Raw genomic sequence first — 94803 nt, forward strand, 5'->3', positions numbered from 1 at the left:
CCTTTAAAGATTTTAGCATTAATTATAGCTTGATAGGAATAGGTTTCTCTGCGTTATACTACATATTTGTATTGCCTGATATTAGTGGAAAACTAGGATTATTTATAGTTTTATTTTCGATCTTTTTAGTGTTTTATTCAATACTCTTTTATAGTAAGCAAAATGTAAAAAACATAGCTATAACTTTTATAGGATTTTTTTATGTTACTTTCATGTTTTCATTTATACGTCAAATAATTAGCATAAATGATTATGGAGATATCTTTGTTTGGTTTGTATTTATAATAGCTTGGAGTGCGGATACCTTTGCATATGCAGTAGGTAAGACCTTTGGAAAGAATAAATTAACTCCAGAGCTAAGTCCAAATAAGTCTATTGAGGGCTTTGTGGGTGGAGTAATAGGGGCGGCATTGATGTCCTGCTTATACGGGATTATAATTTTAAAGTTTACAGGATTTCATGATAATAACTTTTTGTATTTTTGTTTAGTAATGGGTGTAATAGGGTCAGTGGTATCACAATGTGGGGATTTAATAGCATCTTTAATAAAAAGATTCAATGGAATTAAGGACTTTGGCAATATAATTCCTGGGCACGGGGGGATTTTAGATAGGTTTGATAGTATTATACTGGTAGCACCATTTGTTTATTATTTTATAAAAGTTATACTAAATATACATTTTTAGGAGCGAGAGCAATGAAGTCTAAGAATATAGTTAAAAAGATAATGTGGATTTCTGCAATTCCGGTGTTTTTTATAGGACTAATAGTGCCGTTAATAATGGAAACATCTAAAAACTTCAAGATAGTATTCGTAGGACGTATTATAGGTATTGATTTTTTTGCATTAGTTGTATTTGCATTAGGTATTTCTAATCTAATTATTATTAATAATAAACAAGAAAAGACTTCTGTGAAAATAAGAGCAAAGATCTTCGGTGCAGTTGCTATAATATTTTCAATTGGCATCGGTTCTATGATAATTCCTTATTATAAGGATCTACCAGGCATGATGAACTCACAATATGAATCCTATGATGGACAATTAAAAGATTTCAAAGTTATAAAAGGTAGAACAACGATTACTAGATTCACAGTAGGGAATAAAGAATTTGAGACTAGCGGCCAATATTTAAAAAACTTCCTTATAAAGGGGAAGAAATATCATGTAGAGTTTCTACCTAATACCGACTATGTGGTAAGTGTTTATAGATACTAAAAGTCTAAACCAACATAGAAAAGTTGAATAGGCTTATATACATCTGTAAATCTATAAAGCTATTATTCAAGTTATGGCATTAAAGGGTTTCTTTATTTAGATTTAAGTTATACTTGTTCATTAATCACTGCTTCTAGCAATTATCGGACAAGTATAACTTAATTGGTAGTTAAGAAATCTATATAAGTTGACATTATATTAGTAGTTAATGTATAAAATAGGCATAGAAAATCAGTATAGATTAATGCAATCTGAATATTAGAGTTAGGGTATATTTAAAGCTGCACTTAATACTAAACTGCATTAACTATTTCTAATAAGTCTTTTGGATTTTTTAAGATATAAGTTGCATTGATACCATCTTTAGATTTACATCCCCATGATGCTAAGGCAAAATCTATATGAGAGTCCTGAGCACATCTGAAATCATAGATAGTATCACCTATATAGAGTGTCTTTGAAGCATCTGAACCTGAAAGTTCAATGAATTTTAGAATAGGGTCAGGATCAGGTTTATGTTTTTCAGTGTCATCGGCACAGACAACTATATCAAAGAAATTAGATAGTCCAAAAGGCATAAAGTCAGCTTCATATTCTAGTTTGGTTTTGGAGGTAACTATACCAATAGAAATATTCATTTCATGAAGTTTTGCTAAAGTTTCTTCCATATCATCAAAAACTTTTATATGATGAAAATAATCTTTTAAGTATTCGTTCCACTTGTTGCAACCTTCCTTGGGATCTTTTATCCCAAGCTGTGAAAGCGCAGCTTCACCTGTGATTCCAAAAGAAAAGAGTAAATCTTCAAAGCTTAGTTTTTTGTCAGTTTCTTCATATACTAATTTCTGCAGAGAAGAAAGTACTGCAAATTCTGTGTCTAAAATCGTTCCATCAATATCGAAAATAACAGTGCTATACATAAGTGAACCTCCAATAGCTATATTATCGGACTTATTATAATTATTTTTAATATCCTTATTAGTAACTATTATTATATGCATTATATAGCTAAGAATGCATTAATACGATTAACAGAAATTGATACATCTAAGTAATAAGTTTTAATATGTAAGTGTAATATTAAATGTTAAGTTTAGGTTAGAAAGGGTGTATTCTAGTGAAAAAACTATTAAAGTTTGCTAAAATTATTATAAAAAAGACAATGCCTTTTGCGTTAATTATTTCTATCTTATATATTATAGTAATAAATGATTTTAGGAAACAAGAGAAAAAGGAGATAGACGATTCCTTTACAAATCAGTTAGTTCTGGCTAACGGTATACTAAATACTGATTACAATAAAAATGATGATGAAGGAAAAGCTTATTTAAGAACAACAGCTGCTGGATATTTATATTCCAGTTTAAATTTGATGAATTATAGTTCTTATATTAATAACGAAAATAGAAACGATTTGTTTGGTGCAATTAATAATCTTTATTTATGTATGACTAAATCTAATGCAAGCAGAGTTATATTTACTAAGTATAACAAAGAGGTAAATCAATATTTGGTGAAAATTATTAGAAAACCTAAGGATAAAGAAGCTTGCAAAGCTTTAGATGAATTGACATATAGTGTGCTCAAATCAGAGTAGTAATGCAAAGAAAAGAAGATATCTTAAATACAAAACAAATTTGTAAAAGCAATAAATCTTTATTACAATAGAGTAGTAGATATTTGTAGTCTTATCATAAAGCAAGGTGAATTAAAAGTAGTTGATAAGGTAATTGCAAATTTAACTAGACAACTAACTTATTAACTTCTGTTTAGATAAGTAAAGAACTAAAGAAATATAATATTTTAACATGGAGGAAGTATGAAGATAGATAGCATTATTTTTGACTTAGATGGAACGCTATGGGACTCAACACAAGGAGTTACAGATGCTTTTAATGAAATTATAAGTAATACAAACATTACTCACCAAATAACAGTAGAAGATATAAAAGCAATAATGGGGTTATCAGTACTTGAAATACCATTAAGATTATTTCCACATCTAGAAGATGAACAGAGAACAACTTTAATAACTGCATGCTGGGCTAATGAGTGTAAGTACTTAGAAGAACATGGTGGAAGTTTGTTTGATAAATTAGAAGATACAATAAAGGAACTAGCTAAAAAATACAAATTGTTTATAGTTAGTAACTGTCAAGTAGGATACATTGAAGCTTTTCTTAAAGCTCATAATCTAAGTGAGTATTTTATTGACTATGAAAATGCGGAAAGAACTGGGCTTACTAAAGGGGAAAACATAAAGCTTGTAGTAGAAAGAAATAACTTAAAGAGTCCAGTTTACGTAGGAGATACTCAGTGGGATATGGAAGCAACAAGATTTGCTGGTATTCCTTTTGTATTTGCCAGTTATGGCTTTGGACAAGTGGATGACTTTGATTATAAAATTGAAAGTATAGATCAGTTAATAGATTTAGATAATAACTAGAAAATTTAATCTTTTAGTATGTTGAGCTGTTGCCCAAACTTCTATTTATTTTTTACTAGTCACAGCAATAATTTTAACACCTATATATTCATTGGTGTAAGTTGGAATGTAATTTGGATATTTTATTAATAACTGCTTTTAGCAGTTATTTTTTTTGCAATTTACCATATACTTGTAAAATCTCTTAATTAGTTGATATAATACGATTAATAAAGGCACAAATAAATTAATATAACCTATAGAACTAATTACTGAAGATATAAAATCAAAGTGTAGCTGAATTATGCTAATAAATGTTTAGGAGAGATATATTATGGATAATAATCAGATTAAGCAATGTATTGATAAAAGATTTTTTGATGTGTTTCCAGATTTAGAATCACAAAGATTGATATTCAGAAAAGTTGAAGCGAGTGATGTGGAGGATATTTTTGATATATTTAGTGATCCTGAGGTAGCTAAATATGACTTTTTCACTCCTATAAATACAAAAGAGAAGGCTTTTTTAATAATAGATAATTATCAAAGTGAATTTATATCTAAGGAAGAAATAACATGGGGTATTGTTAGAAAAGAAGACAAAAAATTAATTGGATATCTTAGTTTGGGAAACTTTGATGAGGAGGCTAAGAGCTGTGAAATTGGGTATGGTCTAAATAGGGAATACTGGAATAAAGGTTATGGGACTGAAGCTATAAAGACATTAATAAAATTTGCTTTTGAAAAAGTTAAAGTTAATAGAATAGAAGCTACGGTGACATTTGGTAATGTTGCATCAGTGAAGGCTTTAATAAAGTCAGGCTTTTTACAAGAAGGGATTTTAAGAGAAAGAACTATGATTAAAGGTGAGTTAGTGGATGATGTTATTCTTGCGTTATTGAGAAGAGATTATATAAGTTAATTGGAATATTGAAAATATTAAAATATACATTTATATGTAGGTTAGTAGGGTGGATGAGGAGATTTTTTTATTGAACTAAAGAAATGCAAAATCAATTTAAACTATGATATTCTAGCTATATGTGAAGAGTTGGAATTAGGGATAAATAATTAGGTTATATCCTGTGCATAAGTAAGATAATAAGAAAAATTCGCCATGTAAATGTAATAAAAAAATTGATTAAGAGAATTTAAGAGTATTAACAAATGATACGTTTGTTATTAATAATAAACAAAAATAAGCAGTTATACTTAAGTATAACTGCTTTTTGGTTGCGGGGGCAGGACTTGAACCTACGACCTTCGGGTTATGAGCCCGACGAGCTGCCAACTGCTCCACCCCGCGATATTGTGTTTGTAACTTGCCTACTTGATAACTATACACTAAATAATATAGAATGTAAAGGAAATAATAAATTTAATCTTAAAACTAATAAAAGTACTTGGTTGTAATATATTTAATTACATAAGACTATATTAAAAACTAAGATATAATAACAGTATATAATATAAGAAAAATCTTTGAATGTAAATCTAAATGTTAAGCCTTTGTAAGAGGTTGGTGATAGGAAATTAGATCAATGCTAAAGTGAACAAAAAAGTAAGCAGTTATATCTAAATATAACTGCTTTTTGGTTGCGGGGGCAGGACTTGAACCTACGACCTTCGGGTTATGAGCCCGACGAGCTGCCAACTGCTCCACCCCGCGATATTATGTTTGTAACTTGCCTACTCATTTAATATACAGTAAAGGAATTATAAAGTCAAGGAATTTTTGAAAAAAGTTTAAGGAAAATTATATTAGATACTAAAAAAACTTACAAAAAGATGCAAATTGAAGTTGTTAAAAAATTTTAATAGTATAATTATGTGAAAATATGTTTACAAATCATGTTAAAAAGAATATTATATAAAAGGTAATAAAATTGAATACCTCGTTAGGTGAGGTTCCTACAAGGATACACGCTACTGCCCAGAAATGTCGAGAGACGCCAATGGGTCAGCAGGTACTGCCGAATTAAGGTTTTACTTAATGTAGCTGACAACATTCATTAATATGAATGCTTATGCTCAAAGCCTTGTAGTGCTAAAGCTCAACGAATGGAGAAAATAGGTGTTTTTTTGTCGAGCATATAACTCTTCATTCGTTAGAATGAGGAGATTTTTTATTATTTATTTTCTACATGAATATTAAATTAGGAGGTGGTTACTAATGGAAGACGACCCTGAGGATAAGACGACAACTAAATATAGAATTTGGATTGTTATTCACACGGGTAACTGCCGTTTGAGTGACGATGACTTTGGAGGTTATTGTTATGAAACTAAAAATAGGTATTCATGGTTTTAATGTAAACTATCTAACGAACCCCTCTAATAACTAAAAACTTCATTTTTGCATGTATTGCAATTTGAAGCATTGTAAGAATAAGTTATAAGCATCATGAAATCTTTGTGATGCTGTAAGTAGAAGGGGTGAAACAAATGGATAAAGCAACTAGTTTTTTCTTTAGCAAAATATTAAACAAAGAAATTCACAATAAATTAGGGCAATTAATCGGTAAACTAAGTGATTTTATACTAGACTTTAGTCAGGAAAAACCTACAGCAACTTATGTTCAGATTAAAAATGGGCCAAAATCTTTCTACGTTTCATTGGATAAAGTCAATATTTCAAAAGATAGTAAAGAAAGATATTATATAGAAATTAATACAAAAAGTTTATTAATAAGTTTGCCACATAGTAAGGGCATATATTTAGCAAAAGACTTTTTAGATAAGCAGATAGTAGATACTAACGGAAAAAGAGTAGAGCGAGTAAATGATGTAAGACTGGGAAATATAAATGGAAAATGGCAGCTTATTGCAGTTGATATAGGTACAAGAGGTCTATTAAGAAGACTTGGAGTAGAATATCCATTTATATTATTGACTGGAGCTTTTAATTTTCAGTTAAGAAACAAGCTTATTATTTGGGATAATGTACAGCCTCTATCAACTGGAAGCAACAATCTGCAACTTTATTCACCTGCAAATAAAATTGAGACTCTACACGCAGCTGATATAGCAGATATAATCGAAGAGCTTGATAATAAAAGTAGACATATCCTATTTAACAGTTTGAATAATCAAAAGGCTGCTGAGGTTCTTGAAGAGATAGAGACAGAGGTTCAGGTTAATCTTCTTAATTCTATGTCTGATAAGAAGGCCTCTGATATTTTCGAGATAATGCCATCAGATGAAGTTGCAGATATTCTTGAAGAAATAGAAGATGATAGAGTTGAGAAGCTTCTTACTCAAATGGATGAGGAGAGTCAAGAAGAAATCAGAGAACTTATGGAATATGAAAGAAATACAGTTGGGAGTATTATGTCTAAAGACTTTATTACTTTCCTTCCAGATATAACTGTTGCAGAAGTGGCAGAGTGGATGAAGAGCAATGTTCCAGATGAAGAGGAAACTTACTATATATACGTCATAAATAATAAAAGCAATCTTCTTGGAGTTATTCCAGTATTAAGGCTTATAACTTCAGATAGAGACACAAAGCTTTATAATATTATGACAACTCAACCGAAGATATTAAGAGATGAAGATACAATAGAAGATGCGATTGAAACAATGGAAAAATACAGCGTAATTTCTTTGCCGGTTATAGATGAAATTAATGAATTAGTAGGGATTATATCATTAAATGACAGTGTTAAAGAGTATGCTCCAATGAGGAGGATGGCACTATGAGTGAAGTTAAGACTAGTAGGTTTAAAAAGATACTCTTTATCATGACTATCATTGGTCCAGGCCTAATAACAGTAAATGCAGGAAATGATGCAGGTGGAATAGCAACCTATGCTTCTGTAGGAGCAACTTATGGATATAAAATGCTTTGGGGTCTTCTTCTTATTACTTTCAGTTTGGCTGTAATTCAGGAAATGAATGCACGTATGGCTATTGTGACAGGAAAAGGACTAGCAGATCTAATAAGAGAAAAGTTTGGTGTAAAGCTTGCGCTTTTTGCAATGCTCACCTTATTTATAGCTAACTTTGGTGTATGTATAGGTGATTTTGCAGGAATTGCAGCAAGCATGGAGCTGTTTGGGGTGACTAAATATGTTTCAGTACCTGTAATGGCTTTTGCGGTTTGGTTTCTTATAACAAAGGGATCATATTCAAAGACAGAAAAGTTATTTTTAGCTTTCACCTTTGTTTTCTTTTCGTATATAATAACTTGCTTTATAGTTAAGCCAAACTGGCATGAAGTTTTAAAAGCTACAGTTACACCTACACTAAAATTTGACAAAGTGTTCATATTGACCTTTATAGGTATGATAGGAACTACAATTACTCCGTATATGCAGTTTTATCTTCAATCTTCTATAGTAGACAAGGGTATAAAGCTAAAAGATTACAAGTACGAAAAATTAGATGTTTATTTAGGAGCTATATGGGGTGACTTAGTATCCTTCTTCATCATAGTGTGTACTGCAGTTACTTTATACAAAGCTGGAATACAAATAGACAGTGCAGAGCAAGCTGCTTCAGCCCTTAGACCTTTAGCAGGGAATTATGCTTCAATTTTATTTGGAGCAGGACTTTTTGGGGCATCAGTACTTGCAACTATGATAATTCCAATATCAACATCTTATGCTATATGTGAATCCTTTGGTTTTGAGAGTGGACTTAATCATAAATACAAAGAAGCGCCTACTTTTTATGGTATATTTACTTTTATGATAATATTCAGCTCAGTACTAGTACTAATACCTCATATTTCTTTGGTTGGAATTATGCTAGCAACACAGCAGATAGCTGGTATGCTAAGTCCAGTTATACTGATATTCATGGTAGTACTTGTGAACAAGAAGGAGCTTATGGGCGAGTATGTAAATAACAAGGTGCAAAACATAGTGATTTGGATTACTGTAACATTTATAGTGATTCTTTCAATAATACTTTTCGTTTCACCTTTGATAAATCTTATTTTTAAATAATAAGTAGATAACTAAATATTTTATATAAATTAAGTTATGTATGTTCGAAAATCTTGAATTTTGAAGATTTTTGAACATACATAATTTTTTTCTATATAAAAGTGGTACATATTTAATACATATACGATGGTTTTGTGTATACTAGTTTGTGGCTTTAGTGTAAAATAAAGTAATCATTATCAATTACAAGAAAATGTGTTTATTAATTAAAAGGAATGAGATTATGGGAGAAAATAAAAATATACAATATACAATGGATGGTATTGAAACTGGTAAGAAAGAAGAAAAAAACATGGACCTATTAGAATAGTAAAAAGCTTTTGGTTTATCTTATTTCCTTGTAAGCTTGAACAATGGTTAGAGAAAATGGAGAGTAAAGGGTATAGACTTTATAGGGTTTCCATGAGGGGGAATATCTTTTATTTTACAAAGGGTGAAAGTAGGAATGTAAAATATTTCACTGATTTTGCTAGCACAATTGATAAGGAATACTTTAGGACCTACATAAGACTTGGTTGGAAGCCAATGTATAACACAAGAATTCTTGGTGGAAAAATAGTCATATGGATGAAGCGTTGTAGAGATAAAAATCTGTACTCCTTAGAAGATTTCATAAGTAATAAGAATATTTTCATTATAAAAATATTAAAAAGTATAATACTAAATGGTATATTTGCTTCAGTGCTAATGTATTTTTTAATCAATATAATATTTAAAGCTGAATATAAGTATCTTACTTTTAATTATTCTTTTTTAGTTTTTTTATGTTTAGCATTAGTAACTTTAATTACTTGTGTCTGTGGATTAATTGGATCAATTTCATATTTATTAAAAATAAAAAAGAGTTGAATAAATTATATTATTAATATATATTGGCTTGTTTGCTATTTTATTGTAAGACTAGTTAATTAGTATAGATTAAACAAAAAGTATTTTGTAAATTAAAAGGAATGTGCTATATGGAAAGAGATGAAAACATAGAAGACTCAATTAAGAATATAGAAGTACATAAAAGTGAAGAAGAATACGATAAACCAATTAAGATAAGAAAATATTTTTGGCTAATGTTATTTCCTAGCAAGATTGAACGATGGCTAGAGGAAATGGAGAGTGAAGGCTACAGACTTTTTAGAATAGCTTTAAGAGGCAATATCTTTTATTTTACAAAGAACGAGAAGAGAAAAGTAAGATATTTTATTGATTATCCTGAGGTTATTCATAGATCATATTTTAAAAGGTATATCACACATAAGTGGAAGATGAGATATAATATGTGGACACCTGGCAATAGGATGGTTATATGGATGAAACCATGTATTGATAATTATGATTTCTGTGCGATTGACTTTGTAAAGGACAAAAAAGCTCTTATTAAAAAAGTATTTAAGAGGATTTTACAAAATGTAATAGTTGTTATTATAGCAATTTATTTATTTGTACATCTAATATCAGAGGTTCAAATAGATTCGTATACTGTAAATTTATTTTATATATGTCTCATTACGTCTATAGTAGTAGTTATAATAGATAGGTTATTTAAACTAACACAGTTAAGCTCATATCTTTTTAAAATTGAAAAGATATCTAAAATAAGTATGAAGTAAGGTTTAGGTTTAAATTAAAAGAGATATCAAAGCAGCGTGTTTAAATAAAAAGAGATACTATCTGCGATAATCTTAGAGGATAAATCAAAGTAGTCTTAATATATAAAAATTGGGCTTAAGGTATGTATTAGATAACACTATTAAAAGGCCTTTTATTCTGTATTAAATAAATGTTGTTAATGTTAATTAAAAGGACAAACTATAAAGTATCAACATTTATTTAATACAGAAGCTAATAGTATAAAAAATATACACATACAGGTTACATTTTAGGGTGTGTATGTACATTAGCAATAAAATGAATTTATATATACTGATTTGTGGCTTTAGTGTAAAATAAAGTAATAATGCTTGCTTTATTAGTAGGTAAATTTACATGTTCTAAGGAATGAAATTATGGAAAAGGGCAGAAGTGCAAAGCGTTTAACTGATTATATTGAAGTAGATGAAAGCTTAGAAAACAATGATGGATTAAAAAGAGTAATAAAAGGCTTCTGGTTATTTTTATTTCCATCTAAACTTGAAAGATGGTTAGAAGATATGGAGAGGAAAGGATATAAACTGCACAGAATTGCTTTGAGAGGACTCATACTTTATTTTAAAAAAGATGAGAGCAGTAAGACTCAGTATTTTACTGATTTTCTTCCATATGTAGATAAACAATATTTCGAATCTTTTATTAAAATTGGGTGGAAACCAATCAAGTATATGTGGATGGATGGGATTCGGATGGTAATTTGGAGGAAAACAAATGATGATTTTGGTAATACTTCTAAGTTGGATTTTTTAAAGCAAAAGAAGGTTCGTGACAAAACATTAATAAAAAGAATACTATATAATGTAATTGCAGCAAGTGCTTTTAGTTCTATTTCATTGAATGTGGTGTTCACTCTTCAAAGAGAAAATCGTAATGTAGATTTAGTATTTATAATTATAAACGTCATACTTGTTGGGGCTATACTCATCTCAGTTTGTAAGTTAATTGGAGTAATTTTGTATTGGTTAAACATAAGAAAAATGGAGCAAGCTTAAGTAAAATATATAAGTGTAATATAGAAAAGCACAGTTGGCAGAGTAATTATATTTAGTTTAATAACTAGAATATAATAAGACTACCAATAGGTGCTTTTTATTTTTATAAATTTTACACATAACATCAGTGCTTAGAAATAGAAATAAAGTCCTTTAGAACATTAGATATTATTTTATTACTATTTAATACAAACTTGATTTTAACCTTATTAAAATCAGTTCCTAAATCATATACATGAAAATTATGACTTTCTGGCAGAGATCTTTTTGATAAAAGGCTAACTCCTAGCCCAGAAGCTACACCTCTAAGAATAGACTCCAAACTATCGAATTGGATAATACTTATAGGGGTTGAATGGTTATGAACAAACCACTTTTTTAGTAGAGTATGATAGGGACAAAAGTTATCAGTATTCACTATTATTGGCGTTGTTATATTTTTTATATCATTGATGGCAGAAGCAGATATTAGAACTATTTCTTCTGTAAAGTCAAAGATTTCTTTAACTTGTTCAGTTACACAATTAGCATATATAAATATACCATCTACATCTCCTTTTGATAGCATATCTAAAAGAACTTCTTGTTTTTCAGTCTTTAAAGATAGAGCTATTGTTGGATTTTTGGTATGAAATAAAGCAAATAATTTCGGCATTATAGACGCAGAAATGGTCTGAGTAGCGCCAATTGTAAGCTTTATATTTAGACTACTAGGCTTTTTAAATTCTTCTGTAGCTTCGTCCACTAAATTAAGTATTTTATCAGCATAAAGAAGAAGTTTTTCTCCATCTGAAGTAAGAATAGTACCTTTATTGTTTCTTATAAATAATGAAGTACTCAATTTATCTTCAAGTACTTTAATTCTCATCGTAATATTGGACTGGGCGTATCCAAGTTTTATGGCTGCTTTTGAAATAGATTTTTCGTATGCAACCATTTGAAATATTTTTAAGTCATTAATCTCCATAGTATTAACCTTTCAAAGTTATCATAATGAGTATCTGAATTTCGATGTCATATCATTATTTAAAATAAATTTTATAACTATTTTATCACAACACTACTGTTTAGTAATGCTATATCCTCAAGTTTATATATAAACAGAGCTGTATATCACTAAAAGTGATAGCAAATATTATTAATAAGTATTATACGATTAATTAATATAGGTTTAAACTAAAAGTGTGAAAAATAACTTATTGAGTTTCTAGTAAAGTGGTGAAATTAGAAATGTTTATTTTAAAATAAAGATAAAAGATAAGGTGGGATTACAGATGATTGGAATGCAGTATAAGATTGTATTACCGAGCGATTATAATATGGAAATCATAAAGGAAAGAGTAAAAAAGAATGGATTTAAAACTGATGGATTTGATGATTTGAAGTTTAAGTTATATCTAATAACAGAAAAAGGTGCTAACAATAATTTCAGTAACAGCTATTGTCCATTGTACCTTTGGAAGGATAGTGAAGGGATGAACAAGTTTTTATTTGATGGATTTTATGATAATATCATCTCTTCCTTCGGTTGGCAGCATATAGATATAGGAATACCCCTAATTGATACAACAGGTGACAGTATAAAGGAAATCAAATATTTATTTGAAGTGACAAAAGAAATAGAGGCTGGAGAAAGCTTGAAGGGGCTAAGTGACAGAATAGAAAGAGATATGCCTAAAATTGCTGGTGCAGAATATATTGTGATTTATAGTCCTGAGAAATGGAGATACAATATATTTTATTTTATAGATGATTTGAGTAAGGTAGAAGAAATAGATGGAGTGATCTATAGTATACTTCATGTATCTCAAGAAAAATAAAATATTTATTTTAAAGGAAGTCAAAATGACTTCCTTTAAATTGCTTCTATTTAGAATATTAAGTATTAGGCTATACTAAGAATTATACAGGTTTCTTAACCCCATTAAATCCATACCCCATAAAAGCAGTTATAATACATCCTACACCAACTATAAAAAGTAGTAGCCATATCCATTTAGGAGTTTTATCGTTTTTTTGAAACCTATTATTCTTTAAGAAAGAATAATAATCAGTACAGCCATTCCATAAGCCGTTAAAAATAGCCCATACACCCATTATCATTCGAGCAGTTATACCAACATAATATATAGCCAATCTATCAGTTATGAAAATTGGCGTAATTGAAAGGATGAAAAAAAGCAGTATTATCGGAACATTAATTAAAAAATATAATTTTCTAAACTTTGATGTTTCCATTATAAGACCTCCACTCTGTTTTAAAGTATAGTTATGTAATTAATCACAGGTTATCTTTATACTTATTGTAATGTTGTTTCAATATATTCTACATAGCGAAACTAATATACCAGCCTGATAATATTTATACGTTCAAAATTATGACTATGTTTAAGATTATTGTTGAAATTAATTATAATAAACCTTGGTTGTGGAATATACAGGTAAATGTTATAATTATTTGGATTACATATAAGGAGTGATATTATGATAATTTGGGGATGGGGTAAGGTAACCAGAAAGTTTATTGGTGGAGTTTTTCAGCGTACCTGCAATTATTGTAACCAGACTAATGTTTGGAGATTATGTATTGCAACAACATGGTTTACCTTGTTTTTTATACCTATAATACCATATAAGAAAACATATCAAATTGCTTGTCCGGGCTGTGGAAGTTATATAGAGCTGACAAGAGAACAATTTGAAAAATTAAAGGTTGACATGCAAGATAGGGCTTCTGGTAAAGCTACAATTGAAGCTGTTGACGAAAGTTTAAAATATTCAGGTAAAACTGAAACTCAGATAAATTATCTAAAGCAAATGGAAGAATACAACAAGGCAAAAGCTGATAGTGAGTAATTATTGTGGCTGTCGTACAGTGAATTAATTTAATTCATGTATGACAGCCACCTTTCTATTTTCTTAAATTTAAGATATGAAATATTTATAAAAGGTATTGATTATTAAAAAGTAAAACTGTATTGTCCGAACGTAGTGAGTTATACAGTTTTAGCTATGAAATCTAAGAAAATCATATTAATTCTTTGCGAAACTCATCGAAGTGTCGGATGTAGAGACACCCTAATTTCTATATATGGTCCATAGAGCTATTAATAATTATTAATATTTAATATATTTTTATTTTATATTTACCAATTATTATAAATATATAGGATGCAGATATATACAACTTCGAACCAAAGTCTATTTTTAAAACGCTTATCGGTTCTGGTAAGAAAATTTTAAGATAATAAGTTTTATTACGAAGTGGTATCTCCATAATAAAGTTCCGAAAAGTAGTTGGGGGTATATGTCTGCTAAATAATATGTATTAGGAGAGGTTAGGGAGTATGTGGATCAAGAATTTTAGACATAAAAAACTTCAGGCAGCACTTATGTTTTTAATAATAATGTTATGTTCTATGCTGATGAGCGCTTCAATTAGTATATTAATATCCTTAGATAAGCCCTTTAAGGAGTTTGCGAAAGAGTGCAATTCAGCTACGGCAATAGTGTATCCATATTCTAAAACGGATAAGGAAACCATTGCTTTAGGAGAACAATTTGCTAAGATATCAAATATTGAAAGAGTTGAGTATTCCAGAGTTCACTATATTACTGAGGAGCTAAGTCTTAATGATAAAAAAATAGAAGGTTTTTTAAAGCTTACCGAATATAAAGATTCAGTTTTTGGAGATGTTCACTTTCTTGAAGGAAATAAAAAAACAGTAAGGGAGTTAAAAGATGATGAATGTATTATTCCAGCCTGTGTAAGTAATCAGGATAATATCAAGGTTGGGGATAAGATAAAAATAAAACTTCCTAGTGGAGATGTTTTTTACAAGGTAAAGGGTATATACTCAGAAGTCTACGAAATGTCAACTTCTTATGATAGTGACATATTGATAAAAAAATTACCAGAAGGAATGAATAGTTATCTAAACATTAAACTTTATGGAAAAGCTGGAGTTACCGGAGCAGAACTTGAGGAGCAATATAGGGAAAAATACGACGGACAAATGAATGGAATGATGGTAACTTTAGAAGCTACTATTAATAATAATCAGATAGCAGGCAATGTAATCGGAGCGGTTTTTCTTGCCATAGGAGTTATCATGCTAGTTGTTAGTTGTATAATAATCAATTTTATGATACAAAATCTGATGATTACGGACGCTAAAGCAATTGCTATATATAAAACTATGGGGTATAACTCAGGTGATATTTTGAGTATGTATCTAAAGTTTTATTTTTTAATAATCTCTGTAGCTTGTATATTAGGTGGCGTAGCTTCTTCAAGTATATCGAATATTATCTTAAGCTCTATGTTTAAGAATATGGGGAAAGTAATCACTAATAATGTATTTGTCCCTGGAATTACTTGTTATGTAGTGATTGTAATTTTAGTGATTGGTATAATCTATAGAATCATAAATAAGACAAAGAGGGTTAAACCGGTGTATGCCTTAAATGGGATGTCAAATTCCGGTACGAAAAAGAAAAATTCTTATAAAGGTAATTTTAAATTCCAGTTCTCGGCTATAGGGATTGCATTAAGAGGTGTAATAAGAAATAGAAAAAACGCCATTGTGATACTTATAACTTCCATCGTGACAATATTTAGTATCAATTTTGGGATAGTATCTCTAGATGTGGCAAATACCATGAAGGATAACAACGACTACTGGCTTGGTGTAGATAAATCCGATGTTATGATTAATATAACAGATAGGAAAAATACTGCAAAGGTTGAAGCTATTATAAAGAATGATTCAAGAGTGAACTATTATTTAAGTAGCAATATTGCCACTGAGGTAACTATGAAATGGAAGAAGGGAATGAAGTCCACCGCCATGAAAGCCTTTGTTTATGATGACTATTCACTAACGAAGTTACCTATAATAGAGGGAAGAAATCCTGAGACCTCAAAAGAGATCTCAATAGGAAGTAAAGTAGCAAAAGATCTTAATAAAACTGTAGGGGATTATATTGAGATATATTTAGGTGGAGAAAAAAGAGTAAATCTACTTATAACAGGGATATTCCAAACTTATTATGATATGGGGGATTGCTGTAGACTAACTACCTCTGTATATAAAGACAATAATTATGATTTCCGTTATAATTACTTTTCAATTTACTTGAAAGATAAAAACCAAATGAACTCTTTTATAGAAGATACTAAGAAAAGAATAGGAGGCAATGGGAATATTACTGCTAGGACAGAGGCTTTCAGCAGTATAATGGATATGATTGTAACTCCTCAAAAAGGAGCTATTCCTCCGGTAGTTGCTCTAGTGCTTTTAGTAGGTGGTATTAATATTTTCTGTATCGTAATCTTAAGAAACACGAGTAATGAAAAGACAAATGGTATTTACAAGTGTCTTGGATATTCAACTTGGCATCTAATATGTTCTAACCTATATTATGTTGGGGTGCTCGCAGTGATCTCTATAATAATTGCAGTGCCTATGATTATCTTACTATATCCAAGTATTATGAAAGTATGTTTGTCTATGTTTGGATTTATAAAATATCCTGTAACCTATAATTATTTTCATATAGCCTTGGCAAATATAGCGGTGCTTATTGCTTTTATTATTAGTACACTTATATCTTCGCGTTCACTTAAAAAAGTTAATGTTAGAGATTTGGTACAGGAGTAAATACTAGGATTATTTTTATATAAGTTCAATAATTTGAGGTGAAATTAAATTTTTGAGTAAGTTCATTAAAGCATAGAAGGGTTAATCACTTAATTTCAACCGGGTAATTTAGCTATTGAAAGGAGTTTTAAGTTTATGAAAGATATTATTATAAAAACAGAGCTATTATGTAAGAGTTTTATAAGTGATGGTGAAATAAATAATGTTATTAAAAATTTAGATTTAGAGATTTATGAAGGTGATTTCACTGTTATTATGGGAAGCTCTGGCTCTGGAAAATCTACTCTACTTTATAATTTGAGTGGGATGGATGACGTGACCACTGGAAAGGTTTATTTTGAAGGAATAGATATTACGAGAATGAAAGAAAAAGAAATATCAAAGCTACGTAAAGAGAGATTAGGATTTGTATTTCAAGGAATCAACTTAATTCCTAATCTTACTGTATATGAAAATATTTTAAGTCCAACCTATAAGACAAAAGCTGAACGTAAAGAAATAGAGGGAAAGATAGATAACTTATTGGAAAAACTAGAACTTACGCCTCATAGAAAGAAGTTTCCAAATCAGATGTCTGGTGGTCAAAAACAAAGAGCAGCTATATGTAGAGCTTTAATTAATAATCCTAAAATATTATTTGCAGATGAACCAACGGGAGCTCTTAATTCTTCTCAGGGAGAAAATGTTTTAGATATATTTACAACTATCAATAACGAAGGACAGTCTGTGGTAATGGTAACTCACGATCTAAAGGCTGCTCTAAGAGGCAACCGCATTATATATCTCAAAGACGGGCGTATAGATGGTGAATTAAACTTAGAGCGATATGATAAAATGTCAGCTTCAGAAAGAGAAGAGATATTGTATAAGTTCCTTAAAGAGAAGGGGTGGTAGAACTTGTAAGAATAGTTAATCTAAGATATAATTTTCATAGGTGTAAATATAAAATTAAAAGTTTATATAATTTTATATTTATATGATTATATATTTATAAAATCATATAAATATATAGTAATAATGCGGGTTTTAGAAAAAATATCTATTCTACAAAGCAGATAAACAATCGTTTGAAAATGAGGTGCAAAATGGGGCATAAGATATTGATAGTAGAAGATGAAAAAGAACTAGCTGATATTTTAGGAGCATATTTAGAAGTAGAAGGCTTTGAACCTGTAGTGACTCATGATGGACACGAAGGCTTAAAAGAATTTTATGAAAGAATGCCAAGCCTCGTTCTTTTAGATATAATGCTACCAAAGGTAGATGGAATAAGTGTATGTAAAGAGATAAGAGAAAAATCAGAAGTGCCTATTATTATGATTTCTGCTAAAAATGGAGAAATGGATAAAGTTATAGCCCTTGGAATTGGCGCTGATGACTATGTAACAAAACCTTTTAGCCCATTGGAGTTAGTAGCACGAGTAAAGGCTCAGCTTAGAAGATATGAGAAGATAAAAGTTGTACATCCTATGGATAATAATGAAGTGAAGATAGGGCAATTAACGCTCAATAAATCCTCTTATTCGGCAATTGTTAAGGGAGAACAATTAAACCTAACAACTAAAGAATTCGATATGTTATTCTTTTTTGCTAAAAACCCAAATCAGGTTTTTTCAAAAGAGCAAATATATGAAGGCGTATGGGGCTATAACGGTATTTGTGATGACAATAGTATAACCGTATATGTAAATAGAATCAGAGAGAAGTTAGCAAAATATGATTTGGAATATATAAAAACAGTATGGGGAGCAGGATATAAATTCATTGCATAAAGATGATTCTATAGATTAATAGATATCACCTAAAAGGGGAGTTTTTTATGAATAATATTCTTCATAAAAGAAATATTATAACGGCTGCTATTATAGTAGTCGTTCTTTTCGTATCAGTTAGCTTAAGTATTTATAGATTTTTAAATATGGATTTTAAGATATATGATAATGATATTAGGATGATAGTTTCAAAGCAAAAAAATGAAATAGAAAAAGGAACATACAACAAAGGGAGTTATCCGTATATTGTTTTTGGACTAGATGGAAGAGTTTTATATAATGGTGGTGCCTTTGAATATAAGGTTGGGGAACTTTTAAATACTCAAGAGATGCTTCAAACAGATAAAAGCTTTAGTGTCAATAATAAACATGAAATAAAAGAAAGCTTTGTACTAGAGCAGCATGGAAATGTAAATGGCTTTGTTGTTTTCTTAATACCTGAAAAAGATATTTTAATGGAATCAAATTCAGACAGAGTAATAAATGTGTTTTTCCCAATGATTTTTGGTATTTTTATAAGTGTCTCTATAGTGGTGGTTAGGACTTTATACTTTAGCAGAAGAATTTTAACTCCCTTAAAAGAAATTAGTGGGTCAACCAAAGGAATCATTGCTGGAAATTATGATTTAGAGGTTATTAGAACCTATGAAAAACAAATAGGAGAAAATGAAGTTGGTGATCTTACCTATTCCTTTGAACTTATGAGAGACGAATTAAAGGCAAAGCAGATAAGAGAAGAAGTTCTTAAGAAATCTCAGCAAGAACTGATATCTTGTATTTCGCATGATCTTAAGACTCCAATATCTACTATCAAAGCTTACAGTGAAGGGCTTAGAGATGGTATAGCTAGAACACCTAAAGCTCAAGAGGATTATGTAAATATAATCATAGGAAAGACAGATTTACTTATAGATATGATAAATGAACTATTAGAATATTCGAATGCTGAACTAAATCAACTTGATATAAACATGAAAGAAGTTTATTTTTATGAGTATTTTATTCCTATAATGAAAGAGCTAGAGGTATATGTAAAACAAAAAAATATTGATTTTTCTTATGAAGTAAATACAAGGGATATGTTAGTATATATAGATAAGAGGCGTATAACAGAAGTTCTATACAATCTAGTGGAAAATAGTATAAAGTATATGAAAGAGGGTAGAGGCAGCATCGTTATTGAAGCAGAAGGGCAGAGTGGGAAAGTTCTTATAAAGGTTAAGGATAATGGTATAGGCATAAGCCCAGATGATATTCCCTATGTTTTTGATAAGTTTTATAGAGCAGAAAAGTCAAGGAGCTCAAGTATACCAGGTTCAGGTCTAGGGTTATCTATATGTAAATACATAATAGAGGAACATGGTGGTGAGATATACTGTAAAAGCAGGCACAATAAAGGTTGTGAATTTGGATTTACGTTGAAATAAGTCATGGATGGGGATTATCGAACAAGTATAACTTAAGTTTCAATATAGGAATCCTTTATATAAATTTTAAGAAATATAAAAGGAGAAAAAGATGATGGATAATATTAATATTTTGATAGTAGAAGATGATGATAGTATAAATAACTTAATTGCAAAGTTATTGAAGAAAAATAATTACAATGTGGTGCAAGCTTATTCTGGCACAGAAGCTTTGTTGCATCTTGAAAGAGACACCTTTCATTTAGTACTACTGGATTTAATGCTGCCAGGTAAGACTGGAGAGGAATTAATTAAAAGCATAAGAAAAAATAAGACAATGCCTATAATTATAGTTTCTGCAAAGATAGATAAACAGTCAAAATTAGAGCTTTTTAAATTAGGAGCAGATGATTACATTACTAAACCTTTTGACTTGGAAGAATTGTCAGCAAGGATTGATGTAAATGTTAGAAGATATGTGAATTTTAATAGCAGTGAGGCTTTCGATGAAAAGCTAATTTATAAGGACATTGTGTTGAATAAAGAAACTAAAGAGGTTGAGGTAAATGGAATTAAATTAATCTTAACTGCAAGGGAATTTAATATACTAGAATTATTTTTAACCCATCCTAAAAAGGTATTCAGTAAAGCTAATATCTTTGAAAGTGTATGGGGAGAAGAGTATTTATGTGATGACAACACAGTAAATGTACATATGAGCAATTTGAGGAATAAATTGCAAAAGGCAAATTCGGAAGAGGAATATATAGAAACAATATGGGGAATGGGCTACAAGCTTAAAGGATGAACTTAAGGTTTTCTTAAGGATTCCTTTAAGTTTTTTTATTTTCTCAATTATAAGATATTGATATACCACTTCATAAGAGTTAATTAAATATAAAGTTTGGAGGAATCAAGCTATGAACGAGATTTTAAGAGTAGAAAATATAACTAAAGCATATGGAAGACAAAAGGTTCTTGAAGGTGTAAATCTTTCAATAAATGAAGGGGAGATTATAGGACTTGTAGGACCAAATGGCGCTGGAAAGACTACGTTAATGAAGATTATTACTAGTCTTTTGAAAAGTTATAGTGGAGATGTATTTATAAAAGATGAAAATATAAAAACTTCAAAAAAGAAAGAAACAAAGTCAGTTGGATGTGTTATAGAGACACCTGGATTTTATCCTAATTTAACTGGATATGAAAATTTATTGTTTTTTGCTGAAATTTCGGGTATGAGAGATAAAAAAGAAATTGATGAAATAGTAAAAAGTCTTGGGATTGAGGATTATGTTCATAGGAAAGTTAAGCAATATTCTTTAGGAATGAAGCAAAGACTAGGGGTTGCTCAGGCTGTATTAACCTACCCACCGCTTTTAATACTAGACGAACCTACCAATGGGTTAGACCCAGCAATAGTTCCCGAGCTTAGAAAATTTATAAAGCAGCTTGCTAAAGAAAAAAATACAGCAGTGCTAATATCAAGTCATATCCTCTCTGAAATAGAGCTTATGTGCGATAAGGTTGTGTTTATACAAAAAGGAAAGATAATTAAGGTTGAAAGTTTAAATAGAGATAGTGGTGATGCCACTACAGTAGCTTTTATAACAAGTAAAATAGGAGCTTTAGAGGTTTTTTTCAATGAAAGAAAATTAAACTGTAAAGTTACTGATAAAGACCAAATTCAATGTAAAATCAACAGGGAGGATCTAGAAAATCTAGTTTCTAGTATAAGCAAAGCTGATATACCTCTTAGAAGTGTATATGAAGTTAAAGATAGTTTGGAGAAAAAGTATTTGGATACAATGAGGAGTGAATAAAATGGATAGATTATTAAAAACAGCATATTTAAATGTAAAAAATGTTTTACGTACAAAGGAATTATTACTTGGAATAATAGCTGCTTTTGGATATTCTATGTTATGGATTCTGGTTGTGCATCCTTCTAAATACGATCTTGAAGGTTATAGTTTTGAATTTGAACGTTTTTTATTTGTAATAATTCTATATGCAGCAGTGTCTCTTTTGAGAGATGATATTAGATTTAATACTAGCAAAACAGTTTTTACCGGAATCTTTAATAGGATAGAAATAATGTTCTCAAAATTTATATCACTTCTAATGTTAGCACTCGCTTTCTTTGTATTAGCAGAAATAAATAATATTTTAGCTTCTATATTATTGTACTCAAAGATAGGTATAACAGGATTTTTTGCATATCCACATATACAAATGTTTATAACTTATGTAGCTACGACCTTAGTTATGGGAAGTATCATGCTACTAATAGTCTCTATAAGTTTTAATGAAAGTAAGTCTATACTGTTTTATATATTATTTTTAGCCATGATTAATTTTTATACTTCCGGTATGACAATGCTAATTTATAGAAATCCAGAATTAAAAGATAAGCTATGGGGATATATGATAACACCTTTTTATAACGTATCGGCATTAAATCAAGGTATGTTTACAGTAAGAGCAGTACTTATAAATTTAATCTGGGCACTAGTATTTTTATTAGCTACAACTGTTGTAATTAGCAGAAGAGAAATAAAATAATAAGGAGGAAGATTATTATGGATAGACTTTTAAAGGTTGCTACACTTGAAATAAAAAGAAAAAGGTTTATGAGAGAGCTTATTACTGCTTTAGTAACATTGTGCGTTTTATCATTTTTAAGCTATTATGTTTCGGTATATTTCAGCAGTGAATTACATTTATCTACCATTCCAGAAACCTTTCTTCAAACGATTCCATATATTATTCTGGTTTTAAGTAGTATTTTATTAACACAGGAATTTTCTAATAAAACTGATAAAATGATTTTTACAGGAATATTTAGAAGAGAGGAAATAATAATTTCTAAATTAATTAGCATAATATTTATTTCGGTTATTTGTCTAGCATTTTATGAATTGACAGAAGTATTAGGTAGAACTTTTGAAATAGGAGCGCTGCTTACTCACCTTTGTACATTTTTAATTTATTCCTTTACCATAGGTTCCTTTATACTTATGATTTCAACCATAACTTCAAATTTGATAATCACAGGAGTTATTGGATATGTTCTGTATTTTGATTTGATATTGGTGCTTTTTACACAAGCTTTAGAATCTAAAAAAAGTGAAGTTTTGAGTAAAGTAATAGAACAGTTGCCTTTTTATATAGCAAACACTGGTTTTTTTGCAGGGCATTATACTTTTTATCAAGGAATAATTATGATAAGTTGCGGATTGTTATTTTTTGTAATTACTTGTGTTATAATAAATAAAAAAAGTTTGTAAAGATGTACCACTTTGATCCGAAATCTATTTTTAAAACTCTCACGGGTTTTGGTGAGAAAATTTAAAAAATTAAGATTTTATTACAAAGTGGTACATCTATAAAGGATTATATTATGAGTGATACCATATTAAAGTTAAACAATATAACAAAAAAATATAATAATGTAAATGTACTTAAAGATATAAGTATGACTATAAAAAAAGGACAAATCTATGGTCTAATTGGTTTAAATGGAGCAGGGAAAAGTACACTGCTTAAAATTATAACAGGTCTTTCCATTCCTGATAGTGGGAGTATAGAACTTTTTGGGGAGGCTGAAAAATCTAAAATTGAAGCGCAAAGAAGAAGAATTGGAACCATCATAGAGAAACCAGCACTTTATGAAAATAAATCTGTTTATGAAAATATGAATATTAACAGGCTTCAAAAAGGTATACCAGGGGAAAGCGCTATAGATAAAACACTAAGTATGGTAAGTCTTATTGAGTTAAAAAATAACAAAGTTAAAAACTTATCTCTAGGAAGTAAGCAAAGAGTGGCTATAGCAATGGCATTACTTGGAGAACCTGAACTTTTAATCTTAGATGAACCTATTAATGGATTAGATCCGATTAAGGTTATAGAGATAAGAGATTTACTAAAAAAGTTAAGTAGAGAATATGGAATTACAATACTTATTTCAAGTCACATTCTAGGGGAGCTTTATCAGCTTGCAAGTTATTATGGAATACTCCATAAAGGTAAGTTAGTACAGCAATTGACTCTTAAAGAGCTAAAGGACAGATGCAAAAAATATGTTCATATTAAAGTGGATAGTGCAGCAAATGCCGCAGTTGTTCTTAGCAAAAAGCTAAATACAGAAGAGTACAACATTTTGCCGGATAATATCATAAATTTATATGATTACATAGATGAAACCGGAAAGGTTACAGAGACTTTAGTTAAGGAAGGAATTAGAGTAGAAGAGATTATGCCTAGGGGAGAAGAATTGGAGAGCTATTTTGCCAGTGTAATAGGGAGAGAAGAAGATGTTTAATTTATTAGAAATGGAATTTTATAAGCTTAAAAGATCTAAATCATTATGTTTTCTCATACTCTTATCCTTGTTACAAGCAATGGTTGTTTGGCTTTTTTCTGAGAGATTAAAACAGTATAACGGTAAAGAGACACTAACCTACATGTTTTTTATTCAATCTGGTTTGGCATCTACATTGTTTATAGGAATCTTTTCAGCAGATTTTATTGGCATAGAATTTACTTCTGGCTATTTAAAAAACTTAATAGCCTATGGGCATAGAAGAAGTAACATTATTATCTCTAAAGCAATAGTCTACTTTATTGGGTGTATATGTATAAATTTTATAAGTCCTTTAGTAGTTACAATAATAAATACATTTAGAAATGGCTATGAAGCAGGATTTAATGCTTTAGACTTTATAAATATATTAAATTTAGTATTTACTATGATTATCTTGCAGATAGCTACTGCTAGTATTAGTTTATTAGTCATATTTGTGTCTAAAAGTCCTATCATTAATATTGGATTCATTATTGCACTGGATTTTGTATTTAGAGTTATGAATATAATATATATTCGATATTCGGACACAGCAGTAATCTACGATAATTTTATATTATCTCAAGCGGAGCTAATTGCAAGAGAGGGTGCTGGAGGCATGGAGTATATGCGTGCGCTTATAATAGGCTTAATAACTATAGTTTTATGTATACCGTTTACTAATTATATGTTTAAAAAATCAGATATTAAGTAGAAAATACTGGAGGGCAGGAATACAATGTTATTTTTAGGTTTGGCTTTTTCAATCATAATAATCTTTTTAGGATATAAGCTATTTTATGCTGAAAGGCAGATATCAAGCTTAATAAAGCAACTCTCGGTGATCAATAAGAATAAATCGGGAGGGAAAATCACCATTGGGTTGTCTAATAAAAAGATTGAACTTTTAGCAGAAGAAATAAATGAAACCATCGTTATAAGAAAACAAAGTGAGGCTGAAAGAATGAAGGTTGAAAATGATTTAAAACAAACCATAGCCAATATGTCCCATGATCTTAGAACTCCTCTCACATCAATTATTGGGTACCTTCAATTTTTGAAGCTAGATGAACTTAGCGAAAATGAAAAAAAGGAATATCTAGAAATAGCAGAACATAGGGCTAAGTCGCTAGAAAAGCTATTAAATGATTTTTATGAACTGTCACTAATTGAATCCTTGGATTATGAAATAAATATGGAAAAGTTAAATATCAATAAGATATTGCAAGAGATAATATTAGGAAGATATGCTGATTTTGCGGAAAGAGATATTACTCCTAATATAGAAATAACAAGTAACACTCTTTACGTTATGGCAGAAAAGAAATCCTTGGAACGGATAATCGAAAACCTGCTATCCAATGCTATAAAATATGGAAAAGATAAAATAGATATATGTTTAAAAGAAGAGAAGGGCGGAATGTTGCTTACTTTCAGTAATACCTTTACGAGTTTAACTGAAGAAGATATGGAAAATATATTTGATAGATTTTACATGGCTGATAAAACTCGTTCAGGCAGGGGGACAGGTTTAGGGCTAGCTATTGTAAAAGGTTTAGTGGAAAAGATGAACGGAACAATCTCATCTGATATTAAGGGAGATATGTTTAATATATACTGTAGTTTTCAAATTATTAATTAGTAATTTTATTTGTAAGTTTTCTTTAGGGCATAAATAATGAATCGTTATGGTAATGTCATTGGAGAGAAAAAAGCTTTCCAAAGGCATTTTTTATTTTATAGGAGAATATAAAGTTTTAAATTAGCTAAACCTAGTTATTTCAATTGATATGGAAGTTTTTTTATAATTTTATCATAGACTGTATCAATATTGTAATTAAATAAATAATAAGCAATATAAGAAAAATTAAGATATCAATATTAAAGGAGTAGTGATTATTATGGAGTACTTATTAGATACAAATGTTGTAATAGGACTTTGGAAGCAGTATCCTTTTGTTATTGATAAGCTCATAGAAGAAAAAAAGCTTAGGATCTCAAGAGAAGTAAGTGAGGAACTTGTTGTAAAAGAGATGCGGTTCTATAAAGGTCAACAAGTATTATCTGATAGATTTTGCAAACTGATATTTTTTATTATAGATACAGATAGACATGAAATTAATAAGTTTTACTCCACTTTGGACATAAAGCATACTAAGAAGGGTAATACCTATGTTGATAATAAAAATAAATTGTCACAAAATGATCTTTCACTATTGTATACTTGTTACTTAGATAATAATTTGATACTAGTAACTGAGGATAAGTATTTGTTCAATGCAGCAATAAGTATTTTGGGAGAAGCTAGAGTTACTACATTAAATAAATTGGTAGAAAAAATTGAGGTAGAGAAATAAGTGTTTTTTTGACGATTTATCATAAAAATAAAGTCATAAAATTAAAATGTTAAATTTGAGAATGAGTAAAAGATCTATTATAATTTGCAATATAACTGACTTCTTGCAGCAAATTGAAAATATACTTGCTGATTCTAAAAAGAAAAAAAGATAATATCAATTCCAATATAGTTAAGAGAATTTTAACTATTAATAATAATCTAATTAGGATGCTAAAGTGTGTTTTAGAAAGAGTTACCAATAACAATATTAAAATACTTACGATATGTATTAAATAAATGTTGGTAAAACCAGATATATTTTTAGGGCAAGCTGTCTAATGATTATATTGCTATAAAGATGTACCACTGTGTGATAAAACTAGTATTTTTAAAATTCTTTTACCAAGGTTTTTGGATTTTAAAAATAACGTTGAGATCGGAGTGGTACATCTTTAATATTTATGTAAGTAAAATTAGAATTCATTCAAAACAAGTGCAATTTTTTTGTAATTGAAAAAGTTTCCTGGAAGTGTTATGGTAATATTAACATATTTGCCACAAAAGGGGAGTTATTATGAATGATAATATTACAGTTGAACTAAAAAATCTTTGTATGAGCTATGGATACAAAGAGGTTTTAAAAGGAATTAATCTAGAAGTACATAAGGGCGAGATTATAGGTTATATAGGAACTAATGGTGCTGGAAAGAGTACAACAATAAAAATAATCTTAGGTATCGTGGAAGGTTATACAGGAGAGGTTAAGGTATTAGGACAAGATATTTCAAAGGATAGGCTTGAATATAAAAGGAAGATAGGGTATGTACCTGAGATAGCTGAAATATATGATAATCTCACTGCAAGAGAATATCTTACTTTTATCGGAGAATTATACGGAATGTCCTATGAGAAGGCTAATAGTAAGGCTGAAAGATTGATGGAGATATTTGGTATACGTGATTCTTATGATTCAAGAGTGAATTCTTATTCTAAAGGGATGAAGCAGAAGGTTTTACTAATTTCAAGTATGCTTCATAATCCTGAAATATTGTTTTTAGACGAGCCTCTAAGTGGATTAGATGCAAACAGTGTGATGGTTGTAAAGGAAATTCTTTCTCATCTTGCGAAACAAGGAAAAACTATATTTTATTCTTCTCATATAATGGATGTGGTTGAAAAGATAAGTAATAGAATAATACTTCTTAATAATGGTCAGCTTGTAGCCGATGGCAGCTTTGAGCAGTTAAAGCAAAATTCTAAGGAGGGATCCTTAGAACAGATCTTCAATCAGATTACTGGCTTCAATGGTTATGAGACTATTGCAGAAGAATTTGTATCTATAGTTGAAGAGGTGTAGTCCTATGAAAGATTTTAAGTTTTTAAAGTTTTTGGATAGATTTAAAGCTTTATTTGAAAAATTAGGCGTAGATTATAAAGCTATGAGGAAAATACTGCAGATTAAATTGATAATGGATGGAAGAAGAGTTCCTACTGTTTTTTCCAACAGTAACAAGAAAGAAGATGAAGCTAGCAGCAACAAATTTTTTAAATCTTTAGGGATTTATCTTTTAATGGGACTTATACTGATACCTTTTGTAGCGATGAAAACTAATTACATCTATCAAATGAGTTTTGTATTTGTAATAATTATGTTTTTTATAATGACCTCTTTGATTTCTGATTTTTCTTCAGTGCTTTTGGATATTAAAGATAAGAGCATAGTAGGCACAAAGCCTGTTAATCTTAAAACCCTAAGGTTTGCAAAAACTATTCATGTTTCACTTTATATGTTCTATATTACCGCTGCTTTGGTTGGTCCAGCGCTTTTTGTAAGCTTATATAGGCAGGGAGTTACATTTTTTCTTTTATTTTTAGTTTTAATAATACTAATTGATATACTAATAATTGTTTTGACTTCTTTGATTTATTTCCTAGTTTTAAGATTTTTTGATGGGGAAAAGCTGAAGGACATAATAAACTACATCCAGATAGCTTTAACAATGGTGCTTGCCGTAGGGTATCAGCTATTAGGGAGATTATTTAGTATAGTTGATTTACAGATTCAATTCCAGCCTAAATGGTGGCAATATTTTATAATACCAATTTGGTTTTCAGCGCCTTTTCAGATGCTTAAAAAATCAGAGATAAATGGTACCTTTATAATATTTACTATAATGGCAATATTAATTCCTATCATAGCCATGGTAATATATATAAAGACAATGCCTGCTTTTGAAAAGAACCTTCAAAAATTAAATAATAATTCTGAGAATGTTAAAAGAAAGCTTAAAAAACAACATCATTTTCTCGCACTGCTTCTTTGTAGAAATAAGGAGGAAAGAGTATTTTTTAGATTTGCTTCAGATATGATGAAAAATGAAAGAGAATTTAAACTAAAAGTATATCCAAGCCTAGGATTCTCTATAATATTTCCATTTATATTCATATTCCAGCAGATAGGTTTTTCAAGCTTTAGGCAAGTAGCAGAAGGTAGATCTTATTTTTATATATACTTTTGTGGAATGATGCTTCCAACGGTTATGATGATGATAAAGTATTCAGAAAGATACAAGGGAGCATGGATCTATAAAACCTTGCCTATAAATAGTTTTGTACCAGTATTTAAAGGTGCAATAAAAGCGTATATAGCAAAACTATTTTTACCACTATTCTTAGTGGACACTATAATTTTTATGTTTATTTTTGGATTAAGGATATTGCCTGATATGGTTATAGTGCTTTTAAATACAATGATTTTTAACATATTATGTTTTGCAGCTAATAAAAAGACATTGCCTTTTTCCGAAGCTTTTGGAAGTACTAAAGAAAATGGGATGTTAAATTTGTTGTTAGCTTTAGGACTGGCAGTTCTAGCAGGAGTTCATTTTCTGTGTACCAATATAAATTACGGTGTGTATATATACATTATTTTAGCGGTAATAGCAAATTTAATACTTTGGAAATATGCTTTTAAGATTTCACCTGATAAAATTAATAAAAACTAATAATCAAAACCCTAAAGAAAAACAACTCTACAGCATAAGAGAAATTTCTTTGGGGTTTTTTTATAAGAATAAGTGATTATGTTCGGTAAGTTTTATATAGCTGAGTGTGAATATAATCACCAATAAAGCCATATATATAGAGTTGGTAAAGGACTTGCTGATATTACTGAAGCTTTTGCATTAAGCAGTCTATGTCTTACATTAAAATTATATAAAATAATGGAGGAAGAGATAGAAGATGTTTAAATTAATGATAGCAGATGATGAGGCAAGAATAAGAAGAGGAATTAGGAAAGCCGTAGCATGGGAACAACTTGATATAGAAGTTGTTGGAGAGGCAGAGGACGGAGAAATGGCTTTAAGTTTAGCTCAAGAAACATGTCCAGACATAATTCTCTTAGATATATGTATGCCATTCTTAAATGGGTTAGAGCTTATCAGTAAATTAAAAGCTTATGATAAAGAATGTATGATTATAATTATTACAGGACATGATGAGTTTGAATATATGCAGCAGGCAATAAAGCTTAAGATATTTGATTATATTCTGAAGCCTGTAAATAAGGAAAGTCTTAAGGATGCTATTACGAGAGCTATTGAGGAATTAAATAAGGTAAGAGACAGGAGAAATTATTTAGACTGGGTAAACAAACAGTTTGATAATAATATAAATACTTTAAGACATAGCTTTCTAAATAGCTGGTTAAGTGGAAATATGTCCTTTGAAGCTGTTGTTAATGAATTAAAATTTCTTAAGATAAATATAGATAATAATGTTGGAATAGTTATGATAAAGGTTTTAGATAGGTTTAATACTGAAGTAGTATCAAAAAGGTGGGATAATAGACTTCTTAGTTTTGCCATTATAAATATATGCTACGAGGTACTGGGAGACTTTGAGCCTATATTTAATTATGTTGATAATGAAGACAATATTATGATAGTTTTTAAAATAGACAATCCTTCTGAATGGATAAATATTGGTACAATTATGGAAGAGAAAATATTGAAGCATCTTAAGTTTAATATTCTTCTGGAACAAAGAAGGATTTCAAATGGTGTTGTTGGAATTAAACAAGCCTACAAATCCTTGGTAAACGTTATCAGAGGAAAGGTAATGCTTAAGCCAGTAGTGCTTTTAGCAATAAAATATATAGAAGGCAATTATTTTTCTAATGATTTAAGCTTGGAAGTTGTTGCAGAACAATTTAATGCAAATCCGTCATATCTAAGTAGAATTATAAAGCAAGAAACCGGGTCTTCTTTCATTGATTATTTGACAAACTTAAGAATCAAGAAAGCCATATTTATAATGGATGACCCAACTATAAAGATTTATCAAGTAGCAGAGATGGTAGGCTATAGTAATCAACATTATTTTTGTAAGGCATTTAAGAAGGTTATGGGAATCTCTCCAACTGAATATAGGGGAGGTAGTGGGATTGGATAGAAAAATAATAATACCTAAAAGAATAATTGGGATATTTATTTTCTTAATTATATTAGTTTTTATTTCTGTTCTAGTAGAAAGGACAAAGAAGTCTGAAGGAATAGAATTTGTAATAGGGATGTCTCAAGCAAATTTGACTGAACCCTGGCGAATATCCATGAACGAGGAAATAATAAATGAAGCAAAAAAGTACAGCAATTTAAAAATAATTTATAAGGATGCTGGAGGAGATTCAGAAAGACAGAAAAAAGATATACAAGAACTATCAGATTATGGAGTTGATTTGTTAATAGTGGCAATAGATGATTCGAAAAGGTTGACACCTTTAGTATCAGAAACATATAAAAGAATTCCTGTCATAGTTTTAGATAGGCCAGTTGAGAGCGCAGACTATACTTTGTATATCGGTCCAGACAATGAATCAATAGGTATACAAGCTGGTAAACTTGTGGTGGATCTAATTGGTAATAAACAAGGTAAGGTTATTGAAGTGCAAGGTATGCTTAATTCACCTCCAGTGATTGAAAGAAGTAAAGGGTTCAAAGAAGTATTGAAAGATCACAAAAATATAGAAATCTCTAGGACTGTTATAGGTGAGTGGCAAAGAGATGAAACTGAAGATAAAGTTTCTGAAATACTTGCAGAAGAAAAAGATATTGATGTTATATTTGCTCACAATGATTACATGGCACTTGGTGCCTATAGAGCAGCTTATAAATTAGGACTTAAAAATATTAAAGTAATTGGAGTAGATGGACTTCTAGGTGCCAATGGTGGCCTTGACTTAGTGGATAAAGGAATTCTTCAGGGAACCTTTACTTGCGAGACAGGTGGTAAGGAAGCTGTAAAATATGCTATTGAAATATTAAACAAAAAGCAAAGTATTCCTAAAGAAATAATACTCGGCAGTGATAAGATAACAAAGGAAAATTTAAATAAGTATCTTAGCAATATGGAGTTTCTTAATTAAGAGAGCACTAAGCAGCTTCACACTAATTTTAAATATTGTGGTTGAAATTAAGTGGTTATGCATCCGATGCTTTAATGAGCTTACGCAAAGAATTAATATGATTTTGTCATATTCCATGGCTAAAACTGTAAACTCACTACGTTCGAACAGTACAGTTTTTAAACGCCATTCCATCTGAAAAAATCATTTAATTCTAATAGCTCACTCATAGAGCATCTACCGCATAACCACTTAATTTCAATAATATCATTAAATGTGTCTAAACAATAAAGACCAAGCATTCATGAGAAAAGCTCTCTATTTATGCAGGGTCTTTGATTTTATAGAGCTTTTTTGTTGGGTAGGAAAATGTAAAGGTTTAAACTTAGTTATACCTAGTAATTTCAGCTGTTTATGATGAGTTTTTATTGAATACAGTAATAAGTAAAACTTATTGGACGGTAAGATTTCTCATTTCATTTGGAAAGGTAGATGCATATAAAAATCGCTTCATAAACTTCTTTATTCAGTACAAATAGTATACAAAATTGCTGATTAATGCAAATACAAAAATTAGGAGACATTATATAATAAACTTGTAAATGATTACAAAGTAATGGGGGAATAGTTATGAAATTAAAAAAATTAGTAGCACTAGCATTAACTTTAGCTTTGACAGCAACAGTAGCAATCGGTTGTGGAAGCTCTAGCACAAATAATTCAGGTGGAGATAAAAGTGCAAATACAACTACCAAAAAGTTAGTTTTGGGATTTTCACAAATAGGAGCAGAAAGTGGCTGGAGAACTGCTGAAACCAACTCAATCAAGGAAATACCTAATCTTGACTCAAATGTTGAACTCAAATTTTCTGATGCACAGCAAAAGCAAGAAAATCAGATAAAGGCTTTAAGATCCTTTATAGCTCAAAAGGTTGACGTAATTGCTTTAGCACCAGTAGTTGAAACAGGTTGGGATACTGTTTTTAAAGAAGCAAAAGATGCAAAGATTCCAATTATATTAGTTGATAGAGGTGTTAAGGTTAGTGATGATTCCTTATATTCAACTTTTATAGGCTCAGACTTTATTGCAGAAGGTAAGAGTGCAGGTAAAATATTGACTGACAAGTTTGGAAAGGATGCAAAGTTAAATATAGTTGAGCTTCAAGGAACAGTAGGAGCAAGTGCTGCAAATGACAGACAAAAAGGCTTTGCAGATTACATTAAGGACTATCCAGGATATAAAGTTATAAAATCACAATCTGGTGATTTTAGCCGTGCTAAAGGTAAAGAAGTTATGGAAGCTTTCTTAAAGTCAGAAGGTAAAAATATTCAAGCAGTTTATGCACATAATGACGATATGGCAATGGGAGCTATTCAAGCTATAGAAGAATATGGACTTAAGCCAGGCGTAGACGTTGCTATAGTTTCTATAGATGGTATTAAGGATGCTTTCCAAGCTGTAGCAGATAGAAAGAGTACAGGTGTTGTTGAGTGTAATCCGCTTCTAGGGCCTCAAATATTACAAGCTGCAAAAGACTTAGCTGCAGGTAAGACAGTAGATAAATGGATAAAATCCAATGAAGGTGTTTTTGTAGGAGATCAAGCTAAAAAAGAACTTCCAAATAGAAAGTATTAGGACTTTTAAAGCTTAAGTTGAGTTTAAGCTTAGAAAATATGTTGAAATTGAGGTGTCAGTTATCTGATACTTTAATTTCAACAATAATATTAAACATAGAGCATGTTAACAGTGCCCCCCTTGAAATTGAGGATAGTTCCAGATAATGTTTTGTATTTTGTTGAGAACACCTCAATTTCAATAATATATAGGTGATTTTAGTATAAGATAGATTGATATATAAGTTCTGTTTGATCTTATTCATAAATTAATAACCTAAAGGATCCTTCTTCAATACTTTTATGAATAACACTCTTTAGAACTTATATATTCTTTAAATAGGAACGTATTAAGATTTATATTTATTATTCAACAAAATTGTTTTGATATTTTAGGTATCATTTGTAGATATATGGTCAGAATTTTATATTCTTTATTTTAAAAGGAGGGGAGATATATGGCAGGAGATGGTGTAGTTCTAAGTATGAAGGGAATAAGTAAATCCTTTCCTGGAGTTAAAGCTCTTTCAAAGGTTGATTTTCAGCTTAGAAAGGGCGAGATTCATGCACTGATGGGTGAAAACGGTGCTGGCAAGTCTACACTAATAAAGGTTCTTACAGGAGTTTATGAGATAGATGAAGGAAGTATAACTTTAAACGGTAATGATATTAAGATTACATCAACTTATGATGCTCAGCAACATGGAATAAGTACTGTTTATCAAGAAATCAATCTTTGTCCTAACCTAACTGTAGCAGAAAATATTTATATTGGTAGACAGCCTATGAAGGCAGGAAGTATTGATTGGAAGGAAATAAATAAAAATGCAGAAAAGTTGTTAAGTGAAAGACTTAACCTAAATATAGATGTTAAAAGAATGCTCTCATCTTATTCGGTGGCAGTGCAACAAATGATTGCCATAGCCAGAGCGGTGGATATATCAAGGGGAATACTTATACTTGACGAACCTACTTCAAGCCTTGACAGTAGCGAAGTTGAGAGACTGTTTAGTATTATGAGAAAGCTTAAGAATGAGGGAATGTCTATTATATTTGTTACTCATTTTTTAGACCAGGTATATGGTATATCAGATAAGATAACTGTACTTAGAAACGGTCACATGGTAGGAAGTTATGATGCTGACAAGCTTTCTAGACTAGAGCTTGTATCTAAGATGATTGGGAAAAATATAGATGAGGTTAAAGCTCTGAGTAGTTCAAATAAAAAGGAAGAGAAGAAGTTTGCTGATGGTAATTTAATAAGTACCTCTGCATTTGGGCGAGTAGGAAGCATAGAACCTTTTGATATTGAGATTAAAAGAGGAGAAGTTTTAGGACTTGCTGGACTTTTAGGAGCAGGTAGAAGTGAATGCGCTAGGTTGATATTTGGAATAGATAAGGCTGACCACGGAAACATCAAAATAAGAGGAAAGGAGTATTCTTATATATATCCCCAAAGAGCTATTGAAGAAGGTTTTGGTTTTTGTCCAGAGGATAGGAAGGTTGAAGGAATAGTAGCACAGCTCACCATACGAGAAAATATAATTTTAGCTCTTCAGTCAAAACGTGGAGTTTTTAAATATATTCCTATGAAACAGCAGCAAGAAATTGCACAGAAATATATTGATATGTTAGATATAAAGACACCAAGTATGGAACAAAGAATTGATAATCTTAGTGGTGGAAATCAACAAAAGGTTATCTTGGCTAGATGGCTTGCAACAAATCCGGAGTTATTAATACTTGATGAACCTACAAGAGGAATTGATGTTGGTGCTAAGAGTGAAATAATGAAGCTTGTGCTTGATTTAGCTAGTGAAGGTGTAACCATAATATTTATATCTTCAGAGCTTTCTGAAATAGTAAAGTGCTGTGATAGAATATTGATTTTGAGAGATAGAAATATTATAGGAGAACTAAAAGGAGAGGAATTAGAGGAATCTAATATAATGACAACAATAGCAAAAGGAGGATTAAGCGGTGGAGAAGCTTAAATATAGAGATCAATTGAAAAAGATCTATCATTCTTCTATTTTTTGGCCACTGGTATGTCTTATAGGAATTCTTCTTTTTAATCTAATAATGAGACCTGGATTTCTTGGCTTAGAGATAAAAGATGGACACTTATTTGGAAGTCTTGTTGATATATTGAATAGAGCTACACCATTAATTCTTTTGTCTCTGGGGATGACAATAGTTATTGCAACACAAGGCATAGATATCTCCGTAGGATCTATAATTGCTATAAGCGGAGCGGTTGCAGCTACAATTATAGTTTATAGTGGAAATACTTTTCTTGCTATTGTTGTGGGAATAGCTGCAGGTCTAATTTGTGGAATGTGGAATGGAATGCTGGTGTCCTATATAGGGGTTCAGCCTATGGTGGGTACCCTTATACTATATATCGTAGGAAGAGGTATTGCTCAATTAATAACTAAGGGGCAGATATTAACTTTTACTAACAAGTCTTTTACTTTTATAGGTACAGGGTATTTGTTCCTTCCTGTGTCAGTTTATATTACTATAGCAGTGATATTAATTATATATTTACTTATGAGAAGAACTGCCTTAGGTTTATTTGTAGAAGCTGTAGGTATTAACAGCACCTCTAGTAGATACTCAGGTATAAATTCTAAAAAAGTAAAGTTCATTCTTTATGTAATAACAGGTGCATTAGCAGGCCTAGCAGGAATAATTATATGCTCAAATATAAAGAGTGCAGATGCAAACAATGCAGGACTTTGGATGGAACTTGACGCTATATTAGCTACAGTTATTGGCGGTACTTCAATGAATGGCGGAAGATTTTATCTAGGTGGAACTGTAGTTGGAGCGCTATTTATTCAGACTTTGACCACTACAATTTACAGTATGGGTGTGCCACCTGAAACAACTCTTGTTGTAAAAGCAATAGTAGTCATAGTAGTGTGTCTTATCCAAAATGAAGAGTTTAGAAAGCTTATTCTGAAGTTTACTAGCAGTAAGGGAAGGAGGCTAAAGGAATATGAGAAAGAAAGCTGTTAATTTTGCAAGGTTAAAACCAAATCAAGGGAATGCCTCGATATATGCAACTATAGCATTGTTTATATTGCTTTTTGTAGCTGGCGGTATAAAGTATGATAATTTCTTTAGTGTCCAAGTTTTTTCAAATCTTTTAATTGATAATTCATATTTGATTGCGCTAACAATTGGGGAGACTTTTACAATATTAACAGGAGGAATAGATCTTTCTGTAGGTGCAATGGTTGCTTTTGTAAGTATGATTACTGGAGCTCTACTTCAAAAGGGCGTTAATCCAATTTTAGTAATGATGTTTGTGTTATTTGTTGGAATTGTTATAGGAACTACACAAGGATATTTAATACAAAGGTTTAAGCTTCATCCTTGGATCATAACTTTGGCTGGTATGTTCTTTGCTAGAGGTGCAGCTTACCTAATAAGTGTAGATTCTATTAGTATAAACAATCCTATGTTTTCTGGCATTGCCTCATTTAGAATACATCTTGGACAAAATGCTTTTGTTTCTATAAATGTTATTGTGAGTTTACTTTTAGTAGTTGCTGCAATATATATACTAAAGTACACTAAGTTTGGAAGAAATATATATGCTATAGGAGGAAGTGAAAATTCTGCTATACTTATGGGACTTCCTGTAGCTAAAACAAAGATTTTAGTATACACTTTCTCAGGTTTTTGCTCAGCTCTTGGAGGTTTATTATATACTATTTATACTTCTTCAGGATATGGACTTCATTGCAATGGAACTGAGATGGATGCAATAGCTGCCAGTGTTATAGGTGGAGTAATCTTAACTGGAGGCTTTGGTTCTGCCATAGGTCCGCTATTTGGTGTCTTGACCACTGGAGTAATCCAAAATCTTATAATTTTCGATGGCACCCTAAATTCTTGGTGGACCAAAATAGCAGTTGGAATGTTACTATTTATATTCATAGCCCTTCAAAGGTTTATAGTGATAAAAAATGAGAAGAGAAAGACAGTTGTTACATGAAAATATGGATGAATCACTTCGTAATAAAATTTATTGTTTTTAAATTCTCTCACCATAAACCGTGAAGGTTTCAAAAAATAATTTTCTGTTCGAGGGGGTTATCTTTACATCAGGCTTATTTAAAAAATGGCCTGATTTTTTATTTACTGGGAAATATTGTAAAATAATCAGAAGTTGGATATGATTATATTAGATTTGAATTATAGTTGTTAGTTAGAAAATAAAATACATATTATTTTGAATTGGGTGATTTATGTTGAAAAATTCCATATCTACATTCTTTAATAGCAGCATAAGAAACAAGCTTATGCTTTATTTTATTTTAGTCATTTTATTGCCTGTTATAACAATAACTACTGTAAGTAATTTGATATATAATAACTCAATAAGTGATGTTCAAAATGTTAATACTGATGAGATGATTCAGCAGATAAGTACCAACGTAGATTTTTATATGAAAAACATGGAGAATATCATCAATACTTTATCTTTAGATCCCAGAGTAGTAAGTTTTTTAAACAGCAAGGAATTAAGTAATGGTAAAAATACTGAAGCAATGGAGTATGATGTCACAAAGGCAATAATGGGATTTACTCCTTTTCATCCTGAAATTGTTGGTATTATGGTTGTAAATAAAAATGATCTTTATGTAAGCGACATAATGTATAGAATATCTAGAGACCCGCTTATAAATGAAAAATGGTATATGGAAGCAGCAGATCATCCAAATAAAATTCAACTTTTCAGCAAGCCAATAGGAAGAAATATAAACAATGTATTTCAGTATTGTGCTGATGATGTAGTGTCGATGAGTAAAGCTATTATTGATGATAAAACAGGTAAATGTCTAGGTATTATACTAATTGATATTAAGCTGGATATAATCAAAAGTGTAATTGAAAGCGTTAAACCTGGTAAAACAGGGTTTGTGTATATTGTAGATTCTAATAATGAGATAGTATATACGCCAGTAAATGAAGTTGTATATAGGATAAAGGATCAGTGGGTAAAAAATTTAAAAAACAATATAATGGTTAAGAACATAAATAATAAAGACTATAAAATTATGTGCAAGGGATCTGAATACACCCAGTGGAAGACTGTAGGAGTATTTCCTTTAGATGAGAGTACAAAAACGTTAAGATATATTAAATATTATTCTTTGGCTGTAGCAATACTGACCATTGTGCTTGCAGCAATACTTGCAATGATATTTACTCGTTCTATAGTGAATCCTATTACTAAATTAAGAAAGCTTATGAAAAGAACTGAGGAAGGGGACCTTAATGTATTTTTTAGAAGTAAATATGGTGATGAAATAGGTGAACTCGGAAATTCTTTTAACAATATGATTGAAGAGATAAAAAATTTAATACACTTGGTGCAAGCAGAAGAAAAGAGTAAAAGGAAAGCTGAAATAAGTATACTTCAAGCCCAGATAAAACCACATTTCTTATATAATACTTTAGATACAATTCAATGGATGGCTGAAGAACATGATGCACAGGATATTATCGAGGTAGTAAATGCACTTACTACTCTCTTAAGAATAGGGCTTAGCAAGGGTAATGAGATAGTTACTGTTAGAGATGAAATAATGCATATAGAAAGCTACCTTATTATCCAGAAAGTTAGATATGAGGATAAGCTAGACTATGAGATAAAGATTCAAGAGGATATGATGAACTTTGAAGTGACTAAGCTTATATTGCAGCCTATAGTAGAAAATGCAATATATCATGGTATAAAAGAAAAAAGGGGAAAGGGAAAAATATTAATTGAAGGTGAGATTGTTGATAAAAAGCTTTGCTTCACGATAACTGATAATGGAGCAGGCATGAGCGAGGAGAGGATGAAGAAGTTAAATAAAGTACTTCACGGTAAAAATCCTGGAGAAATTAAACTAGGCTTTGGAGTATATAATGTTAATGAAAGAATAAGATTATCATATGGAGAGGAATTTGGTCTTGAGTTTCAAAGTACTGAGAATATTGGAACTAAGGTAAAGGTGTGGCATCCTTTAATAACTGGAGTATAAAATTTTTAGAGAATCCATGCTGAAATTTTATTGACTTCTAGTATACTCTAGGGAGTATAGTTTTTATATGAATGTAAAGCTTTAGATTTTTTACTGTATAGACCAGTTATATAAAAATATAAAAAAATTATGTCTGTTAAACCTAGATAATTCAGTATTTTTAGAAGCTTTTATGGTCGTACAGTAAAAATAATATTCAATAAGGTGTTGGAGGTAATGATTTTATGATTAAGAGGAAGTTTGGTAATACAGGTTTTGAGATTACTCCAGTTATATACGGTGGTATAGTATCAATGAGAGATGGGCAAGAAGCTTCTGATAACTATGTTTCATGGGCCATTGATAGAGGAATTAACTATTTTGATGTAGCTCCATCTTATGAAGATGCACAAGAAAAGTTAGGTAAATCCCTTATCCCATATCGTAAAAATATATATCTTGCTTGTAAAACTACATGTAGAATGAAGGTAGATGCACAAAAAGAATTCGAAGAATCTTTCCGTATGCTGCACACGGACTATCTTGATGTCTATCAAATGCATGCTTTAAGTAAGGAAGAAGATGTGGAAAAAGCGTTTGGTCCACATGGAGTTATGGAAATGATGGTGAAGGCCAAAGAACAAGGGTTAGTTAGAAAATTAGGTATCACCTGTCATAATGAAGCTGTTGCTTTAAAAGCAATGTCTCTTTATGATTTTGATACGGTACTATTTCCCTTGAACTGGCATATGAACATAGGACACGATATGGGAACAAAGCTATGCAGGAAAGCCAAAGAAAAAGGTATGGGAGTAGTTGGTATGAAACAGCTTATAGAAAGGGCATGGCTTAATGGGGATGAAAGAGAAAAATCACCATTTCCAAAGTCCTGGTGCAAACCAATAGACCTTGAAGACAAAAAACTACGACTTGCTGCTATGAAATATACTCTTTCACTTGGAGTTGATGCTTTAGTTCCACCAGGGGATTTTGTGAACTTTTCATTTGTCGTTGAAAATATTGAAGATTGTTTAAAAAATCCTTTAACTGATGAGGATTTAAAGTTTTTAAGAGAAAATTATGAAAAGGTAAAGGATTATCCGTTTTTTAAAGTACAAATTTAAAACTATATAATGTCAAAACTCAGTGTTGAAATTAATTAGTTTACCTATAGAATATATGTTTAAAATCAAAAGACGGGCTTCGATATAAAAAATCGAAGCCCGCTTATATTCATTCCCAAGTTTTATGACAACATAACTAAAATATCTCTATATTCTTCAAACAGTAAATCATTTTCTAAAACTCATATTTATGAAAGTGAGTTTGTTACTTCTTTCCACCATAGCTTTGATAAGTTGCATAAACTGCATTTGCATATTGATCTGCTAAGATTGGACGACCATAAGAATCAGTTGCACCTGGGTACCAGTTTGGTCCTCCATTATAGTGTAATAAGCCGCTGTATACACTACCAAATTGAACTATATTAGCATTTAAGATCAATGCTCCTAAATATACTTGGTCTTGGTAGCTTCCGTGATTATAAGCACGGCCGAATTTTGCTTGGAATTGTGATGCATAAGCGTTTCTTGTGTTAGGTTCTACTTGCATTAAGCCGTCACCAGCAGATGGACTACCACCTAAACCAGCTCCGAAAGAACTTTCTTTTTTAATAACAGCACATAGTAATAAAGAAAAATCACCAGTATTACCATACACTTTGTCAGCATTCATTGTGTATGTCCAAATATCATTTGGAACTTCACCAGGTTTTGTTACAGTAGGGGAAGTACCTCCATTAACTTGAACTATATTCCACTTTTGAGCAGCGGTACCGTTGTCTGTAAATATATCAACATTAGTGTAATCAGCAGTTCCAGCTGCATATACATCAAGAGCCTTATTGCTATTAGCATTGATTATTTTATAAGATCCATCACTATTTGATACCAGTCTCCATTTTTGAGCTGCGGTACCATTGTCATCATAGATATCAACATTGGTATAATCAGCAGTTCCAGCTGCATATACATCAAGAGCCTTCCAACTATTCTTGTTAATTATCTTATATGTTCCGTCTGAATTAGCGACGATGTTCCATTGCTGAGCTGCAGTTCCATTATCAGTGAAAATATCAACATTTGTATAATTATCAGTTCCAGCAGAATAAACATCAAGAGCTTTACCGCTACCAACATTAATGATTTTATAGGTTTGTCCAGAAACAACTGCTGCTGAAGCTTTTAAAGGTTTAGCAACTGCTAGAGTAGTAACAGTTACTGCTGCCATAGCTATAAAGGTTGCAGCCTTTTTTATAAGGGTTTTTTTAATCATTTTTAACACATCCTTATTATTTTATTAGTATTAGATTTGGTAAATCATTTTCTTAACTTGTGGTAAGTAATGTTTGGTTTTTAAAATGAATTTTACTGAATTGAGAATATTCATAGATATTAGGTAATGTTATAAGTATTGGAATGTAGACTATAGAACTAAAACAACTACTTTTTTATATGGATGTACTACCTCATAATAAAAGTTATATTTCTTAATATTCTCACTAGAATCCGTGAAAGGTTTAAAGATAGATTTCGGTTCGAACTAGTACATCTTTAGAAGTTTTATTTATAGAGCTAAGAATAAATTAATAATTGAAGCTAGAACCTTATAGTTAGTTGATAAAAAATTAAGATATTTTGCTAGCTAAATAGCTTTAGATGGATTTAATGATTGAAATATATAAGTCATTAAGAGAAAACGATTTATATAATAGCTAGAATATATGAAAGGATTTGCAACTTAAGTGATTTATTAAAGCTAATTTCTCTTTCTAAGAAATGTTTTTGAAGAATTTGATATTGTTGAAATTAACTAAATATTATTGCCTTAAGTTGTTATACAATTTAAATTATTGATTATATTCATTATTGTAACAAAAGAATTAATATATGTCAATTTATTTGCTGTTAAACAATTTTGAAATATCATTTTTATATATTATTGTGTATACAAATTATAGTACTAATGCAATCGTCATGAAGTTAAAATTGTTAATATCTATGGGAATATATGATATAATGTTAAGATAAGGAAAATAAAAGTATTAATACTTTTTAAGATAATAATAAGGTGCTGTTAAAGTACTATATTAACATTAGGTAGTTAGCCATCATAAGCTTTAATGAGTTTACACAAAGAATTAATATAAAAGGGTGATGTTATGGAAAAGGTTGCTTTATTAAAATGCACCGAATACAATGTTGACACAATTGAAAAAAAACTAAGAGAAGGCTTTGAATTATTAGGAGGAAGTTCTTTTTTGAGAAAGTTAATACCTAAAAATAGCAAGGTTTTACTGAAACCTAATTTTCTAAGTGTGGTTGAAAAAGGTTCTATTGTAATAACCCATTATGCTATGTTTGAAGCGGTTATAAGAATTGTTAAGGAGTATAGTGATGATATAGTGTTTGGAGATTCACCAGCTTCTGATAACAATAAGAAGGCTGCTGAGCAATCAGGGCTTATGGAAGTTGCTGAGAGATATGGAGTTAAGTTTGTTGATTTTAATGAGGAAGTCCATGTAGAACTTAAGAATCCTATAATGTATAAGTTTTGGAACATTGCTAGGGCTCCTTATGAGGCTGATGTAGTTATAACGCTTCCGAAATTAAAGACTCATGCGATGATGTATTATACAGGAGCTGTGAAAAATCAATTTGGTTGTGTACCTGGCTCTAAGAAGGCACAGTGGCATACAAAATCACCAGATGCTATTAATTTCAGTAAAATGCTCTTGGATTTAAATTCTGTTGTGAATACAAATTTTGCTATACTTGATGGTATACTAGCAATGGAAGGCAATGGACCTAGAAATGGAACTGCTAAAAGGATGGATACTATTATAATGGGAAAATGCCTTACAGCAGTTGATTCGACGGCTGTAAGATTAATTGGTTATGATAATGTACTAGCTGTACCGTTTTTAAAGGTGGCAAATGAAACAAAATGGGGAGCTGTACTTCCAGAAGAAATAGAGGTTCTTGGGGAAAAAATAGAGGATATGAAGTGTAAAGATTTTAAATTATCCCGTAGCGCAAAAGTAGTTAATTTTATTACTCCATCTGTAAATAAGTTAGCAGTATCTTTAGCTGCTCCTGACCCAGTTGTAATTGCAGATAAATGTGTAGGTTGCAAAAGATGCGCAGAGGTTTGTCCTGAAAAACCAAATGTTATAACCTTTAAAAAGGATAATGATAAGTTGATTCCAAAGTGGAATTATAGTAAATGTATTCGCTGCTTTTGCTGTCAAGAACTATGTCCAATGGGAGCAATAGAAACAAGAGAAAAGAAATTAAGTAAGATGCTAGGTTTAAGATAGTAAGTACTATAAATTTCAACAATAATATTAAATATAGATAAACCAGTTCCAAATAGAATCTATAAATAAGGTAAACTACCATTAATAGCCAAAATCGCTTCTAGTATATTTAAGTTTATAGAACTGGATTATCTATATAAGCTAAAAAAGAATTCCTTTAACTAAAAGATACCTTATATTGAAGATTATTATTTAAAAATCTTCAATATAAGGTACCCTATAGTAATAGGATTCTTTTATTTTACACTGAATTTAATAAACTCTTCTATATCTTTACAACACTGATTTTTTATATACAAAATATGATATAGGAATCATGATAATAAAGATAATTATAAAAGTAGATAAAAGCATTAACGACAATTGTAGGGTTATAATGCCTAAGTTTATGAACTTTGCAAGATAAATTACAATGTGGACTAAAGGTATTATTATAGCTACACCATATAGTAATATTAATTCTTGCTTTATAATTTTTTTAATTTGCTTTGTATGATATCCTAGTAATTGCAATTGCATGAATATATGCTTTCTGTAAGAGGCTTCAATCATAAACTTGTACAAAATACTAATGCCAAGTGATACAATAGCACAAATATATACGAAAATACCCATAACCTTAACTTGGTATGATTCACCATAGGATCCGATTATAAAAACAAGGGACACTGTGGATATTGCTAAGGTTACAATAAGAAAGTTCATCTTTCTTAAAGAGTAGTGGAGATTACTTAGTGAAATTAATTTAATTTCATCACCAGCAAATACATTTTTTTTAAGACTTAATATTTTATCTGGAAAAAAGGCTGTTAATAATTTGTGTATTCCAATAACGGAGAAAAGTAAATAAAAAACCATTAAACCATAAAAGTTTTTTGAATTTAAAAAAAGTACTGTTATAGGAAGAAAATAAAGGAGTATAGAGATTATATTGTTTGGTGTTATGGACTTAGTTTTGTGCGGTGTTTCGGATTTGGATTTTTCCAAAAAAGGGAATAACTTTTTTATATTTTCAATTTCTGGGATAGTTATTTTTTTTGCATGAGGAGTATAAAGTTGTCTTTGTCCATAAATTAAATCTTTTATCTCTTTATGAAATAGATATCCATAGTCTCCACCTATTATATAAGGGCACATTATAAGCATAACTATTATAAAAGTAATTAGTATACTATCTGAAGTAGTTGAATATATATTTTGCTGAGCACCTAATAATTTATACATAACTACGGATACTACAGGCAATGAAATCAATCCTAATAGTATACCAATTATACTTCCTACAATGCCAAGCAAAAAAGTTTGAAAGCTTAAAAGACCAATGAGTTTAGTAGAACATACTCCATTTAGTTCTGCAATAGCAAGCTCCTTTGTCTTAGAAGTAATAAAGTAGGAGTTTGCGAAGAACACCATAAATAATAATAGTATTGTTAGCCCAAACAAAAGCACTTGGCAAAGTTGTGAGGTAGTACCCCTAAGAGACGTATAATTATTGTCATCCATCATAGCATATCCGATAAATAAAGTAGCTACTGAAAAGATTACGAATAGAAGATAAAGCACGGTTTGTTTAAGATCTGTTTTAAGCATTTTTAAAGCGAATTTGTAAGTTCCCATATTAGCCTCCTATAACATTTGGTATAATTGCGATGTTTACGTATACATCCAGCTGAAAAATATAAAAGTTTTTTAGAAAATAAATCTATCAGCTAAGGCTGTAGTTTTGTAAAAATCAAAGTGTAAAAATTAAATGTCACTATATAGTGACAATATCATTATACATCCAAGTAGAAGTATATACAAATATGGAATTTACTGAATATTTATCGTTGTATCTACTCTATAGCTGTTTTTCTTCCTTTTTATACTTGTACTTATAGTATGGTTTAAGTCTGTTACTGATTTTTATACACAAATCTAATTGAATTATGGTTTTCTACGAAGGAGGTAAGTGTTATTCATTGTAATTTTGGAAGGTATTTCTTCCATGGGGTATTCCTAAAGATTTAAAAACTCTCCCATCAGTAGGAGAGTTATATGTTTGAATTATTATTAAAACTTATTGATAATTCATAAGCTTTCAAACTAATTATAGTTATATGGAAAAGTGTATATTTGCTGAATTATCTAACTTCCACTCCAATTAGTGCAGCAAGAGTTATTGTTTGAGCAGTTGATACAATCATTCCTTCCAAGTCTGGAATTCTAGCAGCTATGCCATCAATTTCTGAACTTCTAAAATCAATTCCTTTTAGCTTAGTGTTGAAGAATTGACTTTCAGTAAGATCTGATTCTTTAAATTCTAACTTAGTAAATTTACTTTCTTGAAAATCTGAGTAACGTAAATGACAGTGATCAAATAGTACTAGATTACAATCTACAAATCTGAAAAGTGAGTATTGCCCATTACATTCCTTAAAAAAAACGTTTTTTAAAGTCGAATCAGTAAAATTAATACCGACTAACTTACAGTTTATAAACTCAACTCTATGAAAAGAGGATTCTGAAAAATCTACATTACATAAATCGCAATTTTCAAATCTAACATCTACTAAATCAGATTTTTGGAATGAAACATTGTTAATAGTAGTATTTTCAAACACGACTTCATTAAATGAAACTTTATTTGCTTCGTGATATTTTAAGGAACAATCTTTTATATATGATTCTGTTATTGAATCATAGTCTGCTATGTTGCCCTCAGAAAGCTCAAAAGGTGATAAATCATTAAGTAATTTAGGTTTTATTATTTTTATTGAGTTTTTTTTCTCCATAATAAATTCATCCTTATCTTCTATATTTGTATATTTAAATTTTTAAAAAGGTTGCTAAATTTTACTCATTAATTGTTGCATAAATCATATTAATTTGTCCAATAATATTTACAGAAAAATTCTAAAGAGATTTTAAAAAGGTATTCTTTGAAAGCTCGTTTAACTCTATTCTATCTAGAATATAAACAGTTTTATTATCTAATCTTATAACATTTTTTGCTTCTAATTCTTTAAAAGTTCTACCTAAGTGTCTAGTGGTGGTTCCTAAAAATTGAGCAATTTCTTTAAAGCTTGAATCTAAAACTATATTATCTTCCTCAGTTAAATGCTCTATTAAATAACTAGCAAGTCTATTACTAAGTGGATATACAAAATTATAGGAACTATTATTAATTGTTGAGTCAAGTTTTTCACTTAAGGAATCTATAAGATAATGAAGAAACTTAGTATTATCAATATAATATTTTCTAATTATATTTGCAGGTACTGCAATAAGATAAGTATCTTCAACTGCCTCTACATTACAGCGAATTGGTTTGTTTTTTAATATTTCTATATCACCTATGAAGATAAAATCTTTATAGAATTTCAACAGCATTGACTTACCATTTTCAAAAAGATAAAAAATTTTTAACTTTCCATCTACAAGCATATATAGATATTCTAACTCTGATTCTGAATGCAGTACAAATTCATCTTTTTTATAAAAATGTAGCTCGCAGCAGTTTATTATGTCTTTATCAAATATATTTTCAATATTATTTTTAGTAAAATAATCATTTAATAACTCTTTATTTAATATTCTTTTCATAAATCCTCCTGTACAGGACAAATGTCCTATTTGAATCTATATAAATGGTATAAATTATTTATAAAGCATTTACAAAGTAATGTAAAGTTTAGGGGGAGTTAATTATGTTTAAAAATATAGCACTTATTAATGGCGTGTTACTTGCAATTATGGTGTTCTTTAATGGAATGGTAACTAAGGAAATAGGACCATATATGAGCACTTTGATATTTCATACAATAGGTTTAGTAACTATTGTTCTTATAGCCATTATTAGAAAAAATAAATTTCCTAAATTAAAAGGAATGAAGTTATTATTTTTATTGCCAGGGGTTCTTGGGGTTATAACCATATTTTTAAATAATTTGTGTATCCCGGTGATAGGGGTAACTTTGACAAGTAGCATAAGTTTGTATGGACAACTTGTAATGTCTATTATAGTAGAACACTTTGGACTTTTTGGAATGCCAGTAAATAAATTTAGAAAAGAGAAAATACTTGGGTTTTCAATAATTTCACTTGGAGCTATTGTTATGATTGTTATATAAAGATATTTTATTTAGTCTATAGTTAATATTATTTAAATTAAACCATCGGATGAATAACCATTTAAATTAAAACGTTTTTATAGCGGTACCTTTATTTAAATTTAAAATAGAAAATTTATTATGTAGTGGAGGCTTAAAATGATTTTATATACTCTCTTAGCTTTTTTAATAGGTGTAAATATAGTTGTAAATATGATGATTAACGGAAAGTTATCGCAAAAGGCAGGAATGATTAATGGAGTTTTGATAAATTATTTAATGGCAACCTTATCTTCGGTTATTCTATGTACATTTATGATAAATTCAATTCCTTCATATGAGTTGATACGATCAATTCCGTTACCATATTTTATAGGTGGTTTTATAGGAGTTTTGACAACTTACATTTTTAATGTTTTAGTTCCTAAAGTGCCAGCAATGTATGTTGTTATACTGCGGTTTATAGGGCAAATGTTTGCAAGTGCTATAATTGATTATATATATTTAGATGTGTTTTCTAAAGGAAAAGTAATAGGTGCTATATTATTTCTTATAGGACTAGTTTTAAATGCGAGAGCTGATAATAAAATAAAAAAACAACTAGCTGACGTTGCTATTACAAATGTTACATAAGGCTAAAGAAACATATGTAATATTTGTTTAATTATATACCGTATTGGAATTAATGTTATAATTATATAGATGAACTACTTCATATTAGAATTTATATTTTATTACGAAGTGGTACATCCATAGCATAAAGAAAAACTACAATAAAATTAAAGACAAGATATGATTTACCGCAGTAAATCATATCTTTAAGGGGGATTAATATGAAATACGAAGTTATAATATTTGATGCAGATGAAACTCTTTTTGATTTTAGAAAGTCTGAAAGAGAAGCTTTTAAAAACTCTATGATTGAATTTGATATTAAATATGATGAAAACCATCATTTGAAAATATATAGTGAAATAAATACAGCTATATGGAAAGAGTTTGAAGAGGGGCTTATTACACAAGAAAAATTAAAAGTAGAAAGATTCAAGAGATTAGCAAATAAATTAGAAGTTGCTTTCGACGAAGTTGAATTTGCTAAGGCGTATATGAAGCACCTAGCCAATGCATCTTTCTTATTTGAGGATAGTGAGGCGCTTGTAGAGAGTTTGTATAAGGATTATAAATTAACCATAGTAACAAATGGTTTAACCGATGTTCAGAATGGAAGAATAAAAAAATCTACTATAGCAAAATATTTTCAAGATGTGGTGATTTCAGAAGAAGTTAAGGTAGCTAAGCCAGATCCAAGGATATTTGAGCTAGCCTTAAGTAATCTAAAACACACTGATAAGAGTAAGGTTCTTATGGTTGGAGATAGTTTAAGCTCTGATATAAAGGGTGGAGTAAATGCTGGAATTGACACCTGTTGGTACAATCCGAGTAAAACTCCAAATACAACATCTATAAAGCCAACCTATGAGATAAGTAGCCTTAATGAACTAAAGGATATAATTAATGTTAGATAAAAGAAACATATATTTTTAAGTTTGTTTTAAGGTGTTAAAGATTGTATTGCAAGTTTTAACATATTAAGTATTCAATCATAAAATTATATAGAAATATAAAATATTTTTTTAAAAAGGTAAAGATAACGAGAAATTTACAATAATTCTCGCTATCTTTATTTTTTTGTAATAATTATTACCTAACTATAAATATATTATACAGAAGCTGAATTACTATATGTTGGAAGTTTTGATCTGTATACTTATTTGGGCACTTTGTATACAGGGAGCTAGTAGTGCAACCGGCCAATTTTAAAAAATTGGTCGGTTTTATTTTTTTAAAAACTATTAAAAGGAGTGAAGAAATGAAAAAAAGAAAATTACCGACCATTGTACTGATGCTTGTATTCTTTATAGTACAAATTTTCTCTCAAGCCTTACAAACAAAAGTGGTTAAGGCAGAGGAGATTGCAGACTTTCCATTTATAACTGGGGTAAGTGTAACTGACTTAAAGGACCAACCACTAAAGGATGGCATTGATAAAAGTTCTGAGGTACGTGTAAAGTATACTTTTGCAATTCCAAATACCGGAGATGTTAAGGCAGGGGACACTTATAAAATGAAGATGCCTAAACAAATTGCTATTCAATACGCTTTTGCTTTAGATATTAAGGATAGTAAAAATGGTACTTTGGGCAAAGTAACTTTTAACACAAATGGAGACATAATTATAACTTTTTCAGATTATGCTAGTACTCATTCAAATGTAAGCGGTTATTTTTATGTGGATACTGTATTTGACAAAAGTAATATAGGTAATACTAATCCTCAAAAAATAGTGTTTGATCTTGGGGGGAATTCCAATCCTGTAACAATTAGCATTAACTTTGAACAGCCATCAATTCCAGCAACCTCTATTGAAAAAAGCGGTAGCTATGATCCAAGTACAAATCAGATTATGTGGACAGTTAAAGTTAATAAAGAAAAAGTTACGGTTAAAAATGGCCAGGTTATAGATAACATTCCTATAGGTCAGGAATATGTGGAGAATTCAGCAACCATAGACAATGGCGGCGATACAAGTAAATTCAGCTATCGACCAGCAGAACCAGGTGACACTGCAAAGACAGGAACCTTAAAGTACACTTTTCCAGAAACAATAAATGATGTGTACAAAATAACCTTTAAAACAAAGGTAACAGATCCGAAAGCTTTTGAAAAGGAAGGGGATAGTACTAAGGAGTATAACACTGTTACTCTTAATCATGATGGTACTACAATTTCTAACACAGCTTCAGTGACAGTTACTACAAATTATATTGATAAGAGCGGAAAGTACGTAGAGATGACTAGTGAAAGCGGCAGTATTGCTGGTAGAATTGACTGGACCATAAAAGTCAACAATAACGCTCAGGTTCTGACAAATGCAAAAATTAATGATAAGATTCCTGAAGGCTTGACCTTAACCGCAGGCAGCTTTAAGGTTAATGGAAGTGTAACAACAGGCTATACCTACAATAACAATACTTTAGAATATACTTTCCAGGGAATCATAGATAAACCTCAGACAATAACTTTCTCAACAGATGTAACTGATCCTAATGTTTATAATTCTAATGCAGGTAAAACCTATACTAATACAGTTACCTTAAGTGGTGAAGGGGTTAATGGAACACCATCATCAACTAGTAATGGAGTAGGCGTGCCATCAAATGTTATTAGAAAAACTGGAGTATCCTATGATCCTTCGGCTCATTATATTACTTGGAAGATCATAGTTAATAACAACAAGATAAACATTGATAATGCTGTGGTTACAGATAATATTCCAGTAGGACAAAAGTATGTTGAAGATTCGGCAACTATCGATCAAGGTGCTGATATAAAAGGCTTCGAATATGTACCAGTTTCAACTGGTGATACTTCTAAGACAGGAACCTTAACTTATAAGTTTTCTGGCACCATTAACAAAACCTACACTATAACCTTTAAAACTGAGATTATGGATAATAATGTTTTTGGTGTTAATAAGACTAGTACAGAGTATAATACAGCAGTATTAACAGGAAGTAATATACCACAATCATCTTCAACAGGTAGTATAAATGTTACAAGTGAAGTTATTAATAAATCAAATATAGGTTATGATTACACTACAAGAGAACTAACTTGGAAGGTTGTAATTAATAAAAATGCTATGCCTATAAAGAATGCGGTAGTAACTGACAACATTCCTCTAGGACAGGAATATGTTGAAAATTCTGCAACCATTGATAGTGATGGAGATGTAAGCAAGTTCTCTTATGTAAAAGCAGCAAGTGAGGACAAAGAGAAAACTGGAATCTTAACTTATACTTTCTCTGATACTATAAATAAAACTTATACTATAACCTTTAAGACAAAGATCACTGATCTAACTGTTTTTAAGGAAAATGGAGATAAGACCCTAAAGAATAAAGCAAGTTTGACAGGAGATGTAATTCCTCCAGGAGTAAGTAGTGAAGGTACTAAGACTATTGGAAATACAGTGATAGCAAAGTCTGCTGATTATAAACAAGGAAATAATTATATAGACTGGAATGTAGTCGTTAATTCTAATGCAATACCTCTAGACAATGCAACTATTGAAGATAACTTACAGGAGGGATTAGCTCTTGATACAATTTCGGTAACCTTGTATAAGGAAATTTTGAACCCAAACGGTACTTTAACAAAAGGCGATTTAGTACAGCTTAATGAAAAAAGTGTTAAGTATGATATGACAACAAGGAAATTCACCTTCACTTTCCCGGAAGCTCTAAATGGACCTTATCTACTAAGTTTTAGGACTAATGTTACAGATAAGAGTAAATCTCCATTTAAAAATTCTGCTTCCTTTAAGGGAAGTAAAACAGAAGAGGATTCTACTTCTGGTAATGTAAATGTGGTTTACCAAGGAGGTGGCAGTGGTGGTACTGGTGAAACAGGAAGTATCACTGTAGTAAAGGTAGATAGCAAGGATAACACAAAAAAATTGCAAGGTGCAACCTTCAATCTTATAGACAGGTATAAAAATGTTATAAACACTGGAACCACCAATATTGACGGGAATCTAAAGTTTGACGGAATAAGATACGATATTCCTTACTATGTTCAAGAAGTAACTCCTCCAACTGGATATAATTTAACCAAACCAGATGGAGTTGAAGAGGGGCTATATAGTTTTACCATTGACAGCAGTAGCGAAGTAAAGAATATAAGTTATACATGGAAAGATGAAAAAATCACTGGCGGTATTCGTATTACTAAAACTGATATATCTACTTCAGAACCATTATCAGGAGCAACTATATCTATATATAAAAATGATGGTACCTTCGTTAATAGTAAGGGAACTGAAATGGGTATGGTGGAATTTTATAATTTGGAGTACGGCGATTACTATTTCCTAGAAACTGATGCACCTGAAGGCTATGTTCTAAATACTGATAAACATCCATTCAGTATTAGAGAAGATGGAGTTATCATAAGAGACAGTTTAACTAATACAAAGATAACTGGAGGTATTCAGATTTCTAAAACTGATATATCTACTTCAGATGCAATACCAGGAGCTACAATCTCAGTGTATACTGAAAATGATGAACTGGTAGATAGTAAAGTTACCAATTCTGATGGAATAGTATTATTTGACAACCTAATATATGGAAAATACTACTTTACTGAAACAAATGCTCCAGAAGGATATCAGTTAAATACTGAAAAGCACCAATTTGAAATTAAAGATAATGGTACTATATTAACAGATAAACTTACAAACACAAAGATAGTTGGTGGAATAAAAATATCAAAGACTGATATATCAACTTCAGCTCCAATTCCTAAAGCTACCATTTCAATATACAATATAGATAATATATTGGTGGCTAGTAAGGAGACAGCAGTTGATGGCACTGTTTTATTTGATAACTTAACTTATGGAGATTATTATTTCTTAGAAACAAATGCTCCAGAAGGATATTTGTTGAACACCGAAAAGCATCCTTTTAGCATTAGAGATAATGGAGTTATTTTAAAGGATACTTTAACAAATACAAAAATTACTGGAGGAATAAAGATTTCTAAAATTGATATATCAACCTCATTACCAGTACCAGGAGCAACTGTTTCAATTTATACTAGCGATAATAAGCTTGTTATAAGTAAGGTTACAGGTATTGAAGGTACTGTGCAGTTTGATAGTCTGCCTTATGGAAACTATTATTTCTTGGAGACAAAAGCGCCAATTGGATATACTTTAAACACTGAAAAGCATACATTTAGCATTAAGGACAATGGTGTTATCTTAAAAGACACCTTTACAAATACTAAGATTTATGGAGGAATAAAAATTTCTAAGACTGATGTATCAACTTCAGCACCTGTACCAGGAGCAACAATATCCTTGTATAGCAGTGATGATAAGCTTATTACTAGTAAGGTTACTTCAGCAGATGGTTCAGTAGAATTTGATAAATTAGTTTATGGAAGTTATTATTTCCTAGAAACAAAGGCTCCAGAAGGGTATTTGTTAAACTCTGAAAAACATTCATTTAGTATTAAAGAGGATGGAGTAATTTTAAAGGATGCTTTAACAAATACAAAAATCACCGGAGGTATAATTATAACAAAGAGTGATTTTTCAACCTCGGCACCAGTACCAGGAGCAACTATATCTATATATACTGCTGATGGTAAACTTGTAGTTAGCAAGGTAACAGCTGCAGATGGAAAGGCTGAGTTTAATAAACTAGACTATGGTAACTATTATTTCTTAGAAACAAAGGCTCCAGAAGGATATCTACTAAATACTGAAAAACATCCATTTAGTATTAAAGAGGATGGAGTGATATTGAAGGATAGCTTAACTAATACAATGATAACAGGTACAATACAGATTAAGAAAATTGATGAAGCAGGTAACTCTTTACCAGGTGCAGAACTAACTTTATTTGACCTAAATGGAAGTATAGTTAAAAAAGCAGTAACTGATTCCAAAGGTATTGCTAGTTTTACTGATATTAATTATGGAGAATATAAGGTTAAAGAAACAAAAGCACCTGAAGGATATAATCTTTCTGATAAAGTTGTAAGTGCTAAGGTAGATGGAAATGAGAATGGAAAGATTTATGAGGCTGAGGCTATCGTTGATACAAAGATAAAAGCTGATATCACAATAAAGAAAGTAGATGAAAGTAATAATCCTCTTTCAGGAGCTGAATTTACTTTATACGATTCAGAAGGAAAAGCTATTAGTAGTGCTGTATCAGGTAGTGATGGTACTTTGATATTTAAAGACGTAGTCTATGGAAATTACACTATAAAAGAGACAAAAGCTCCTAAGGGCTATAGCTTAAATGATAAAGTACTAGAGGTTCAGGTTAAATCTTCAGATGCACAGAGTTTTATGTTTAATAATATAAAGATTGTAGCTGTTATACCTCAGACTGGAAGCGTTATTGATAGTTCGATTTTATTGATATTAGGTATGTTGGCATTGCTTTCAGGATCTGTATTCATATTAAGAAGAAGATTATATAAAAATGATAATGCTTCTTAGAAGGAGAAAGGTCAATTAAATAATGTAAGAGAGAAAAGTAATTTTTTCAATATTTTAATTTTTTAAAAAATTTCTATTTAATAAAACCATAAAATCATACTATTATTATCTTGGAGCATCTCTTTCAGAGGTGCTCTTATTTTTTTCATAATTGTTAAATGAAAACTTTTGTAACAAGCTAAGATATAAAATAAGCTTGTATATTATGGCAAAATTTGTGATATAATTAGTAATCATGGATAGAACTGGGGGAGTTAAGATTGGCAAAAAATAATTCAAATAAAGAACCTTTAAAGCCAAAAAGCATGCTTAGAATTTTATTTCCGGAAATTCAAGTTGCAGATTACATAAAAGAAAACGGTATTATAAATAAGGAAATGTTTAAGAAAAGCCAAAAGGCAGCAAGCAAAGCTGTTACAAATGCAACAAGTACTGTAGGAAAAAAAGCTGCTAAAACAGTTTCAAATGCTGTAAAATCCACTGAGCAAGTGGTTAATCATGTTGAAAAGTCAGTAGGGTCAAGCAAGAATGTAGTTAAAGAGATGGCTAAGAGCACAGTGGATACTGTAAATAGCGTATCTAAAAATATTAATAATGAAGCAAATACAATATCAACCAATAGTAATAGCGCTATTTCATCAACTGAAAGTGTAAGCGATATAGATACAAAGATAGAAAAACCTATAGATCAGCTTGAAAAAGCTTTTGATACAATTGAGAGCGAACTATCAAAGTATGTATTAGGCCAAAAGGAATACTTAAGAAAGTTATGTATTGCTTTTAAAAGACCTTTTGTATATGGAGATACGGATGGTGTTAAGAATGCTATTTTTGTCACTGGACCTAAGGGATCGGGCAGACATCTTTCAATAAAAGCTATAACAAGATTTTTAAAAGAAGAAAAGGTTTTAAAGAAATCTGGAGTTTTCACATTAGATTTAGCTAATTATAAGTTGGAAAAAGATGCAGATAACTTATTTTTGTCCGACTTATATACTGCACTCTATGGACAAGAGCCTGTAGTTGTTTTTGATAATTATGATAAATGCCATTCTAATGTTTTGGATCTTATCTCTAAATTAGTTATAGATGAAAAGCTTGAACTTAATAGAAGATTTATGGATCAATCTGATTCCATGGTAGATGTAACTGGTAAAGGAACACTTAATCTAAATACTACAGATGAAATTCAAGCTAATGGTAAATACCTAGTCTTCATCACTGAGAAGAGTGAAGATAAGATTAGAACAATGTTTTCAAGCAAGTTTATGCAAAAGGTCTATGACATAATAAGTACAACAGCACTTACTGAGGAAAATCTTTCTAAAATAGCGAAGGCTGATTTAGATGAATGTATAACGAAAATATATAATAATCTTAGTGTTGGTATTACTTTTAAGGAAAGCAAAATATTAGATTATATAATAAATAATATAAACAGAGCTGAAGGAGCTCATGCATTAAGTACTTTTATAGAAGAAAATATATATGCACCTATCGTTGAACTTCAGCTTACAGAGAAGATTGTAAAGAATAAGGGATATACCTTAGAGGTGTCTAATGATGAATTGGTTATAGCTCATGGATCAGAAAAGATCCAGTTGGCATCAGTTATACAGAAAGCTGATACAGAAGGAATAGAAGAATTAAATAAAGAACTTGATGATATCATCGGTTTAGATAGTGTAAAGACATTTATAAAGACTTTACAAGATAATATAAAAGTACAAAATCTTAGAAAAAGTCAAGGAGCTAGTGAAGCAAAAATATCTCTTCATATGATATTTACAGGTAATCCTGGTACAGGAAAAACAACCATGGCTAGAATTATGGCTAGGTACCTAAAGGCATTGGGATACTTAAGCAGTGGTCATTTAGTAGAAGTTTCAAGAAATGATTTAGTAGGACAGTATGTAGGTGAAACTGCTCAAAAGACTATGGCTAAGGTAAACTCTGCTATGGGAGGAATACTATTTATCGATGAGGCCTACTCTTTAGCAAGAGATAATAATGATGTTTTTGGTATAGAAGCAGTGGACAGTCTTGTTAAAGCTGTAGAAGATAATAGAGATAATCTTGTTGTTATCCTTGCAGGTTATACAAAAGAAATGGAAGATTTCTTAAAGACTAACAGTGGACTTAAATCAAGATTTAATCATAATGTTGAGTTTCCAGATTATACTCCAAAGGAACTTTTGCAAATTTCTAAAGTGCTTGCAAAATCCAATGGATATAAACTAGAGGATATCTTAGATGAGCAGCTTATAACTTTATATGAAGGAAAACAGATAAAGGGTAAAAATGATAGTGGAAATGGAAGACTTGCTAGAAATATAATAGAGCAGGCTATCGCAAATCAGTCCAAGAGACTTGCAGCAATTGATGAAAAAGATATAAGTAAGGATGATATGAACACTCTTACTGTAAGTGATTTTGGATTTGATAAGAAGGTTGATTTTGATTTAGAAGCAGAACTTTCAAAGGTAATAGGACTAAACGAAGTTAAGAATTTTATAAGAGATTTAGAAAAGCAGCTTATTGCTAAGGAAAAGAGAAAGAAGCTTGGAATAAATGTAGAGTCTTCACAATCTTTAAATATGATATTCACTGGAAATCCTGGAACAGGAAAGACTACAGTAGCAAGACTTATTGCTGATTTAATGAAGAAGATGGGTATATTAAAATCAGGTCAAGTTATAGAAACTGATAGAAGTGGACTTGTAGGTCAATACTCAGGCGAATCCACTAAAAAAGCTACTGAAATATTTAAATCAGCTTTAGGTGGAGTTCTATTTATAGATGAAGCTTATGCAATTATGTCTTCAGAAAATGATCCTTTAGGTAAGGAAGCTGTAGATGTACTTGTAAAACTTGTAGAGGATTTTAGAGAAGATATCATAGTAATACTTGCAGGATATGATAAGGAAATGGGAGAGTTTTTAGATACAAACTCAGGACTTAAATCTAGATTCCCACTTAAGATAAATTTCTCAGACTATAGCCTAGACGAGCTTTTACTAATAGGTAAATCTATGATAAAAGGAAAAGGTTTTGTCCTTGCAGGTAATGCTGAAGATGAACTTAGAACTTCTATAGATGAAGAAAAGAGAAAAGGTGGAGCACAATCTGGTAACGGAAGAATGGTTAGGAATATAGTTGAAAAAGCTATAAGAGCCCAATCCTCAAGAATTGCAGATTTAGAAGACTTCGATGAAAAAGCAGTGGTGCTGTTGACAGAAGAAGATTTTGGAGTTAGTACAGCTCAAAATGAAAGCTTTGATTTAGAAGCTAAACTAAAGGATGTAATTGGACTTGATGAGGTTAAGGACTTTGTACGAAGTCTTCAGGCTCAGCTTAGAATAAAGAAACAAAGAAAAGCTTTAGGGCTTCCATCTGATGATTCACAAACTCTTCACATGATATTTAAAGGGAACCCTGGTACTGGTAAGACTACTATGGCTAGAATCATAGGTGAAGTTTTATATAGTCTTGGAGTTTTAAAAGATAAAAAGTTTGTGGAAACAGATAGAAGTGGCTTAGTAGCTGGATATGTAGGTCAAACTGCTATAAAGACTAAGGAAAAGATAGATGCTGCTTTAGGTGGTATATTATTTATAGATGAAGCTTATGCTTTAGCACAGGATGCAGGAAGCAATAGTGGATTTGGTAAAGAAGCCATTGATACCTTGGTCAAAGGTATGGATGATAACAGAGAAAATCTCTTAGTTATACTTGCAGGCTACAGCGAAGATATGGACAACTTCCTAGAGGTAAATCCAGGACTTAAATCAAGATTTGCTAATATAATAGAGTTCAAAGATTACTCAGTAAAAGATCTTTTAGATATTGCAGACATTGTATTTAGAAATAAGGGATATGTACTTACTGAAGCTGCAAGAAATAAGATGAAGACAATATTTGAGGATGCTTCAAAGATTTCTGCTTTTGGTAATGGAAGATATGTAAGAAACTTATTTGAAAAAGCAGTTAGAAATCAAGCAGTAAGACTTGAAAATATAGAAAACTTAACTAAAGAACATCTTGTGACTATAGAAGAAGTCGATGTTTCTGCAGTGAGTTTATAGGAGGGTGATAATATGGGAACAATCTATAAACTTATAAGTAATTTAGTGGCAATTGCCTTTGGTGTAATCTTTATACCTATAGTTTTATTTTTACTTGTTTTTACTCCTGTTATGGCCATATCTAGTGCAATAAAGATAATTAGTTCTGGATATTCAGTAACAATTGAGTATATTAATATAATGATTTCTGTCGTAGTTTTAACCTATATATCACTTAGATTTAAAAATTTAAGAAGAATATACTTTGCATTTCCGTCTTTGTTTGAGACAATTAAATATCTAATAATAGCTAACTTGTTTATAGCAATTGGAACTGACGTTTTAAATTGGAGTCATATTACCTTGGATCCAGGAAGACAAAAGCTTGGGATAGCTGTATTTGCATTAGCATTGGTACTTTGGAGAGTATTTGTTTCTATTTATTACTCTAAGAAGCCGATTATAAACTTCATGCCAAAGCCAGAAGAAAGAATGCAAAACTATAGCACAAAAGCTTAGTTAGTAGGAGGAGATATTATGAAGCAATTTAAAGAAGATAATTTAAATAAAGAAGCTGATGTATTTGATACTAATAAAGCATCAAATAAAGTTCGTAAAGATAATGATGATGAGTTAATTAGTCCACGATATAACAATGAAGAATCATTAAATGAAGATACAATAAAGGAAGATATTATACCTGAAAACGAAGAATATGAAGCTGATGCAAATGAACAACCTGTGAGTGACGAACCATCAAGTGAAGAGACACAATATAAAAGAATTGAAGAAAAAGAAAAGAAAAATGATTATATAACCCCAGCAATGAAAACTTTCAGAATGGTAGTTGGAATGCTAGCAATAGCAGCTATAGTTTACACTGGCTTCTTTGGAAGAGCAGGTGCTGCAAATTATAAATCCAATCTTATATCTGGTAAGCTTGATGGTATCAACGCTGGAGAGATGTTAAGTAAAAATACTGTGAAACTAGATGCAAAAGACTTTACCGTAGATACAGGGAAAAGCTATGGAAAGATTGAACTCTCCATATGGAACTTTGTTGATAAAGAAGATGGAGATTATGTTCAAGTTTTTGTAGATGGATCACCTAATGGGGAAGCTTTCTCGATAAGACACAAACCTGTTAAAGTTTCAGTGCCAGATAAGGCTGTAATTCAAGTAAGAGGAATTAGAGATGGAAGTAATAACGGAATAACCTATGGAGTAACCTTTAGTAAAACAGGAGAGACTTACCTTAATACAGTACCTTTAAATGCTGCAAACACTTATACTATAAAGAGTGCAGAATAACACTGAAAATATAAATAAACCATTGAGTACTACTTAGTTGTTTATATTTGTTTGATTTTTATAAAAAACAATAGAAAATATATATACTTAAAAACCATGCATAAAGAGGTAAATAAGCCTAGATATGTATGGTTTTTATGAGATAAAAGGATGTAATTAAGTAAGTTGAAAGGTGAAAATAAGATGGCGGATATAATTAATATAGCTATAGTTGATGATGAAAAAGTCCAAGTTGAGCTCCTGCAGAAATATGTTCAGAATTGGGCGGAAGAGAGAAAATTAAGAATATCAATTGAACCATTTTTTAATGCTGAAGGCTTTGAGTTCGTTTGGAGTATGGATAAAAAATATCAAATACTTTTACTAGATATTCAAATGTCAGGTCAAAGTGGCATTGAGCTAGCAAGAAAAATACGTACAGAAGATGAATCAATAAACATCATTTTTATCACAGCTGTAGCTGAGTACATTGGAGCAGGGTATGATGTAGCTGCAATAAATTATTTAATAAAGCCTATAAAAGAAGAAAAGCTTCACCAATGTCTTGATAAAGCTATTTCTAAACTCCCAAAGTGCGGAAAAACTATTTTAATTAATACAAATGGAGAAATTCACAGGGTGTTAGAAGATCATATAGTTTATGTTGAAGCTTTTGCTCATAGTATAGATGTAAATACTATAAATGGTAAGTTTACAACAAGAAAAAATATTAGTGCTATACAAAATGAGCTAGATGAGAGTAGTTTTATAAGGTGCCATAGGTCTTACCTAGTTGGAGTGAAGTACATAAAAAGAATTGGGTCAAGTGAATTAGAGCTAGACAATGGTGAGATGATCCCTATAAGCCGAAGACAATATGCAAGTACCAATATAGCTTTTATTAACTATTTTAGAGGTGGCATTAATGAGTAGTTTTAGAGTGCTTATGATTATTTTTTTTATTTTGTTTTTCATATTAGTTCTGATAATGTGCCTTAGATATACATTTTATAAGTTTGTAGATAATTATATTGCAAACTACCAAAATGATCTAATAACAAAACACTATAATGAAATCGAAAATATCTACAAGCAAATGAGAGGCTGGAGGCATGATTACCACAATCATATACAAACTATGAAAGCTCATCTTGTTTTAGAAAAATACTCAGAAATGGAGAAATATCTAAATGATTTGGACAAAGATCTGGTCAATGTAGATACTATTTTAAAAACAGGTAATGTAATGGTAGATGCGATTTTAAACTCTAAATTATCGTTGGCAGTAAGTTATGAAATAAATATAAATGCCAAGGCGGCAGTTCCTAAAAAACTTAAAATTTCTGACATAGATTTAAGTGTTATAATTGGAAACTTAATGGACAATGCCATGGAAGCTGCACTTAAGATTAATAGGATAGAAGAAAGATTTATAAGAGTTTACATAAGAGAAATGAAGCAGCAATTATATATATCAATAACAAATTCAGTAGAGGGAGAAACTGGAAGGTCTGGCTTGGTTTATTTAAGTACAAAAATTGGATCAAATCATGGTTTTGGATTAAAAAGAGTTGACAGCATCGTAGCTAAATATAATGGTTTTATAAATAGACAAAGTGAAGAAGGGGTATTTGCAACCGAAATAATTTTACCACTTTAGTGCCATTGGTGTTTTTAATTTAACCATTGGTGCTTTTTTTATGTAAGAATAAAAACCTATTTATATAATGGGATTGAGGTGATAAAAATGACAGAGATAAAGGCTAAAAAAAGTAAGCCTAAATACTCAACATTAAGAAATAGTATATATTTAATAAAAAATATTTGGAAGTGGGATAAGATATTGTTTCTATTTGGGTTTATGCAGATTCCTGCGTCTGTAATTGTTCCATTTTTGACAATTTATCTGCCAAAGTTAGTAATTGATTCAGTTACTAGTAAGGTATCTGTTGGCCAATTATTATTTAATATTGGAATGCCAATTGTAGGTATTATTGTTTTAAATACACTGCTAAATGTTTCGTTTTCTATAACAGGCTTTAGAGGTATTTCTTATAGAGCTAACTATACAGAATTGATTACAATGAAGGCCTTAGATACAGATTTCGAGAATATAGATGGTCCTGTAGGGCAAGAAAAGATTACAAAGGCACAAATGGCTACAGCTTCCAATAATTCAGCTGCAGAAACAATAATAAAGGTTAGCGTCACACTTATTTCTAATATTATGGGGTTATTATTGTATGGTGGAATAATAGCCACTATTCACCCAATCATAGTTGTATTTTTAGTTATGTCATCAGTAATAAATTATTTTCTAGGAGTGTATATAAGTAAGTTTGAGCATAGAAATAAAGACAATTTAGTTCCTATAGAAAGAAAGCTTAGATATGTAATAAATAAAACTGGAGAATTTAATTCTGCAAAAGATATGAGGCTTTACAGTATGTTTAAATGGTTTAAGCAAATGTTTATTAAGCTTAAAAAAGAAAAGATATATTATCAAAAGAAAAATATTTATAGGAGATATATTAGCAACTTTATTGATGGGGTACTTGTTTTATTTAGAGATGGGATAACTTATGGATTTCTCATATATTCAGTATTATATAAAGATATGACAATTGGAAATTTTGTGCTTTACTTTGGAGCAGTCACTGGTTTTTCTACATGGTTATCTGGAATTGTAGCTAACTTCAATTCCTTAAATACAATTAGTCTAGATGTGTGTGATTTAAGGGAATACCTAGAGATGGAAGACAAGATGAATAGGGCAGCAGGTGTAGATTTGCCATCATCCGTTGAATTGCCATGTGATATAGAGCTTAGAAATCTATATTATAAATATCCCGGTGCAGAACACTATACAATTAAAAATATGAATGTTCATATAAGAAAGGGAGAGAAGATAGCTTTAGTAGGGATTAATGGAGCAGGTAAAACTACATTAGTAAAGCTAATCTGTGGACTCTATACTCCTACAAAAGGTGAAATTTATATAAATGGGAAGAAGAGTAATCTTTATAATAGAGATGAATACTATACTTTGTTTTCAGTAGTCTTTCAAGACACGCATTTATTACCAGTAAGCATAGAAAAAAATATTGCACTGCAGCCAGAAAGTAAAATTGATTGTGTAAAATTAGAGAAGGTTCTTAATATGTCTGGGCTTATTGAAAAGTTAGATACATTACCAAAAGGTAAAGAAACTCTATTAGTGAAATCTATTTATGAAGAGGCAATAGATCTATCTGGCGGAGAGATGCAAAAACTTATGCTTGCAAGAGCGCTATATAAAAATGCGCCAATTATAATACTGGATGAACCTACTGCTGCGTTAGACCCTATAGCAGAAAGTGAAATATATGAAAAATACAACGAACTCACAAGAGAGCACACTTCAATATTCATATCACATAGATTATCATCTACAAGATTCTGTGACAGAATACTATTTATTGAAAATGGAACTTTGCTAGAAGAAGGAAGTCATGATGATTTAATGAAAAAACAGAGCCGTTATAAAGATATGTATGATATGCAAAGTTACTATTATAAAGATGACATAGGTGGTGAAAAATATGCATAAAAGCAAAATAAAATATAATATAAACACCTTAAAGATAGGGTTAAAGGAAATATTCAGCTTACAGCCTTGGTTAATACCTTGTGCTTTAATTGATGCAGTATTTAAGTCTATGGCTCCATTTATAAACATCTATATGTCTGCTAAGATTATAGACGAACTAATTGGAGCAAAGAATTTAGATAAGCTTAAGTTTCTAGTAGTAGTAACTATTAGTTTGAATCTGGCAGTTCATTTAATTTCTGCTGCACTAGACCATTTAGTAACTATGCTAAGAAACATTACAATGCAAAACCAAAAAATGAAGTTAAATGAGAAGATAGTGAATATGAACTACGAGCAGGTTGAAAATCCAGAAATTCATTTATTACGTACAAAGATTGCAGAATCAGAAAATATGAATGGTGGTGGGATTTCTGCACTTATAGAGTATCTTGCAGATTTAGAAAAGGGATTTTTCACAGTTGTAGTGTCAATTTATTTGGTGATAAATTTATTTAAATCAGAGGCAATCCTAGACAGTTACTTATCAATTATAAATTCTAATATTATTTCTTATGGTTTCTTAATTCTTGTAATTGTCTGTATTGGATTAAGTCTGAAAATGCAAACAAAATCTAATACTTTGTTTTTCAATAGTTTTTCTAAGGTTATGGATATCAATAGAGTTTTTGGATATTATTTTGGTCAAATTTTAGATTATAATGTAGGAAAAGAGATAAGACTATGCAATCAAAAAGAAATATTAATAAAAGAGAATAAGGATTTTACTCAAGGAACCCAAAAACTTTTTAACGATTTAGGTTATAAGGATGCTAAATATAGGGGATTTGACGGATTAATTACTTCATTAGTAAGTGGAACTATATATGTTTTTGTAGGGTTAAAAGCTATAGTAGGTGCTATAAGTATAGGAAGTGTTGTCCAGTATACAGGAAGTATAAGTCAATTTATGGAGGGAAGTAAGAGGTTTTTGACTTCTGTAAATGCTATTATAAATAATAATAAGTACTTACAACTATATATTGATTTTCTAAATATTGAAGATTATAAATATAAAGGAACTATACCTGTTGAAAAAAGAGATGATGATGAGTATGAGATAGAATTTAGAAATGTTTCTTTTAAATATCCGGGTACAGATATCTATGCGCTTAAAAATATATCGATAAAATTAGATATAGGTGAAAGATTAGCGATAGTGGGGATGAATGGATCTGGTAAAACTACGTTTATAAAACTTTTAGCTAGATTATATGAACCAAATGAAGGTGAGATACTTCTAAATGGAATAGATATAAGAAAATATGATTATGAGGAGTACTTGGGGTTATTTTCTATAGTTTTTCAGGATTTTAAACTTTTTTCTTTCTCATTAGGTCAAAATGTAACAGCTTCTGTGAGTTTTGATGAAGAAAATGTAAAGGAAGTTTTAAGTAAAGTTGGATTGGATAAAAGGTTAAGTACTATGATAAATGGGGTACAGACTTCTTTATACAAGGAATTTGATGAAGAAGGAGTGGAAATTTCCGGAGGAGAAGCGCAGAAGATTGCATTAGCGAGAGCGCTTCATCGTAATGCACCAATAATTATATTAGATGAACCAACGTCGGCATTAGATCCTATAGCTGAGTTTGAAATTTATACTAAATTTAATGATGTTGTAGGAACAAAGACAGCTTTTTATATATCACATAGACTTTCCTCTTGTAGATTTTGTGATGAAATAGCGGTATTTGATCGAGGCAGAATAGTGCAAAAGGGCAAACATGATGAACTTTTAAAAAATGAAGGTGGTAAGTATTATGAATTGTGGCAAGCTCAAGCAAAATACTATAATAGTGAGGTAAGTGCATAAAATTAGGTAGTATGCTAATTTAAAATAGAAAATTAGTTTCATTGAATCTTTAGTGTATATATAATATAATTATTTTAACTTAAATGTATAAAAATGTATTGGGATACAAATTTGTTCTAAGGGGAGAGGTATAAATGGTAACGTGTAAAAATATATTTGAGAACAAGAATATTGAAGTTGTAGAGTCTAGAGGTGGTGTTAAGGTTCTGGAGTACAAGAAAGACTTAAGTGTAAATGCTACTAATGCTATGGCTGCATATTTTGCTTCAGAGATGAATGTTAGAAGAAGACAAGTCCTAATTGAGCTAAAAGGCAATGCATATACCATCAGTGCTGGAGCAATGCAGTGGACTTCTGGAGCTGTTACAATGGTTGCTGATGTTAAAGGGCTTGGAGATTTGTTCGGTAAGGCTTTATCTTCTAAGGTCACAAAGGAATCTGCAATTAAGCCTAAATATCAAGGGAACGGCTTATTGATGTTAGAGCCTACTTATAGACATATCTTGCTTGAAGAGGTTTCTGATTGGGGCGGAATGGTGCTAGACGATGGACTTTTCCTTGCATGTGAGTCTAAGGTTCAACAAAAAGTAGTAGCAAGAACAAATTTGTCTTCAGCAATGCTTGGTAAAGAAGGATTATTTAATTTATGTCTAAAAGGTCAAGGAGTTGCTGTTCTAGAAAGTCCAGTACCAAGAGATGAACTAATAGAATTTGTACTTGAAAATGATGAGGTTAGAATTGATGGAAACTATGCAATTGCTTGGTCAGATACCTTAGATTTTAGAGTTGAGAAGTCTAGCAAAAGTTTAATTGGTTCCGCAGTTTCTGGAGAAGGTTTAGTAAATGTATATCGTGGCACAGGAAGAATACTTATGGCACCTATTCAATAAAATATTATATTTAATCTATATAGATAAACTACTTCATATTAGAACTTATCCAAATAAAGATTCGTAGAACCATCGAAATCTTTATTTGGAGTTTAATTACTGAAGTAGTTTATCAGTTCAGCGGAATAGATAATCCAGTTCCATTTAATAAAACTAAGTGATACTTATGTTAACTATTAATGGTAATAGGTTTATAAAAGATAGATTCTATTTGGAACTAGTTTATCTATAGATAAACCACTTCATAATTGAATTTATATTTTCAAATTCTCCTCTCAGAACCCAGAGGAATTTTGAAAATAGATTTCGGATTGAAGTGGTTCTTCTTATCTTATGCTTTAATGTTGATAATAAAAACTCTTTGAATGCGAAAGTAATAAATGTAATGGAGTTAAGTACCACGTTTTTTTAATACCCTCTTGACAAAAATCATTTCATTTAATATATTTAAAAAATAAGGCAATGATGAGAAGAGTAGTTACTTTCAAAACTTACAGAGAGTTCCTTTTGCTGAGATGGAACAGTATAGATTTTAACGAAACAAGGCTCAGAGCTTCATACGGATCTTAATTTTTATAATAAGTGATGCTATGACGTTTGTTCACGTTACAGAACTAGAGTATTAATTTGTACTCGATAAGATTAGTATGGTAACATGCTAATGAAGCAGGGTGGTACCGCGATTAATTCGCCCCTACAGATTATTGTAGGAGGTGTTTTTTTATACCCTTTTTTACTGTTTAAGGATTTAAAATAAAAAAAGTTAGTTTTGGATAACTTAAGTAATATATTATTTTGAATTTGGAGTCAGTAGATTTAACACTGATAAATCTAATATAGATTAGGTAATGAACTTTACAATCACATAGACTATTAATGGTAATTCAATTATAGATTTAAATAAACTAGTAAGTATATGTTATTACATTTAAGGAGTGTGAAAAAATGGAAGAAAGAAAAATGGAACGCCCAGTATTCCCAAAGAAAGCCGTTATAACTTCTGGGATGCCTTATGGAAATAAAGAACTACACTTTGGACACGTTGGTGGAGTGTTTGTTCATGCAGATACCTTTGCTAGATTTTTAAGAGATAGGATTGGCAAGAAAAATGTTATATTTGTATCAGGAACAGATTGCTATGGATCACCTATTTCTGCAAGCTACAGAAAAATGGTAGATGAAAATAATTATAAAGGATCTATAGAGGATTATGTTCGTGAAAATCATGAAAAGCAAAAAGAAGTGCTTGCTAAATATGAAATGGAGTTAAATCTTTATGCTGCATCAGCACTGGATAGAGCTGGAGAAATACACAAAGAAGTGTCTGCTAGTGTATTTAATAAATTATATGAAGGTGGATATTTAGTAAAATTATCATCTCCTCAGTTTTATGATCCAGATAAAAAAGTACTATTAAATGGTCGTCAGGTAATAGGTAAATGCCCAATAGAAGGATGTACATCTGAAAAAGCTTATGCTGATGAATGTGATTTAGGGCATCAATTCATGCCGATTGAATTAATAGATCCAAAGAGCATCTTATCAGGTAAAGTACCAGAACTTAGAGATGTTACAAATTGGTACTTTAAATTAGATGAGTATAATAGGCTTTTAAATGAAGAAGTAGATTATTTAAGAAAGAATACAAATTGGCGTAAGTATTTATTAAATACAATCGAAGAATTTTTAAAGCAACCAATTATATATGTTAAACGTAAGCAGTTAGAAGAGATAACAGATTTAGAAGGAAAGTTACCAAAACACACCATTATAGATGAACCAAAGAAGCCATCAGTTTCTTTTGTATTTGAAAATCTAGATGATAGAGATAAAGCAAGAGAAGTTTTTGATAAGCTAGGCATCCGCTTTAGAACTGGTAAGACTCTAGTACCTTTTAGATTATCAGGTAATGTTGAGTGGGGGATAGAAGTGCCTGAAAAAGAAGAACTTAAGGATTTAACTTTCTGGGTTTGGCCAGAGTCTCTTTGGGCTCCAGTATCTTTTACTAAAGCATATTTAGAAAGCATCGGAAAAGATTCTGAGGCATGGAAAGAATTTTGGACTGGAAAAGATTCGAAAGTATATCAATTTATTGGAGAAGACAATATATATTTCTATGGAGTTGCTGAAATGGCAATGTTTATGGCTTTATTAGGAATAGATAAAGATGATAAAGTAGACTTTGAAAATGTGAATCTTCCTCATCTAATTGCAAATAATCATCTCCTTTTTATGGATAAAAAAGCCAGCAGCAGCGGTTCTATAAAACCACCTATGGCAAGGGAGCTATTAGAATACTATACTGCAGAGCAATTACGTATGCATTTTTTAAGTCTTGGTTTAGTGAAAAAGAGCGTAAGCTTTGCCCCACAAGCCTTTATGGATGTGAAGGATAAACAAGGTCCTGATACTGTTTTGAAGGACGGTAATCTGCTTACAAATGTGTTTAATAGGCTTGTTCGTTCTTGCTTCTATACAGCACAAAAGTATTTTGATGGAACTATACCAGTAGGTGAAATAAGTAAAGAAATTTTAGATGAATCAAATGAAGCTATTTTAACTTATGAAAAACACATGTACAATCACGAATTTCATATTGTAACTTATGTTTTGGATAGTTATATCCGTAATATGAATAAATATTGGGTAAATAACATGAAGCAAGCAGAAAATAAGGAAGATAATGAATTAAGAAGACAAGTGCTTATAGATTCATTCCATGCCGTAAGAACAGCTATAACCTTAATACATCCTATTGCACCAAATGGCTGTGAGATGGTAAGAGAATATCTAAATGTAGATGAAAAGCTTTGGAGTTGGGATTATATTTTCAGTCCGATTAATGAACTTTTAGGTGATCCAGCTACTCATAAATTAAAATACTTGGAACCTAGAGTAGACTTCTTTGCAAAACATGAGAGTCAAATCTCTGGTTAACATTTACTAAATGATAAGCACTATGCTTAGATGAAAAACACTAATTATTTATTAAGCTTTAAAGAGAATCCTATTGTAGGGTTCTTTTTTTCTTTATATGAAATTCAAATTTAGTAAAAAAAATTTGAAGTAATAAGCTTATATATTTGTTGACAAGTGGTATGAAAAGGAATATTCTTATTTCAAGAAATGAATCGTGATTCATTTTTTATTAAGGAGATTTTTTATGGTATACAAAAAAACAGATAAAACTGAATTACGTAAAGATGAGAAAAGAAAACTAATTTTTGAAACTGCAGCTAAAGTTTTCGCGGAAAAAGGATATAACAATACTTCAATAAAAGATATAGCAAGTAAAGCTGAAGTTTCTGTAGGCACCTTTTATTTGTATTTTAAGAACAAGGAAGAGCTGTTTGAGGAATTATACGATCAAATGGAACAAATAATAAGCAGCATAAAAAATTATGCTATGAAAAAAGAAGTTTCAGTAGCGGCTGAAAGGTTTGCAAATGTAGTAGCTGCTTCTATGTGGACGTATCAAAAGTATAGGCAACTTGCAAAAATTTTGTTAGTAGAAGCTTTACGAATAAATTCACGATTTGAAGAAAAATATCAAGAACTTGTGATGAAATCCTGTGAAGATATGGAGGGTATATTAAAACATTTGAAAGCTATAGGAATAATTGATGTTCCAGATGTTAAGGTATCCGCTATAGTTCATGAGGGTTCGTTTAACTATGCCATTAGTTATTGGTTGAGAACTGAGGATAAAACTGATTTCAAAGAATATGGGTATCCTCTAGCAGTCTCTTCTCTACAGTCTTTAAAAATTGAGTTTTCTAAGGAAGATATACAAAGCACCATTAAAAGCATGTTTTTAGAATTAGATAGGGTGGCTGATGAAATAATTAAGTTCAAATAATTCAAGAAATTAAATTGACCGGAGGTGGATTTTTAATAGGTATATTAAGTTGTACTTGTTAAAGCTTATTATGATAGAATTGAATGAAATTAAGTTGCTTGCTCAAGGTGGGCAAGCAGAGATTTATGAACTAGGTAATGATAAAGTTATAAGAGTATTACGAAATGTGGAAGATGAGGGATATCTTAAAGCTGAAATGGTAACTATGCAAGCTTTAAAGAAGAAAAATAAGTCTGTACCTACAGTATATGAATATACGCAAGTAAATGGAAGACCTTCAATAATTATGGAGAGGCTTAAAGGGAATACAATGTTAGAGCTTATAAAGAAAAATCCTCTTCAGCTTTTTAAGTATGCTGAAAAGTTAGCTAATCTTCATGTAGAAATAACAACTCCAATTGAAGGGTTAGGTCTTTATTCAATTAGAGATAGAGCTACTCATCTAATACCAAAAGCAGAAATGTTAGAGGAGGATGTTAAGAAATTTGTTCTTGATATTTTAAAAGGATTACCAAATGGAAGTGATCTTTGTCATGGCGATTTTCACCCTGGAAATATCATGATAGTAGGTGATCAATACTATGTAATTGATTGGTTTGGTGCAACTTATGGTAGAAAGCTTTCAGACATGGCACACACTTATTTAATTTTAAGAAACACACCTAAAATCCCAGGGGTAAGCAAAATTCAGAACTATCTCATAGGTGTTTCAGGAACTATTATTTCAGGTAAATACTTATCTACATTGCAAAAGCTCCAAGGTATAGATTATAGCGAATTCTCCAGATGGATGGTCATTAGAGCTGCAGAAAGAGTTTATTATGGGATGCCTTTTGAAAAAGAGGCACTTGTTAATTTTATTAAAAGATGTATGAAAGCTCAAGCTAGTGGAGTAAATCCAGATGGTTGGTGGAAGTTTATATAAAGTTATAAAACTCTCTATATAGCTGTTCAGAAAAATCCTTTAATTGATAATAGTTGTATTTTGGTTTTGTGTTTTAAAAGCACCAAAAGTTTAACATGTTCTTTACAGCAGTATAAATTATATTGTTATTATTTGCGGTTTATTAATTACAAGTCTTACTAAGTCATTGGAATATAGGAAAAATAGCAGTTTTTTAGTAGCAGATTTTAAAAGACGATATTACCAAACTCAGTGAAGCTTCTAATATAATTGAAATTGATAGAACAAAATGTTATAATTAATTATAAAAATGAAGATACGAGGAAATTATTATGTAATTAAGTATATTTATCTAAGCAAAATTAGTGAGTATTTACAGTCGTTAAAAAACTATTTTAATGGACTTGTTTGTGTACTTAAATTTAGTTTAAATATAATTTACTTTTTATAACCATAATAATTACCTCAAAAGATTCACTCTTTTGAATATTAAAATTAAAATTTTAAATTGTTCATGTACGAAGCCTAGATAAAGTGAGATTGAGTACTATAAGTATAATTTAAGTTTAATTATTAGGTAATGTTATTAGTGTTGTGAAAAGTTAAATTCGCAGCACTTTTTTGTTGTGCAAATTTAAAGGAGATGAATTCATATGGAAAGAATTTATAAGTATCCAAGGACTCCACATCTTGAGGGATCAAGATTGCAACAGGGAGATGAGGATTTAGATAGCGTTAAATTTGAAAAAATTAAAGATAGATATTGTGTTTTAGAAGAAAAAGTAGATGGAGCAAATTGTGGCATTAGCTTTGATAACAATGGAAGAATGTATTTGCAAAGTAGAGGCCATTTTTTAAATGGAGGATATGGTGAGGCTCAATTTGATTTGTTTAAAACTTGGGCAAATACCTTTAGTTATAGACTTTGGGAGCTTTTAAGTGATAGATATATTATGTATGGTGAATGGCTTTATGCGAAACACACTATATTCTATGATAATCTAAATCATTATTTTATGGAATTTGATATATTTGATAAAATTGAAGAAAGATTTCTAAGTACAAAAAGAAGAAAGCAAATGCTTGAAAACTATTCTTTTATTAAATCAGTGCTGGTTTTAAAGGAAGGAATAATAAGATCTAAAAAGGAAATAGAGGTTCTTTTAGATAAATCAAATTTTAAATCAGAAGTTTGGCAGAAAAACTTAGAGCTAAGTTGCATTGAATTAGGTTTGTCCTATGATATTGCTAAGAAACAAACTGATAATACTGATCTAATGGAAGGTATTTATATCAAGTTAGAAGATGAAAACTATGTGATTAGCAGGCTTAAATATGTTAGAGCATCATTCTTAAATTCAATTTTAGATTCGGAAACCCATTGGGCTAATCGACCTATTATACCTAATAAACTTCAATGGGGAATTGATCTTTTTTCAGAGGAGGTGTAGTTATGGATATTGAGAAATTACTTAAACAAAAGGACTACAACTTTAAAGAACTAGTGAAAGATTTTCAAATAATAGAAAATCTAAAAGCTGTTAAGCAGAATTATAAATATCATGGTGAAGGCGATGTTTATATTCATACTAAATTAGTATGCGAAGAGATATTAAAACTTCAAGAATGGAAGACTTTAAGTGAAAGAGAGAAGTGCATTCTATATACATCAGCAATGTTTCATGATATAGGAAAATGGATTGCAACTAAAGAAGAAAATGGAGATTTAGTTTCTCCAAAACATGCAGTTAAAGGGGCAAAAATATTTAGAGATTTGGTATATAGAGAATACGAGCTTGATAGTGATATAAGAGAAGCCATAGCGGCATTAATAAGATATCATGGGTTACCACTATATTTTATAGAGAGAGAAAACGTAGATTATGATCTAATAAAGGCAGCAGAGATAACTAATATGAGATTGCTTAAGATTCTGGCAAAATGCGATTTGCTTGGAAGAATTTGCGACGATAAAGAAGAATTACTTGATAGAGTTGAGTATTTTGAAAGTTATACTAAAGAATTAGATTGCTACTATGGTCCTAAGAAGTTTAAGAACGATTATACAAGATTTTTGTATCTTGCAGAAAATAAAGTTTATCCTGGAGCAGAGATATTTGATGATAGGAGCTTTGAGGTTATAGCTATGATGGGACTTCCACTTGTAGGAAAAGATACTTATATCAAAGATAACCTTAATGGATATAAAGTTATCTCTTTAGATGATATAAGAGAGGAGCTTGGAATATCTCCAACCAAGGATTTTGGTCAAGTTGGAGCATTAGCATATGGTAGGGCAAAAGAATTTCTAAGAAGAAAAGAGAGTTTTGTTTGGAATGCTACTAATTTGCGAAGAGAAAACAGGCAAAAGTTAATAAGATTATGTACTGCATATGGTGCGAAAATAAGATTTGTTTATTTAGAAGTTCCTTATAAAGAGTTACTTTTAAGACGTAATGATAGAGAAAGGTGTGTTCCTGTTAAGGTTATAAACAATATGATAAAAAAGATGGATATGCTTGAAGGCGAGGAAATATAATCTGCTAGAAATTGTTTAACAAAATTCTAATGAAACAAATATGTTAATTAATTAGAAGTACTTAAGCTAAAATAAATGGAGCCTATCTTTTGGAGGCTCCATTAAAATTTTTATAAATTTATCCTATCTTCTTAGAGTATTGATTCTTTTAGCAACTAATGCAGCAACCACAGCCTTTATTATATCACCGATAATGAAAGGAAGTGCGCCTACAATAAATGCTCTATAAACACCGATTCCTGTAATATACGATAGCCATAAAACTCCTAAAATATAAACTACAACAATTCCGCCTATAAGGTTGGCTAATACCATTGAAATGATAGAACTATTCTTATTCTTTATTAAACTAATAACTATGGAACCCATAAGAAATCCGATAAGATATCCTCCGTTAGAGCCTACAATAACTCCTATACCTGAAGCTCCCCCAGAAAATACAGGAAGTCCAATGATTCCCATGAATATAAAAGTGATTACGCTTAATCCAGCTTGAAGTGGAGTAAGTACACAACCAACAAGCATTATCATCAATGTTTGTCCTGTAAGCGGAACTGGGCTAAAAGGTAGCGGAATTGAGATATAACCAAAAACAGAAATTAGGGTAGCAAATAATGCTGCATAAATCATATCGTTTATTCTAATTTTTTTTCTCATCTAAAGTCCTCCAATTTATTCATCGTAATCTTTTAAAATTTCATTTCTTAACCAATTTGTCCAATTAAGTATAAAATACTGAAGGTACATTGTCAACTTGAAAAACAAAAGAGGTTGACAATACGCTTTTAAAAACTTTAATTTGTAGCAATAAGATTTAAGTTATAGTAAATGAAAAATAAGTTTAATAAGATTAAATTTAATCGGTGAAAAATTGTTATTTACATGATATAATTAGACAGAATGTCTTAAAATGAAGTGTAAATATATAAAAAATATAAAGAATCAATTGTAAGTATATATATCGGATATTTTTAACTAAAGTCGGAAGGCTGTTTCTATTTTTCAAGGCTTGTGGTGAGAGAACTTAAAATATAATTGTTATTAAAAAGTTATGAGTCTATAACTAAGGAGAAGTGTTTTTGAATGAGAGTAAAATATAAACTTATCATCAGTTATTTGGTTTTAATTGTGTTTGCTGTAAGTGTTTTAGGTTTTCTAATTGGTAAGAAGTCAAATGATGCAGTATTTAAAGAGCTAGATGAGAAAAGTCAGCGTTTAACAGAATCAATTATTACGACCCTTAGTGTAAGAAATGATCTTCTGACGGAAAAATCCTACGGAGATCTGAATTTTGCAAATACTTTATTAGATGATTTTTCTGACCTAAGAGTGGACTATAATGAGAACGTTAAGATAGGGGAGTTCAATCTTCCAGTTCTATATACAGGGAATCAGAGGTTGTCCTTAGATAATACTATAGTAGATAAATTAAAACAGTCTACAGGTACTGTGGCAACAATATTCTTATTGCATGATAAGAAACTGATAAGAGTTTCAAGTACAATTTTTAAAGATAACAAAAGGGTATTAGGTACATATATATCAAATGATTCTGTTGCTTATAATAGAATAATTGATAATCAAGAATATATTGGTGACATTTTAATAGAAGGCGTTGGATACGTTACAAGAATGAAGCCTTTATTGGATAAGGATAATAAAGTTATCGGTGCAATAGGAATAGGAAATAAGAGTATTAATAATTACTTGGAGGAAACCATAAGTAAGGTTAAGCTTGGAAAAACTGGTTATGCATACATATTAGATTCTAAAGGAAATGTACTTATCCATCCAACTGAAAAAGGCAAGAATGTAAGTAATTATGATTTTGTTCAAAAGATGCACACAGGAAGTGGTGGAAGGATTGAATATACATATAATGGAGTTAAAAAAGTAGGATATTATCAATTTTTTGAGGCTTGGCATCTATATGTAGTAACTACGGCTGATTATGATGAATTAAGCTCTTCGTCTAAATCTATCTTGAATACTACTATAATTACTGGATCAATGATAATTATCTTAAGTGGAATTATAGGATTATTTTTGGCAAACACTTTAGTAAAACCGTTGGATAAGTTAAAATCATGCATGGAGATAGCTGGAAAAGGTGATTTAACTGTTCATTGTGACATAGAAAGTAAGGATGAAATAGGAATATTAGCCAATAGTTTTAATCATATGTTGGCTGAGAATAGAAGGTTGGTAGAAGAAACTTTGGAATACGATAAATTAAAAACTGAATTTATTGCTAATATGTCTCATGAACTAAGAACCCCTTTAAATATTATTTTTTCAACAGCCCAGCTGTTCAATGTGCTAATAAGCAAAGGAGAAGATCTTAATACTGATAAGATAAGAAACTATACATTCAGCATAAGGCAGAATTGCTATAGACTATTAAGACTTGTAAATAACTTAATTGATATGACTAAGATTGATTCTGGTTTTATGAAGTTGGAGCTTAGAAATGATAACATAGTACAAGTTATAGAAGAAATAACTCAATCTACTGCTGCGTATGTGGGGCAGATGGACAGAACAATTATATTTGATACTGATCAAGAAGAAAAAGTCATGGCTTTTGATGCTGAAAAGCTGGAAAGAATTTTGCTGAATTTAATTTCTAATGCAACAAAATTCACTGAGCCTGGAGACGAAATTAATGTTACTTTGTTCGATTATGAGGATCATATAGTAATTAGTGTTAAGGACACAGGTAGAGGGATTCCAGCGGATAAAGTTTCACAACTTTTTCAAAGGTTTAAGCAAGTAGACCCGTTGCTAAGTAGAAGTCATGAAGGCAGTGGGATAGGATTGTCAATTGTTAAGGCTTTGGTGAAGATGCATGAAGGAAAAATAGAAGTAAAAAGTGAATTTGGAAAAGGTACAGAGTTTATAATAACCTTACCAGTCAAAATTATTGCAGAGAAAGAAGATATAAAAGTTAATAGCAATTTTACAAATCAATCAAAGGTTGAAAATATAAATATTGAGTTTTCAGATATATATAATTAATATATTTAGACATTTAAATAGCAAGGTGGTTATCAACATCTGTAAATAATAAGCTAAGGGTATTATTCATATCCTTAGCTTATTATTATTTATTATGTTTTTAGGAAACAGTTTTTTATATTATATTTATTTTAGATTAATCTACTTTAGCGATTCAATAAGGTTGTTAGCAAGATCCTCCAATGAATCTGAATCATTTTCTTTCATGGAAGAATTTAAGGTTATGCTATTATCTAAGATAGTCATCTCTTTCATACTTTCTAGATGCTCACGAATTAATCTTCCAGATTGAGGAGCCCAAGAACCATTTTCTATGAGACCGAAAGTACGGTTTTGAAGATTTAATGCTTTCATATCCATTATATAGTTATGCATAGGTGGGTAGATATTTAAATTGTAAGTTACACAAGCTAAAACTACATGACTATATTTGAAGGTTTCTGAAATCAAGTAGGATACATGAGTACTTGAAACGTCATACATAACTACATTTTTTAAACCTTTTTTAACTAGTCTGGTTGCAAGGTCATTAGCAGCAGCTTCAGTATTACCATACATTGTTCCATAGACTATCATAACACCTTTTTCTTCTGGCTCATAACGACTCCATTTGTCATATTTATCAAGTAAATATCCAAAATAATTACGCCATACTAGTCCATGGAGTGGGCAGATGAGCTTTATATCTAGTCCGCTAGCTTTTTTAAGCAACGATTGAACATGTGGTCCATATTTGCCTACAATGTTTGTATAGTACCTTCTAGCATCTTCAATCCAGTTTTTGTCATAATTAACTTCATCATTAAACAACTTACCATCTAAAGAACCAAAAGATCCAAAGGCATCAGCGGAAAATAAGGTGCCGTTTGTGATGTCGTAGGTTACCATTGCTTCAGGCCAATGTACCATTGGAGCAGACACAAATACAACTTCATGCTTTCCAAAAGACATCTTGTCGCCTTCTTTAACTACTATTGTTTTGTCATCTATATGAAATCCGAATTGATGCATAAATAAAGAGGCTTTTTCGGTGCATATTATTTTGGTTTCAGGATATCTAAGAATAATTTCTTCTATACATGCAGCATGATCTGGTTCAACGTGGTTTATTACCATATAATCTAGAGGTCTTTTTCCCAAGACTGCATTAATATTTTCTATAAACTGTCTACAGATTGACCAATCTACAGTGTCAAATAGTACAGATTTATCATCTAATAAAAGGTAAGAATTATAAGAAACCCCACTTGGTATAGGGTGAATATTTTCAAATAGAGCAAGGCGGCGATCGTTACCACCAATCCAATATAAATCCTCAGTTATTTCTCTAACACAATACATGAATTTAATCCTCCTTTACGTAACCTATTATTACGTATACTAAATTATATAAACTATACTTCAATGAACATTGTCTTTTCTTCACCACAAGAAGGGCAGGTCCATTCTTCAGGTATATTTTCGAAAAGTGTTCCAGAAGTTACTTCTCCATCAATATCACCTACAGAAGGATCATATTCATAACCACATCCGTTGCAGACATAATGTTTCCAGGTAGGAGTTATTTTCTTTTGAACAGCTTTCTTCATCTTCTTCATTGGAGGTGCATCTTTTTTTGCTTCACCGTTGTCTAAGGCTGCTGCTAGTAGTGGGAGGATTTCATTTAAATCTCCAACTATTCCATAGTCAGCATTTTTGAAAATCTTTGCATTAGAATCTATATTTATAGCTACGATAGTAGTAGCATCTTTTATACCCTTTAGATGTTGGCCAGCGCCGGAGATACCACAGGCAATATAAAGATTGCCGTTAAACTTTTGTCCAGACATGCCAACGTAACGATTTAAAGGAACGTATTTAAGGGTTTCAGCTACAGGACGAGAAGAACCTATAGCAGCACCAGCTTGCTCAGCTAAAACTTCAATTAAGTGCATATTTTCTTTTTCTCCTATGCCCATACCTGCACTGACAACTCTATCAGCTTTACTTATAGGAGTATCTAAAGGTATTCCTACAGTGAAATCATATCCGTCGTCCTTTAAAGCCTTAACAAGAGAAGCAACCCTTTCTTCAGCGGTTCCTTGTTTAAAGATTACTTTCTTTCTAAATCCTGTTGCGGGTTCATGCTGAGGAGCTTTACTAGCATGTTCAGTTTTTGGCATCTTGCCGATTATATGAGAGGAGATAACCAGTCTCTGAATTTCGTTAGTTCCTTCATAAATAGTACAGATTTTGGCATCTCTGTAAGCACGTTCAACCTCCATGCCTTTTAAATAACCACTACCACCAAAGATCTGAAGAGCATCATTAACAATTTCAAGACAAACATCTGAGGCATACTGTTTTGCCATAGCGGCTTCCATGCTATAGTGCTCATGTTTTTCCTTAAGCTCTGCAGCACTATAAATAAGTAATCTAGCAGCCCTTAGTTTAGTTGCCATATCCGATAGCTTAAAGGCTATGATTTGTTGCTGGCAGATAGGTTTACCAAATTGAATTCTTTCTTTGGAATATTCAAGCGCATTTTCATAAGCTCCCTGAGCAATTCCGAGAGCCTGAGCTGCTATACCAATACGACCACCATCTAAAGTAGCCATAGCGATCTTAAAGCCTTCACCTTCTTTGCCTAGTAGATTTTCTTTAGGAACTCTTACATCATTGAAGATAAGTTCTGCGGTAGCAGAAGAGCGGATTCCCATTTTGTCATAATGCTTTCCAAAACTAAAGCCTTCTGAGTCCTTTTCAACAATGAAAGCGCTGATACCTCTTGTACCTATATTCGGTGTGGTAACAGCAAAAACAACATATATATCAGCCTGTCCAGCGTTAGTTATAAAGATTTTTGAACCATTTAAAATATAATAATCACCTTCAAGTACAGCTGTGGTTTCTGTACCACCAGCATCACTTCCAGCATTCTCTTCAGTTAAACCAAAAGCACCAAGCTTTTCGCCCTTAGCAAGTGGAACTAAATACTTTTGTTTTTGCTCTTCAGTGCCATAAGCAGCTATTGGGTAAGTGCCTAAAGATGTATGTGCAGAAAGGATAACTCCTGTGCCGCCATCAACTCTTGATAATTCTTCTACTGCTATGGCATAGCTAATTACATCTAAACCTGCTCCACCATATTCTTTTGGATAGGGTATACCTAGCATCCCCATTTCAGCTAGTTTATGAACTGCTTCTGTTGGAAATTTATTTTCTTGATCTAGCATGAATGCTATAGGCTTTACCTCTTCTTCAGCAAACTCTCTGATTTTTTTTCTTAAAGTTTCATGTTGTTCTGTGGTTTTGAAAGACATATAATTCCCTCCCTCAAATCAATATTTTAGTGAATGGAGGTAGAGGATTCCTGTATCGAAACTTAAGTTATACTTGTTCGATAATCCAGGCTTCTGGGGATTATCGGGCACGTATAACTTAATAGTTGAGTTAGGAATCCTATATAGAAGTCCTATCCAAAGATGTACCAGTTCGAGCCGAAATCTATTTTTAATATTCTAACGGCTTCTGGTTAGAAAATTTAAAAATAATAAATTTTATTACGAAGTGATACATACATAAAGACTTAATTTATGCCTTTGTTAAATAATCAATTATATGATTCTTAAACATACACAAATTAATAGATTAGCTAGGAATCCTGTAATTAATACATATATTACATAATATACCTTATAAAAAGTATACCTATTTAATGTATATATTAACCTCCTGTACTAAATATATTGATTAAAGGTTTACAATAGAACCTTTAAAATTATTTACATTATCTATAAACTGGCCTTATAATACTGCTTTGGAGATAATTGAAATTCTTTTTTAAAGGCTCTTACGAAACTAGAATAATCTATAAATCCACAAAGTGAACAAACTTCTCCAGCTTGCATACCAGTTTTCAGAAGATCAGCAGCTCTTTTGGTTCTTTTCTTTTGTATATAACCATATAGGGTAAACCCTGTTTCTTTCTTAAACAAATGCATAAGGTAATACTTATTAAGATAAAAAGTATTTGATAGCATTTCTATAGAAATGTCCTTCTCTAAATTAGAGTTAATGAAGGTTAAAACTGATTCTATTCTAGGATCATATTTAATATCCTCAATGTTCTTATCTGCATTCATATCTAAGAAAAATCTATTGATTTTAACCATAAACTGAATAAACAAGGCATTTTTTAGTATGGTGCTTCCAAAGGCTTTGTCCTGTATTTCCTCCTTAAGCTCCTGTAAGTTTTTCTTTAGTAGCTCTATTTGTTTTATATTTAATCTAATAAGGTTAAGTTTTCTTTCAGAAGCTATTTGAAAGCAGCTGAGAAGATCGCAGTTATCCATATTATGTTTTTCTAGGAATAATGGATTTAACCAAAGTATTATTCTTTCATATGGTTCAGTTTGACTTATTATGGGAAGATGAAGGTCATTTTTGCCTACTAATAATAAGTCCCAAGGTCTAAGTTTATAGGATTTTCCCTCAATGATATATGTCACATCTCCTGATATAAAAATGATTATTTTATCAAAGTCGTGATAATGTACCTCAAAGTCGTTTTTTTTCTGATCTTTGAGATTAAAGAAAAGAAAATCATCATTAAGATAACCTCTCTTTATTTTTTCTGTAGAAACACTTTCATTCAATATAAACACCTCAGATTTTATTAAAATAACTTTTCAGATGAATAGATAAACAGTTTCTATTAATCAGAGCTTATCTAAATCTATATATGTTATTAATTGTAATTACATTTTAATTGAAACTAGCCTATCTATAAATTATAGCACTTTATGCAATGTATTAAGCATTTAATTCAAGAAAATCTGCAAAAGTTGAGAATATAATATAAACATAATAAGAAAAAAGGCACGAGAGTATCTTCTAAATCTTGATGATAAACTATGCCTTAAAAAAGTTTGGAGGAACTGATATGAAATTGTATGAAGTGTTAAAAGGAATAAACTACGAGATATTAAATGGCAGAGATGATTTAGATATAGAGAGTTTAACTTGGGATTCTAGGGATGTAGGACAAAAATCACTTTTTATAGCTGTAAGAAATAGAAATGTAGATAGACATGATTTTATATTTAATGCAGTAAGTAGAGGGGCTATCGCTTTGATGTTAGAACATGAGATTAGTGGTCTGCCAAAAAATGTTACAGTAATAAAAGTTAAAGAGGGAAGAAAATCAATGTCTCTTGCAGCACAAAACTTTTATAATAATCCAATTAGTAAGTTAAAGACCATTGGTATCACAGGCACAAACGGAAAAACCTCTGTGAGTTATTTTATTTCAAAGATACTTGAAGTATTGGATCTAAAATGTGGAGTAATTGGCACTATACAAAACACTATTGGCATTCAAAAAATGAATACTAAAAAGTTAAATCCAACTACGCCGGATGCAATAGAACTTCAAGGAACCTTTGCGGAAATGTTAGAACTTGGAGCAACCCATGCAGCTATTGAAGTTACTTCTTCAGCTTTATCTCAAGATAGAGTTTATGGATGCGAATTTGATGTTGCTGTATTCACTAATCTAACTCAAGATCATTTAGAAGAGCACGGAACTATGGAAAATTATAAAAATGCTAAATTGAAACTATTTAATATGTGTAAGAGAGCAGTGATAAATATAGACGATTCATTTTCTAACGATATATTAGCTGCTGCAAATTGTAAAATAATAACTTATGGTGTTGATAAAAATTGTGATTTTAGAGCCACGGATATCGAATATACAAATAGTGGTGTGAGGTTTAAGCTTCAATATAATTGTGAGACAAGAGAAGTAATGCTTAATATACCAGGTAGGTTTACCGTATATAATGCGTTGGCAGCAATAGCAAGTTGTTATAGCCTGAATATTAGTATTGATGATATTGTAAATGCGGTTAAAGAAATAAAAGGAGTGCCAGGAAGATTTCAAGCTGTAGAAAATATCAAAGGTATTTTAGCAGTAGTAGACTATGCTCATTCACCAGATGCTATTGAAAACATACTAACTTCAGTTAAAGAAATCACTAAAGGCAAAATAATTACTGTGTTTGGCTGTGGTGGTGATAGAGATTCTGGTAAAAGACCACTTATGGGAGAGGCTGCTGGTAAGTTAAGTGACTACTGCATAATTACTTCTGATAATCCTAGAAGTGAAGAACCAGATTTAATAATCAATGATATTGAGAAAGGTCTGATTAAAACTGGATGTATGTATGAAAAGATAGAAGACAGAAAGCAAGCAATCTTCAAAGCACTTAGTATTGCAGAACCTAAGGATGCAGTAATAATTGCTGGCAAAGGACATGAAAACTATCAGATATTAAAGAATGAAACTATACATTTTAGTGATGAAGAAGTAGTAAAGGAATACTTTATAAACAATCATTCTCATGATGATTTTCTGATAGGTTAAAATATTATGTTTAACTTTTAACAATAGTCTTAAATATGATTAAGTTTTTAAAGGTTATATTAAAATTCAATACAGTAAATTAAAAGGAGTTATAGATATGAGAAATATTTTAAAGAATTATAAGATGTCTTTAATGCTTATATTATCAATATTATTAGGAGGTGCCATAGGAGTAATATTAGGACCTAAAGCTAAAGTTTTAGAACCCTTTGGACAGATATTTCTAAATCTAATGTTTACTATAATTGTTCCGTTAGTATTCTTCAGTGTAGCATCGGCTATAGCAAATATGAGTGGTGTAAATAGATTAGGTAAAATAATGATAACTATAATTTTAGTATTTATATCTACAGCAATTATCTCAGGTGTATTGGCTATAATAGGATCTCTTTTATTTAATCCAACTAAAGGCTTAGACTCAGATTCAATTAAAAATATATTGTCTCAAGGTGGAGCAAATATTAGTAAAAGTACCGAGAACATTTCCTTATCACAGCAGCTAGTAAAAACCTTTACTGTTAGTGATTTCTCGGAACTTTTTTCAAAGAATAATATGCTTCAAATTATAATATTTTCAGTGCTTTTTGGAGTATCCACAGCCTTAGTGGGAGAAAAAGGTGAGGTAGTAAAAAAGTTTATTGATTCAGTGACGACTATAATCATGAAGATAGTTAATATTATTATGTACTATGCTCCAATAGGCTTAGGTTGCTATTTTGCTTCTGTGGTAGGGCAATTAGGAACACAAATCTTACAGGGATATTTAAAAGTGTTTTTATTATATTTAGGATTAACAATAATAAATTATTTTATATTTTTTAGTGCATATTCCTATATTTCATCAGGAAAAGAAGGCTTTAAGGCTTTCTGGAAGAACGTAATATCTCCAACAGTAACTGCTCTAGCTACTTGTTCAAGTGCCGCTTCTATACCAGTCAATCTTGAGGCTACAAAGAAGATAGGTGTGCCTAAGGATATAGCGGAAACTGTAATACCTCTTGGAGTGAACACTCATAAAGATGGATCAGTTATTGGTGGCGTATTGAAAATAATATTTTTATTTGGATTGTTTGGAAAAGACATTAATAGTATACCAATGTTATTATCCATATTAGCAGTTGGTTTTTTAGTAGGAGCAGTGATGGGAGCAATACCTGGTGGTGGAATGATTGGAGAAATGCTTATAATAAGTATCTACGGATTCCCAATTGAAGCACTACCTATAATTGCTGTAATAAGCACAATTATTGACGCTCCAGCAACAGTATTAAACTCAACAGGAAATACTGTATGTGCTATGATGGTTTCAAGATTTGTTGACGGTAAGAAGTGGTTAAAGAAGGCTTGAATGCAACAAAAATTTTATTTGATAAAATGCAAAGTATAGTAAGTAGCGAAAAAATAAAAAGCCTGTGTAAAATTGGTGAAAATCTAAAATTACAATTTAAAACACCGCAAGATTCATTTGAATAATGTGGTGTTTTAAGTAATTATTTTTTATTTTATTTTATTATCTTTGTGAGTTTGTACTAATATACCAGTACAGCCACATATTATTATAGACATAACAATAATGCCACTAAATATAACCTCTATTTCTCCCATTCCATTCATTAGTTTTTCAAAAATACTTAATAAAATAAATGATAAAATACCACCACTTATTCCATATAATAATCCCCTCATAAATTTCCTCCATTTATAATTTAAGAATTTTATCCTTATGTCAGAAATTATTACTAGTTAAACCTGATTAACCTAACCAGCTTTGCTCATCGATAGGAACATTGTGGTTTATTTCCAAGAATAAACCAATAGATGACGCTAGTGCAATCCAATCCATTATTTGTATAATAACATTAGGTATATGTAAATAGTAACTCATAAGTGTGGTAACTAAAGTAAGTAAGCAATATAATGCTGCACAAAATATAAAAACTCTAAACTTTGTGTTTAACTTAAACTTTTTTTTAATAAATTTAGATAGATTCGTTTTACTATTTATTTTCAAGAAAATTAAGAATGAAGATATTATAACTAAGATTTTAATAATGAAATTTATATAGTCCATTTTATGCCTCCAAGAATTTTATATAAAGATATATATACAAGTATAAGTAACTTTTTAAATCCACGTATTGAATTACCATATTGAAGTTCTATTATTTCATTAGTATTTTCACTGAAAGTGAGTTCGTTACTTCTACACCAATCAATACTTAATTACTTTCGATTATACCATTTAAAACCAAACGATTCTATACTGTGTAGTTAATTGAAGATTTCTATTTTTCTTTTTCACAGTAAACTTCAATTTTTAATGAACATTATTATAGATGAACTGCTTTAACCCTTTAACACTATTTTATAAAATTCTTATAATGATTTTAATTATAAATTCTTAAACTTTGTTATATCATATATCGCTAGCTGAATGTGTATACATATTTATACTATTAGCTTCTGTATTAAATAAATGTTGATATTTTATAGCTTGTCCTTCTAGCTAGCTGTAACAACATTTATTTAATACATAATAGAAGGCTTTTTTAGTAGTAATACCTACTGAATACCTTTAGTGTAATTTCTCCGAATTTTAGGTGGATAAGGAGATAGATTTTATATTGATTTTCATTACTAATAGTTTTTTCCCTCTTACTTCATATTTTTTTCATACAAGGGTTTATAAAAATGTTATAATTATGTAAACAAAAGCTTGGAATTCATAGGAGGATTAAGATGCTGTCACATAAGGGAACGCAGACTTTAGAAACTGAAAGGCTTTTATTACATAAATTTAAGCTAAGTGATGCAGAGTGTATGTTTAAGAACTGGGCAACAGATAGCGAAGTGTGTAAGTTCTTGAGTTGGAAGCCGCAGAAAGACTTAATTGAGACAAAACAGATAGTTGAAAGCTGGGTAAATGCATATAGTTTTGATTATTATAATTGGGCAATAGAATTAAAGTCTACAAGTGAGATAATAGGTCAAATATCCCTGATGAGTTTGGATGAAAAAAATCTTTCCTGTACTACTGGATATAACTTAGGAAGACTATTTTGGGGCAAAGGATATATGATGGAAGCATTAAATATTGTTATTGACTATTTGTTTAAAGAGGTTGGTATCAACAGAATAGAAGCCAGGCATAATACTCTTAATATTGCCTCGGGCAGGGTAATGCAGAAGTCAGGAATGAGATTTGAAGGCATATTACGGCAGGCTAAAATCAATAAGTATGGGGAATTTTATGATCTAGCAGTATATTCAATACTGAGATCTGATTTTAAAGAGGTAATAGTGTGATTAGAGATAAAATATAATTTGATATACAATAGTAAAGTGGCTCATAAGATAGGGCCTTTTCATTTACATATTGGCATTTTACTAGATATATTTAATAAAATATATCATAAAAGCTGGAAGGTTAATAGTTAGCTAGTAAAATATATAGTATAATTGTTTTGGCTAAAATTTAAATTTTAATTTAGTAGCTAAAATAATTATAAATATTATTATATATAGATTTAGATAAACTAAAAATTATGCAAAAGAGAGGTTATTTTATGAAATTAATATCCTATGATACAAGAGATGATGAAAGAAATGACTTTGCAGAAATATCAAAAAAACTTAACGTAGAAATCACTTTGGTAGATGAGAAATTGAATGAGAAAACTGCAGAATTAGCTAAAGGTTTTGACGGTGTGACTATTTTAGGGCATAGTCAGGTAACTGCAGCAGTTTTAGATAAATTAGATGAGTTAAATATCAAGTATCTTGCAACAAGAACTGTTGGATATAACAATATTGATATTGAGTATGCAAGAAGTAAAAGCATAAGAGTAAGTAATGCTTATTATGCTCCAAATGGGGTAGCGGATTATACTATAATGCTTATACTTATGTGTATAAGACATTATAAACAAGCTATGTTTAGAGGGAATGTTAATGATTACTCCTTAGTAGGACTTCAAGGAAAAGAAATGAAGGATTTGACTATTGGAGTTATAGGTACAGGAAAAATAGGAGCAACAGTAATTGACGGTCTAAAGGGGTTTGGTTCTAGAATATTAGCTTACGATAAATTTGAAAATGATAAAGTAAAAGAAAAAGCAACATATGTAGATTTAGATACCTTATACAAAGAATCTGACGTCATAACTCTTCACACACCTTTATTAGAAAGTACTTACCACATGATAAATGATGAATCTATTAATAAGATGAAAGATAATGTAGTATTAATCAACTGTGCAAGAGGGGAATTGATGAATATTCCAGCCTTAATCAATGGTATTGAGACTAGAAAAATAGGTGCACTTGGATTAGACGTTTTTGAAAACGAAGAGGGAATCTACCATTTAGATAGACGTACTGATATCATCATTAACAGAGATATGGCTTATTTAAGACAATTTCCAAATGTTATAATGACTCAGCACATGGCTTTTTATACTGATGCAGCAGTGACAAGCATGGTAAATAGTGCTGTTAATAGTCTAGTATCTTTTATCAATACTGGTGAAAGTGATTATGAGATTAAATAAATATATAAACTTTGATTTTTGCTGAAGTTAATGAATTCCGAAAAGAATAATATGAATCGAAACTATAACTAAAGCACTGTTATTTATTGTGAACCGCTCCTGTTAATTAGACAGGGGAGTACAATGAGGATGCAGTGCTTTTATTATTATATGTACAGCTTTATTAATAAATGGTTTTGTTAGCTCAATGATTACTGTAAGAATATAAGAATTTTTAAATTTAAGAATTTAAGAAGATAAAAATTTATAGGAATAATGCGGGTTTTCCACAATAATGTAGTTTTATTATGCTATAATGTTTTCAAATGAGCACTGCATATAAACTGCTTTTAGATTGTAAATATATAATGCTTGCTAAATGGTGCAGAAAATGCAAGGTATTATATTCTATATCTTGTTATGATAGTAAATGAAAGGGGAGATGGATATGGATTGGCTAGAAAAAATGAATGGTGCTATTAAGTATATCGAAGAAAACTTGACTAATAATATTGCTTATAGTGATGTGGCTAAAATAGCATGCTGTTCAGAATATCATTTTCAAAGAATGTTCTCATTTATAACTGAAGTGACTTTAGCGGAATATATAAGGAGAAGAAGACTTACCTTAGCTGCTTTGGAGCTTCAGGGCTCAAGTTTGAAAGTAATTGATGTTGCTTTAAAGTATGGATATGAATCTCCAGAAGCCTTTACCAGAGCTTTTAGAAACTTACATGGAGTTTCACCAACCTTTGCTAGAGAAAAGGGAACACAGCTAAAAGCCTATCCACCTATTTCTTTTAGTATATCAATAAAAGGAGATATAGAGATGAATTATAAAATAGTGGAAAAGAGTTCATTCAGATTTTTTGGAGTAGAAGAAGTAATGGATACAACTAATGGTAATAATTTAGTTAGAATACCTCAGTTGTGGCAAGAATGTTTTAAAGATGGTACAATAGAACGCTTAGTAAAAGCTCAGCCAAAAGAACTTCTAGAAGAAGGCTTTGTTACTGATGTAAATGGTATTATGTGTTATAGAGAAACTGGTGAAGAGACTTTCCCATACATGATAGGTGTATTTGATTTGGATGGAAATGCTGAAGTACCAGATGAATTTTCCGTTATCTCTGTTCCAGCATTAACATGGGTTATTTTTAGAACTGATGAACACAAAAGTTCAGAGGTTGTAGAAAAGATTCAAGCAATATGGGAAAGAATTTTTTCAGAATGGTTCCCAAGCTCAGGGTACGAACATGCAGAAGGACCTGAACTTGAAGTATACTATAATGCAGAAGGTGATAGAAACTACTCAGAGGTATGGATACCGGTAGTTAAGAAGCACGATTAATTTGAATTTAGAAATTTAATAAAGTATAAAACTTTAAAAGAAGATGCTAGAGTATCTTCTTTTTTTACTGTATAGGAAAATGTAATATTTTCAAGTTAGCTAAGTGTAGATATTTCAACGATTTTAGAAGCTTTTTATGGCTATACAGTAAAAAAACAAAACTAATTTACACCTAAGGATTTTTCAATAATATTTTTTAGCTCAGAATAAATGTATTTTGAATAATCAAGTGCATATAATTGCTAGAATTAAGCGAATAATAATTAACTAGAAGAGCAATATGATATAAACTGTACACGATTAGTGCTTTATGAATTATTTTATAAATAAACAAGGACTTTTTTATTAAAATTGTGAAAGGAGTAAATAAATACAGCTTTTTAGCTTATTTATTATGTAAAGATATGTTCAAGCCTAAAAGAATACTATTTGAGAAAGATTCACTAGAATACGATCTGGGTAAACAAATTCTTGACAAGTTTAAGCACAATACTCATGTGGAAATTATAAATTTAAATTCTAATAAAGTAAAACAACATATTCCAGGCGAAGATATTTCATCCCAATACATTGAGGGGAAAAGAACTATGGTTGTGGGACCTAAGAAAAGTTTAAAGTTCCAATCTTGCAAACCTTCAGCTCATTATCAGCTTCCTTTAGTGTCTGGATGTATGGGTCAATGTGAATATTGCTATTTGAATACAAAGCTTGGTGATAAACCCTTCGTAAAGGTTCATGTAAATATCGATGAAATTCTAAATCAAGCTCAGAAATACATTGATGAGAGGTTACCAGAAATCACTATATTTGAAGGGTCAGCAACCTCTGATCCAGTTGCTGTTGAGCCATACACTCATTCTTTAGAGAAGGCAATAATTTATTTTGGGAAAAGTGAAAATGCGAGATTCAGATTTGTAACAAAATATAATGATGTAGATTCACTGCTTAACTTAGAGCACAATGGACATACAGAGATAAGATTTAGTATTAATACAAACACTATTATAAATAAATTTGAGCATATGACAGCTTCTAGAGATAAGAGAATAGAAGCTAGCATGAAGGTAGCCGAAGCAGGATATCCTACAGGTTTTTTAATTGCGCCAGTGTTTATTTATGAAAACTGGAAAGAAGAATACCATGATCTATTGATAGAATTAAAAAGTAAGCTTCCAGAAAATCTAAAATATCCAGTAACCTTTGAGGTAATATCACATCGCTACACAACTACAGCTAAGAATATAATACTACAGGTGTTTCCAACCAGTGAACTTCCTATGAATAATGAAGAAAGAAGTTTTAAATACGGACAATTTGGTTATGGAAAATATGTTTATCCTAAAGAAAGCCTAAGTGAGATAAAGGAGTTTTTTAGGAAAGAAATAGATGAATTATTTACTAATAAAGAAGTTAAGTATATTATATAAATTATACAAGTCTTATATTGATAAAGGCATCTTTATGAATGTAAAATTGTAAAACTATATCTCTATATATCATTGTTATTTATAAATGACTGTAGCGAAAGGTGAAAAGATGGAAGAGAACAAAAGTCCTATAAAATCAATTGATGAATATATTTTAAGTTGTCCCAAAGAGGTTCAAGAAGTTCTTAAAAACTTAAGGGAAGTAATAAAAGAAGCTGCACCAGAAGCAACTGAAAAGATTAGTTATCAGATGCCTACTTTTTTTCTTTATGGTAATTTGGTTCATTTTGCAAACTTTAAAAATCATATTGGCTTTTATCCTACTCCTAATGGAATTGAAGCTTTTAATCAGGAATTATCAAAATATAAAACTTCAAAAGGAGCAATACAGTTTCAAAAAGATGAACCGCTTCCTTATGAACTAATTAGTAGAATTGTTAAATATAGAGTTGTTGAGAATATAAAGAAAGCAGAAGAAAAGGCGGTTAATAAAAAGAAGCAGTAAAAAATAATATTTATTAATCTGTAAAAATCCTCATATACATTGAAAAAGGCAGATGCAGAAAAAATTAGCTAATGGATGTTGAATTAGCTAATTTTTTTGTGCATGAAATATAAGTTTTTAATTTTGTATATGTTGAAATATCAATAATTTTACTCATCTTTATTAAAATCTTTAAGAAGATCAACAAAGCTTTCAAGTTTAGAATCATCCCAGTTGGAGATACGGTCATAAAAATCAGATTCCTTTTCTTTTAGAGCATCTATAGTTTTTTGCCTTCCTAGTTCAGTTAAAGATAGTAATACACCTCTACGATCTTCTGGAGAAGACTCACTAATTACATATCCTAACTTTTTCAATTGATTCACAAGACGACTCACTGAGCTACGGTCCATGGCTGTTGATTCCGCCAGAACGGTAGCGCTAGTTGGACCGTAGGTGAAAAGCCAGCGTATAAGAAGAAAAGCTGCAGGTTGTAAAGAGTTATCAAAACATGTTGCAGTTCTCACATTCAATGCATGAGAGGCGCTTAATAGCATATTTAGTTGTCTACCTAACATTGATTCCAAATCCAATCTTTTATCATTTTGTGCTGTAGTAGTTTTATCCATAATTCACCTCATATAAATAACAAAATTTAATTGACATATGTCAAACAAAATTATATAGTTGACATATATCAAATATAAAACTTTAATTTCGATAAGTCAAGGAAATATGGCTTAAGTATTTTTATATTTTAATTTTTATAACTTAAGGAATATGGAGGAGATTATTATGAAAAAACAATCTACGGTAGTATTAACTGGTGCCACAAGTGGCCTTGGACAGCTCGTTGCAGGCGAATTGGCAAAGAGAGAAGTTCATCTTGTTTTGACAGCTAGGAGTAAAAGTAAAGCGGAAGAAACTAAGAGTATGCTAAAAAGTATTAATCCTGAGGTGAAGGTTGATTTCTTTTATGGAAACTTGGCATCAATGAAAGATGTAAAAAGAATAGGAGATGAGATTAGTAATACATATTCAAGTATAGATGTACTTATAAATAACGCAGGGTTACATGCCTTTGAGCAAAGAATAACTGAAGATGGTTTTTCAGAAATGATTGCAGTTAATTACTTAGCTCCTTGTTTACTGACTCACACCTTACAGCAGGCTTTAAGGAATGCAGGAAGAGCTACAGTGGTAAATGTAGCATCAGAGGCATCACGTAATCATGGAAAACTTAAACTCCCTGAGGATTTAATGGACATATCTACCTTCACAGCAAGAGAATCATCTTCACTTTATGGGAAAACTAAATTACTTGATATTATGTTTACAGGAGAACTTGCACGTATGTTTTTAGGGACTGGGGTTACAGTGAATGCACTTAATCCAGGCTTTAATGTCACAGGACTAGGCAGGGAACTTGCTTTTGCTTCAGTGCTTGAACGGATTTTAAACTTTTTACATATAGGAGATCCAAAAAGAGGTGCAGACATAATAGTTAGATTAGCCACAGAATCTAAGTATAAAGAGGTTACTGGCGGATACTTTAATGTAGGTAATGGAAAAGCTATTAAGCCTATCTATCCTTGTGGTGATAAAGAGATTGAAAACAAGCTCTGGGTTTATACTGAAGAAATATTCAAATCAAAAGGATTGTTGTAAAAGTAAAATTTTACATATAGACCAAGAAAAAAGTTTAATAAAATTCACAAATGCATTGAATTTTATGTTATCTTAATAAATACATGGATAGTATTTAAAGAGGTGATAAGATGAAGCTAGTTTTAGCCAGTGATAAATTAATAGGTGAGGTTTTAGCCAATCCAATATATACTGAAAGCGGTATAATGTATTTAAATAAAGGAAATAACATAACTTCTCGCGCTATTTCTATGCTAAAGAAAACTGGGGTTGCTACAATATATATAGAAGATGGAAATGATGAATTTGATTTACAGGAAGTATTGGCTACTCCTGCGAAGTTTGAAGCTGTAAAAGCTTTAAAGGTAATATATGATGAGGCAAAAAGTAGAGAGTATATAAATGAGATGAAGGTATCTCAAGTTGTTAAAGAAATTATGGAAAATATAAACTTATCAGAAAATGCTGCATTGATAAGCAATTTAGTGCCAAATGATGAGATTTCTAGATTAGCAATCCATTCTTTAGATGTTGCAACTCTATGTCTAATGGTTGGTATTAGAAAAAAATATGATGAGAAAAAGATATTAAAATTAGGTATTGCAGCTTTGCTTCATGATATAGGTAAGTTGTTTACAGATGATAAGGAGCATGTAAAAAAAGCACAAGAGATACTAAAGAAAAATCCATCTATAATGTCTACTACATATATGGCTGTTTATTATATGTATGAAAGAGAAGATGGTTCAGGTCTATTTGGAGCAATTGGAGAAAAAATTCATGAGTTTGCTAAGATACTTGGGATATGTAATGATTATATAAACTATATAAGCGGAGAAAAACCAATGCTCCCTCATATAGCAATAGAAAAGATTACAACCGAAGCAGTAACTAAATATAGTGAAGAAATATACAAGGACTTCTTACACTCCATATACTGTTACCCAAATGGTTTACAGGTTAGGTTAAATAATGGACTTACAGGTATAGTAGTTATGCAAAATAAAAATGCCACCACTAGACCTGTGTTAATTGTAAAAAATGATGAAGGGTATAGATTCTGTAACTTACTTGAATCGGAAAATCTTACACTATTTATTGAAGAAGTTATTATATAAATACAATTTTAAAAAACTGAAAATCATTATAATGATTATAGGAAGGAGCTTTTAAAGTATTATAAAAGTTCCTTCCTTTAGATATATTTAAGACTAAGTTATATTTTAAAATGTTTTTATTTCGTAAAAATCAGCATACTATAGATAAGCTACTTCATATTAGAATTTATCCAAATAAAGCTTCGTAGAACCATCGAAAGCTTTATTTGGAGTTTAATGACTGAAGTAGTTTATCAGTTCAGCGGAATAGATAATCCAGTTCTTTTCAATACAACTAAGAGATACTTCTATTAACTATTAATGTAAGATAATTATCAAATATAGATTCTATTTGGAACTGGTTTATCTATATAGGTATCCCAGATTAAAGTTTAAGTTATACAAGGTAGTTTCTGGCATATGCTAACGAACAAATCTCATCCTTTTTCGAATTAAGTTCGATAAAGATATTTTTAATATCTGAAATAAGTTC

The 94803-nt window shown here is 30.5% G+C and carries 77 protein-coding genes, 2 tRNA genes, 2 riboswitches and 1 other annotated feature (1 of these 82 running past the window's edge); of the genes, 63 read left to right on the top strand and 16 right to left on the bottom strand.

Features of this window, described 5'->3' with window-relative positions:
• Together JHL18_RS22030 and JHL18_RS22035 are read left to right on the top strand one after the other, a co-directional pair.
• Positions 1-686: the 3' portion of a phosphatidate cytidylyltransferase gene (locus JHL18_RS22030; RefSeq protein WP_200273242.1), read on the top strand. Its footprint begins 133 nt before the window's first position; only the last 686 of its 819 coding nucleotides appear in the window; its start codon lies beyond the left edge, outside the window; it ends in the stop codon at positions 684-686.
• Positions 687-697: 11 nt separating this feature from the next.
• Positions 698-1219, top strand: a complete 522-nt coding sequence (locus JHL18_RS22035; protein WP_200273244.1) for a hypothetical protein — start codon at positions 698-700, stop codon at positions 1217-1219.
• A gap of 293 nt (positions 1220-1512) precedes the next feature.
• On the opposite strand, the gene JHL18_RS22040 is transcribed toward JHL18_RS22035, so the two are convergent.
• A complete protein-coding gene (locus JHL18_RS22040) occupies positions 1513-2139 on the bottom strand; it encodes an HAD family hydrolase (protein ID WP_200273246.1) in 627 nt (208 codons plus the stop codon).
• A gap of 197 nt (positions 2140-2336) precedes the next feature.
• On the opposite strand from JHL18_RS22040, the gene JHL18_RS22045 reads away from it, so the two are divergent.
• The 3 genes from JHL18_RS22045 (at position 2337) to JHL18_RS22055 (ending at position 4566) form a co-directional block, all read left to right on the top strand.
• Positions 2337-2816, top strand: coding sequence for a hypothetical protein (locus JHL18_RS22045; RefSeq protein WP_200273248.1), 480 nt, complete (start codon positions 2337-2339; stop codon positions 2814-2816).
• A 222-nt stretch (positions 2817-3038) separates the two neighbouring features.
• Positions 3039-3665 (top strand): HAD family hydrolase, encoded by a 627-nt coding sequence (locus JHL18_RS22050; RefSeq protein WP_200273250.1) that lies wholly within the window; start codon positions 3039-3041, stop codon positions 3663-3665.
• A gap of 313 nt (positions 3666-3978) precedes the next feature.
• The gene (locus tag JHL18_RS22055) at positions 3979-4566 is read left to right on the top strand and encodes a GNAT family N-acetyltransferase (protein WP_200273252.1); all 588 of its coding nucleotides are present in this window, start codon (positions 3979-3981) and stop codon (positions 4564-4566) included.
• Positions 4567-4874: 308 nt separating this feature from the next.
• On the opposite strand, the gene JHL18_RS22060 is transcribed toward JHL18_RS22055, so the two are convergent.
• Positions 4875-4950: transfer RNA gene (locus JHL18_RS22060), tRNA-Met, on the bottom strand.
• Positions 4951-5237: 287 nt separating this feature from the next.
• Positions 5238-5313 (bottom strand) — tRNA-Met (locus JHL18_RS22065).
• Between the two features lie 218 nt (positions 5314-5531).
• Positions 5532-5717, top strand: a riboswitch (M-box (ykoK) riboswitch).
• A gap of 100 nt (positions 5718-5817) precedes the next feature.
• Here JHL18_RS22065 and JHL18_RS22070 point away from each other — a divergent pair.
• The 6 genes from JHL18_RS22070 (at position 5818) to JHL18_RS22095 (ending at position 11232) form a co-directional block, all read left to right on the top strand.
• The gene (locus JHL18_RS22070; RefSeq protein WP_200273254.1) at positions 5818-5955 is read left to right on the top strand and encodes a hypothetical protein; all 138 of its coding nucleotides are present in this window, start codon (positions 5818-5820) and stop codon (positions 5953-5955) included.
• 134 nt (positions 5956-6089) lie between these two features.
• Positions 6090-7346: a magnesium transporter gene (locus JHL18_RS22075; protein ID WP_200273256.1), complete on the top strand. Its 1257-nt coding sequence runs from the start codon at positions 6090-6092 to the stop codon at positions 7344-7346.
• On the top strand, positions 7343-8596 hold the full coding sequence (locus JHL18_RS22080; RefSeq protein ID WP_200273258.1) for an Nramp family divalent metal transporter: 1254 nt from the start codon (positions 7343-7345) through the stop codon (positions 8594-8596). The genes JHL18_RS22075 and JHL18_RS22080 overlap by 4 nt, the downstream gene beginning before the upstream one ends.
• Before the next feature lie 327 nt (positions 8597-8923).
• Positions 8924-9445, top strand: a complete 522-nt coding sequence (locus JHL18_RS22085) for a DUF2812 domain-containing protein (protein WP_338025502.1) — start codon at positions 8924-8926, stop codon at positions 9443-9445.
• A gap of 110 nt (positions 9446-9555) precedes the next feature.
• Positions 9556-10200 carry a DUF2812 domain-containing protein gene (locus tag JHL18_RS22090; RefSeq protein WP_200273262.1) on the top strand — a complete coding sequence of 215 codons (645 nt, stop codon included), beginning with the start codon at positions 9556-9558 and terminating at the stop codon, positions 10198-10200.
• Positions 10201-10596: 396 nt separating this feature from the next.
• A complete protein-coding gene (locus tag JHL18_RS22095) occupies positions 10597-11232 on the top strand; it encodes a DUF2812 domain-containing protein (protein WP_200273264.1) in 636 nt (211 codons plus the stop codon).
• A gap of 124 nt (positions 11233-11356) precedes the next feature.
• Here the strand turns inward: JHL18_RS22095 and JHL18_RS22100 are convergent, their stop codons facing one another.
• On the bottom strand, positions 11357-12199 hold the full coding sequence (locus JHL18_RS22100) for a LysR family transcriptional regulator (RefSeq protein ID WP_200273266.1): 843 nt from the start codon (positions 12197-12199) through the stop codon (positions 11357-11359).
• A 307-nt stretch (positions 12200-12506) separates the two neighbouring features.
• Between JHL18_RS22100 and JHL18_RS22105 the strand changes: the two genes are divergently transcribed.
• Positions 12507-13052 (top strand): DUF4865 family protein, encoded by a 546-nt coding sequence (locus JHL18_RS22105; RefSeq protein WP_200273268.1) that lies wholly within the window; start codon positions 12507-12509, stop codon positions 13050-13052.
• 82 nt (positions 13053-13134) lie between these two features.
• Here JHL18_RS22105 and JHL18_RS22110 read toward each other — a convergent pair whose 3' ends face one another.
• On the bottom strand, positions 13135-13470 hold the full coding sequence (locus JHL18_RS22110; RefSeq protein ID WP_200273270.1) for a hypothetical protein: 336 nt from the start codon (positions 13468-13470) through the stop codon (positions 13135-13137).
• Positions 13471-13716: 246 nt separating this feature from the next.
• On the opposite strand from JHL18_RS22110, the gene JHL18_RS22115 reads away from it, so the two are divergent.
• The 23 genes from JHL18_RS22115 (at position 13717) to JHL18_RS22225 (ending at position 40926) form a co-directional block, all read left to right on the top strand.
• Positions 13717-14088: a zinc-ribbon domain-containing protein gene (locus JHL18_RS22115; RefSeq protein ID WP_200273272.1), complete on the top strand. Its 372-nt coding sequence runs from the start codon at positions 13717-13719 to the stop codon at positions 14086-14088.
• A gap of 491 nt (positions 14089-14579) precedes the next feature.
• Positions 14580-16895, top strand: coding sequence for an ABC transporter permease (locus JHL18_RS22120; RefSeq protein ID WP_200273274.1), 2316 nt, complete (start codon positions 14580-14582; stop codon positions 16893-16895).
• Between the two features lie 135 nt (positions 16896-17030).
• On the top strand, positions 17031-17789 hold the full coding sequence (locus tag JHL18_RS22125) for an ABC transporter ATP-binding protein (protein ID WP_200273276.1): 759 nt from the start codon (positions 17031-17033) through the stop codon (positions 17787-17789).
• A 191-nt stretch (positions 17790-17980) separates the two neighbouring features.
• Positions 17981-18667, top strand: a complete 687-nt coding sequence (locus tag JHL18_RS22130; protein WP_200273429.1) for a response regulator transcription factor — start codon at positions 17981-17983, stop codon at positions 18665-18667.
• Between the two features lie 47 nt (positions 18668-18714).
• The gene (locus tag JHL18_RS22135; RefSeq protein WP_200273278.1) at positions 18715-20094 is read left to right on the top strand and encodes a sensor histidine kinase; all 1380 of its coding nucleotides are present in this window, start codon (positions 18715-18717) and stop codon (positions 20092-20094) included.
• Between the two features lie 91 nt (positions 20095-20185).
• Complete coding sequence (locus JHL18_RS22140; protein WP_200273280.1) at positions 20186-20881, top strand: response regulator transcription factor; 696 nt, start codon at positions 20186-20188, stop codon at positions 20879-20881.
• A gap of 112 nt (positions 20882-20993) precedes the next feature.
• A complete protein-coding gene (locus JHL18_RS22145; RefSeq protein ID WP_200273304.1) occupies positions 20994-21896 on the top strand; it encodes an ABC transporter ATP-binding protein in 903 nt (300 codons plus the stop codon).
• Between the two features lies 1 nt (position 21897).
• Positions 21898-22638 carry an ABC transporter permease family protein gene (locus JHL18_RS22150; protein ID WP_200273306.1) on the top strand — a complete coding sequence of 247 codons (741 nt, stop codon included), beginning with the start codon at positions 21898-21900 and terminating at the stop codon, positions 22636-22638.
• A gap of 17 nt (positions 22639-22655) precedes the next feature.
• Entirely contained in the window at positions 22656-23363 is a 708-nt protein-coding gene (locus tag JHL18_RS22155) for an ABC transporter permease (RefSeq protein ID WP_200273308.1), read from the top strand.
• 113 nt (positions 23364-23476) lie between these two features.
• The gene (locus JHL18_RS22160) at positions 23477-24400 is read left to right on the top strand and encodes an ABC transporter ATP-binding protein (RefSeq protein WP_200273310.1); all 924 of its coding nucleotides are present in this window, start codon (positions 23477-23479) and stop codon (positions 24398-24400) included.
• Positions 24393-25136 (top strand): ABC transporter permease, encoded by a 744-nt coding sequence (locus JHL18_RS22165; protein ID WP_200273312.1) that lies wholly within the window; start codon positions 24393-24395, stop codon positions 25134-25136. The genes JHL18_RS22160 and JHL18_RS22165 overlap by 8 nt, the downstream gene beginning before the upstream one ends.
• Positions 25137-25160: 24 nt before the next feature.
• The gene (locus tag JHL18_RS22170; protein WP_200273314.1) at positions 25161-26063 is read left to right on the top strand and encodes a sensor histidine kinase; all 903 of its coding nucleotides are present in this window, start codon (positions 25161-25163) and stop codon (positions 26061-26063) included.
• A gap of 259 nt (positions 26064-26322) precedes the next feature.
• Positions 26323-26778 (top strand): PIN domain-containing protein, encoded by a 456-nt coding sequence (locus JHL18_RS22175; protein ID WP_207753091.1) that lies wholly within the window; start codon positions 26323-26325, stop codon positions 26776-26778.
• A 555-nt stretch (positions 26779-27333) separates the two neighbouring features.
• Positions 27334-28116, top strand: coding sequence for an ABC transporter ATP-binding protein (locus tag JHL18_RS22180; protein WP_200273316.1), 783 nt, complete (start codon positions 27334-27336; stop codon positions 28114-28116).
• 4 nt (positions 28117-28120) lie between these two features.
• Complete coding sequence (locus JHL18_RS22185; RefSeq protein ID WP_200273318.1) at positions 28121-29764, top strand: hypothetical protein; 1644 nt, start codon at positions 28121-28123, stop codon at positions 29762-29764.
• 238 nt (positions 29765-30002) lie between these two features.
• Positions 30003-31214 (top strand): response regulator transcription factor, encoded by a 1212-nt coding sequence (locus JHL18_RS22190; protein ID WP_200273320.1) that lies wholly within the window; start codon positions 30003-30005, stop codon positions 31212-31214.
• Entirely contained in the window at positions 31207-32184 is a 978-nt protein-coding gene (locus JHL18_RS22195; protein WP_243278111.1) for a substrate-binding domain-containing protein, read from the top strand. Before JHL18_RS22190 ends, JHL18_RS22195 begins: the two co-directional genes overlap by 8 nt.
• 609 nt (positions 32185-32793) lie before the next feature.
• On the top strand, positions 32794-33798 hold the full coding sequence (locus JHL18_RS22200) for an ABC transporter substrate-binding protein (RefSeq protein WP_200273322.1): 1005 nt from the start codon (positions 32794-32796) through the stop codon (positions 33796-33798).
• Positions 33799-34234: 436 nt separating this feature from the next.
• Positions 34235-35770, top strand: coding sequence for a sugar ABC transporter ATP-binding protein (locus tag JHL18_RS22205; RefSeq protein ID WP_200273324.1), 1536 nt, complete (start codon positions 34235-34237; stop codon positions 35768-35770).
• Positions 35757-36800 (top strand): ABC transporter permease, encoded by a 1044-nt coding sequence (locus JHL18_RS22210; protein WP_338025501.1) that lies wholly within the window; start codon positions 35757-35759, stop codon positions 36798-36800. Before JHL18_RS22205 ends, JHL18_RS22210 begins: the two co-directional genes overlap by 14 nt.
• On the top strand, positions 36781-37785 hold the full coding sequence (gene yjfF, locus JHL18_RS22215; RefSeq protein ID WP_200273326.1) for a galactofuranose ABC transporter, permease protein YjfF: 1005 nt from the start codon (positions 36781-36783) through the stop codon (positions 37783-37785). Before JHL18_RS22210 ends, yjfF begins: the two co-directional genes overlap by 20 nt.
• Positions 37786-38038: 253 nt before the next feature.
• A complete protein-coding gene (locus JHL18_RS22220; protein WP_200273328.1) occupies positions 38039-39823 on the top strand; it encodes a cache domain-containing sensor histidine kinase in 1785 nt (594 codons plus the stop codon).
• 224 nt (positions 39824-40047) lie between these two features.
• Positions 40048-40926, top strand: a complete 879-nt coding sequence (locus tag JHL18_RS22225; protein WP_200273330.1) for an aldo/keto reductase — start codon at positions 40048-40050, stop codon at positions 40924-40926.
• A 205-nt stretch (positions 40927-41131) separates the two neighbouring features.
• On the opposite strand, the gene JHL18_RS22230 is transcribed toward JHL18_RS22225, so the two are convergent.
• Entirely contained in the window at positions 41132-42139 is a 1008-nt protein-coding gene (locus tag JHL18_RS22230) for an RICIN domain-containing protein (RefSeq protein WP_200273332.1), read from the bottom strand.
• Positions 42140-43025: 886 nt separating this feature from the next.
• Here JHL18_RS22230 and JHL18_RS22235 point away from each other — a divergent pair.
• Positions 43026-44183, top strand: a complete 1158-nt coding sequence (locus JHL18_RS22235) for a DUF362 domain-containing protein (protein ID WP_200273334.1) — start codon at positions 43026-43028, stop codon at positions 44181-44183.
• 273 nt (positions 44184-44456) lie between these two features.
• On the opposite strand, the gene JHL18_RS22240 is transcribed toward JHL18_RS22235, so the two are convergent.
• From JHL18_RS22240 to JHL18_RS22250, 3 genes are all read right to left on the bottom strand, one after another.
• Positions 44457-45800 carry an FtsX-like permease family protein gene (locus JHL18_RS22240; protein ID WP_200273336.1) on the bottom strand — a complete coding sequence of 448 codons (1344 nt, stop codon included), beginning with the start codon at positions 45798-45800 and terminating at the stop codon, positions 44457-44459.
• Between the two features lie 506 nt (positions 45801-46306).
• On the bottom strand, positions 46307-46957 hold the full coding sequence (locus tag JHL18_RS22245) for a pentapeptide repeat-containing protein (protein ID WP_200273338.1): 651 nt from the start codon (positions 46955-46957) through the stop codon (positions 46307-46309).
• Positions 46958-47078: 121 nt separating this feature from the next.
• The gene (locus JHL18_RS22250; protein ID WP_200273340.1) at positions 47079-47768 is read right to left on the bottom strand and encodes a Crp/Fnr family transcriptional regulator; all 690 of its coding nucleotides are present in this window, start codon (positions 47766-47768) and stop codon (positions 47079-47081) included.
• 104 nt (positions 47769-47872) lie between these two features.
• On the opposite strand from JHL18_RS22250, the gene JHL18_RS22255 reads away from it, so the two are divergent.
• The 17 genes from JHL18_RS22255 to JHL18_RS22335 all read left to right on the top strand — a co-directional run bounded on the left by JHL18_RS22255 (position 47873) and on the right by JHL18_RS22335 (position 74348).
• The gene (locus JHL18_RS22255; protein ID WP_200273342.1) at positions 47873-48295 is read left to right on the top strand and encodes a DMT family transporter; all 423 of its coding nucleotides are present in this window, start codon (positions 47873-47875) and stop codon (positions 48293-48295) included.
• Positions 48296-48433: 138 nt separating this feature from the next.
• Complete coding sequence (locus JHL18_RS22260; RefSeq protein ID WP_200273344.1) at positions 48434-48907, top strand: DMT family transporter; 474 nt, start codon at positions 48434-48436, stop codon at positions 48905-48907.
• Positions 48908-49107: 200 nt separating this feature from the next.
• Positions 49108-49800, top strand: coding sequence for a YjjG family noncanonical pyrimidine nucleotidase (locus JHL18_RS22265; RefSeq protein WP_200273346.1), 693 nt, complete (start codon positions 49108-49110; stop codon positions 49798-49800).
• 213 nt (positions 49801-50013) lie between these two features.
• Positions 50014-50096, top strand: a riboswitch (cyclic di-GMP riboswitch).
• A gap of 48 nt (positions 50097-50144) precedes the next feature.
• Positions 50145-55358 carry a SpaA isopeptide-forming pilin-related protein gene (locus tag JHL18_RS22270; protein WP_200273348.1) on the top strand — a complete coding sequence of 1738 codons (5214 nt, stop codon included), beginning with the start codon at positions 50145-50147 and terminating at the stop codon, positions 55356-55358.
• Positions 55359-55618: 260 nt separating this feature from the next.
• Positions 55619-59443 (top strand): AAA family ATPase, encoded by a 3825-nt coding sequence (locus JHL18_RS22275; RefSeq protein ID WP_200273350.1) that lies wholly within the window; start codon positions 55619-55621, stop codon positions 59441-59443.
• 12 nt (positions 59444-59455) lie between these two features.
• Positions 59456-59941, top strand: a complete 486-nt coding sequence (locus tag JHL18_RS22280) for a hypothetical protein (protein ID WP_200273352.1) — start codon at positions 59456-59458, stop codon at positions 59939-59941.
• A gap of 18 nt (positions 59942-59959) precedes the next feature.
• On the top strand, positions 59960-60733 hold the full coding sequence (locus tag JHL18_RS22285) for a hypothetical protein (protein WP_200273354.1): 774 nt from the start codon (positions 59960-59962) through the stop codon (positions 60731-60733).
• A gap of 183 nt (positions 60734-60916) precedes the next feature.
• The gene (locus JHL18_RS22290) at positions 60917-61645 is read left to right on the top strand and encodes a LytR/AlgR family response regulator transcription factor (RefSeq protein WP_200273356.1); all 729 of its coding nucleotides are present in this window, start codon (positions 60917-60919) and stop codon (positions 61643-61645) included.
• Positions 61638-62372 (top strand): sensor histidine kinase, encoded by a 735-nt coding sequence (locus JHL18_RS22295; RefSeq protein WP_243278113.1) that lies wholly within the window; start codon positions 61638-61640, stop codon positions 62370-62372. Before JHL18_RS22290 ends, JHL18_RS22295 begins: the two co-directional genes overlap by 8 nt.
• An 87-nt stretch (positions 62373-62459) precedes the next feature.
• Positions 62460-64301, top strand: coding sequence for an ABC transporter ATP-binding protein (locus JHL18_RS22300; protein WP_200273358.1), 1842 nt, complete (start codon positions 62460-62462; stop codon positions 64299-64301).
• Positions 64294-66156, top strand: a complete 1863-nt coding sequence (locus tag JHL18_RS22305; protein WP_200273360.1) for an ABC transporter ATP-binding protein — start codon at positions 64294-64296, stop codon at positions 66154-66156. Before JHL18_RS22300 ends, JHL18_RS22305 begins: the two co-directional genes overlap by 8 nt.
• Before the next feature lie 134 nt (positions 66157-66290).
• A complete protein-coding gene (locus JHL18_RS22310; RefSeq protein ID WP_200273362.1) occupies positions 66291-67046 on the top strand; it encodes an AIM24 family protein in 756 nt (251 codons plus the stop codon).
• A gap of 453 nt (positions 67047-67499) precedes the next feature.
• Positions 67500-67745, top strand: a binding site (T-box leader).
• A gap of 246 nt (positions 67746-67991) precedes the next feature.
• Complete coding sequence (locus JHL18_RS22315; RefSeq protein WP_200273364.1) at positions 67992-69983, top strand: methionine--tRNA ligase; 1992 nt, start codon at positions 67992-67994, stop codon at positions 69981-69983.
• A 226-nt stretch (positions 69984-70209) separates the two neighbouring features.
• Positions 70210-70905, top strand: a complete 696-nt coding sequence (locus tag JHL18_RS22320; protein WP_200273366.1) for a TetR/AcrR family transcriptional regulator — start codon at positions 70210-70212, stop codon at positions 70903-70905.
• A 55-nt stretch (positions 70906-70960) separates the two neighbouring features.
• Entirely contained in the window at positions 70961-71830 is an 870-nt protein-coding gene (locus JHL18_RS22325; RefSeq protein ID WP_207753092.1) for a phosphotransferase, read from the top strand.
• Positions 71831-72462: 632 nt separating this feature from the next.
• A complete protein-coding gene (locus tag JHL18_RS22330; protein ID WP_200273370.1) occupies positions 72463-73260 on the top strand; it encodes an RNA ligase family protein in 798 nt (265 codons plus the stop codon).
• A 2-nt stretch (positions 73261-73262) separates the two neighbouring features.
• Complete coding sequence (locus JHL18_RS22335) at positions 73263-74348, top strand: AAA family ATPase (RefSeq protein WP_200273372.1); 1086 nt, start codon at positions 73263-73265, stop codon at positions 74346-74348.
• A gap of 123 nt (positions 74349-74471) precedes the next feature.
• Here the strand turns inward: JHL18_RS22335 and JHL18_RS22340 are convergent, their stop codons facing one another.
• On the bottom strand, positions 74472-75005 hold the full coding sequence (locus JHL18_RS22340; protein WP_200273374.1) for a biotin transporter BioY: 534 nt from the start codon (positions 75003-75005) through the stop codon (positions 74472-74474).
• A 426-nt stretch (positions 75006-75431) separates the two neighbouring features.
• Between JHL18_RS22340 and JHL18_RS22345 the strand changes: the two genes are divergently transcribed.
• On the top strand, positions 75432-77366 hold the full coding sequence (locus JHL18_RS22345) for a Cache 3/Cache 2 fusion domain-containing protein (protein WP_200273376.1): 1935 nt from the start codon (positions 75432-75434) through the stop codon (positions 77364-77366).
• Positions 77367-77507: 141 nt separating this feature from the next.
• On the opposite strand, the gene JHL18_RS22350 is transcribed toward JHL18_RS22345, so the two are convergent.
• The 3 genes from JHL18_RS22350 to JHL18_RS22360 form a co-directional block, all read right to left on the bottom strand.
• Entirely contained in the window at positions 77508-78707 is a 1200-nt protein-coding gene (locus JHL18_RS22350) for an FprA family A-type flavoprotein (protein ID WP_200273377.1), read from the bottom strand.
• 53 nt (positions 78708-78760) lie between these two features.
• Complete coding sequence (locus tag JHL18_RS22355; protein WP_200273379.1) at positions 78761-80668, bottom strand: acyl-CoA dehydrogenase family protein; 1908 nt, start codon at positions 80666-80668, stop codon at positions 78761-78763.
• A 471-nt stretch (positions 80669-81139) separates the two neighbouring features.
• Positions 81140-82003 (bottom strand): AraC family transcriptional regulator, encoded by an 864-nt coding sequence (locus tag JHL18_RS22360; protein ID WP_200273381.1) that lies wholly within the window; start codon positions 82001-82003, stop codon positions 81140-81142.
• Positions 82004-82290: 287 nt separating this feature from the next.
• On the opposite strand from JHL18_RS22360, the gene JHL18_RS22365 reads away from it, so the two are divergent.
• Both JHL18_RS22365 and JHL18_RS22370 read left to right on the top strand, forming a co-directional pair.
• A complete protein-coding gene (locus tag JHL18_RS22365; RefSeq protein ID WP_200273383.1) occupies positions 82291-83775 on the top strand; it encodes a UDP-N-acetylmuramoyl-L-alanyl-D-glutamate--2,6-diaminopimelate ligase in 1485 nt (494 codons plus the stop codon).
• A 97-nt stretch (positions 83776-83872) separates the two neighbouring features.
• On the top strand, positions 83873-85123 hold the full coding sequence (locus tag JHL18_RS22370; protein WP_200273385.1) for a dicarboxylate/amino acid:cation symporter: 1251 nt from the start codon (positions 83873-83875) through the stop codon (positions 85121-85123).
• A 149-nt stretch (positions 85124-85272) separates the two neighbouring features.
• Here JHL18_RS22370 and JHL18_RS22375 read toward each other — a convergent pair whose 3' ends face one another.
• Together JHL18_RS22375 and JHL18_RS26395 are read right to left on the bottom strand one after the other, a co-directional pair.
• Positions 85273-85461 carry a hypothetical protein gene (locus JHL18_RS22375; RefSeq protein WP_200273387.1) on the bottom strand — a complete coding sequence of 63 codons (189 nt, stop codon included), beginning with the start codon at positions 85459-85461 and terminating at the stop codon, positions 85273-85275.
• Positions 85462-85528: 67 nt separating this feature from the next.
• A complete protein-coding gene (locus JHL18_RS26395; protein WP_274600990.1) occupies positions 85529-85660 on the bottom strand; it encodes a hypothetical protein in 132 nt (43 codons plus the stop codon).
• 854 nt (positions 85661-86514) lie between these two features.
• Here JHL18_RS26395 and JHL18_RS22380 point away from each other — a divergent pair.
• The 5 genes from JHL18_RS22380 to JHL18_RS22400 all read left to right on the top strand — a co-directional run bounded on the left by JHL18_RS22380 (position 86515) and on the right by JHL18_RS22400 (position 91587).
• Positions 86515-87081, top strand: a complete 567-nt coding sequence (locus JHL18_RS22380; RefSeq protein ID WP_200273389.1) for a GNAT family N-acetyltransferase — start codon at positions 86515-86517, stop codon at positions 87079-87081.
• 260 nt (positions 87082-87341) lie between these two features.
• Positions 87342-88325 (top strand): D-isomer specific 2-hydroxyacid dehydrogenase family protein, encoded by a 984-nt coding sequence (locus JHL18_RS22385; protein ID WP_200273391.1) that lies wholly within the window; start codon positions 87342-87344, stop codon positions 88323-88325.
• A 427-nt stretch (positions 88326-88752) separates the two neighbouring features.
• Complete coding sequence (locus tag JHL18_RS22390) at positions 88753-89655, top strand: AraC family transcriptional regulator (RefSeq protein WP_200273393.1); 903 nt, start codon at positions 88753-88755, stop codon at positions 89653-89655.
• 404 nt (positions 89656-90059) lie between these two features.
• Positions 90060-91082 (top strand): spore photoproduct lyase, encoded by a 1023-nt coding sequence (gene splB / locus JHL18_RS22395; protein WP_200273395.1) that lies wholly within the window; start codon positions 90060-90062, stop codon positions 91080-91082.
• Between the two features lie 109 nt (positions 91083-91191).
• On the top strand, positions 91192-91587 hold the full coding sequence (locus JHL18_RS22400) for an iron chaperone (protein ID WP_200273397.1): 396 nt from the start codon (positions 91192-91194) through the stop codon (positions 91585-91587).
• A gap of 149 nt (positions 91588-91736) precedes the next feature.
• Here the strand turns inward: JHL18_RS22400 and JHL18_RS22405 are convergent, their stop codons facing one another.
• Entirely contained in the window at positions 91737-92195 is a 459-nt protein-coding gene (locus JHL18_RS22405; protein ID WP_200273399.1) for a MarR family winged helix-turn-helix transcriptional regulator, read from the bottom strand.
• Positions 92196-92361: 166 nt separating this feature from the next.
• Here JHL18_RS22405 and JHL18_RS22410 point away from each other — a divergent pair, with 166 nt between their 5' ends.
• Together JHL18_RS22410 and JHL18_RS22415 are read left to right on the top strand one after the other, a co-directional pair.
• Positions 92362-93234 carry an SDR family NAD(P)-dependent oxidoreductase gene (locus JHL18_RS22410; protein ID WP_200273401.1) on the top strand — a complete coding sequence of 291 codons (873 nt, stop codon included), beginning with the start codon at positions 92362-92364 and terminating at the stop codon, positions 93232-93234.
• Between the two features lie 110 nt (positions 93235-93344).
• On the top strand, positions 93345-94331 hold the full coding sequence (locus JHL18_RS22415) for an HD-GYP domain-containing protein (protein ID WP_200273403.1): 987 nt from the start codon (positions 93345-93347) through the stop codon (positions 94329-94331).
• The last annotated feature ends 472 nt before the right edge of the window (positions 94332-94803 follow it).

Origin of the sequence: Clostridium yunnanense (assembly GCF_016595795.1) — a bacterium.
GTDB lineage: Bacteria > Bacillota > Clostridia > Clostridiales > Clostridiaceae > Clostridium_AR > Clostridium_AR yunnanense.

Coding starts and splice junctions, on each gene's coding strand:
- JHL18_RS22035 (WP_200273244.1), top strand. CDS start 698: ATGAAGTCTAAGAATATAGTTAAAAAGATAATGTGGATTTCTGCAATT.
- JHL18_RS22040 (WP_200273246.1), bottom strand. CDS start 2,139: ATGTATAGCACTGTTATTTTCGATATTGATGGAACGATTTTAGACACA.
- JHL18_RS22050 (WP_200273250.1), top strand. CDS start 3,039: ATGAAGATAGATAGCATTATTTTTGACTTAGATGGAACGCTATGGGAC.
- JHL18_RS22055 (WP_200273252.1), top strand. CDS start 3,979: ATGGATAATAATCAGATTAAGCAATGTATTGATAAAAGATTTTTTGAT.
- JHL18_RS22070 (WP_200273254.1), top strand. CDS start 5,818: ATGGAAGACGACCCTGAGGATAAGACGACAACTAAATATAGAATTTGG.
- JHL18_RS22075 (WP_200273256.1), top strand. CDS start 6,090: ATGGATAAAGCAACTAGTTTTTTCTTTAGCAAAATATTAAACAAAGAA.
- JHL18_RS22080 (WP_200273258.1), top strand. CDS start 7,343: ATGAGTGAAGTTAAGACTAGTAGGTTTAAAAAGATACTCTTTATCATG.
- JHL18_RS22090 (WP_200273262.1), top strand. CDS start 9,556: ATGGAAAGAGATGAAAACATAGAAGACTCAATTAAGAATATAGAAGTA.
- JHL18_RS22095 (WP_200273264.1), top strand. CDS start 10,597: ATGGAAAAGGGCAGAAGTGCAAAGCGTTTAACTGATTATATTGAAGTA.
- JHL18_RS22100 (WP_200273266.1), bottom strand. CDS start 12,199: ATGGAGATTAATGACTTAAAAATATTTCAAATGGTTGCATACGAAAAA.
- JHL18_RS22105 (WP_200273268.1), top strand. CDS start 12,507: ATGATTGGAATGCAGTATAAGATTGTATTACCGAGCGATTATAATATG.
- JHL18_RS22110 (WP_200273270.1), bottom strand. CDS start 13,470: ATGGAAACATCAAAGTTTAGAAAATTATATTTTTTAATTAATGTTCCG.
- JHL18_RS22115 (WP_200273272.1), top strand. CDS start 13,717: ATGATAATTTGGGGATGGGGTAAGGTAACCAGAAAGTTTATTGGTGGA.
- JHL18_RS22120 (WP_200273274.1), top strand. CDS start 14,580: ATGTGGATCAAGAATTTTAGACATAAAAAACTTCAGGCAGCACTTATG.
- JHL18_RS22125 (WP_200273276.1), top strand. CDS start 17,031: ATGAAAGATATTATTATAAAAACAGAGCTATTATGTAAGAGTTTTATA.
- JHL18_RS22130 (WP_200273429.1), top strand. CDS start 17,981: ATGGGGCATAAGATATTGATAGTAGAAGATGAAAAAGAACTAGCTGAT.
- JHL18_RS22135 (WP_200273278.1), top strand. CDS start 18,715: ATGAATAATATTCTTCATAAAAGAAATATTATAACGGCTGCTATTATA.
- JHL18_RS22140 (WP_200273280.1), top strand. CDS start 20,186: ATGATGGATAATATTAATATTTTGATAGTAGAAGATGATGATAGTATA.
- JHL18_RS22145 (WP_200273304.1), top strand. CDS start 20,994: ATGAACGAGATTTTAAGAGTAGAAAATATAACTAAAGCATATGGAAGA.
- JHL18_RS22150 (WP_200273306.1), top strand. CDS start 21,898: ATGGATAGATTATTAAAAACAGCATATTTAAATGTAAAAAATGTTTTA.
- JHL18_RS22155 (WP_200273308.1), top strand. CDS start 22,656: ATGGATAGACTTTTAAAGGTTGCTACACTTGAAATAAAAAGAAAAAGG.
- JHL18_RS22160 (WP_200273310.1), top strand. CDS start 23,477: ATGAGTGATACCATATTAAAGTTAAACAATATAACAAAAAAATATAAT.
- JHL18_RS22165 (WP_200273312.1), top strand. CDS start 24,393: ATGTTTAATTTATTAGAAATGGAATTTTATAAGCTTAAAAGATCTAAA.
- JHL18_RS22170 (WP_200273314.1), top strand. CDS start 25,161: ATGTTATTTTTAGGTTTGGCTTTTTCAATCATAATAATCTTTTTAGGA.
- JHL18_RS22175 (WP_207753091.1), top strand. CDS start 26,323: ATGGAGTACTTATTAGATACAAATGTTGTAATAGGACTTTGGAAGCAG.
- JHL18_RS22180 (WP_200273316.1), top strand. CDS start 27,334: ATGAATGATAATATTACAGTTGAACTAAAAAATCTTTGTATGAGCTAT.
- JHL18_RS22185 (WP_200273318.1), top strand. CDS start 28,121: ATGAAAGATTTTAAGTTTTTAAAGTTTTTGGATAGATTTAAAGCTTTA.
- JHL18_RS22190 (WP_200273320.1), top strand. CDS start 30,003: ATGTTTAAATTAATGATAGCAGATGATGAGGCAAGAATAAGAAGAGGA.
- JHL18_RS22200 (WP_200273322.1), top strand. CDS start 32,794: ATGAAATTAAAAAAATTAGTAGCACTAGCATTAACTTTAGCTTTGACA.
- JHL18_RS22205 (WP_200273324.1), top strand. CDS start 34,235: ATGGCAGGAGATGGTGTAGTTCTAAGTATGAAGGGAATAAGTAAATCC.
- yjfF (WP_200273326.1), top strand. CDS start 36,781: ATGAGAAAGAAAGCTGTTAATTTTGCAAGGTTAAAACCAAATCAAGGG.
- JHL18_RS22220 (WP_200273328.1), top strand. CDS start 38,039: ATGTTGAAAAATTCCATATCTACATTCTTTAATAGCAGCATAAGAAAC.
- JHL18_RS22225 (WP_200273330.1), top strand. CDS start 40,048: ATGATTAAGAGGAAGTTTGGTAATACAGGTTTTGAGATTACTCCAGTT.
- JHL18_RS22230 (WP_200273332.1), bottom strand. CDS start 42,139: ATGATTAAAAAAACCCTTATAAAAAAGGCTGCAACCTTTATAGCTATG.
- JHL18_RS22235 (WP_200273334.1), top strand. CDS start 43,026: ATGGAAAAGGTTGCTTTATTAAAATGCACCGAATACAATGTTGACACA.
- JHL18_RS22240 (WP_200273336.1), bottom strand. CDS start 45,800: ATGGGAACTTACAAATTCGCTTTAAAAATGCTTAAAACAGATCTTAAA.
- JHL18_RS22245 (WP_200273338.1), bottom strand. CDS start 46,957: ATGGAGAAAAAAAACTCAATAAAAATAATAAAACCTAAATTACTTAAT.
- JHL18_RS22250 (WP_200273340.1), bottom strand. CDS start 47,768: ATGAAAAGAATATTAAATAAAGAGTTATTAAATGATTATTTTACTAAA.
- JHL18_RS22255 (WP_200273342.1), top strand. CDS start 47,873: ATGTTTAAAAATATAGCACTTATTAATGGCGTGTTACTTGCAATTATG.
- JHL18_RS22260 (WP_200273344.1), top strand. CDS start 48,434: ATGATTTTATATACTCTCTTAGCTTTTTTAATAGGTGTAAATATAGTT.
- JHL18_RS22265 (WP_200273346.1), top strand. CDS start 49,108: ATGAAATACGAAGTTATAATATTTGATGCAGATGAAACTCTTTTTGAT.
- JHL18_RS22270 (WP_200273348.1), top strand. CDS start 50,145: ATGAAAAAAAGAAAATTACCGACCATTGTACTGATGCTTGTATTCTTT.
- JHL18_RS22280 (WP_200273352.1), top strand. CDS start 59,456: ATGGGAACAATCTATAAACTTATAAGTAATTTAGTGGCAATTGCCTTT.
- JHL18_RS22285 (WP_200273354.1), top strand. CDS start 59,960: ATGAAGCAATTTAAAGAAGATAATTTAAATAAAGAAGCTGATGTATTT.
- JHL18_RS22290 (WP_200273356.1), top strand. CDS start 60,917: ATGGCGGATATAATTAATATAGCTATAGTTGATGATGAAAAAGTCCAA.
- JHL18_RS22295 (WP_243278113.1), top strand. CDS start 61,638: ATGAGTAGTTTTAGAGTGCTTATGATTATTTTTTTTATTTTGTTTTTC.
- JHL18_RS22300 (WP_200273358.1), top strand. CDS start 62,460: ATGACAGAGATAAAGGCTAAAAAAAGTAAGCCTAAATACTCAACATTA.
- JHL18_RS22305 (WP_200273360.1), top strand. CDS start 64,294: ATGCATAAAAGCAAAATAAAATATAATATAAACACCTTAAAGATAGGG.
- JHL18_RS22310 (WP_200273362.1), top strand. CDS start 66,291: ATGGTAACGTGTAAAAATATATTTGAGAACAAGAATATTGAAGTTGTA.
- JHL18_RS22315 (WP_200273364.1), top strand. CDS start 67,992: ATGGAAGAAAGAAAAATGGAACGCCCAGTATTCCCAAAGAAAGCCGTT.
- JHL18_RS22320 (WP_200273366.1), top strand. CDS start 70,210: ATGGTATACAAAAAAACAGATAAAACTGAATTACGTAAAGATGAGAAA.
- JHL18_RS22330 (WP_200273370.1), top strand. CDS start 72,463: ATGGAAAGAATTTATAAGTATCCAAGGACTCCACATCTTGAGGGATCA.
- JHL18_RS22335 (WP_200273372.1), top strand. CDS start 73,263: ATGGATATTGAGAAATTACTTAAACAAAAGGACTACAACTTTAAAGAA.
- JHL18_RS22340 (WP_200273374.1), bottom strand. CDS start 75,005: ATGAGAAAAAAAATTAGAATAAACGATATGATTTATGCAGCATTATTT.
- JHL18_RS22345 (WP_200273376.1), top strand. CDS start 75,432: ATGAGAGTAAAATATAAACTTATCATCAGTTATTTGGTTTTAATTGTG.
- JHL18_RS22350 (WP_200273377.1), bottom strand. CDS start 78,707: ATGTATTGTGTTAGAGAAATAACTGAGGATTTATATTGGATTGGTGGT.
- JHL18_RS22355 (WP_200273379.1), bottom strand. CDS start 80,668: ATGTCTTTCAAAACCACAGAACAACATGAAACTTTAAGAAAAAAAATC.
- JHL18_RS22365 (WP_200273383.1), top strand. CDS start 82,291: ATGAAATTGTATGAAGTGTTAAAAGGAATAAACTACGAGATATTAAAT.
- JHL18_RS22370 (WP_200273385.1), top strand. CDS start 83,873: ATGAGAAATATTTTAAAGAATTATAAGATGTCTTTAATGCTTATATTA.
- JHL18_RS22375 (WP_200273387.1), bottom strand. CDS start 85,461: ATGAGGGGATTATTATATGGAATAAGTGGTGGTATTTTATCATTTATT.
- JHL18_RS26395 (WP_274600990.1), bottom strand. CDS start 85,660: ATGAGTTACTATTTACATATACCTAATGTTATTATACAAATAATGGAT.
- JHL18_RS22380 (WP_200273389.1), top strand. CDS start 86,515: ATGCTGTCACATAAGGGAACGCAGACTTTAGAAACTGAAAGGCTTTTA.
- JHL18_RS22385 (WP_200273391.1), top strand. CDS start 87,342: ATGAAATTAATATCCTATGATACAAGAGATGATGAAAGAAATGACTTT.
- JHL18_RS22390 (WP_200273393.1), top strand. CDS start 88,753: ATGGATTGGCTAGAAAAAATGAATGGTGCTATTAAGTATATCGAAGAA.
- splB (WP_200273395.1), top strand. CDS start 90,060: ATGTTCAAGCCTAAAAGAATACTATTTGAGAAAGATTCACTAGAATAC.
- JHL18_RS22400 (WP_200273397.1), top strand. CDS start 91,192: ATGGAAGAGAACAAAAGTCCTATAAAATCAATTGATGAATATATTTTA.
- JHL18_RS22405 (WP_200273399.1), bottom strand. CDS start 92,195: ATGGATAAAACTACTACAGCACAAAATGATAAAAGATTGGATTTGGAA.
- JHL18_RS22410 (WP_200273401.1), top strand. CDS start 92,362: ATGAAAAAACAATCTACGGTAGTATTAACTGGTGCCACAAGTGGCCTT.
- JHL18_RS22415 (WP_200273403.1), top strand. CDS start 93,345: ATGAAGCTAGTTTTAGCCAGTGATAAATTAATAGGTGAGGTTTTAGCC.